A 115,343-nucleotide genomic window follows, 5' to 3' on the forward strand; every position below is an offset into this window, starting at 1 on the left:
GCGGGTACATTCCTCCATAATATGCGACAAACTCCGCATCTGTTGTACTTCCAAATAGTTCCATGATAAGAAAAACCAGTACATTTATCGCCACAATCGCGATTGTAAAATAAGGCATCCGCCTGATGTCAGCCGCCTTCAGACTCTCTATCCAAGAACGGATTCCCTTTTTTTCGTTTGTATCACTTTGCGATGGTTCACCGGTATACTGTGATGTCTGCGCATCACCGTAAATCAGACGTTCCAGATTCGCACGCAAGCCGAAGAAATCACCCGGCTGATTTTCATAGATTAACAGCTTTTGCTCTGTGGTTGCAATTGCCCATGTATTGCTGCAATTTGCGCAAAGCCCATGTAACAAATTGGAATCTGTTCCAACTACAATTGTCATCACTTCCACATGATATACCGGCAATCCCTGCGGGAACCCTTGCAAACGACCTTCTGGATGGTAAAATAGATTCATTGTATTCTCGACAATCTTCTGATGTGCATCCGGTGTCAACATAAATCCATGTTCACAGTCCACAACAAGACATACATGAAATCCTTCCTGATAAAATTTATAATAGATTCCGACTTCCTCCGGTTTGGATGGACAAAACCGGTATCCCATCTGTGTAAATTGTTCTGCTAATTTTTTTACCATTCGACCAACTTCCTTTATGTGAATTCATAAAGGTATTATAGGACTTCTTTGTGAAAAAACAAAGTCCTAACAAAAACGATATGGCTCGTTTGCAAAAATAATCTGTTCTCTCGGCTGTAATCCTACCTTTACTTTATAGTTCAATTCCTCGCCACCTACTGTTGTCCCATTGGTTGAGTTTAAATCCTCGATAAAATAGACACCACCTTCCATTGTAATTCTTGCATGTTGACGGCTCACGGAGCGGTTATTTATGACACCATCGGCCTTTGCCGCATCACTTCCCACCACGAATGGTGTCTGCTCTATTACCAATGACTTCTGTTCTCCCATCCCCTCATAGACCAGCATTGCGCGGGGTTGCGGTGTTGTCTTTGCAAGCAGAACCGTCGGATGCTCGGTCATTGTGTTTTCTTCCTCTGGTTCAAACAAAAACGTTCTTTCTTTCTCTTTCTTTTTTGTAAAATGTGTTCTTTCTGCTATTATATTCCGCTTTTGTTCTTGTGTCGTGGTATTATTTTCAATGGAATTTGTCTTCTCTTTTTGTTTTAACTTTACCGGAAGATAATTTAAAATCTGTTGGATGGCTTCCCGTATGGATGCTTGCAGCTGCTCTTTTAGCTTTTCCTTATAAGAATACAGAAACTCTGCCGGAGACTGCCTGGCCTTATTTTCTATTTCCAACATCTCTTGTTTCTCCTCCGGCACATAATTTCCTTGCCTTTCCTCTGGCATGATATTTTTCTCCGGTACATCCAACCGCTGGCTGTTGCTTCCCGTTTCCTCTTGGGCAAAAAATTCGGGTTCTCCACTTCCCTGATCCATCTGGAATAACTTTTTGAAATCTTCCATTTTGAAGTCCTCTTGAATCGTCAGCTCATAAAATGCATAGACGAACTTCACCGCCTCATCGCTTTTGTGATCCACCTTTGTAATTAAGAATTCTGCCAGGCGGCGAAGTTGTAACAATAAGTTTTCTTCATACGCCGGACAGTAACAAAACAGACATTCCTTCTGCGGAAGTTTTACAAAAATAGTTTCCGCCTGTAACAACAGACGATTTGCGTCCAGTAAATATTTTTCAATGCTGCCGACAACCTGACAAACGCCACTTAAAAGATACCGTAACGTTTTTTCGTCTAGCTGATTGACTTCTGCATATAAATCCAAAGACTGCCTTCCGCCCGTCTCATACCAATATTCCTTTTCCCCGTCGTGGTAAGAACATTGAAATGATAAAAGCCCCGGAATTTTGTTTTTCAGCAGAACCTTCTCCTCATATCCACCCTCTGTGCCAAGCTCCTGTAACTTCATATAACTTTTCTTTAAATTTCTCTGATATTCAATCTTCATCCTTTATCCCCAACAATCCGCTCACCCATTCCTGGCGATACATACACTTGACCGGTGAATCCAGTTGTACCGTTGCCGTCTTTTCTGCCGTTTCTTTTACCTCTTCGTAACAAATAATAGTTGCTCTCATTGCAACCGTAAATAATCCCAGCACCAATGGCATAATCAGTGCCGCCTCTATCGTATAACGCGCCCTGCACTCCATTTACACCCACACCTTTCCATATTGCATTCCTAACATACAAAGATAACTGGCAAACAGAAATGGAATAAATGGGATATCATCTTTTTTTCGTTTCTTCCCAAATACAAATAAAAATAGCGCACAGATTCCTGCCAGAAAAATTCCTATCAATAATAACAGCATATTCTGCCTCATACCCAGATACAAACCTGTCACCATCAAAAGTAAACCATCTCCTTTCCCTATACTTTCTCGTGTTAAGAATGAAAGCAGCAGTACAAAACCTCCGACTAACATCCCTCCTGCCATCTCAGACAGGGATTGCTGAAATGTTGTAAGATGTATCACCAATCCAAGTATGGCAAACCAGAATAACACTCCCAGTTTTACCTTTCTCTCTTTCATATCCTGTAAACTGCATACTGTCAAAAATCCAAATAAAACTCCTTCCTGTATCATAAAAATACCCCTCTCTTTCCGTAACTTGCAAGCTTTCAGGCATTCCATTCCTTATGCATGCAAAAATTTTTATAAGAACTTTTTTCACACCACTATCCGCCCGAAGCTCCGCACTTTGAGCATGCTCTTTTTCCATCTACCTCTGATAAACGTACCTGATAGATGGTTCTTTTTATACCGCTACAATTTAAATCAGCGTGATAGCAGGAACCATAATTTGTGATATACACTCTGTGATATCCCTTATCCGGTTTTGCGCATATTGGACATGCCCCATACTTTCCGCCACCAGAGCTTCTGTAAGAATCAACATCCGCGTAAGAAACTGACCTTATTGATAATTCCAAATGTGTACAACTCGTTGTCGTATGGTAGACTGTCCCTGTTTCTGTTATGTAAACCCACGTGTCCTGCAAATCTGCGTTACCATTCCATCCGGTCCACTTCCGGCTACAACTCCTTTGCATAATCCGAAATTGATACGGCATCGGTAAGTTCACAGGCATTTTAACCTGGTAAGTCGCCACAAGGTCAATCTCATCTCCCGATACACTAGAAGATAATAAACTCACCCCATTACAACCGCCCTCTACCCAGTCTGCTATATGCTCCTGTTCCTCCATCCCTTTTACCAGCAGCACTTTTGCAAGCCCCATCGAAATTGCACCGTATTTTTTTGTTTCCTCACTCTCTTCCATCGCTGCATAAACAGCTAGTTTCCGGCTTGTTTCATCCATAACCTGCTGCACTTCCAGCTGAACCTGCATAATTCTAAAAAAAGATAACAATATGACAAAAAAGCACGCAAGCAGCGGCAGAATAACGGCAGCCTCTAATGTATACGATGCCTTGCAGGCATATCGGGGTGTCTCTTTTAGATATTTTGTACATGACTTTATATAGTAGAGAACACTACTAGAAGGGAGAGATTTATCTTTTACTTTTTCACATATGATTTTTAATTTTGAGATTTTTTTGTTGAAAAGAGACACCCCGATACACCTGCCTTACTCGTATAAATAAGAAAAACTTTCTGTTTTCTGACACTGATATGAAAAATTACCACCACCAATTGTAATGAGCTTCCAAAATAGCGGTTGTGTTGCGTAACGATACTGAAAATCTGCAGCAACAATCATGTGATCCATTCTGCTGTTCTGATACATTTGCTCAAGCTGCAAATTATGTTCCATCAAATCCATTGCACGAAAAGCCTGCTCCCGCTCTTTCATAAAAAAGAGAAACTGTAACAAATAGTCCGTATAGGTACAACCATTCTTACATTCTTTTGCCTTCGCATTCTCTGTAACAAGTGATACCATATTTAACAATTCTGACGTCCACTCTGTCTTACTTTTTATCAATGAAATCTTTCCGCCTTGCAGCAGCGTCCGAACATCCAGAATGCTTTCTATATATGCCCATGCACCCACAATTCCAATTTGAACCGTTTTTACAACAGCCGGATTCCCTGTAAAGCCGGCAACTGCTAATGCTAGTGTCTCCGCCTCTGCAACTTTCTTCGTATCACTTAACAACGAAGCAACATTCGCAGCCTCCCGTACCAGCATCAGACGTTCTACCATCTGTTCTAAATTTTCTCTGTCCGATTGCTTTCCGCCGACAATGTATTCCAACTCGTACGAAAGCGCACGTCCTTCCATTGGATTTGTGTAGCTCGAAAAATACGTCTTGAGATAAAGTTCTAATAAAATCTTTTCATACCAGTCCGACTGATTCTCATATGCCTTATTCCCTTTTTCACAATCTCTCTCCAAAAGTGACTGATTTTGGGGAATACTGCATTCTGAAAGTTTACTTGTATCTTCTACAACCGTACCAAGTATGGCGTTCTCCTTTATCTGCAGCACATGCTCCATGGGATTTTGTGCTTCACTTCCTGTTTCTGTTTTTACTTCTTTTTCTGTTTTTGCTTCTTTTTCTGCCTTTGTTTCTTTTTCTGTCTTGGTTCCTTTTTCTGCTTCTTCTGCCTCTCCATTTAAAAGGTTATTCGCTTCTTCAATCGTAAGATTTGCACTCTCTCCCTCTTCCTCCTTGTCCCTACTCGTCTCGATACGGTCATAAATTGCCTTCGCTGATTCAACCGGTATATTTTGCTTCATGTAATTTGTGACCTGCGCAAGAAAAAAATCCCCTCCACAGTCTGTTGCAAGTGCATACGATTCCACACTCACCTCATCCAGATTTAACTGAAAAAGGTCCTGTTCCCTCCATAGCTCATTCGAATACGGTGCCGTCAAATTGTTTTTCGCAATCTGGCTTGCACGTCCTGCAACCTTACTTGTAGAAAACTCTGTTCCTCCATAGGCTCCATCCAAAAATAACAAATGATAATCCTCCCAGAGTTTTGCATTATACTCTGCGAACACCGACTCTGTAATCAAAGGTGACTTCTGTTTGATATAGGTCTGGAGTCCGTAATATCTGGCGGACTCCAGCATGGCAAAAAGGAACGACGCAACAAGCATCATGCTTAAAGATGCAAATATGGTAATACTTCCTTTTTTCATCACACTAACTCCTATACCTTACCTGCCTGGTCTGTAATCGTTTTGAAAATATTATTCACCAGTGTCGTTAACTGCTTCTTAAAAATCAGCACCAGTCCAATTAACACCACCAAAATCAGAATCATCTCTACTACCCCGATTCCATCTTCATCCATAATAAAATCGCGAAAACATCTTTCCATTTTCTTATCCTTTCTCCTTTATCCAATCTGAAACGACAGCAATGCCGGCACCATAATAATTGCAATTACAATTCCAAGCATAAGAAGCATTGGAAAAAGCAGCTTTGTTCCGGCCTCTTCCCCCAATTTCTTTGCACTGTTTTTCCGCTCTTCAAATGCTTCTTCTGCCTCTTGTTCTAGCAATGCTGCCAAACCTTTTGTTCCCTTTTTTGCGTTCTGAATCAAAAGACTGCTTAGCTTTCGATATCTGCGCCCTCCACAGCGCTCACCAAAATGTTCATACGCAGTCCGCTCCCCGACACCACTCTCGATTTCTCTGCAGGTAACCACCATTTCTTCGTATGCCGGACGCAGCTTCTGTGTATTTTTTTGCCTCTCATTTAAGTAAGAAGCGGCAATTCGATTCCATGAAGCATTTAATGTCATCCCTGCCCCTAACAAAAGTGATAATTTACTTACAATCTCCGGGTATTCCAACGCCATAAGTGCAGCCCTTGTTTCCTTCTCCTTCTTTCTTCGTTCCAGCTCCGACATCCATATCCCAAAAGCAAGAATTGCTCCTAACAACGTAAATTTCCAGGCTAAATGATTCTCCATTTCCTTCCACCGGATGGTATAGCCATCTATTTGGGTAGGAAGATATAAGGTAGCCTCATTTTCCTTCTCCGCCTGACTTGCCAGGTTATCTTTAATCTTTTTTAGTACGGTTTGCTCTTCTGAAAGTCTTTTTGGAAACACCTGAAAGTAAAATTCATAAATACATTGATACTCCCCGCAGCTAAGCTCACAGGACGCTTTTTCCAAATATCCTTCTTCCGGTATATTGTCCTGCTGCAAATGTCCTTCTATATCCACATAATCATAACAATCAAAACTCCACTCCGCCGTCACAAGCCCTTTTTGATATTTCTTTTGCAAAATCACATCACAATCCACCCGGTCTAACGACTCATTATCGCCCAAAAAGGTATCTGTAATTTCCTCTTTTGCCTGTTCAAAAAGTTCTTGTGCCTGCTCTAAATCCGGCTTTTTCTCTGGAATAACAAGTTCATACTCGTATTCCTCGAGCAGACCGTCTGCTTCCAAAATTACACTGGCCAGGACATCTCCTTCTCCTGTTTCATTCCGCTTTATGGTTTTCGTCGACGGGTCAATCAGCTTTGTCTGATTTTCCAGCAGCTGAAACAGAATCCCAAGCAGACTCAATACACATAAAACCAGACACATCCTTGCCAGAACCGGTTTTCTTTTTTTCAACATTCCATAACTAATGCCTGTTACGACACAGACAATTCCTGAAAAAAGCATGTTTCTCCTCTACACCTCAATCTCCAACACGCGCTCTGCAAGTTTAAACGCTCCCACATATGCGGCCAATGAGACCGTCATCACAACGACTCCAAGAAGATTTCCATATAAGACAGCCAAAAAATCTGGAGACGCCATGTTAAAGTAAAATAAGATTCCTAACGGCACGACATTCATAATTTTCTGTTCCATCTTTTTTGCCGCAATTACCGTATCGATTTCCTGCATAATCTCCACTTTATCCTTCATATGCCTTGTTGTAGTTCCGATAATCCGCACGAAGTCCCCACCTCCGCGTTTTGCAAACGAAAATACCTCCGCAAATGTGACAATATCCTCCACTCCGCTCTCTTTTGCAAACGAAAGCAAAAGTTGTTCGAGCGGCATATTAAGGCGCACCGACGCATTCATTTTTTCGAACTCTTTTCCAACCAGCGCATGTTCCCCATAACGCTCTAACAATTCTTTTTCCGCCTCTCTCCATGCATTTTCCATGGAGTATCCGGCAACTAATGATGTCGTCACTACCTGCATCGCATCTTTAAATTCCTGTGCAATCTCCTGTTTTCTCTCCGCCTCCTTCTTCTGTATCCATCGTTTTTTCGTCATAATGTAAGCAATGGGCAAAACAAGCATCCCCCACACGGATTTGTAAAAAAGATTCGCAATTAGAGCAGACAACAGCAGACTGAATCCGACGCAGCACCAACGGTCCTTTCCTCCAAATTGATACTTCATTTTCTCTACACTCCTCTTTGAAATTTTCACATTGCTTTTCCATCAAAATCAAAGCTGACTTTCCTCTAAGTCAGGTGATTCTGATTCCCGCCATCTCACATTTTTCCGTATGAAGCAGCGTACCTACTTTCTTTAACTCTCCTTGTACCCGCTCCTGCAGAAATTGTGATTTGTCTCGCTCTGTCGGAAAAGATTGTCTTGTCTCCACAAATTCATATAGCGGATGAATACATACCTCTCCGTCTTTCATTCCCTCGATTTCTGCTATCATCAATACTTTTCTGCTATGGTCACGCAGCCTTCCTAAGTGCACCAGCAAATCAACACCGGAAGCAATCTGGCTTCGAATAGCGGGTAGTGGTAAGTCCATCCCCATCAAAACCATGGTCTCTAACCGGCTTAGCATATCTTTACAGGAATTTGCATGACCGGTTGAAAGACTCCCGTCGTGGCCGGTATTCATCGCCTGCAAAACATCGAGTGCCTCTGCGCCACGGCATTCTCCCACCACAATACGGTCTGGACGCATTCGAAGCGCTGTTTTAATCAGGTCTCGAATTGTAATCGGATCTACACCCTCTAAATTCGCATTTCTCGTCTCAAGCCTTACCAGATTCGGATTTCCCTGAATCTGCAGCTCGGCAGAATCTTCAATCGTAAGAATCCTTTCCCTTTTGGGAATATAGCCGGAGAGTACATTCAAAAAAGTTGTTTTTCCGGAACCGGTTCCACCCGAAACAAAAATGTTATATTTTGCCTCCACCATTTTTCTTAAGAAATCCGCTGCTTCCTGCGTAATCGATTCCTTTTCAATCAAATCCTCCATCTGAAATGGTTTCTCTGGAAACTTTCGGATGGAAACCGCTGCACCATCTATGGAAATCGGAGATAAGACAATGTTGACACGCGAACCATCTTTTAGGCGGGTATCGACGATAGGCGTTGATTCATTTACCATACGGTTGTTTGTTCCAACCATCTGTTGAATCACATCCTCTAACTTCTCCTTACTGGAAAAGTGCTTGTCCCATTCGACGAGTTCTCCAGCTTTTTCATAAAATATATGATTTGGACCATTCACCATGATTTCTGTTATGTCGGTTCGATCTAGCAGCTCCTGGAGCACATCCATCTTGCGAAGTGAATTAAAAAGTCCCTGCTCGAGTGTTACCCTCTCCTCTATTGAAATTGCATTTTCCTTCGTGTAACTTCTTACCTCTTCTTCGATGAGGAAGCGGACTTCCTCATCAGACATCTCTCTGGAAAAATCCAGCCGGTTCCATATCCTTTTTTGTAGCTCATCCATCATAAGCAATTGCTCCATACAACTGATTCCGAATGAGATCCCCCAGTTCACTCCACTTGAACTGGTCTAATAATCCACCCGTTGGAACGACCTGCGTTGCAGAATACGGCAGATATATCACCTGTATCCGCTCCGCCATCTGCTCCTGACGGAAGGACTGGATATACTGCAAAAATAATTCTTTTTTACATTCGAAAAAAGGACCACTTTTCATCAGGCAATCAATCTTTTTGCAACGCGATAACAGTTCTGAAAATCCGGCAAACATGCTGCCAAAATCAATGACAATCACCTCAAAATCCATTCTTTGTTCTAAAAAGGAAAGTAATGTTTCATATTCTTTAGCGCAGATTTCATAGATATTTTCCGGATTTCTTGCCGGAGGAATATAAAAAAGTTCACCACACTGGTACAGAACCTGCCGCACCCCTTCTTCCGTCAGGCGGTTTTGGTGTACCTTTACCAGTAAATCTCCTAAATCCCGCTCTCCTTCCCACTGAAAAATTTCGAGTAAGCCACTGCACTCCATCAGGTTTAAGTACAATACTTTCTTCTTTTCTGCGAGAAGCGATGCCATTGTCACCGAAAACGGAACCTGCATCTCGTGCTGTATGGGCGAATATACGCCAATAATCTCCACACCTGAAAATGTTTCCCCATTTTCCTGTAAAGGCGGCGCTTCCTCTTTCTCGCACATCATGTACATCTCATGCAAAATCGCTTCCGCCGACTGGTATTTTAAAATAGACCTTTCTTTCTGTTTCCCATAATCGGTTGTCTCCGCAACGAAAAGCCCTGCAGCATCCGCCACCTCAACCTCCTCTTGCAAATACAGCACCGGAACATCATAGGAACCCAGCCCTTCTTTTGCAGCTTCAAACCCTTGTCCAATCAGAATCAGGTCATATTTTTGTTGCAAAAGTCCTTGCATAAATGCTTCCAGCCTTGTAAACGTATGAATCACAAAATTGTCCTCTTCGTGATTCCGAACATAAGCGGCAAACTGGTTTAGATACGCTGCATCTACATCACAAACTGCCACTGTAAGTTGTTTCAATCGCACACCCCCAAACGTATAAATACCCCATTAAAATTGGTACTGAAAAATGAATGAAATGTTTTTCCCCGATGCAGTATCTCTTTTTGAGAATCAAAAATGCTATTTTTAGAACCGATATCATGGCGCCAGCCAATAACGAAACCAATAACAACATCCACCATTCTTTCCAAATAAGAAATCCACCTGCTACGGAAAATAATTTGATATCGCCTGCTCCAAGAGCACGCATTAGAAATAAAAGATATAATAAGATAACCGGTATAGAACTATAAAATAAAAATTCAAGGATTCCTCTCCATCCGTTCCCCATTATCCGAATGAAAAGTCCCAACACATAACCACACACAATCAGCCGGTTACTGATTCTTGTGCTTTTAAAATCCATTGCAACTGCCACGAAAAGTATGACAAGCAATGTTACATATCGTAATTCCCTTCCCCATCACCTCTCTTTGCTGTTTGTATCATGGATTATAGCAATGCCCCTTTTCTTTGTCCATACTTTTTTGACAACTTTTTCTTTTTTGTAAAATTGTCACAAAAATTTTGTAAAAACAATTCCGTAAAGAAGCGCAACTCCGCTGATACCAAGGGTTCCGACTGTCAAAAGCGTAGTAGGATTTATTCCAACTACACTTGTAATATGTTCTTTTTCCAGAATCTGATTGCAAAAAAGAATCACCGCCACGCAGGTTGCCATTCTTATCACAAAGCGAAGCAGAAACTGTCCTCTTTTTTTTGCTGCCAATACAAAAAGTAAAATCAGGCACATTCCCACAATAATCATTGCCGCCGTCTTTGTATCCATTTTCATTTCCTTGCACGTTTTTTTATAATATATGGCTTGCTTTTTCTTTTAGAACAGGATTTTTGATAATGTCCATATCATTTTGTGTAATTTTTTTACAATTTTTACAAATAAAGATTGTCTGGTTGTATAGATTGGAAAAAACATGATTATACTGATAGAAAGAACAATAATAGAAAGCGGGGTTTTTTCATGCGCATCTTAAAAAGTAAACCACATTGTGATGAGCATTACACCTTACTGATGAATGATTTGAATCAAACTGCAAAAGATTTACAGTATGCCTATGATAACCTGGAAAATGTCATTGATCCTGATATGATTGATTCCTGCATTTATGAGGTAAATGCAGTCCAGATGCGCTATAAATTTTTACTTACCAAAATAAAACAAATAGAGGATTCTTATGCTAAGAATCCTCTTGAAGTGTCAAATTCCTGACAGTTTTCTGTTAAATTGTCACGTCCATATGTGTACCCTGCGTACACCTGTTGTGTATTGCTCATCAGAGGTCCTGAGGTGTCTTGTTCGGCAGCTTTTACAAAACTGTCAGAAAGACTTCTCAGGATTTTTTCTGCATGATTTAATTCATCCAGACGGTTCTTATACAGGGTTTTGGAAAGTTCCTCCCTGCAATATACATACAGTGGATACAATTCTTTCGCAATTTCATAGGAAAAATCAAGCGAATGAATCAATTCTAAAATGGAACGATCTGCATTTCTTACCGCTTCTTTGAACGCTTCGTGGTCTTTTTTTTCATAACTCTGCTTCGCTTCATCCAAATAGGCAAACACAATATCATACATAATAACGATCAAGCCGCCTTTATTGCACTGGCTGATGCGTCTTGTAAAATCAGAAATTAATTCTTTTTTCATATTCCTAACCTCTTAGAAGCTGTAATACCTGCTGTGGAATCTCATTTGCCTGGCTTAATACGGAGATTGCTGCCTGGTCTAATACATTGTACTGTGTATAGGCTGTCATCTCGTCTGCCATATCGGCATCCTGGATTCTGGACAATGCACTTGTCATATTTTCTCCAGTCTCATCAAGACTTCCTACTGCATAATCCAAACGGTTCTGGTATGCACCAATCTTAGAACGCACTGCGGATACCTGTGCAATTGCATTGTCTACTGCCGCAATTCCACGGTCGGCACCGGTAACGGTTGTCACGTCCAAATCATCCAGATAAAGGCTGTTTGTAGAAACTTCTGGAATTCGGACTGCCATATTCTGGCTCTCGTTTGCACCAATCTGTAATATCATGGTTCCGATATCTGTCACTTCCAGTTCTACGTCGCCCGCATATCCTTTTTCTGCTAAAAAGCTGATGGTAAAACCATTGGTATCGCTGATGGTAATCTTATTTCCATCTGTAAGGCAGGTTGCAGTTGACTTAAACCCGGTTGTGGTACTCTCAATGGTAAGCTTTGCATTCTCACCTGTCTGCGCATTGTCTAAGCTATATCCCTTCACTGCTCCGGTCTCTTTGTCTAATACCTCTGTACAATCTGCAACATCAAATCCCAATGCATTCACGAAGCCTGTCAGATTCTCTTTGGAAGAAAAGCTGATGTCAAGCGCTGCACCTGCACCGTATTTTACAGTGGAAAAAGACAATCCTTTCTTATTTGTTGTCAACTCGGCATTTGCTTCGCCCATCTCTGCTGCGTTTCTGATTTTCTCATAGGCTTCTTCATAAGTATCTGTTGCCAGAATGTCTGCTGTGGAACCATTGATGGTGATACTTCCCGAAACACCAACCGGTGTTGTGTTATCCTGATAACCATTGGCTGCTCCAGCCGGTGCTGTTCCACTTTCTGATGCGGTCTGTGTTGCTGCCGTATCGATTTTAAATTTATAAGTTCCAGCTTCTACGGAATCAGAAATATTCACCCTGCTTACATGCTGGGTATAAATTCTGGTATCCAGTGTACCGTCTAATAAAGGTTTCTGGTTATATTCGGTGTCGGAGGAAATACGGTTAATTTCTTCTTTTAACGCCTCAATCTCATCCTGTACCGCCTTCTTATCATCTGGTGTGCTGGTATCGCTTGCTGCCTGCACGGACAGCTCTCTCATTCTCTGTAAAATGTCACTGACTTCGTTCAACGCTCCGTCCGCAATCTGAATCACAGAAGTACCATCGGATGCGTTCTGTGAAGCACGGTCTAAGGCATCAATCTGTGCCTGCATTTTATTGGAAATTGCAATTCCGGCCGGATTATCTTTTGCATGATTAATTTTCAGTCCTGTGGAAAGTCTCTCCATTGCGCCGGAAAGATTATTCTCTGTTCGAAGCAATTGTTTATTGGTAATTACCGCCATCATATTCTGATTAATCTTCATGTTTTTCCCATACCTTTCTCTCGTAACAGCTTCTTTTCTGTCTGTTTTTTGTATAATCGGTTTTCTTTGCTGCATCCTTGCGGCATTTCCAATGACAATCCCTGTCCCTTTTTTGTGTCAACATCAACACTTTCTGATTTATATATCGTCCCTCTCTTTTCTTTTCCTTAGAAAAAAATAAAATTTTTATAACTCGTAACATATGACATTGCATTTGTGCCTGTTTCGTATTATAATTACCACATCTTCGGGCATACTAATCACAAAATGATTTAGTCGATGAACCCGTTATCATACAATTAAGGAGGAAGAAACATGGCTCAGGTAACAAAATCTACTATGATTGGTGAATTACTTCAGATCGACCAGAACATCGCACCAATTCTTTTAAATATCGGTATGCACTGTCTCGGATGCCCATCTTCTCAGATGGAAACAATTGAAGAGGCTGCTGCTGTTCACGGTATTGATCCAGATGCTTTGGTAAATGAAATCAACGATTTCTTAGCAAAAGATCTTGCTTAATTACCACTTTTAAAGAATTTTTGGCGTCAGACTTAAGGCGCATCTAAAAAAGCTGCACACTACGTTCGAGGTATTACCTCCGTAGTGGCAGCTTTTTTGCAAATAAACATCTTTTATAAGCTGGCAAGTACCTGAAGTGCCTGCTTTTGAATCAATGGCTCGTAATGTTCCTTGAAATATGCGCCAATTCCAGGCGTATATGTCTTCTGATGTGCATACTCTGATAAAATATTGCACACCTTGTTAAACTCTTCCGGTGTCTGACTGCTCTTGCTCACCATCAGATAGTACTGATGTGTATTCGAATCCTTGTAAAGGTCATTCTCCCCTACATAAAATCCCTCTAAAACATGGGCAAGTCTCGTCACCTCAGAAAGATCACGGAACACAAACATTTTCGTTATGTCAACCACAACACTGGCTTCTGCTACGGGCTCCTTCGCTTTGTCGGATACCTCCGCACTCTTTGTGCCGTCCGCCTCATTTGCGGCTTTCTTGCGTTCTTCCTGGATCTTTTTAAACAATCCTAAAATATCATCCGCACCTTCTGGTGCGCTGGCAACTGCATCACTGCTTCCAGACTCATCATAAAGATCTGCTTCATCAGGCTCTGAGAATTTGGAAAAACGAGTATCAAGTTCTTCCGGATATTCCACTTTTGTTACTACTAAAATGATGGTATCTGCTGACAATGGAATTGCTTCAATCATCAACGGAATATCATCTGCTTCAAATCCAAATTCATAAGCCGCCTGCTGCATCATATCGCGAAACAGCTCTTTTGCTTTCTCTGTACCATAAGCAAGTTCACTCAGCTTAATCTGTCTATCTGCTAAATCTTCTCTCGTCAACGTACAACGAATCTGATTATCGTTTACTTTTTCAATCTTCATATCTAACCATTCCCTTCATCCGGAAACTCTTGTAAACTGTACATCTATTATAATCAAATGATGTTATGATGTAAAGTATGCCTTTTTATTAAATATTTCTAAAATTGTTAAAAAATTCTGAAAGTTGTTGCAAAATACTGTCTTTCATGTTATAAACATATGCAAGAGATTCGCATCTGACACGTTGGAAAGGAAGCGATTCACACATTCAACTACATCATTTGTCTGACCGGTACGAAGTGCTGTCCACGCTTGGTTGTGGCGCTACCGCTACCGTTTATTTATCCAGACACAGGAAACTGAAGACCCTATGTGCCATCAAATGTATCCCCAGACAGCTGGCCGGTTCTTCTTCTTTTCCTTCCGAGGCTATTTTTCTAAAACGTCTCCATTCTCCCGGAATCCCTGTCTTATATGATTTCGATGAGGATGAAAACACCTTTTATCTGATTGAAGAATATGTCCCCGGGGAATCTTTAGAAGCTTTTATGCTTCATCAAACTTTTATTTCCGAAACTTTTTTGATTCAGATTGGTTTACAGTTGTGTGATATTTTTTTCGTCATGCATACTTGTTCGCCGGAACCCGTTTTTTATCTGGATTTAAAACCTGAACATATTATAGTATGTGGAGAATCCATTAAAATAATCGATTTTGGTTCCGCAATCTTTCAAAAGGACACAAAACATGGTATTTCGCTCTTTGGGACTACGGAATATGCTGCACCGGAACTGATTTCCTCTGCCGAGGTATCTTTTGCCTCTGATTTGTTTAGCATTGGAAAAGTTCTTGCCTTTCTAAGCCGTGCATTGCAAAACAAATGTAGTTTCAAATTGTCGCAAATTATTCAAAAGGCCTGTTCCCCATCTGTGGCACATCGCTATGCCACCGTGTGGGAGTTAAAGCAGGAACTTTTATCTCTAAAACCAGATCCGTGTCAGTCAAATCTCTTAAAATCTATTGGCGTTGTTTCAAGTCATTCCGGCGTCGGTGCAACACACCTTGCCGTTTCTGCTGTATCTGTGCTGAATAAAAACCATTTTTCAAGTTATTACATAGAGAAAAATAACAGTCACAGCCTATCCTCTATGCTCTTGGGAAACGGGCAGTTTTCAGAACACAACGGTGTCTTTTGTTATCAGCATTTTCACGCTATCCGGCACTATGGAGAGGGGATTGTATCTCCCGTTCCTCCTTCCGGTATTCCTGTTCATGATTATGGTGTGTTTCAAACAGATTTAATAGAATATCATCCAGATGAAACCTTACTTTTTGTAATGGGAAGCCGCAAGTGGGAACTGGAACAAACCTACGCAGTCGGCGAACAGCTTTTAAACCGGGAAAACGTTGTATTTGTCTGTAACTATGGAGATATGAACGCAGCAAAACATCTTGCAAGATACTTTCATCGACCTATCTATTGTTTTCCGCTTGATGCAGATCCTTTTTGCATTACACGGGAAAAGGAACGATTTATTTTGGAACTGCTCGCCATAAAAGGAGGTCATAAACTATTTTTTTCAAGCAGGAAAGGACTCCGAAACTCCGTTGTACCATTGGAATCCTTGGAGTAGAACACGGTGTTGGATGCACACACCTTGCAATCTCTATTGCAACTTACTGTAATGCGTGTCACCACAAAAAGACCGCACTTGTGGAGCTAAACAAAAACGGAACGCTTTATCGGCTCTCGAAGAATACTGGTGACACCGCTTTTTCTCTTTTCGGTGTTGATTACTATCCAAACGCCGCCTCACTTCACCTTCCATCTCTTATCAACTCGTCCTATGATTATCTGATTTTGGACCTGGGAACTTCAACGGAAGATTTTATTATGGATGAGTTTTTACGGTGCGACCGAAAGATTTTGCTTGGCAGTCTTTCACCCTGGAGGCAGATTTGTTATGGGAATTTTCTTACAAATTTTTTTAAAACATATCAAAATCATGGAACGATTATTTACTTGGCTTTATTCGGGATAAAGGACGATTTAATTGAATTTTCCCATGCATACCATATTTATATGCAGGGAGTTCCCTTTCTTGCAAATCCGTTTCAATTGAGAAAGGAAAATCTTTCCTTTTTGGAACACTTGATTTAGGGGGCATTACTATCTTACGAAACCGTAAAAAAACGATTTTTCTATCCGCTCTTTGTGGCGCTCTTTTGGCGTTCCTTCCGATGCTTTTTGTTCTCATGCAGGCTCATTCCGCACAAAAACAATTGCAGCATGAACTGCTAAGTTACAAGGAATGGAAGGACAGTTATAAGGAGGGCTCCATGTGGATTCTAAACACTTCGCTATCCGCTGGGGATACGGTAAGCGAAGATGATTTTACCAAGATTATTTTTCAAACACAGGATGTATCAGCTCTGACGTCGTCTTTTGAACCGTCAACGCTATCCGGTTTTGCAGCCAAGACAGCTTTAAAAAAAGGGACGATTGCCACAGATGAAATGTTTTATTCCGCATCCGATTTTTCGAATGATGTACGCTTTGTGGAGGCGACTGATTTCATTCTGCCTGAAAATCTAAAAGAACAGCACTACATTGACATCCGCGTCTGCTTTCCGAATGGAGAAGATTATATTGTCATCTCACACAAGAAAGTCCTAAAACTGCTTTCTGACGATGACGGTATCTACGGCGTACAGCTAGAGCTAAACGAAGAAGAACTGCTTCGTCTCTCCAGCGCCCGTGTGGACCGGGAACTCTATGACAATTGTAGTCTGTATCTTCTCCCTTACCGGATGGATTTTCAGGAAACAAGTGAGCCTGACTACCCGGTCAACCCGGACGTTTTCGAGCTCATGAACTGGGACCCTAATATTGTGGCACTGTTTACAGTACCTAAGGAGCTGGAAATGCGTGCTACATTAGAGAACCACCTAAAGGTATTTTTACAGAACGAGGAACAAGACCCTGACACAGGTTCCAAAGATGACAGTACTTCTGGCGAAGATACCACTTCTTCGGAATCTCTCACGGTCTACCAACCGCAAGATGATGGCCTTTAATGGTTATCAACTACATTTGTAATTTAATATATCACGAGTATCATTACATCCGTAACCTGCGGTTTTTCTTCCTTATATTAAATAACATGGGGTGAAATGATTGCGTAACGAAAATGAAGAACGTCTTTATTTAGAGCTTCATGCCTTTGAAAACCAGGGAATCACCATCTGGTTAGAAGGTGCCATCAGTGATTCCATCAACGTTACAAACCGGCTAAGCCTAAATGAAGAGCAAAGCTATATGCGAGATTATATTTTTGAGGAGGGGATTTTAAAAGAAATTCGATTTGACAAAGTAACTCAAAACAAATAACTATGGAGCTATGATCTGAGTACCTCAATGCCGGATCATGGAAGTTCGAATTGACACAAACGATAAAAAAGATGCGACTGGACTGCCCGACGGGGCAGTCCTTTTCGCGTGATAAACTTCAATCGCTGCACCTATAAATGATAGGAAAATTTACAGGGAATCAAGGGTGCGTATACCAACAGTGGAGCACGTTTCGAATTGCTAATTTGTCGATGCCGATTTTCGGCTCTTGCCATTGTTTATGTTCATTCGACATCTGCACACTTGCAATGTAGCGTTCGTCTGTGGCACACACTCAATCTGTGCACGAACCGTGTGGGAGTTACATGTCGTATGACAGCAAAAGTGGGTGCGAAAAATACCCGTTCAAGCAGCGTAACTTATAAAGGTAATATTAACGTATATTGCGCGTTTGGGAGTTTTCGCACCCAATAGACTCTGCTGGAAACGACATTTACTCCCACTAGGTGCAGAAACTGTGCGAGTGTGTGTCACAGGCGGACACTGCGTTGTAAGTGTGCAGATGGCGAATGTACACAAACCTTGAGCCGAAAATCGACACCTGACAAATTTACACAATTCTTACAAAGTGCTCCACTGTTGGTATACGCACCCTTGATTCCCTTTTACTTTTCCCATCGTTTATAAGTGCGAAGTTTCAGTAAAAACTTGAAAATAGATTTCGATATGCTACAATAAGGGCATAAATATAGAAAGGATTTTTTACATGAAGAAGAAAACAATACCCATTTTTACTGCAGGATTTTTGATTGTTATCATCCTTTTGATTCTCCTTCTGGCCAAGGTTATTTCAAAATACACGCCATCGGATGAACGTGAGGACTTAACAACATACTATAACATCTCTTCGGATGGGGATGTTGCTATTGTCTATAACAACTCGGTGTTAGAGGATAAAGCAAAACTCATCGATGGAAACGTCTATCTTAGCATTGGAACGATTAAAAATTACATAAACGACCGCTTTTACTGGGACTCCAACGAAAACAAACTGCTTTACACAACGGCAAACGATTTGATTTCTGTGGATGCGGAAAGTGCTGATTATTATATTACCAAAAGTAAGACCACATTTGACCAGACCATTGTAAAAGTAGACACGGAAACCGCTTATGTATCCGTTGCATTCATAAAACAGTACAGCGATTTTGCATACAATTTCTGTGAAAATCCAAACCGTTTGATATTGTCGAATGAATGGGGCGATTACGATACCATTACTGTAAAAAAAGATACCGAACTTCGTCATAAGGGTGGCATTAAGAGCCCGATTCTTGCTGACCTTACCAAAGGAACTGTCGTTACACTGTTAGAGGAGGACGACAAATGGTCCAAGGTTGCAACGGAGGACGGCATCATCGGATATGTGCAGAACAAACGTCTGAATCACAAGGAAACTGCGACCCGCACCAGCGACTTTACCCCGGAAACTTTTACCCATATCACAAAAGATTTTAAGATTAATATGGGCTGGCATCAGGTCACAAACCAGACTGCAAACTCACAGGTGGCAAATGTGCTTTCTGCCACAAAGGGAATCAATGTCATCTCACCTACCTGGTATTACCTCAACGATAACAATGGTGGTATTGCTTCTCTCGCAAACACTGATTATGTAAACTACTGTCACGACCACAGTGTTGAGGTCTGGGCACTTGTCTCGAACCTGGAAAACAAAGACGTCGACACCACAGAAGTCTTATCGCATACTTCTAAGAGACAGACCTTGGTCAATAACCTGATTTCCTCTGCTATCCAGTATAACCTGGATGGTATTAATGTCGACTTAGAATCCCTTGACCCTGCTGTCGGTGATTCCTACATCCAGTTTATCCGTGAACTGTCATTAAAATGTGCCAATAACGGAATTGTTCTTTCGGTAGACAACTACGTTCCGTCTGACTATACTGCATTTTATGACCGCGCAGAACAGGCACTTTTTGCCGATTATGTCTGCATTATGGCCTATGATGAACATTACAAAGGTTCTGATGAAGGTTCCGTTGCTTCTATCGGATTTGTTCAAAATGGGGTGGCCGATACACTAAATGAGGTTCCTGCGAACCAGATTATTCTTGGAATCCCATTTTATAGCAGAGTCTGGATTGAAACTCCGGTCGATGGAGATACTTCCAGCGAGGAAACCGATGACGGAAGCTACACCTTATTTGACCTTGATTCTTACGCTGCAAGCATGAGCGATGTTCAAAAATTAATCAGTGCAAATGCAGCCACACCTGTCTGGTCCGAGACCGATGGTCAGAATTATGTCGAATATCAGAATGACGGCGCAACCTACAAAATCTGGATTGAGGATGTCACTTCTGTCGAAGAAAAATTAAAAATTATGAATGATAACTCACTTGCAGGTGCATCCTTCTGGAAACTTACGTTAGAAGATCCTGCCGTATGGGATACGATTCTGAAATATATGAACTAACGTTTTTCTAATCGCATTTCCTTTCATCCATACATAACTCCGGTACACTTCGAATACGATAATAGTAAAAGAAGTACCGGAGTTATTTTTATGAAAAAAAAGCTGGAGTTAGCCATGGCTATCTCTCTTTTGGTTGCCTCCTTTTTCCTTGCAAAAAAAGGTGCCACCCTCGTTTTAAGTGAAAATACAAAACCAGACCCCCACTGTATTGTCATTGATGCTGGCCACGGCGGCATCGATCCTGGAAAAATTGGCATCAATGATGCAAAAGAAAAAGATATTAATCTGTCTATTGCCCTAAAACTTTCCGCCCTTTTGGAAAAAGAAAACATAAAAGTTGTGCTTACCAGAGAGGATGACAATGGTCTTTATTCCGAATCCTCCACAAACAAAAAAGTGGAAGATATGCAAAACCGCTGTAAACTGATTACCGATACAAATCCTGTTTTTACCATCAGTATTCACCAAAACAGCTATCCCACAGAGGACATCAAAGGCGCACAGGTCTTTTACTATGGTCAGTCTGCCGATGGGGAAGCTCTTGCAAAAAAGATTCAAAGCAGCCTGATTGAAAACCTTGACCCGGAAAACAAACGCGAAGCAAAAGCGAATGAGAGTTATTATTTGCTAAAAAAAACACCCACACCTACGGTCATCGTAGAATGTGGGTTTTTAAGCAATTCCACCGAAGCGGATCTTCTTTGCACCTCCGACTATCAGGATAAGGTTGCAAACGCGATTCTTCTTGGAATTCAATCCTATTTAAATCCTAAGACTTCTCCTGATACAGAAACGATCTTTGAATCCGGGACTTCCTTAGATTAAGAAATCTCTTTCATCAGGCTGATGAAGCTTTCTGCAATGTTATAAAGACGTGCTGTCTGTATCTCGTAAGAATCATCTGTTTCCTGTTTATCTACATTTGTAGTTGATTCGTTTTCTTTTGCAAAACGGTTCAAATCCAAATCCGGCACAATTGCACATCTGACATCTACGGCCTCTGCTCCGTTTTCCTGGATGGTGGAGGCTAGAAGTCCCATGTGATCTGCCAAAAGGTTTCTGGTATCTTCGTTATCCGATACGACAAGACCGCTGATACCCTCCTCTTTTGCCTGGAATTTAGCTGCAACTTTTCCCATGCGGTCAATATCCATCAAAACATCCACCATACCTTTTTTCTTGGTGCCACGGACAATTTTGAGTTCCACGTTGGTAAGTTCCCCGTTAATCATAACCGGAATTGCATAATTTTCTTCCTTTGCTTTTGCGGTATAAATAGACATCTGCGCATTCACAAGCTGCATTGCCTTTAAGTCAATTGTGGAAACGTTATCATCAATTTTCACCATATTCTCAAGTGCATGTTCTGCGACCTCTGCTAAAGTCTCCTGCGCTTCTGCCATCTCTTTCGGTGTCTTGACAGCTTCCCCAAAACGTTCCAGAATATCCTCTTTGATTGCCTCTAAATCCGACTGATCGACTCCGTCTGTATTTTCATAACTGCCAAACAACTTGCGTAGCCCCTGGTTACGGTCTTTTAGGTAAAGGTCTGCCGCCATCACATTTTGTACGGTATTTGGAATATCGTATTGCTCCAGCATATCATAGACCTCCTGGGATGCCCCTGCACATGCCTCCAGACTCTGAACCTGTTCCTTATAATATTCGTTTTCAATGGCACTTTCATCGGCGCCGGCATTTGCAAGTGCCTCCTTTAACTGCTCCGGTGTCAAATCCATCCAGTCGCCCTGACTTAAAATCTCCTGGAGCTTCGATGGCGTAACGGTTTCTAATACATCCTTCATACAATTTGTCTGATAAGCAGCCTCAATCTGCTCTGTAATCGAAATCCCAGATGCATTAACCTCCTTGGTCTCGCCAAACGAATCGTCCACCTTCACATCCACTTTTCCATGACGGCTCGTACGAACCTCTGTCAAAAGGTTGCGCATTGTAAGGTCTGTTCCCTTTTGCAACAATGATCCGATTGCAGCGCCATCCGTTTTTTCTACCTGCGCAATCAGACGGTAAATTCCGATATAAGAACTTCTCTCCTCCTCGGTAATCTGGCTATTCTGCTCTAATTTCCAAAGGTACTTGCTGAATTTCTCCTCGTCGGTTCCATCCATCTTTTCCTGAATACTTCCAATTTTCTGATTCAATTCTGTAAAATCAAGGTCAAGCGGATTGACACCGTCTTTGATAAGCTGTGTCACAACCCTTGGTGTCAGACCGGAAAAGATGCGCTGTACCTCTTCATCCGCAGCCTTCATCTGTGCGACGGAATCTGTGGTAATCGGAATCTGGTTATATGCAAGAATCCGCACCGCACGCTGATTTGCATCTGTCGTTTCCAATCCCAAATCCGTTAAAATATCATCTACATTTGCAAATGCCTTCTGAATCGAATCACCGAGATCTGCACGTGGTGCTGTCATCAATGTCTCGTAACTTTCATTTGCTTTTTCAAATGTATCCTTTAACGCAGTACCTGCTCCATGCACCTGGTTGATGGTAGAAACATCTGCCTGTGGAATACCAAGTACGTAAGCCGGCACGCTTGCCATTTCATTTACTTTTGTAGTTGTTTCTGCAAAAACAGATACATTTTCTGCGGAAGCCTCTACCCCTGCTGCCTCAAGCAGATGTGCATAGTAGGAATTTTCAGCCTCTTTTAACTGTTCTACCAATTGCTCTAGCGGCTGTGTCTCAATGGAAATTCCCTGTTTGATTAAAGAAATATTTGCCTGTGTTGTCATTGCAAGGCGAACTTCCTCTAACTGTCTTCTTGCTGTCAAAAGTGCAAGGCCTTTTTCAGTGTACTCCCCATCTGCATTTGCCTCATACACATTTTCTCCTGAGGTACCGTTTCCAGATGTGGCATTTCCGGATTCCCCATCTGCATTTGCTGCACCTTCTCCTCGATGATTTCTTGCTTCCTCAAGGTTCGCACTTGTAAGTTCCATGTCATGGTCAATCAGGTACCTCAGGTCATCCTCGGATGCTTCCCCGACAACCTCTTCTACATGTTTTGCCTGATCTTCAATCGAATATCCGGACAGAAGCATACCGTCTGCCGGACGCATTCCCTCTGCGACTGCGGTTGTCATTGCCGAAATCACGCTGTCGGCATCGCACGGAAGCTGCAATGATTTTAACTGCTCTAAATAGCTTAAATTCTCCGCTGTAAAAGAAATATTATTTGCAATCATCCACTGGCTGTCTGCAATCGTCTGGTCGTTTACCTCAAGCCCTGCCGCCTTTATCGTCTGCTCAATCTGAGCCTGCAACCCTGAAAAATCAATCTCTTCCATATAACTACTATTGTAGTTGTTACTGCCACTGTACTCTGCTTTATATAAATTGGAGATGCTTGGCTTTAAATGATTGTCCAGCATATATTTTACAGCACCGTCGCTTGGTTTCTCTAACGATGATGCCTGTTCGTATGCCTCCAATGCATCCTGCACATTGCTTTCATTTACCGGAAGGTCGGCCTCCCTTAAGGCATTGGCAATCTGGGTTGCCACAGCAACATTTCCTGTAATTGCCTCTAATTCTTCCTGGCTTAAAGAATCTCCATAAGAGACATCCACACCTGCTTTTGCCATGGTTGCTTTTATCTTATCGGTCACTGTCACAATCGTATGAGACTCTGTCGCACCACCCGAAAAACCTTCTTTCTCCATCTCTTTATAATCTTCTGGAGAGGTCGTCTGGGATAACACTGTCATCTCATTTTTACGATCCTGCGTGTCCATGCTCATGGACTCCTCAAGTTTATCTAAAAATGTTTTCTCTTCCTTTGTCGGATTGCCATAAGTCGTATCCTTCATATTTACTGATACACTTCCTGTCTCATCCATCTTGGATGCTGCCGTTTTTACCGGCAATGTCGTCCCGGCCGCCTGTGTCTCCTTTGCATTTTGCTGTAACGCATCTAATATACTCGTCTGGTCAACTCTCATGCGATTCTCCTCTATCCCTGAAAAATAATAAAACTTCCTCTTTTTCTCTATCATCACGAAATTCTACGCCTTACAAATGGGCGTAAAAATGGCGCATTTTTCGTTCCTTCGAAAATTGTGCGCCATCCTTAGCTGATATATATATCGGTTTCATCAGCTTTTTTATAAAGTTTTATTTTGACGAATTCAAAATAATATCGCCTGCGAATTCGCCCGGATTCTAATTTCTAATACTGGAAAACTGCAACTCCGTAACCCGGTAATTTGTATCCAATGGAATACGGTTTTCCATCACACTCAGATGCCTTTGCCTTGTAGGTCTTTGGGCGCTTTGCTCCACTTCCGCCAAACTCTGCATCATCGCTGTTTAAAACCAGCTTATATGATTTCAGCTCCGGCACACCTACACGGTAGTCCTCTCTTGCAACCGGTGTAAAGTTGCAGACAAAGAGCAGATGGTTCTTATCATCCTTGCTTTTTCTTACAAAGCTAAAGATACTCCGTTCTGCATCGTTGGCATTGATCCACTCAAATCCGCCCCATTCCGTGTCTAATTCATACATGGATGGATTCTTGCGGTATAAATGCAATAACGCTTTTACAAAATTCTGCACATGCCTGTGGTTTGCATTTTCAAGAAGATACCACTCTAACTCACATTCTTCACTCCACTCGTGAAGCTGTGCAAACTCCTGTCCCATGAACAAAAGTTTTTTGCCCGGATGCCCCATCATAAAAGCGTAGGCAACCATAAGGTTCTGGAATTTCTCCCAGCCTTCTCCCGGCATCTTGTTAATCATGGAGCACTTTAGATGAACGACTTCATCATGTGATAACACCAGGATATATCTCTCGCTGCTATTATAACTCATAGCAAAAGTCATCTTGTTGTGATTTCCTTTTCGAAAATACGGGTCTAATTTCATATAGTCTAAGAAATCATGCATCCAGCCCATGTTCCATTTATAGGAAAAATTCAGACCGCCTTGTTCTGCCGGGCCTGTTACCATTGGCCATGCCGTAGACTCCTCCGCAATCATTACCACGCCGTGGTGGCGGCCTGTAATCAGCGTATTGATATGTTTGAAAAATTCAATTGCCTCAAGGTTCTTATTTTCGCCATATTTATTTCTGATCCACTGGCCTTCTTCTTTTCCATAATCCAGATAGAGCATGGACGCAACCGCATCCACACGAAGTCCGTCAATGTGGAACTGTTCCACCCAAAGCAAGGCACTTCCAATGAGGAAATTCTTTACTTCATTTTTTCCATAATCAAAAATCTTGGTTCCCCAGTCTGGATGTTCGCCCATTCTAGGATCCGCGTACTCATACAGACGGGTTCCATCAAAGTTTGCCAGCCCATGCGCATCCTTTGGAAAATGCGCCGGAACCCAATCTAAGATGACTCCGATTTTATGCTTATGGCACTCATTTACAAAATACGCAAAATCCTTCGGTGTTCCATACCTGGAGGTCGGTGCATAATAACCGGTCACCTGATAACCCCAGGAACCATCATACGGATATTCGGAAATTCCCATAAGCTCAATGTGGGTATAACCCATCTCTTTGACATATGGAATCAAAGAATCTGCCAATTCCCGGTAAGAGTAAAAACCATCATCGTCTCTTCCCGGATGACGTTTCCAGGAACCCGGATGCACTTCATAGATTGCCATTGGCTGCGCATAGACATCTTCCCTGCCATCGCGCTCCCTCATCCATGCATCATCACTCCAATGGATTCCCTTCAGGTCATACAATGCCGATGCTGTTCCCGGACGATGCTCCGCATAGTTTGCAAACGGGTCCGCTTTGTATAAACGCTCACCCTGTTTTGTCTCAATCAGGTATTTGTACAGTTCCCCTTCCTGTAACCCTGGAACAAACAGTTCGTAGATTCCCATCTCGTGCGGTTCAAGTCTCTTCATTTCGTGGGACGTCTCATTCCAGCCATTAAAGCTTCCAATGACCCATACGCGTTCTGCATTTGGCGCCCAGACATCAAAGCATACTCCTTTTTCCCCTTGTTCCGTTCGAAAATGAGATCCTAACTTTTGATAAATCTCATAATGTGTTGCCTGTCCAAACAGGTAACGATCCAACTCTGAAAAGTATGCCATATGTATTCCCCCCAATTTCTATTGTTTATTCATCAAAATCCTTCTCATGCAAAATGACATTATCATTTTCATCATAACGTCTCGCAGTCAGGATACTGAATGCTTTTTTAATTCCTCCTTTTTCGGCTCTGGCGATTGCCTCATCCACAATCTCCTTTACCTCGGTCAGGGTTGTCGCCTGATCAAGCTTTTGGATATTGCTGATTCGGTTGTACAGTGCAAGGACTGCCATCTCATCAATGTTATATCCAAGTTCGTTTGCATAGGTTCTTGCAAACGAAACCAGTTCATCACTTGTAAAAATAGGAATATTTAACTTCTCGGTAAACTTCGATGCAAATCCCTGGTCTTTTCCGAGTGCCTTTTGAATTCCGCGGGAAGTATCCTCTAAAATAATCAGAAGTCCGCTTGTCTCCGCTTCCATTAAAAGGGAAAGTTTTACGGCTGTCTCCCTTGAAATCTCTCCTGCTTTTTCAATGATTAAACAGCCACCGGAAATCTTTTTGAGCAACTGTACGATATCCTTCTGGTTCAATACCGCACCTTCGATTTTACCGATTTTTCCATTTGGTTTTCCGGTTTCTTTTTGTATTGCTTTAACTACATCTGTAGCTAGAACTGTTTTTCCGCAACCTCTGTCACCTTGAATAATCAGGTTTCCACAACCGGAATTCTCATTGGATTCCAAATGGCGGATGATTCCGGTCATTGCCTGGCAAATCTGCTCCTTCATACCAGTGATAGGCACAAAATAAGAGAAAATTTCTTCCTCTTCTTCTGACAGCTTGGTGATTGTGCGAGGCTCTTTTTCTTCTTCCTCGGTCAATTCCGGTTCTTCGATTACCGGAAGTTCTTCCCCATCTGTTTCCTGTTCTTCAAATTCTTGTTCTTCTATCTCAATCTGTGGAAGCTCCTCTTCCTCTTCTGCATCCTGTTCAATTTCAATCTGTGGAAGTTCTCCCTCTTCTGCATCCTGCTCGAATTCAATCTGGGAAAGTTCTTCCTCTGAATTCTGTTCCAGTTCATCCTGCGGGAACTCTTCTTCTAACGCAGCTTCCTGGAACGCTGTCTCGGCTTCTGGCATTACTTCTGTATTGTCGCCTGCTACATCCTCCACGGATACCACCAAATCCTCTGGGAGTTCAACCTCCGGCAAAACTTCTTCCTGGGCAGGTTCTTCCCAATCGTCAAATTCAGGCTCCTCTCCCGGAAATTCTGTCTCCTGATATTCCGGATAGTTCTGTTCCGAATTCTCAGCAGCTTCTGAATACTCCTGCTCCTGATTCTCAGAAACTTCAGGATGTTCCTGCATATCAAGTCCTTGTGTCAATGCACGGAACTCTTCTTCTGTGAGCGCTCCTGCCGCTGCGAGCTGCGCATCAATATGACTGTTTTCTGCGCTCACACGGTCAATCTCGCGCTGCAGAATATTGTTCATATTTTCCACCAGTTTTCCAGCTTCTTCTACCGGCATATCCTGAATCTGTGGTGCAACCCATGCGGACGCCTTGGATGCCGCGTCTGCTGCGCCAGCCGTATCTTTCATCGTATGCACGGAGTCTTTTAAGTATTCCTGTTCTAATAACTCTTTCGGTGTCAGACCGGAATCAAGCTTCGGTATTACATCCACCAGACGCTCCATGATGTCGCCTGCTTCCTGGAGTGCTCTTGCCTTCGCAGACGCAAGCTTACGCTGGTTTGCATCCTCAAGACTTACCTCTGCTGCACGCATGGTCTTGCCCCATTCTGCAAGAATATCATCAATGTCAAGCTGACCGGTAATCTGTCTTTCTGCCGCAGTCTTCTCCGGTACATAAAGGCTCATCTGTCCGTCATTTTCCTCTGCGAGCATCTCCTGGAAATTCGTTTTCAGGGAATCGTCAATCTCCTCATCTGTCTCGATATGGCCAAAACGCTCCTCTTCCTCTCCTTCTTCCTTATGCGGAATCTGCAAATATGGAATCTCCTCTGCAATCTTTTTGATGTTGTCCATCGTGTTATCCACATCATCTTTTTCTGTTGCATCCATAATCTGCTGCATGCTCTTTGCAAGCTCTTCCTGGAGATTTACGGTATTGAAACGCTCTGCATTCACTTTTACCTGTGGAATCTGAACCGGCTGGTTTACAATCTCGCCGGACTCAAGCCGGTCTTCGGGACGAACTTCCGTGATACCAGCATGTTTCTGACGGAACATACGGTATTTCTCTTCCTGCTGTTTGGTAAGTGGCTGGTACAGCATCTTAAGCTCTAAGGCTCGCTCTACATATGGACCGTCGCCAAACCAGAGAATCAGTTCGTCACAGGCTGCGATACACTTCTCACTCATTCCCTCTTTGTGGTAGAGATAAGCAAGTTCGTATGCCCATTCTTCGGTATATTCCTGCTCTTTTAACTCCTCTAAAATTGCAATCTGTGCCTTGTTATCCTCTCCCTTTGCCTTGCTCATATCATAGCGGAGAATATATTTCAGACTGTCGTGCGGAGCAATCTCCACAAACTCGTCGTAATAATCCTTTGCCTCACCAAAATCTTTCATCTTGATGGCAACCTCGGCAAGACGGTACACAATCATTCTTCCGATTGGGGATCGGTCATACGCCTGTAAAAGCAGTTCTTTGCTCTCCTCATAACGTCCTGTCTGTTCATAGATTTCACCTGCTTTTACAAGTGCCGTCACATTTTTTATTTTACGCCAGTTAATCGAATCTGCTATCTCTGCCGCAGTTGTATAATCCCCTTCTGCTGCCAAAGATTTCATCTGATCCAGCTTTAATTTGTATTCATACTTATCCAATTCTGTCACCTCAAAATGTGCTTTTCTTTGGAAATATACATCTATATCTTGATGTTTTGAACCAAGTGTGTCTAGTTATTTCATCGTATCTATAATTAATTTTAGTGTATCATACAGGCCTATAGATGTCAAAAATATTCGAAAAAAATGGCACCTCAAATCTCACGTTTTTCACGGGATTTTCGAGAAATGCCATTTTTAACTAAATTTGTAGTTCTATTTGATTTTATTGCGAAGATCTGTGTCCGAAAGCTCGTCATGTTCACTGTCCCATTTTGTAGCTTCGGCCTCTTCCTTATCCTTCTCTTTTTCTGCTTTTGACTTCTCTTTCAGAGCCGTCTCTTCATAGCGAAGTTCGTTTGTTTTCCGGTCCACACTCGTCATATGAACATAGGATACCGTATCCTCCGGCAGTTTTCTTTTTCTCAGCCAGTATTCTACGACACGTTCTACGACATAATAGATTACTGCCATGATTGGTACACCGAGAAGCATTCCAAAGAAGCCCCACATTCCACCAAACAGTAAGATTGCAAATACAACCCAGAAGGAGGAAAGTCCGGTGGAGTTGCCCAAAATCTTTGGTCCGATAATATTTCCGTCAATCTGCTGTAAAATAATGACAAAAATCAGGAAATACACGCCCTGAATCGGATTTTGCAGCACAATAATCAAGAAACTTGGTATCGCACCGATAAACGGTCCAAAAAACGGAATGACATTCGTCACACCAATAATCACCGCTACCAGCACAGTATCCGGCATTTTCATAATCGACAATACCACATAGGCAAGCACTCCGATAATCGCTGAGTCTAAAATCTTGCCACTGATAAATCCACCAAAAATCTCATTACTCTTACGAACTGTTTCCACAATTACGTTCGCACGAACCGGTTTAAAGATAGCGTAAATAATTTTCTTTGCCTGTCCTGCAAATGTCTCCTGGCTTGCCATCACGTAAACCGAAATAATCAGTCCAATCACAATATTAAGCAGGAACTTGACCACGTTGATTACACCACTTGTAATCGATGTAATATAAGTCTGTGCCTGTGGCAGTAAATCTTTTTGTACAAAATTTTCGACATAATCACTGCCCCGCACCAGAATCTGTTCTGCCACATCTGCAAATTTACTGTCGCCTTCTGCCAGGTGGTTAATCCAGTCAATCAGATTATTTACCTCTGTTGGCAGACTTATTATCATGCTTTCTATACTTGCGGCAATGGAAGGTACAATACTTGCAATCAATAGTACAAAGATTCCAACCAGAATCAAAAGCGCACCGATAATTGCAATTGCCCGCGATAATTTCTTCGCTCTTCGTTCACTCTTCATCCGCGGTTTTAAGAATCTTAACAGATATTTTTCCAGAAATTTCATCACCGGATTCAAAAGATATGCCACCACGAGTCCGATAATTACCGGCTGAAGTGCCTGTACCAGTTTCTTCCAGAATTCTGCAAAACCGTTGTACCGGTAAATCATAAAGAAAAATAAAATGCAACAACAGAATGTTAAAAATACAACAAGCCCCACTATCAGATATTGTTTCGCATCCCACCCTTTATGCTCTGGTGTTTTTGATTTTTCCTGCGTTGTATCCACCTGTTTCTCCAAAAGAATTCCCCCTTTGCCTGTCATCCATTGTGTATCATAAGACGTTTTCTTTATCATAACACAAAACCGGCGCATAAGAAATGCGCCGGCTCTAATTTTTCGTAAATCTTTCTTTTTCAGAGAAAAACGCTACACAATTCAATTATGTATGTAGTTGAATTTATCCTCTGTAATAGTTAATCAGGCATCCTTTTAAGATGATTTCTCTCTCGTCATCGGTAAGGTCACCTAACTGAAGCTTAAACTCTTTTGCAGCCCCGTCCTTTACCACATAAGCGGTAAGTTCGTGTACCTTATCCTCTACTGCCTTGCGGATTCCCGGGATGTATAAGTAATCCAGGTTCTCGAAAGGTAAATCACCTTTTTCAATGATGAATGGAAGCATACCCCAGTTAATCAGGTTGGAACGATAACGTTTTGTCGCATATTCATTGGCGATATTTGCCCATCCGCCAAGTACTTTCTGGCAGGATGCCGCCTGCTCACGAGCGGAACCGTCACCTGGTTTTACAGCAAAAATGGTGCTTCCGAATCCGATATAGCCTTCTTTGTTCTCTGCATCGTTTAAAGTTCCTGGGAAAGCAGCCTCGATTGCATTCATTACTGGTTTGATTTCCTCAAAAGCAGTTGCCGGACATTCCCCAGCTTCTAACGCTTTCTGTGCCTTCTGAATCTCTTTTGCACGGCCAACATACATTGGGTCTTTTCTGGAAAGTGCAAATTCTGCCAATCCAAGAGGGTTGGAGCGGAAAGAAGATGTCTCACCGGATGGAATCAGCTCATCTGTTGTGGTAACCGGATCGTGAATCTCGGAAACAACTTTTAAAACAAGGTTTTCAGGCAATGCACTCATCTTTGGCCAGTCTTTGATGTTCGGTCCAAACTGAATCTCTACGGATGGATCTGCAACTCCCTTGCTGTCGAAGACTCTGTTTTCGTAAATAGTCTTATCAAAGAAATATTTTGGTTTTGTAAAGTTGACATCCACGTCTGTTGCGGCTGTCAGATAACCTTTGTTTGCAGCTGTTGCTGCGATAGAACGCGCATCCATAAGTGCCACGGATGCAACCTGTCCGTTCTGTACCTTAGAACCTTCTCGGTTCGGGAAGTTTCTGGTGGAGTGGCGGATGGAGAATGCGTTATTTGCAGGCGTATCACCAGCACCAAAACATGGTCCACAGAATGCAGTTTTTACAATGGCACCTGTTTCCATCAAGGCTGCAACGGCTCCGTTTTTCACAAGTTCCATATAAATTGGAGTACTTGCAGGATATACGCTTAACGTAAATTCATCTGGTCCGATGGAACTTCCTTTTAAAATATCTGCGGCATCACAGATATTTTCAAATCCGCCGCCGGCACAGCCTGCGATAATTCCCTGATCGACATATAATTTTCCGTTTCTGACTTTGCTCTTTAAGTCAAGGTCAACGGCTCCATCGAAGCTGACCTGTGCACGTTTCTCACAGTCATCTAAGATGTCCATTAGGTTTTTATTTAATTCCTCGATGGTGTATGTGTTACTTGGGTGGAACGGCATTGCAATCATTGGCTTAATTGTACTTAAGTCAATCTCAATCATTCCATCATAGTATGCAACATTTCCAGGATTTAATTCTTTGTAATCGCCGGTTCTTCCGTGAATGTCGTAGAATTCTTTTACCTTATCGTCTGTTCTCCAGATGGAAGATAAACAGGTAGTCTCTGTTGTCATAACATCGACACCGATACGGTAATCGACGCTTAAGTTTGCAACACCAGGTCCAACAAACTCCATGACTTTATTTTTCACATAACCTTTGTCAAAAACTTCACCGATGATGGCAAGTGCAATATCCTGAGGACCTACTCCCTTCATTGGAATACCGGTCAGATATACACCGACAACACCTGGCATATCAATGTCATAGGTTTTGCTTAATAACTGTTTTACAAGCTCTGGTCCGCCTTCTCCAACTGCCATGGTACCAAGCGCACCATAACGGGTATGAGAATCGGAACCTAAAATCATTTTTCCACCGCCGGCAAGCATCTCTCTTGCAAACTGGTGAATCACTGCCTGATGAGGTGGTACATAAACACCGCCGTATTTTTTGGCACAGGTAAGACCAAACATGTGATCATCTTCATTGATGGTTCCACCTACTGCACACAAACTGTTATGGCAGTTTGTCAAAACGTAAGGAATTGGGAATTTCTCCAATCCTGACGCTCTCGCCGTCTGAATAATTCCTACAAATGTGATGTCATGAGAAGTCAGCTTGTCGAATTTAATCTGGAGCTTGTCCATGCTTCCCGATGTGTTGTGCTCTTTTAAAATATTGTAGGCAATTGTCTGTGTTGCAGCCTCTTTCTTGGTCACTTCCTGACCGGTTTTACTTTTTACAATCGCTGCTGCATCCGGGCCGTCTGCCACAAGTTCTGTACCATTTACCAGATACGCGCCACCTTCAAATAACTTCATATTTGTCTACCATCCCTTCCTCTTAGTCCGCAAAATGCATCATTTATAATAGTATTTCGCCAATCCATAATTTGCGGTTATATTATACTTCGGTTAATATAATCTGTACTGAATTATATATGGAGTAGGGAAAAAAAGCAAGCACTTTTCCACGGTAAATCGTAAAATTTGTATTAAAACATCATCCGGCTGATAAGGGTAATTATCATTAAGGCGTTAGCCAACACGGAAAATAGTTTTGTCATGCTTTCTTTTCGAAAGAAAATCAGACTTGAAACATACACAAGCAAGAAAAGTCCCATGGCTGTAAAGTCCGCAATACTCATGCCGATGTACATGCTGCCTTTCACATTTTGTGTTTCCAAAATCGAGTTCATCATTGTTTTGCCATTTGGGAGGAAGAGCAACAAAAGAATGCTTATAATTCCGATTCCTTCCCAGATTTTTATCAATGCACTTTTCATATTCATTTTCATAATATACTAGTTTCCCTTCTTCAATGTGCTATTGGTACAACATTTTTTCTGCCATCTCCTTTTTGCAGATTTTCTTTTACCATAGTAAAGTAATAATCCTCTAAGGAACTGTATTTATTTTTTAACCAATTCATATTTTCTACCTGTTGTACTACTTCTCCATCCTGCATAAAAATGACAGCATCGCAGACACTTTCTGCTACTGATAAAATATGTGTGGCAAGTAAAATCATGTTTCCCTTTTGAGCGTATTCTCGCAATATTTCTTGAATAATTTTTAAACTTACAGGATCTAATCCAGACACATACTCATCTAATAACAAAATAGAAGGTTTTATCACCATTGCACACATTAATTGAATTCTTTTTTTCATTCCCAGCGAGCAATCCATGATTTTTTTGTCTGCAAACTCCGCTATCCCAAAACGCTCTATCCACCATTCCTCTTCTGTCTCTTTTAAATCATTAATATCTTTTACAAACCTCAGATGTTCTCTTGCTGTTAAGTTCTCATATAAAACAGGCTGTTCAAAAACATAAACAGCATCTTTTTCAGGATTATTTGCATCGATTAGAATCTCCCCTGCGTCAATTTGCGCTAATCCACTTATGCATCTAAACAATGTACTTTTTCCTGCACCATTTGGTCCTAAAAGTGCAATCATTTTTCCACCTTTTAACTCCAAATCAATGTTCTTTAAAATTGTTTTTTCCCCTATTTTTTTACTTAAATCGTGTATACCCATCCATGTCATATACCATCGTCCTCGTCAAACAATTGGATCATCCAATGTTTTTCTTCCATTTTAATTTTCAAATTCTTTTTTACCATTATTACATATAGCACTAATCCTAAAATTTCGAACATTTGCAACACATAAAAAACATTACGCGCCACTTCATTACACGCATAAAGAATGGCAGGAATGGAAAGTACTATGCCTATCAATAATAATTTCCCACCAATTACGTTATTTTCAATTGTTCTGTTTCTATCATACTTTGTCGTCCCATAGTCCTTCGTTATGCGAACCGGAGAATTTATGACCGCCAGATTCTTTTCGTAAAATCCAATAGCGCACATCAGCAAAACAGTGGTTATGCCAAATAACATTCTGTACACATCTGTTATGTCATAAATAGTTCCAACATAAAATATGGCATAAAAAACAATGATTCTTTTCACATAAAAATGTGTATAGATTCCTTCCTTGTATTCTAATAATTTTTTTAAATTAGTTTTCCAATAATAAATCTTTTCTTCCTCACTATCAATCGACAGCTCATCATGAAAATAAAATATATCATCCAGCAAAAAGGAAATTGTATACGATATTATCAACATATTAATCAAATAAACAATCTCTTCTTTTCCTCCGCCTTGCTTCATCAAAATTCCTGAGAAAAACGAGATAAAGATAATTGGAAATAATCCAAAATCTCTTACCTTAAGTTCCAATGAGCCGTATATTGAATTTTTATCTTTTTGTTTTCTTAGCCAAATAACATACAATGTTAGCAAAAACAGTAACACACCTATTCTAAAAATAGTATTCATGTCAATCGCAAACTTAAGACTATGTATTCCGTTTATCCATTCTTTCATTGCTTCCATTACATTCGTCTTTTTATTTAACGGACATGATAAAACCCACGCACTTACGTAATTTCCCAGTCCAACAAACACACCTATCCATATTGTCTTAACTATTAATTCCAGATACCTAACTTTTTTGTGTTCAAAAAGAAGCATTAAAAATTCTATGCTATATAGAATGATTATGGCTAAACATGTCACAATCATTGAGGTGCCTAGATTATGCGTCTTTTTTATCACGAGAACAAATATTAACGGGAAAGAAATCCCTATCCCCTCCCCCATATTCCATAATACTTCCGATGCTGCCATCCCTCTTATAAAAGACACTTTCGAATACTTGCTATTGGTCAGATAAAATTCCTTCATATGGCTCTTTTTCGTCGTAGTATATAATCTTGCCTTTGACTCTCTAACCTCTAACATCCAATTTATCAAAATCAAGATAACCATTACGACGTCAAAATATTTTTTCTCCCTGAAACCATTGGCCACTCCATAGATTACAATTGCCTGTATTATTTTTAACACCCAATAGATTGCATACGCTCTTTTAAACTCTAAATTTTTTAAAATAAATACTGTCTGAAATCTCTCTTTAAATTTTCTATAATATTCCCACTTTATCATTTTCTTTTTACCTATGTCCAAAATTGTGCCATTTTATAGGAGAGCGAGACCTCTATTGCTGCCGCAATCATATATCCTAAAACGATGCTGCCTATCAGTTTCATATCATCAGCTATTCTATATTTTTTATACTTACTCATTCCTATTGAGGCACACATTAATAAACAACATACCTCTATCACTGAATGTGGCAACAAAGATAACAGGACTTTTGCCGAATCCTGTACATAATAATAGGAACTTATTACTATACCTAATAAAACTCCATTTATTAAAAGTATTACCTGACTTAATAATCTTCCCCATATAATCCCCATCGCCAACAACATACCCACTATTATATTATTTAAAAAAATCGAACTAAAACTTGGAACTGCTCCAATCCCTAAATCTTTTTCTGTAAAAAAATGCAAGCTTTCACCACGATGCAATTGCGAATATATCGTTAATATTCCACCTAATATCATTCCACATGAAAAAAGAATACATGCACGTTTTATATTGGCTCCGTAATATAAATATATATTTTGCTCCTTCTTCTTTTTTATCGACACTTCTCTGCAAGCCATGCTTATGATTTCCTCCTGCTACTTTTGCCAAATATAAAAAGGAAAAACATAGCATACACTTATTTTTATGTATGCTATGTTTTTACAATTATGCTGCAATAATTACTTTTTTTGCTCCCTGCTTAAAGGCCTGTCATTACAATCTTTTTATTTTTTCTTATTGTCCCTATATTTTTTTGAAACAAGAGCAACAACGCAAAACAGGAAACAAAATAATACCAACTTCAACCACTCCATAATATTCCCCCTACATATCTTTATTTTCAAATATTTTACAGCTTAAAATGATAGATACAAAATTTATGATAACGATGCATCCAATACATAATATTCCAAAAAAATTCTCATTTTTATAGAACCATGATAAATCCATAAATGAAAAATCAAAATTACCAATTACATAGGAGGACACAAATGGCACTGCCATGATAGAAATCATAATTATATATTTAGCCTTTTCATAGCCAAACTTATATTCTAAAGGTATCAGCACGCCTCTAAATATACTAATAAATAAAAGTGACCCAATTACCAGCTTTGCCGTTAAATCTACTGTATATTTCTTTAAAAACATTGATTCTAAAAAATAGATACCTACATACGCAATGAACACGATATACGTGAATACATACTTTGAAATTACGATTTGTCTTCTTGTATATGGGGTCGTGCACAAATATGCACAGCCCTTTTTGTAGGTTTCATCTACCATTGAAATCGAGCTTGATAGCAGAAAAATGATTACGAACAACACCAAGAAAAATATCAATCCGCCAGCCGTAGATTTGCTTACCTCACTTCCTTCTATTCTACTCAACAGCAATCCAGGTGCAAATATTGCTACAAAGAACATCAATAAAATGTACTTTTTTACAATCAATGCATCCTTTACCACCAGATTAAATATCATCTCTGCTTCCTCCTTGGATTTTCTCAATCATAATATCCTCAATTCCAATATTATCTTTCTTGTACAATTTTTTATATTCGTCAATCACATCGTTCTTTTTCTTTTCAAAAACAATTTCGCCCTTGTTTATAAACAAAATTGTATCCGCAACCTTTTCTAAATCACTTGTAATATGCGTTGAAAACAGAACACTACACCCTTCCTCTTCAACAATATCTCTGATTATCCCGTCAAATTCATTTCTGACAAGAGGATCTAATCCACTGGTTGGCTCATCCATAATAATCAACCTGGCATGATGCGCCAAAGCTATGGCTATTGAAAATTTCATTTTCATACCTTTTGACAAAGTTGAAATTTTCTGGTTTTCATCCAAGCCAAACTTTGTCATAAGTTTTTTGTACTCATCCTCATCCCAGTTTCGATATGCTTTCGCAACGATGTGTTTCATCTCTTTCATTTTCAGCGTTTCATAAAAATATCCGTCATCTAAAACGACCCCTAACTGATTTTTAACATCAACCGGATTTTTGGTTATTGACTCGCCATCAAACAATATTGACTCATAACTGGATTTAATCAAGCCTAATATTGCCTTAATTGTGGTAGATTTCCCTGAACCATTCGTACCAATAAAGCCGACGATACTTTTCTCCTCAATTACGAAAGAAACATTTTTCAGTTCAAAGGATGGATATTTTTTATTCAGATTTTTTACTTCCAAAATTTTCTTCATTTCTTCTATGCTCCTTCTTTCACAAAGCTACTTCGCAAATCGTTTAATGCCAAATACAACCACACAAACTATCATTGTAAAAATACTATATCCTAAATTCACCACATCAAAGATGTATAATGCTGCCAATCGCAAAATTATCTTCCGGATTCCCGGTATAAGTGATATCATCCATAAAATTATCTGGCAAATATTCTTTCGGGAATCTCAAGCCCAGGAACCAGTTCGGATATATTCCTTGTGTGTTGACATATACGATACTTTTTTCTTCTTCCATCACCAGCGCATACTCATAACTGGATGAAAAATTGTACATCGTAACATATGCCGGATAGTCGAAATGCTCCTTGTCCTCCCGGATTCCGGTTATCTCTTTCAAACGCAATACTTCCTTTGTAAACTCCTGTTCTGGATAGGTACATTTCAAATAAATCTCACAGGTTGGGTCCATAAAAGTATCCTTTGCCAAATAGTAATACGACACGTCCTTTGCATCTTCATCTAATTCTTTGGGGAAAATCAGTAACTTGCTGTATCCACAATACGAATTAAACTCACCATACTTATCCACATTGGTTGAACCTTTAAAAAAGAAAAATGGTACTAACATGATGAGAAAAGATACTACCAAAATCCCCACCCCAATAGATAAAAAAATTGTTTTCTTTTGCTTCATCTGCCTCTCTCCCCTTTTTCTGAACTATGATTAACCAAACCTCTACTGCTTTTGAAATACCTCCACAAATTGCAAATCAAATTTACTCCCAGCGATGCAGCCATAGCTGCAACTATGATTACTCCCAGTATTACCATCTGATCTATCTGCAACCAGAATTTTCCCGCAACTATCATAGACAGTCCTACCAGGCATATTGCAACTGCCACACCATATAATTTTAAAGAAGGCTTTTGTATTTCTGTTTCATTTACTTTTGTAGTTGCAGTGATATGATTTAATGCACAAAAAATGAACATTGTTCCAAATACAGAGGAATTCAAAAGAACCTTCGAACAACACATCGAAGCAATTGCTAAAATCAATAATCGAAAAAAACGCATGCTACACCTCCCCCAAAATTGCATCTTTTCTTATAATCCTATTATGAAGGTAGCAGAAATCGACTATATTTTTCAATCATAACCCCTTAAACGTTGAGTTAACCCTTTAAACGTTATCTATTTTCTCGAAAAGGAATCATAACCTTTAAATATCGTTTTCCACTTTTTTCTTCCATTTTCTTCTGCCTGTATTCTAATTTTATATTTTACATAGAAAAACAGCAGAACAAAAAGAAAAGACATCAATGTAACAGAAAAATGCCCGCTCGAAGCGAAACATGGTGATAATTCATAGTTACCCCCTCAATTTATAACGAAGATAAGCTTTTTCAAAATCTTTCTGCTTTCGGACTGAAACCTTCAACGTCTCTCCTGCAACCTTAACCATATTGGCTTTCTGCTCCGTAATCTCCCCCAGATTCACTATGTACTGCCTGCTGATTCGAAAAAACAGTGTTTCGCTCAACTCACGTTCCAAGTCAGTGAGCGTAATATCTTTCCGATACTTCTTCCCTTTTATGAAAAGTTCTACCTCTCCTCCAATTGCCCGGATTTCTTCCATTTCAAACGGTTTCGTCACAAACCGAAAGGCATCAATATAAAAGGCTTCCTTGAACCGTTCCACCATACTGGTAGCAACAATAATTTTACAGTCGTTTCCCTTTTGACGCAGTTTTTTCCCTACTTCAATCCCATCCATTTCCGGCATCTCAATATCAAGAAACAGAATGTCCAAATCCTCTCCGGTTTCTAACAAATCCTGTCCCTGCGAAAAAAGTGTAATTTCTGCCTGCACTCCTGCTTCCCTTAAGCAGATTTCAACTTTCCGTTTCAATATTTCGCTTACAATCTGTTCGTCATCGCAAATCCCTATTTTTAACATTGCGTAAAACTCCTTCTCTTACGCCCCTCTAACTCTCATCCCTTACTTTCTAAAGTAGCTGTTTTAAGTCTTGATTTCAATTACATTTGTAATTGAGTTTCCTCAAGCAGTCGCTTGATTTCCTCTAAGGAATCCACTTTCGCTTCAATGCGTTTCCAATCTTCCTCCGTAGGCTGGGTAAGATCCGGTACCATCACAACATGAAGTCCTGCTGCACTTGCTGACTTAATCCCATTTGGAGAATCCTCCACGCCAATGCAATCCTGTGGCTGCTCACCAATCCGCTCACACGCATAAAGGTATATATCCGGTGCCGGTTTTCCATTTGCAACCATAGTGGCACAGATTACCTGATCAAACTTTTCATAGATACCAATTTCGCTTAAGTATGCCTTTGCACGCACCTCGTCTGTCGCAGTTGCAACCGACGTCTTAATTCCTTTTTCATGAAGATAATCCAAAAGTCCGTCCACACCCGGCTTCTTCTCGATTCCGGTCTTGGCAAGCTGTGCATTCATAAGCTCTTTCCGACGGGCACGGATTTTCTCATAATCAAACTCCGGTCCAAAGATACTCTGCAGATAAGGTCCCGCAAATTTTGCCGCAAGACTACGAATCTGCAACGCATGCTCCCTTGTCATGTCAAATCCCGCTTCCCTCGCTGCCTGTCTCCAATAAATATTTAAGTATTTCTCCGTGTCAATCAACACCCCGTCCATATCAAAAATTACCGCTTTTATCATATCAACCTATTCTCCCATTCCTATATTTTCTTTCTATTATCCTATAAACGAATTCGGGTGTCAAAAAAATAGAGCAAACATACGTCTGCTCTATTGTAAAATTTATTCTTCTGTATAAAGCGGAAAATGAATCGTCGCCTTAAAAATATCTCCATCTACGGTAATCGTAAAAGTTCCACCCATCAGGTTTGTTAAATTCTTGGCAATCGATAGTCCCAGCCCGCTTCCTTCGGTTGTTCTGGACTCATCTCCGCGGATAAAACGCTCAGTCAAATCTTCAACCGCTGCATTTTCCATGGACAAGGTCTTGGTTGATACATTCTTAATGGAAAAGACAATCTCCTCGTTCTTTGCCAAAACTTCGACGTAGACACGCGTCTTTTCCAGTGCGTATTTCGACGCATTGTTATAGAGATTCTCGATGACGCGATAAAGCTGCCGTCCATCTGCTTTCACGAAAACAGACTCTTTCGGAAGCTTTGTCACAATTGTTAATTGTTTGGCCTCAAACTTCTCGTTGAACTCGCCACCGGTCTGGTAAATCAGTTCGACCATGTCGATTTTCTGCATATCCAGCTTGATGTTACCGGAACTGATTTTCGATGCCTCCACCAAATCTTCCGTCAACTGCTTCAGACGCATGGACTTTTCATCCAGAATCCTGATATAACCTTTGACTTTTTCATTCTGGATATCCTCCAGTTTGATAAGGTTGACATAATTTATAATCGAAGTCAGCGGTGTCTTGATATCATGCGACACATTTGTGATCAAATCCGCTTTCATTCGCTCATTCTTGGTGCTGTCGTCCACCGCATGGTAGAGTCCCTCACCGATTTTATTGATTTCTTTTCCAAGCTCCCTGGTCTCCGCATGGAGTTCGTCGATTGGAATCTCATACGTCAAATCACCCTCGGCAATCTTTTTGACCCCTTGCAAAATCTGGTTATGCTCCACCGATTTTCTTAGGAAAATATAACATTCTATTGCCCAGAAAAGAATTAACAAAAGCAGACACCAGTATTGTCTTTTGTAAAAACCAAGGAACGCCAGCATACCTGCAATCAGGATATGTCCGGCAAACAAAACAAGCACACGTGTTGTAATTTTTCGTTCCTGGAATGTTTTTACCAGTCCTTTTTGCAAAAAGCAGGCAAGTGAACTCTCCCACAATACTTCTGCCTTGATTCTTCGCACCATACTTAAATAGAACATCAAAAACAGGTTATCCGTCACCCAGCTAATCGTTCCGGTTGCAACGAGTAAACCGGAAATGTTCCAGTTTCCATTTACAAACCTTGCGCACAGGGAAATAATCTCCACACAAAATGCCAGGAAAACTACCACCAGAATCTCTGTCTTAACCTTGTCAATTCCCCTTAAACGAATGTTTTTCTCTCCTTCATGCCAGCCTGCTGAGATGGTCAGATAAACCAGTGAAATCACCCAGCCAATCATACCAAGTATTACAGCAATAATGGCAAGCTTTACCCATGGATGCAGTTTGTCATATTCCTGTTTTGCCTCCAGGAAATCGTCTTCCTGATGAAAGCTGGTATCTACATGAAAAATCAGGAGTGTTTCCTCTGTATTGATGATTGCTGTTCCTTTGTACTCCCGGAACAGATATTCATCGATTCCACCTATATTAGATTCAAACTGCAGGTTTTCCACATCATAAATCAGATAATCCCCGGATTTTCGTACCTGGTCTGTGACCACATCCGCATCAAACTTCCAGTCCGCCCGGTCTGCATTGGAATCGTTTGTATACAGTATACCATCCTGCACATACCAATAGGTAAAGTTTGTATCCTTTGCCTCAAACATATTCTGTTCCATAAGATAGCGCTGACGTTCTTCCTTGGTTAACTGCTCTTTTTGCTTTGTCAGGTGCATATATTCGGAAAGCTGCTCGTATTTTTTTTCCACACAGGAAACATAATATGCTGATTTGGCAAATGAATTTTCACCAATATCCACGATATCAACCATGCTGCGGCTAAACAATGCACCAAGAAGAACCATGGATATTGTAAATAAAACGGTAAAAAACTGGTGAAAAATCATTCCAACCAGTTTCATACCATAGCTATACGATTTTTTTCCCATCTTGAACCTCGTCCTTAATTTTTCTCGATTTTATATCCAACACCCCATACAACTTTTAAGTACTGTGGTTCTTTTGGATTAATCTCGATTTTTTCTCTGATATGACGAATATGTACCGCAACCGTATTGTCCGCACCAATTGCGTCCTCGTTCCAGATACTTTCGTAGATTTGGTTGATGGAATATACTTTTCCTTGGTTCTTGACCAGCAACAATAAGATGTTGTATTCAATCGGGGTAAGCTTGACGACTTCGCCGTCTACCGTCACCTCTTTCAAATCATCATCAATGCGGAGTCCGCCGACCTGATAAACGGTATCATTGGTATCCGATACATTTCCAAGCTGTGTATAACGGCGGAGCTGGGATTTCACACGTGCTACTAACTCCAGCGGATTGAATGGTTTGGCAACATAGTCATCCGCTCCGATGTTCAATCCCAAAATCTTGTCCGAGTCCTCTGTTTTGGCAGAAAGAATAATAATTGGAATACTGCTCTCTTCTCTGATTTTCAACGTTGCACGGATGCCATCGAGTCTTGGCATCATCACGTCCATGATTAAAAGATGCACATCGTTCTGTTTTAAAATCTCAAGCGCCTCTTGTCCATCGTAAGCCTTTAAAACTTCATACCCTTCCTGCTGTAAATAGATATCAATTGCCTCTACAATCTCGTGATCATCATCACAAACCAAAATTTTGTATGTCATAACGTTCTCCTTACCGGAATCTGCTTTTCCTACAGATTTTCATGTTAGACCTATTGTATCAGTTAATTTTAAATCTGTGTAGTAAGGTTTTCTTAATGCTTTCTTAATTTATTTCTTCCCAAACAAAAAATTCATGAAACTATCGTTTTTTCCCTGCGCCGCGGAGCTCTTTTTCTGATTTGCGGCTCCATTCTTCTGGTTTGTGGCACCTTTTGCCTCATTTTCCTTCCATTGAAAATATTCTGCATCCAGATTTACCTTAATCTCCGGTGCCACATCCTTCGTCTCATTTGATTCCGGCATTGCTTCTGTCTCTTCCTCTAAGGATGACATCATGCCATGCTCGCGCAAGAATTCCTCATTGATATGAATCTCAGGTTTGATTGACTTATATGGGGACATTTCTTTGTCAATCTCCTGCTGCTCCTTTTTCTTTGCCTTCTCACGCTCCCGGTTCCGGTCTTCAATAATTTTTAAATATTTGTCCGTATCCTTTAAATCCTGCAGGTGGCTCTTTAAATCAGACTGATCCGTGCGGACACGTCTTTTTTCCTTTTTCATCTTCTCTTCCATATCGAAATAGATTTCTTTTACGGATTCCAGTGCCTGCTGCATGATATCCTGAACATCCAGCAATGCCTCGTCTGTATACATTACGGAGGCTGCATAAACATCCTCCGCCTTTCTGTTGGCATCTAAGATAATCTCTTCGCCTCGCTTGCGCGCAGCACGTTCTGCCTGATCACGGCTTTGTTGTGTGAGTTCGTGCTCGTCCATCATCTCGTACATACATACGTTTAATTTCTGTAACAGATTTAACATCTCTTTTTTATTGATAATGACACGACCTGCCGCCTCATCATAAACCTCGCTTTGTGATAGCATCACATGAATTTCCCGCAATACTTTTTCTGTCTTATCCTGCGCGCCCATTTTATACCGCTCCTAACTTAATTTCTCTTTTTCTTTCTGACTTTTTTTACTACTTTCACTACTATCACTATAATGAATACAACCAATAAAATCAATACCGCAATCACACCTGCTGCCATTGCAACAAAACGGTTTGGATGAGATAATTTTGCGCCAAGGCTCTTATCATCCTCTACCACTTTACGGTCGTGGTCGGCTGCATAATATTCAGAAACATTTGCGATTCCATCTCCATCGGTATCCTCAAAAGACTGCATATAGCGGGCAATCGCATCCCACGCTTTTAATTCTTTTCCATCCTCGTAAAGAATTACATCTTCAAAATCTTCCACCGGTGTTCCATCTGCGTATTTTGGCACAACGGATAACAAGCCGTATGACATATCTGTCACGGCGCCCATCATCTGACCGCTGTACAAATCTGCGACAACACGATATAACTTGTCGTCCTCAATCTCCACACGTTCTCCATTTTTATCTGTCAAATACACATCCGTCACTCTGTTTAACAACATACGGTTCGGATTGTAAGTAAAATTCAATCCACTAATATAAAGTCTTGCCGTTGGCATCAAATCCGATACAGAAGCATCAATCTCCGCCATTGTCTTTAATTCTTTTCCGGTAAAATATACGCTGATAAGCGGATAACCAGGCACACCATCTTTACCGGTTCCAAGTGAGAAGGAATTAAAAACATCCTCCACGGTAATATCACCGGTTGTATATGTATCACGAACGGTTCCAGACGGAACAACAGCTACATCTACCGTCTCACCATCAAAATCCGCAGAGTTTTCTACGGCATAAACATACGCATCCGACATCAGATCTCCAAGGTTTAACTCGGTGTGCTTTGCCTCTAAATCTTTTAATGTACAAAACGTAACATCGTTGGTCGCGAGAACCTCGTCCTTGGTATAACCAAATGCAGAGAGATATTTCTCATCTACTGCCTGCATAAATGTATCTACTTTTTCCTGCATTGCCGTGTCTGATTCTACGGACTCATCTACCGGAATCAGCTCATACTTCTCCAGCGTCCAGCGTCCGTTGTCCTTCTGTGTCATGGAAAGGCTTCCTACAAATTCACCGTATTCACCCGGTGCCACAACATAAGTGTCCCCATGCACAATCGGTTCTTCAAGCTTTGTATGGGTGTGGCCACTGATAATCAAATCCAGATCCGGCACCTCTTTTGCAAGATTTTCATCCTCGGATTTGTCCTCATCAGCCAGATTCACACCACTATGGGAAACACAGATAATCATATCTGCGTCTTCATTTTTCTTAATCTCGGCTACCGTGCGTTTTACTGCCTCAACCGGGTCTTCAAAAAGCAATGCACAGGTCGGCGCACATGCCAGCGCATCCGTTCCAAAGACACCGACAATTGCAATTTTAACGCCGTCCTTTTCCACCATCGTATAATCTTTGACTTCGTAATCGTCAAATGCATCCCGGATTAACTGCTGGTCCTCGGTAAGTCCTTCCTCTTCCATCGCATCCCAGTCCACATTACATAACACAATCTCCGGAAGTGCATCTCCACTTTCCACAGCCGTTCCCAACATGTTATGTAAACCACTGGAGCGATAATCATATTCATGATTTCCGAATGTAGTGGCGTCTACTCCCAATTCGCCTAACAGACGAAGCTCCGCTGCTTCATCCTCATACACGGTCTGAATCAGTGTACCCATGGAAAAATCGCCGCCATCCAGCAAAAGTGTCTCCGGATTTTCTTCTTTCTGCTCTTTGATTAACGTCTCAATTCTTGCAAAACCACCTACGTTTTTTGCTTCTGTCTCTCCGGCAAGAATGGTGTTAAAACTGTTCACATGTGAGTGTAAATCGCTCGTGAACATAATATCCACACTCTTTGCCTGTGTGTCTGCCTTTACCGGTACTGTTTTCACTCCGGTGACGGTCATAATTGCTGCGAGTACTACCGCTATTCCCCTTGTTACCTTCTTCATTGTCTCCTTCTCCTTATCCTTTTTTTCAAGAAAACACGACAAAAACTCCCCAATTTCCGTTGCATTTCTCTACCACTATTTTACAAGAATTTTACAGAGAAGTAAACCAGGTTTTCCTTTTTGTAGCCTGCTTTTTCCGAAAGAAAAATGTGCCAAAATGCTGTTCTTTGGCATTTTGGCACATTTTTTAATGAAAGTTAACATAATCGGATAACATCATCATATAATTCTTTCTCAACATTATAGTGTTCGACAAAAATTGCTATTTTATTTTTTAAATATTCCTGAATGTTATTCTTAATAGCATTAAATGTGTTTTTATCTAAGGAACTGGATAATTCATCAAAAACATAAACTTCGCAATCTCTTTTTGCAAGGCATACTGCTAGTTGTACTCTCTTTCTCTCTCCCCCGGACAACCTGTTTCCATCATTCCCAATTTCTTTTCCAACACGTTCTTTCACTTCTAATAAACAACATTTTGTAAGTAATTCATCAATTTCATCATCACTTATCTCTGGATTTGCAAATTTGATATTCTCTTCGGTGGTTGCATTAAATAAATATCCATTTTGCAACATATAAGAAACTCTGTTTAAAATAATATTTTCATATTCACTATCATCATCTGATACTATTTTTATTTTTCCATTGTCTGGCGTTAGATATCCAACAAGCAAATTCAATAATGTCGTTTTCCCTGTACCTGTTTTTCCCTCCAAACAATATGATTTTCCTTTTTCAAATACATAATTAAAATTCTCTATCACAGATTTATCACCGTACGAAAATGATACATTTTCGAAAGAAACTTTATCAACCGCAATGTCTTTCTTTTCTTTTTTCAATTTTTCCAATTTCAGAATCTGTTCCATTCGTTCCACTGAGATATTCAGCCTAATCAGCTTTTGGCGGGCTTCTATGATATTTAACAATGGATCAACCAGCATATGATTGTACATAACTATTGCTAATAATCCACCAAATGACAAACTGCCGTTCAAAACAAAAATAGCGGAAACCAGCATTATAACCGCAATTGTCATCATATATAGCGTTCCAATAATGCCGCCTCCAAAATTTTGTATTTTACTTTGTTTTACGTTTATATTGCAAAGTTCTCCGGAAACTTTTTTTATTTTCTTCAGATAATTCCCATGTTCATCAAAAACTTTTATGTTATTTATTCCCTGAATTCCTTCACTAAATAATTTCCAATTTTTTTCCGTTGTTTCCTTCTGCAATGCTACGTTTTTTTCCGTATAATTCTCTATCTTTTTTGAACAGAATGAAGTCACTAAACCTAATGGAATAATAATCAAAGCCAAATACAAATTTATAGATGTTAAAAAGATAAATCCAATCACAAAATTGACCACAGAAACCATACAATCAATCAAGATTCTATAATAATTTTCAGAAATATATTGTGTATCTTCGATTATTCCATTTGAAAGCTTTGATTTTTCAACCGCCTTAATTTTTAAATCATTCACATCTAAAATATGTTCAAATACATTATTTCTGATATCTCTCGCATGCTCATTCTGATATTTATCTCCACAAAAATTATAAAGTGCATATAAAAATTGTGAAAGTGCCTGAAATACCACATAAAAAGCGCCAGATATTAGTATCTGCTTTATCGCTTTTTGGTATGAATCTAAATATACCGCATCTATCATGCTTTGCATAAACTTTACAGGAATAAATGCGGCTAAACTATACAATATTATGATTGTTAATAAAATCACAAAACGACCTAAGCCTAATTTTTTTATTACTTTAAACATTTTCTTCGACTCCGTTCTTATACACTAATCTGTTTTGTTCTCTACTACTAGTTTGCAAGAATCTTACAGAGCAGTATACCAGGTTTTCCTTTTTGTAACCTGCTTTTTTCTCTTTGATTTTAAAGGACATAAATGCATGCTGGTCTACAACTGAAAGCACTAAGAGCAGCAAATATGTCAGAATAAGAAGTATCAGATAGAACTTAATATTTCCCTGTCCATATATGACTGAGTTTACCAAATCTCCCGATATGGATGGTGCAGCTACGCTTATCACGGAGTAAACCAGTCCTACTATGACGTAGGCTATGAGTGTTTTCTTGCTGTGTACTAAGGTTAGAATTTTCTTTTGGTTTTTCATGGTTCCTCCTCGTTATACCTGGTTCTGTAAGAAAAAATTTACTGTTTCGTCATAATCATTTTTATCTATATAAACATCCAGTAATTTTCCTAAACCAATTCCGAATTGAACATAATGGTCTGCGGAAGATAAAAAAACATTTTTATTTATTAACTTCGTTCCACTAAAATTATTCTCCACACCTTCCATGTTCAATGCCTCCACAACAATATTATTACCCGAGCAAATGGATGCAATTATTTTACCCTTATCATTCATATTTTGAATTAATTTTTTAATGGCAGCACTTTTCTTTGACTGTTCTAATTCTCCTCCACAGACAATAATTGCCCCAAGCTCCTCCTCTAAATTCCTTTCATCTATCTTCTTTGCTCTTATTTTTATATTTTCAGCAGTATTTATTTCTTCCTCATCTGATAATATAACAACTTCATACTTTGTCTCCAAAATATACTTTGCAATTATAATTTCGAACAACGGAGATGTATTATACATATATAATCCAATTTTCATTCTTTTTCCCTCACTTTATTCCTAAAACCTATCACCCAACAAGTTACACTAACCAATACAAAAACTATGAAAAACGCATCTAATTCGTCAGTAAAGGCTTTTAATGCCAATATCATATTATTATAGTTTTCCTGTTTTAGCAATGTCGAATCATGAAAAATCCGTCATACTTAACAACCCTTAAGTACAACGGATTCATTCTGTTTTTACATCAATAACAGCTTTCTATATTCTTCAACCTGTTGGGCAAATCTCATTGTTATTCCTCTGTTACGCCCATTTTATCCTGAATTTTTCTTGAAAAAAGCTGGAATTGGCTCTTTTAAGTTCAATTCCAGCTTGTACGCCCCCAATTTTATAAAACACAGGGCGTATGGATATTTCTAGCACTTTTGGCGTCCAATTAGTTTACATAACACGTGTCTTCCTTAGCTGCTTGGGGCGTAGAAGAGATTTTTCAGTCCACTACGCCCAGCTACCGCCGGAACTGATGCTTATTTATCAGAGACTTATTTTATAATTAGCCGCCTCTGTAACTGTCATAATTACTGGCTTCTCTACATCACCTGAAAACTTGACATCCCCCACCACACGGTGTTAGAATAAGTCCGTTGAAAAGAGCAAACGCGTATTATATTTTATATGATGCGTAGTTGCTCTTTTTTTTTGATTATTGGATTAGGATATCAAAAGGGTACCTGATATTTTTTATTTGACAAATGGTACAAAAGATTTAACATACCCTTTTGACACCCTAATCATTATTGGTAAAAAATATTGCAGAAATGGAGATTTTCGGATGAGTAAAATAAAAAAGGAACGCCTTCAGGCTGAATTAAAACAAATCTTTTGGGAAATTGCCGGAAGTATTTTAGTTGCGATTGGTATCTACAATTTTGCTGTTCATGCAAAATTTCCAATGACCGGATTTTCCGGTATTTCGATTATCCTATATCAGTTGTTTCAGATTCCAATTGGTCTGTCGACCATTTTATTAAATATTCCGGTTGCGATTGTTTGCTATAAGCTTCTGGGACGCGGCTTCTTTTTTCGCTCTATGCGATGCATGATTATTTCCTCTGTTTTTATTGATTATGCCGCACCACTTTTCCCAATCTATGAAGGCAGCCGCCTTCTTGCTGCATTGTGCACCGGCGTCCTTGCGGGACTTGGATACTCCATTATTTATATGCAGAATTCCTCAACCGGCGGCGCAGATTTTATTATCATGGCTGTCAAGGCACTTCGCCCACATGTCTCTGTTGGGAAAATTTCTTTTGCCATTGATGCCATCATTATCCTGCTTGGAACTATCGTGTTCCGTGATGTGGACGGCGTTATCTACGGTATGATTGTATCTTATCTGCTTGCAACCGTAGTAGACAAAACCATGTACGGCATGAATTCCGGAAAAATGGCGTTGATTGTCACAAACGATGGAAAAAAAATCAGTGATACGATTGAGAATACCTGTCAGCGTGGTTCTACCATTATCAAGGCACAGGGTGGTTATAAACAGGACGACCGGGATGTTGTGATGTGTGCCTGCAACAACAAGGAAATGTTTTTGGTACAAAAAGCCATCAAGGAGGCTGATCCTCTTTCATTTACAATTGTACTTGATTCCAATGAAGTTCACGGCGAAGGCTTCCACACGATTCAGGTCGGAGAAAAAGCGAATTGATGTCATCATCAATTCGCTTATTTTCCAATAATCACATTATTCGTTCTTTTATAATAACATTTCCGATATTCCCCCGGTGTCATGTCCGTGTACTGGCGAAATGTTTTGGAGAAATGGCTCTGCGAGCAAAATCCTAAATATTTTGCAATCTCGGACAATGCGTCATCCGAATAGCATAACATTTTCTTTGCCTCTTCAATACGGCTTCGCAGGATATAACCTGAGACGGTCTCTCCGGTCTCTTTTTTGAATAAGGCACTAAAATATGTCTCGCTTAACTTTGCGTAGGCTGCAATCTCTTTTAGCGTCAGCTCACAATGAAGATGCTGCTGGATATATTCCATTCCCTGGCGAACTGCCTCGGACAGACGGATATTGGCACATATCGCTTTTACTTTTCCTGCAAAATCTAAAACGGCCTCCTGATAAAGTCTCCATAGCGCCTCCATATCCTCAAGCTCGTCCGCCTTTCGGATGTAAGAATCTCCTAGTATGTAGGCATCTTCTTCCCTCATTCCACCCTCCATGGCAGCACGCACCGCCATGGAAATGCCAATGATACAGTCATAACGCTGTTGCCGCACCGGATTCAAAGATGTATTTCCACTCTGCATCCCTTTTACATTTGCCAACAAATCAGACAGGGGTTCTTCATCCCCTTTCATGATTAAAATGTTTACGTATTTTTCCCGTTCATATCGGCTTTGTGCTTTGCATTGTAGATCTGTTTGTTCCATCCGTTTTCACCTGCCACATAAAATATCACCATTATTATAACTTGCCTTCCCCTCTTTTCTCAACCCATTTTTCGTGGCTCAAATACCGTTTTTCCTTCGATAATTGTCCTCACAATCTCTGGGTTGCGTACAAACGGGTTTCCTTTTACCACCACGAAATCACCGTCTTTTCCTTCCTCAATACTTCCTACGCGTTTCTCTACACCGATGTGCTTTGCGGCATGGATGGTGATGGCCTGCAGTGCCTGAAATTCTGTCATTCCATAATCGATGGCATAGCCTGCACATAACGCAAGAAAACGTTCTTCAATGACAGGAGAGTCTGTGATAATGGCAACCTGACAGCCAGCCTTTGCTAAAATTCCAGGTGTTGCAAATGACTTATGTTTCAACTCATATTTTGTTGGATGACCCAGTGACGGACCAATTGCAAGCGAAACCCCTTCTTTTGCAAGCTCCTTAGCAGTGAGACTTCCATCGGTGACATGGTCAAGGCAAAGTCCTATGCCGAATTCTTTTGCTATGCGAATCGCAGTAAAAATGTCGTCTGCCCGGTGCACATGCGCTTTTAAAGGAAGTTCTCCCTCAATCACCGGAAGCATCGCCTCTAATTTTGCATCATAGGGAGGCATTTTTTCATACGAAACATCGTCTGAAAACCCGGCTGCAAGTTTCCGTTTCTGATAATCCTGCGTCCGATACAGCAACTCCCTGATGTCCGCCGCAATCGTCATGCGCGAATAAATTCCGTTTCTTTTATAGCAGTTCTTCGGATTCTCCCCGAACGCAATTTTCATTCCGACCGCTTTTTTCACTAACATGTGATCGATTCTTTTTCCTGCTGTCTTGATGGCGCAAAAAGTTCCTCCCACCACATTCGAGCTTCCCGGACCGGTCGCCACACACGTGACACCCCCACTTCTCGCCATTGCAAATGTCTCATCCTGCGGATTGACTGCGTCAATTGCAGAAAGCTGTGGCGTGATACAATCCGAAAGCTCATTAAAATCCTCCCCCTCGTAGCCAACTGCAGTGCCTTGTAATCCCAGGTGACAATGCGCATCCACAAAGCCCGGATACACCTCGCACCCTTCCGCATCAAAAATTTCGGCATCATTGATGGCTTTTCCCTCTAAAATTGGTGCAATTTTTGCAATTTTTCCGTTTATTACAAGAATATCTCCAACAAATGGCTCCTCCTGTATCGCATTATGAATGCACCCCTGCTTTATCAAAAGTCCCTGTTCCATGTTATCACCTCACATACTAAAATAAGGGACTGCCCATTCGGACAATCCCTTATAGTATGCGTCTGTCTTCTGATTTTATACGGTCTGCGTAACCGTCTTCTTTTCTTCTAGCATGGATATAAAAACTTCGACAATCTGCGGGTCGAACTGTGTTCCGGCACACCGTCTGAGTTCCTGAATCGACTCTTCCATCGTCATCGCTTTGTGATATGGTCTGTCATGCGTCATAACGTCATGGGAATCCACGATTGTGATAATTCTGGATAAGAGCGGAATCTGTTCTCCCTTTAAGCCGTAAGGATAGCCATTTCCATCCCATCTTTCGTGATGGCATAAAATGCACTTTGCAATCGGTCGGACTTCCTGTGTAATCTTGGCAATCTCATATCCCTTTACGGTGTGGCTTTTCATGATTTCCCATTCTTCTTCCGTCAATGTTCCTTCTTTATGAAGAATCCGCTCTGGTATCGAAACCTTTCCGATGTCATGAAGGGTTGCAAGAAGCCCAAGCTGTCCAAGTTCCTGCTTTTTGATACCCAGTCTCTTTCCAAGCTCGACCGAAATCCTGCTGGTACGTTCTGCGTGCTTCTCGGTCTCAAAATCACTCTCCAGCAGCGACTTTTTCAATGATTCCAGGATGGAACTGCGCACACTCTCCTTGTTCAGCAATTTTTTCTGAACCATTTCCTTGCGTGCCTCTTCTAACGCTTTTTGTGTGTTGTCCTGCGCAGAATAAATCACAGACTGCCCATACTCCACACTGATTTGAATCTCGCCTGCCTGCTTGTTGTTGATTCTTTTTCCAACGCGGGCAAAAATTTCTTCCGCCTCGGCAATATCTGTGCCCGGCAAAAAGAATAACATCTCATCTCCATCCATACGTGCTACACGGTCGCCTTCTCTTGCTTCTTCCTTTAGAATCGACGCCACTGTGCAAAGCACCTGATCTCCCTTATCAAGACCATAAAAATCATTCACCAGCCTTAAGCCATTGATGTTGAAAATTCCGATGCTGATTGGTATTGGAAAAGCGTGCATCATCTCCTGCCTGCAATGGTTTACATAATTCCTGTTGTATAATCCGGTCAAAGGATCGTGGTTGACGTGATATTCTAACTGCTCGATTGCTCGTTTCTGCGCCGGAACTTCATTGTACACAAGAAGTGTGCCGGTAAACCGGTTTTTCGCATCCGTAAGTCTTTGATACTGTATCTGAAACCATTTGGTAATGCCATCGCAGTCTAGCATGACCTCCAGAATATCCTCTTTCTTTTCCTGATTCGGTGTCAGGTATGGATTTTTCCTGCAAAAAGTTGCAAGTGTCATCTTTTCTTCCATCTGGAAAAGCTTTTTTGCGCTTTCGTTGCATACCAAAAAACGATCCTCATTGTCGAATAGGACAATCGGGTCTTTCATTTGGTTAAAAATGAACTTTCTGGCATCCGAAATGACCCCGTATGGCTCAAATTCAAACGTATAGAAATAAAAAACACAGGCAAGCAGACTATATAAAATAATGGATACATCGACCGCAAGCCCCATCGCTAAGAAAATCCCGTTGATTGCGATTACAATTATCATACTAAGCAAAATCGTCGTGTAACGTTTCCGGTAAACCTTTGGCGAACCGATACATTTTCGAATCAGAATTGCCCCGGCACCAAGAAACATCGCATAACAGATGAGAAGATGTAAATCGAACCACGGATATTTTTCAAAAATCAGATAACAATCCGTTCCGACCATTTTCTTTCGATATGTCAACGCCACTTCATAAAATGGGTTGATTGCGAGCATTATATTGTCAATCCCTAACGCAGTAATCAACAGTCTCTCGCTTTTTTTCGGAAACTTATGGTTCCCGGACAGATAAAACGTATATTGCAAAAAGAAAAATAAAATCCAGTCAATCAGCATAAAGACCAGACTGTTTCCCACCGACATTACAAAGTAGGAATTGGAAATTAACGTCAGAAGATAGGAAAGAATCGCCGGCAGTCCACACAATATCATGTTGCGCAAAGACTTCCCAATTCTATCTTCTTTTTCGAGTGATTTATATAAATAGTATGCTACAATCGCTGCCGCACCTAAAAATACCCATGCATACTCTATTTTTGACACAAAAAAATGCCTCCTTGATTTTTTACATATTGTATACTATTATACACAATTTCCACAATAGTTGCAAAATTTTTCTCAAAAGAGGCATCTTTTCGCTATTCAATTATATTTGTAGTTATATGAAGTTTCTATGAGAATACATGGTTGTTAAGATGAAAATTTTGCATTTCTCACTTTCTCGCGCACGGACAATACCATGGATGGAGAAACGGATAATTCATCAAATCCCATTTTGACAAATGTTTCCGTGAGTGTGGTGTCTGCACCGAGTTCTCCACAGATTCCAACCCAGCAGCCTTCTTTATGGCCGTTATCCACGACCATCTGAAGCATACGAAGAACCGCTTCATGATGAGAATCATAAATGTTGTCCAGTCTTGGATTCTGACGGTCGATTGCGAGTGTATACTGAGTCAGATCGTTTGTGCCGATGGAGAAAAAGTCTACTTCTTTTGCAAGAAGATCACTAATCATCACGGCTGCCGGTGTCTCAATCATGATACCAAGCTCACAATCTTTGTACGGAATTCCTTCCGCATCGAGTTCCGCTTTCACCTCAGCGACAATCTCTTTGATTTTTTTCACCTCAGAAACGGAGATAATCATTGGGAACATGATGGAAATGGTTCCGTAATAACTTGCACGATAAATCGCACGAAGCTGGGTCTTAAAAATCTCCGGCTGATCCAGGCAGATTCGGATTGCACGGTATCCCATCGCCGGGTTATCCTCTTTTCCAAGCTGGAAGTAATCTACCTGCTTGTCTGCACCAATATCCAACGTTCGGATAATGACCTTTTTGCCTGCCATATTTTCTGCTACCGTCTTATATGCCTGAAACTGTGCTTCTTCGGTTGGGTAGGTATCGGATTCTAAGTATAAGAATTCGCTTCGGAAAAGTCCGATTCCCTCTGCATCATTGCTTAACACACTTGCGACATCCGCAACACCACCGATATTCGCGTACAAATGTAGTTTCTTTCCATCCAGGGTGACGGTCTCTTTTCCTTTTAATTCCTGAAGAAGACGTTTCTTATTCTCCTCTTCTTCTTTCTTTTTCTGATACTCTGCTAATGTTTTTTCATCTGGATCTAAAATTAATTTTCCTGCAAATCCATCTACAATTGCCATTTTGCCATCGGCATCCTCCGGGTAATCTGCCCCGATAATTGCCGGGATATTCATGGTTCTTGCCAGGATTGCAGTATGGGAATTGGTCGAACCATGACGGGTCACAAAGGAAAGTACTTTACTTTTGTCTAGTTGGACCGTTTCACTTGGCGCAAGGTCATCCGCAAGCAGAATGAAAGGCTCATCGCCGGTTAAGCCACCGCCCTCATTTCCCTGTAAAATAGAGATGACACGGTTGGAGATATCTTTTACGTCCGCTGCACGTTCTCTCATGTAATCATCATCCATTGCTGCAAACATGGCTGAGAAGTTGTCACCGGTTCCTGCTACCGCAAACTCTGCGTTGACCTCCTGGGAACGAATCATGTTCGTAATGGATTCCACGTAATCGAGGTCATCTAACATCATCTGGTGTACTTCAAAGATGGCAGCATTGACTTCCCCAACTTCTTTCAATGCTTTTTCATAGAAAACGGCAAGCTGTTCTTTTGCCTTGTCCCTTGCATCCTCAAACCGTTTGATTTCTGCTTCAACATCTGTCACTTTGTATCTTTTTACCTGGTTGTCCTTTTTATCATATACAGATACACGTCCAATTGCGATTCCTGCAAAAACGCTTTTCCCTTCTACGATCATGATTTTCCTCCTTCCCTTCTATCGAAAATCTCCTATAAGTTCTCCTGTAAAAATTTGCTTAAGGATTCGATTGCTTCGTCTTCCTGTTCGCCGTCTGTCTTTAATGTGATTTCCATACCACTCTTTACACCTAAGCCCATAAGACCTAAGATTCTTTTTGCATCTACTTCTTTTCCGTCTTTTGTAACAGTTACTTTACATGGAAATGCTGCGGCAGCTTTTACAAAAGCTCCTGCTGGTCTTGCGTGGATTCCTTCTGGATCTGTGATTGTATATTTGAATTCTTTCATCTTTCTTCTTCCTTTCTTCTCTTTCAACTTTTTATTTGGGTAAGGAAGGCGCCGCCTTTGCAACGCCCTCCAATATTTTAGGCCGTTTTTAAGCTTCTACATCCTTCTTTAAAACGCCGAGTAACAAGCATCCTACAACGGAACCTGCCGCCAATGCAACTAAGTACATGAGTGGATTTCCGATGGTTGGTACTACGAAGATTCCTCCATGAGGTGCCATTAAGGTACATCCAAATGCCATGGATAATGCTCCTGCTACTGCAGAACCAACGATACAGGATGGAAGTACATGTAATGGGTCCGATGCTGCAAATGGAATGGCACCCTCTGAGATGAAGGATAATCCCATAATGAAGTTTGTAGGACCTGCTTTTCTTTCTTCTTTTGTAAATTTCTTTTTGAAGAAGATGGTTGCTAATGCGATTGCGATTGGAGGAACCATTCCACCAACCATAACAGCTGCCATGATGTTGTAGTTTCCGGCAGCGATAGAAGCTGTACCGAATACATAAGCTGCTTTGTTGACTGGGCCACCCATATCAACAGACATCATTCCGCCTAAGAGTGCTCCAAGTAAAATTGCGCTTGCACCATTTAAACCATTCAATCCATTGTTGATTGCTGTGTTTAGGAAACCGATTGGAGGTTCAACCACATACATCATAATGATACCGATAAGCAACACTCCGAATACCGGATATAGCAAAATCGTCTTGATTCCGTCTAAGCTTTCCGGTAATTTGCTAAAGATTTTCTTTAACAGAAGTACTAAGTAACCAGCTACGAAACCTGCTACCAATGCACCTAAGAAACCGGATGTACCGTTTGCTGCGATTGCTCCGCCGACAAATCCAACTACAAGTCCCGGTCTGTCTGCAATACTCATTGCAATAAATCCGGCTAAGATTGGTAACATGAATCCGAATGCGACGCCACCGATGGATTTAAACATTGCTGCGATTGGTGTAATCGTACCGAAGTTGGATCTTTGGTCTAATGGAAGAGAGTTCAAATCTACGGCAAATCCATCGATTAAGAATGCGATTGCAATTAAGATACCACCGCCCACTACAAATGGAAGCATGTGGGATACACCATTCATCAGGTGTGTATAAATCTTATGACCAACGCCATCTTTTCCGGTAGATTCCTGAACCTGTGCTTTTCCATCTGCTTTAAAGACTGGAGCATCTCCATTCATGGCTCTTTCAATTAACTGGTCTGCTTTGCTGATACCATCGGATACCTGGCACTGAATGACTTTCTTGCCATCGAAACGATCCATTGGAACTTTGGTATCTGCTGCGACGATAATACAGTCGGCTGCTGCAATTTCTGCACTTGTCAATACATTTTTGGCACCGCCGGAACCTCTTGTCTCAACTTTGATATCGCATCCTGCTGCCTCGCCGGCTTTCTCCAATGCCTCTGCTGCCATGTAAGTATGTGCAATTCCGGTTGGGCATCCGGTTACGGCAAGCACCTTTTTACCGGAAGCATGGGATACTGTCTCTTTTTCTTTTCCCGCTTCTGCCTCATCCTTACCAGCTTCTGCCTTATCAATGACTGCTAAGAATTCACTTACACTTGTAGCTGATTTCAGGCTGTTGGTAAAGTTTTCATCCATCAATAAGACGGACAGTTTGCTGAGTACGTCCAGGTGAACGTTATCCTCTGTATTTGGCGCTGCAATTAAGAAAATAAGATGAACTTTCTCTCCATCTAATGCATCGAAATCGACACCATCTTTTAATACCATTGCTGCAAGACCCGGCTTTGAAACCGCATCCGATTTACAATGCGGAATGGCAATTCCTTCCCCGATACCGGTTGTACTTTCTTCTTCCCTTGCATACACACCTTTCCGATACGTCTCAACATCGTTGATTTTTCCACTTTTTGCCATTAAGGCAACCATCTGATCAAGTACTTCTTTTTTTCCTGCTGCGCTGCCGTTTAAGTCAATGCTTTCCGGTGCCAGCAAATCTCTGATCTTCATACATTTTCCTCCTTTTGCTATATTCCCCATTTATTTTCACAGAACCTTCACCTGTCAAAATACGTTGTTGTTCAAACTGTTTTCTCTGTCATCGCTACTGAATTTCTTTTTTCTAAAATAACTTTCCTGTTACTGGTTTTATTCAAATAGGTATTTGTTCTTCTCAAGCAATGCAGCTACTTCTTCCTTTGTCGCAAGTTCCTCTGAAAAAGCCGATGCACTTCCGGTACAAACCCCCATTGCAAATGCATCTTTGTAGTTTTCTTTTTCCAAATATCCTGCAAGGAAACCCGCCACCATGGAATCGCCTGCTCCGACTGAATTCTTAAGAATTCCTTTTGGCGCATCTGCCTTGTAAACTTCTCCATTTTCCGTTACCAGCACAGCTCCTTCGCCCGCCATGGAAACAAGTACGTTTCTTGCACCTTTTCCCTGAAGGCGTTTTGCGTATTCCACAACTTCGTCTTTTTTCTCCAGTGTTACGTTAAAAATTTCACCAAGTTCGTGATTGTTTGGCTTAATCAAAAACGGATGATACTCTAACACATTGACCAAAAGGTCTTTTGTGGCATCTACCACAATTTTTAACTTGCGGTCACTTAAATGTTTCATGATATCCATGTACATAGAACCCGGCATCACGTCTGGAATGCTGCCCGCTAACACAAGGACATCGCCATCTTTTAATTCATCCAGTTTCCGGTAAAGTTCCTGAATATGTTTTTCTTCAATCTTAGGACCCTGTCCGTTAATCTCGGTCTCTTCATTCGAACGAAGTTTTACGTTGATGCGGGACATTCCTGTTTCTACCGGAATGAAATCTGTCGCAACTCCTTTCTCTTTTAAAAGAGCCTGTATCTTTTCTCCGGTGAATCCTGATAAAAAGCCGAGCGCTGTGTTCTCATATCCAAGATTTTTCAAAACCATCGATACGTTGATTCCTTTTCCGCCTGGATAAATAATCTCATCACAGGTCCGGTTTACCACTCCGCAGGTAAAATCCTTGACTGTGACAATGTAATCCAGAGATGGATTAAACGTTACAGTATAAATCATAGTATGCTCCTTTCTTCCTTCATAGATTCTTGTTTTAAAATCTTAGGTTGTAATATTACAGACATTCTTACAGGATAAAAATGCCTTTTGTTTTAATCCAGTTGTGATAACCGTTGCATCCGTAAAAGCTGCAAACGTGACACTCGAAATTTTGGAAAACTTTGTCTCATCGCAAAGAATGTAGCGATCCTTACAGTTCTCCATGGATTTCTTTTTCACGAGCGCCTCCTTGATTTCCGGTGTGGAAAAACCTTTCTGCATGTTCACACCGTTGGCACCCCAAAATCCTTTTGTGAAATTATATTTGTCAAGTGTTGTAACGGCTTCCTCCCCGACGATTGCCTCCGTCACCGCCTTGAATTCGCCTCCTAAAATATAAACGGTAAATCCAAGTTCCGATAACTTCTTCGCATGGGAAATGGCGTTCGTCACAAACACTGCCTGTTTGCAGGTAATAAAATCAATCATTCGCTCCGTTGTCGTTCCGGCATCCAGATAAACAAAATCGCCTGGCTCAATCAGATTTGCCGCATATTTGGCAATGACTTCTTTCGCCTCCGCATTCATTCCCTTTCGACTGATAACATTATCATCAATCGTGTTGTAACCTGTCGCTTTTAAAATTGCTCCTCCGTGAACCTTCGTGAGCTGCCCTTTGGCATCCAGTGCAGTCAAATCCCTGCGAATCGTGGATTCGGAAGCATCCAGTTCTGTCATCAGCTGCTGCACCGTCACACTTCCCATACTTTCTAGTATGGATAAAATCCTTGCAAATCTTTCTTCTGTCAGCACCTTTTATCCCTCCAATTTCGTTCACGTTCATTCAAAACCATTCATTTCATGCTTTTATTATAAAATCACTTTCCGTCACAGTCAATCATTTTCAGTCAAAATCATTCACAAAATAGCATCTGCAAAATTGTAGAAAATAGACAATGAGTGGTCTTTTCTGCCTGTTTTCTTGTAAAATTTGATGCATTTTGGCTGCACCCTCCATGAACGGTTTCTTTTACAAAAACCTAAAACCTTCTGAAACAAAAAAAGAATCCTGTTTACAGGATTCTTCGTCTGCGGCAGGTCGCATTGTGACATTGTTCAACTCCGTCACAGGGCGATTCTCGCGCAGCATTTTTGATTAAATTTGGTAAATCCGGTCGCTATGGGAAAGCGCCGTCTCTTTGTGTGCAACCTGAATCTGAATCATATTGGAATTTTGCTTTTTCAATTCCCGATATATTCCCTCCTCAATTTTAGCATCCACGTGTGCGCTACACTCGTCAAGCAGCAAAATCTGTGGTTTCTTCAACAGCTCCCGGATAATACCCACGCGTTGCTTTTCTCCTCCTGACAAAATCTCCATCTCTCCGGTCAAAACGGTATCAAGCCCATCTTTCATAGTGCATATTCGTTCTTTTAAGTCAAATTCCTGCAAAAGCTCTAACAATGTCTCATCCTTGATTTCCTGCTCTACGTTATACGTTAAGTTTTCCCGAATTGTCCGGTGAAACAAAAAGGTTTGTTGGTTTACATAACCAACCTGATTTCGAATCTGCCGGAGCGTTTTTGCAGTCACCTTTTTGCCATTTACAGTGATTGCCCCGCTGTCCGGCTCCTCCAGACCGAGCAGCAGAGATAAAATGGTACTTTTTCCGCACCCACTTTGTCCTGCCAGTGATATGAGTTCTCCTCTTTTGGCAAGAAAGGTGCAGTCCTGCAAAACCGTTTTCCCCTGATAGGAAAAAGATACATGTTCAAACCCAACGCTCTCAATTTTCATTTGATCTGGTTTTTCCGACATTTCTTCCCGTATCTGTTCCTCCTCGAAATCAAAAATCTCTGCAATTCGTTCAGATGCCGTTATCCCTTGTTTATATTGTGGAATCAGACTCTCGACTACCGAGGACATGCCCCAAATATATTGATAAAGATTTAACATTAGTACAAAGTTCGCCAAGTCTATTTTCTGGCATGACAAAAACCAGGCACACACCACTATCATCAAGATATTGCCAAACTGCTTACAGGTATCACCAGAAATCAGTTGTAGCTGCCGCATCAAATCACGTTTCATTAACTTTTGAGTGTAGCGATTCCAGCTTTCACGAAAACGTACCAGTTCTTTCTCGTAGGAATCGCTTACTTTTACCTGAATCACACCATCCAAAAGATTAGCAGTCTCATCTTTTAATCTGGCAAGTGCTTCGTTATGTTCCCGATACACCTTTGTCAGGGGAAGTTTTAATGCAAACACATAATCCGCCACCAGCAACACAACCGTCATGGTTCCCACAAAAACATTACAATGAAACAGCCAGATAAAATAAAAAAGACATATCGCAGCGCTGATGATTCCATCCATCAGCTTATAGACAAGAATTCCTTCTAGTTGAAATATTTCATCAACAATTCGTGCCACCAGGTATGTCGGTGTGTATATCGAAAACACCTGCTCCTTACATTTTAGGAGGTGTCCTGCCAATGACTCCGAAACTGCAATCATGCTTTCGTTGCGGTTTTCAAAAACCTTCTTCTTTTTCCAGAAAGAAAGCACTGTCCTGGCACAAAACACCACAATTATCAGTAACACTGCCACATCTGTGATTTTAATGGCATGTTTTTCTGCCTTGCTTAAAAGGTCCTGTAATAAATAAGGTTCCAAGATGCTAAGCGCAGATACTGCCACGCACAGGAAAAAGAATCCAATTGTTTTATGTAGCGGTGTTTTTGTTAGTTTGAGTATTTTCTTTTCCATTATAATCTCACAATCTGGTCGTAACCCATATTATCTTCCAAATATGTAATGCCTGTATTGTGGATCATCTGAAACATATTCTCCTTTGTATCCTTGACAATCCCGGATGCAATCAGCGAACAAATTCCATGTGTATATATAATCATTGTCATAGAAAAATCTGTTGCCTGACTTACAGTAATTCCAAGCCTGTCTGCTAATGGTTTGTAAATTCCTGTATTATTCTCAGTATTCAACTGAAATCCTGCACTTAAAAGCTGACTCCTGTCTCCCATATAGAGAAACTGAAAAAGCATTGGCTTATCAAGCGCCAGCTCAATCGTCCCTCTGCCTCTTAGCTCAAATGCTGATAATTCATCAACAGCTTCCTTTCTGCGATAATATTCTTCTTCCACATATTGCTCTGCAAACGGGATTAGCTCTGTTCTCAAACCGTCCATACCGCCAAACTGCCATGAAATCGGTGCCGTAGAGCATCCCAGCCTTTTCGCTACCTCTTTAATATTTAGAGCTGAATATCCACTCTCCATTACAATATCCAATGCTGTTTTCAGCATATCTTCTTTTTTAATTTTGGGACTACTTGGCATATTATCCTCCATATGTAATTATTCAGTACCTTCATAATTACATTTCGCAGATTCATGAAAATTCGCTATGCGAATGGAATCTGCTCACACCAGAATCATGTTCTTACGACCTCATCAGCAAGTGATTCGGTCTGTGCTGAATACTCACCTTTATATTATAAATTAGTTTATTGTAAATTCATTTATAGTATAGTGCGCTGAATAAACATGTCAAGGCTTACCATCTCTTTTCCAATGCAATCCCTATGTTAATTCAAGCATCCTTACGCTCCTTCATACCGCCTTTCCCAATAGCATAAAAAAGTAACCCGCCTTTTATCATCAACTGAAGAAAAACTATCACAACGCAATAGGTTTCTCTTACCATTGAAAAATACAAGACCGCTATCATGCTGATCAATACGGAACTGATAGTAATAATATCTTTTCCCTTATCTATATGCATATAATTTAATACTATTTTTACAATTCCAAGTAGAACGAATGCCACAATCAGAACCCAGCAGATAATACTAATCCAATTATTTTCCGGTTTAAAATTCCAGAGATTCACTGCTATTACAGAGTTATCCATCTGTCTGGAGTATAGAGGCAATAGTGCAAGCAAGATTCCGATTAAATCAACAGTTCCAAACAACACATCACATATTCTTTGGATATTTGACCTGTTTTCCTTTTCAGCAATAGATACCAAAGCGTCTGCCGACAGAAGTTCATCAATCGAAATGGAAAAGAAGCCTGCTATTGCTTTTAATGAATCAATACTGGGATATCCTCTGCCCGATTCCCATTTTGAGATTGCAGTTCTCGAAACATATAGCTCCTCTGCCAGTTCTTCCTGTGTGAGGTTTCTGCTTTTTCTTAGTTCCTGTAATTTTTCATGAAATCCCAAATGATCACCTCTTATCATGCATCAAAACGATTGCTTTATATATCAGATAAGAACCTGTACTTAGCAGGATTGCACCAACAATATCTGTCAGCCAGTGAACTCCTGCAACAGTTCTTCCGATTACCATAAAAAGACTAAATGATGCTGTCACAAGTATAAGTATTTTTCGCACAAGTTCTTTCTTCATCCGCCTTTTCAATTCAAATATTAAGGTCGGCATTACACTTAGCACAAGGAGTGTTGTAGACGATGGATACGATGCTTCCATTCTTCCTTCGATAAAAATTGGTCTGTAATTAATCGGTATCATCTCAAAAATCAAATACTCCAAAATTACAATGACATAAAACACACCAAGCATTCGGATGTCAAAATCCACCTTTAAAAGTTTTCTTCTTTTGATCCACTGACATAATCCCAACAGTCCAAAACCCATGCATACAAATACAGCAACAAGACCAAGCCAGTCTGTGATGGTATAAATTTTCATATGAACACCTGTCAGGTTATGAAACCAGACATTGATTGTCGAAAAACCAATATCTGTTCCGTCTATTCCTTCAGGCTTCACATCAAACACCTGAATCATAATTGTCCATAAGACAAATCCCAATAAGTATATCACTCCACCGCACATGTTTATTCTTTCATTTTTCATAATTTCTGTTTATCCTTTCTCTTTGCTTGTTTTACTCATGAGCTAATCCTAAAGTAACAAACATATTGAAAGAATGAAAGAAACGCCTGGTAACATGCGCGATACGAATCGTCACACCCGCATATTTCCTTAAATCATAAGTCAATTCTGAACAATTCTATTCCCAGCACTGCATTATATCCTACTGCCGCAAAAACGCTGAACCGCTCAACAACACCAAAATATTCTTTCGGTACGATATTCATTCCAAGTGCACCAACTAACATCATTCCCAGAGCAATTCCTGCAAACACACCGAAACTGCGATATTCTTTCCTCTTCACTCCTGCTATGATAAGTATAACAAGCGAAACGATGGATAGCAGTACAACTAAAATCGTTGAAAGAATATGCATTTTATCCTGAAATGTCCCTGCATAGCCACTATCACTTAACGGAAACACGGAAAATCCCACTGCCGATATCCACTCCATTGCGGTAAACAGATAGATTCCGGTTCGTAGTAACCTGCTTCCTTTTCCCTGTATCCCTGCGCAAACCATCATGGCACAGATTAAAGTACAAATATTATACAGGCTGCTAAGCTGATTCCACAGTCGCAGAGACGGAGCATTCGTAGCACTCAGATCACTGACTGCCTGTGCCATCCAGTTATATCCGGGATAAGCAAGTGGAGAAAACACAACCGCCGCTGTGTAAGAAAGTAATGCCACAATTCCAAGCAGTCCACAATAATTCATAAAATTCTTTTTTCTCATGTTAATCACCAGCTTCCACTTGATTCTCCGTACAAAACCATTTCAGATATTCATCCAGAAGATTTTTGGGTTCTTCATCATATCCATACTTCTGATCCAGTTCATAATCCATCAGTCCATGAACCGTCATTGCAAAGCTTACTGCACTCATATCAGCATTTTCAAAATGAAGCAGCTTATGTACTTCCATTGCATAAAATAGCTGTTTTGTTGCAATGATCATTCTCTCAGTTTCTTCCGCAACGATTCTTGCTGCCATCGGCTGGATGCTACGCTCAGAGTATATAACCTTATAAAATGTAAGCAACTTTTCCTGATGATTCATATTGACATAACCTTGCACCACTCCTTGCAATACTTCATATGCAGTTTTCCCTTGAAAAAGCTGGCTGAAATCCACAGGCTTTATATTGGCATTTTTCTTGGACTGCTCTCTGAGAAACTGATACATTGCTTCCACAATTTCATCCTTGGATGAAAAATGCTTATAAAGCGATGGCTTTTTGATACCAATCTTATCAGCAATCATACTCATGGAAACTCCCGCAAGTCCTTTTTCGGCAGCTAACTCTAACGTTGTCAGAATGATTTCTTCTTTTCTGTTTGTGCCCATTGTCATTCTCCATTATAATAATCATTCAATAGCCTGTAGGCTATCATTCGTTAGCTTTATAATAATACATCTATAGAGAATATGCAAGTCCTTTTCAATAAAGCGAATGCTATACTGATTGACTTGCATATTATAAGCTCATCTCTCTAATTGTCATTTTCTTTATTAAGATACAATATGGCAAATAGCACCATTAATCCAAGAAGTACCCATGGCAATGCAGCCGAAATAAAATCAATGAACGGGTTGCCGTCAAATACATTCCCAAGAATAATCATAACAACACCGATTACAATAGATATCCATGCAAATTTGATAACGTTATTTTCAGCTTTGGCTACTTTCATGTCTCTTTCAATTTTATTAAGCAATGTCGCATCTCCTTTCAATAATTCGTCCAGGCTTAAATCATATAATTCACTCATTCTTATAATGCTTACAATATCAGGTAGTGATTTTCCATTTTCCCAGTTAGAAATAGTCTGCCTGGAAACATTGAGGTTTTCAGCAACCTGTTCCTGTGTAAGTTTTTTTATAGTACGAGCATTTTTAATTTTATCAGCTATCATAATTCTGTATGCCTCCTTCTTCCATGAGATTACAGCAAATGTAGTAGTAACGTCTATCAAAAGGCTTTTACATATTAGATAAAAGCATGTAAAATTTCTTTTACATAGCTTAATTGCGTTCTATTTAGCGTGTTTCCTGACTACTCAGGAAAAATATTTCTACCCTCGCCCCACCTGTATTTTCAGAATTTGAAAGTTTAATCCCTCCGCCATATTTTTCAGCCACAGTTTTTGCAAAAAATAGCCCAATCCCATAATGGGCTTCTCCATTTCTACTTGTGTCATCCATAAAAAACTGCTCTGTGCCATGCAATAATGCTTCTTTTGTAAATCCTGATCCACTATCCTCCACAATGAATGTCAGCCGACCATCATGCTCCTTTGCACCAATATAAATGATTCCATTTTCTTTTGTATGCTCCACTGCATTCTGAATCACATTCATTACTGCCCGAAACATTTGATCATAGACAATCATTACCTTTTTATCACTTTGCTTTGCCTTCCAATCTATTTTCTGGTGATAGATTTCTGCCAGCCCAAGTGCCTGCTCCTTTATATCTGTAAAAAAATCTTCTAACATCACCGTTGTATAGGTAACATCACTGCAATTCCATGATTTTGTGACATCTATCAACTGTTTTACATTTCTTACTGAAATATAACCTAACAGAAAAAAAATAAAGATTTGATGAAGATTTATTCCCGTATGGAATAAACCATCAATTGAATATCATTATCAGAACTCGGCTTTCCACTGAAGTCAGCAAAGCTGTTACAAATACGAAGTCCTAATTTACCGAATATCTCCGTGATTTCATCCAAACTATATAACCTTATAGGATTTCCTTCTTTCATTTCAGGCTTATAAAGTGCTTCTCCATACATATAGTCTACCTGCCCATATATCAGCGTTTTTCTATCCTTCTCCCATTCAAAAGCAGATAATGTAAGTCCCTTTTCTCCTGCATCCCATAACTTGCAAGGGAAATGTGTTTGGGCATAGCTTCCATTCATGATATCCATAAAGTGCTTTCCACCATTTTTTAATGCTTTCGCAATGACAGAAAAAATCTTATGATTTTCCCCATCGTCTTCAAGATATCCTATTGCTCCATCCGCCATATTCAGCACAACATCAAATTCCTTATCAAATGTGATCGTGCGAATGTCCTGACAAATGAACTTTGCATTCAAATTTTCTTTTTTTGCCTGCTCGTTTGCAGAATCTATGTACGCCGGTGTAATATCAATACCGGTAACATCATACCCACGTCTGGCAAACTCCAGTGAGTGCCGACCAAATCCACATGCAAGATCAAGTATTTTTCCGTTCCTTTTAACTGTAACTGCTTGATTAGAAAATCTACTTGTCTGCCTGTATCTTCTACCCATGACATATTCTGAATATCCAGCGTCCAATTTTTCTGATACCAGTCTTTTTCCATTGCTTTCATCTAAATTTACCTCCTGCTTTTCATCATTCAAAAATCTGTCCCAGAAGTTTTTTCTTCTCCATATACGGGAACTCTCTATCAAATGCCTCTGCTTCCTTTTCATTTACCAGATACCCTGCCGGAGGTGCATACTCTCCTGTAATTCCATTAAGATATCCCGGTATCAGTTCTTTGCACAGAAAGAAAGATGCATCCTCGCCTTCCGGCAATCCATGATAGCGGATGCCAAACTCGCTTGCCTGTTTAAATCCGCTTTTTCCATAAAAATCAATATTTCCTTCAAAGCATACTGCTCCGCATCCAAGCTCTTTTGCTTTTTCCAGAGAATAATCCAGTAAAATCTTTCCATACCCCTTCCTCGTATTATAATCTCACAATCTGGTCGTAACCTGTATCATCTGCATCAATCTTATCTAGCATGAGAGCAGGACGGATTCATTTAACAGCATCTCATCCTACGACACATAATAAATCTCTTTGTAAAATGTCTTGCAGTTGTAATCATTTACAGAAACACCTTTCAGACACACCTGACCACTTGTCGGCTTGTACAAGCCTAAAACCATCTTTAAAAGAGAATTTTTTCCACTGCCATTCTCGCCTTAAATCAGAATGTTCTCAATTTTCCCCTGTAATTTTCCGCCCCAAAAGGAACCTCCATAAGCTCCACAATGTTATCAAAAATTGGAATATTTTTAGAATGACCGGCAACCACTATGTAAATCTACCCACAGAATAAATAACTACAATTGTAAAAGCGGTATAGGTCTAGTTAGAGAGTACAAACTTGAACTTGTCCTTACTCTTTTGCACATTTTCTCTGTAATTGCTGCACCATAAAACCTGATAAATACGCTCACGCATATTCCATAACAACTTATTCCCGATACGCATATACAGCTTCATATTAAGTAATGACAGCAGGCAAAGCACTCCCTATACAGCAATAAAAAGCAGCAAACATTTCTTTTACTATTCTTTTGTAACTTCTCATCAAAACTCCCAATCTTTTCTTGTTCCTTAAAAACGCCATCTTTCATTATAATTTTCTTCCATTTTCCTGTCAAACACTCTGCCACAACGGCTTTCGGTGGTTTCATAGGTTCTCTGAATTTTCTACTCCATTGCCTTGAGGACTTTAGGTGTTTTTACAGATTTTCCCAATTTTCTACTCCATTGACTCAACTGCTTTAGGTGTTTTTACAGACTTTCTCGGTTTTCTACTCCATTGCCTTGAGGACTTTAGGTGTTTTTACAGATTTCCTGGATTTTCTACTCCATTGACTCAACTGCTTTAGGTGTTTTTACAGATTTCCTGGATTTCCCACTCCATTCGCCAAAATAATTAGAGTTATTTTTACAAGAATATACCAAAAACACCTAATGCGTATTTCATTCTTCCATACGCAAGTGCCCCTTATAACATCCATGTGTCAACGGATAGCTGACAGATTAATTGTTTGCAAATTGTACAAAGGTAAAATTATTTTTATAACCTTGGAATCCGGGGAACAAAAGGAAACTTACAAATTAGTTGTTGACAAATTGTACAAAGGTAAAACTATTTTATAACTTTGGAATTCGGTGGGAAAAGGCAAATTACAAATTAATTGCTGGAAAATCATGTAAAGACAAAAATTTTTTATGACTTTGAGGGAATACTGGATAATCTTAGTATTCCTCAAGACATCCAGTGATGTTCTGCCATGAATGTCCGAATTTTGCCAGCAAAAAAACTGTTAATTACCTTGCTGGCACCACCGAATCCTGGAAAGCAAAAAAAGGAACCATGCCCCGGCAATGCCGTTGCATGGTTCCTTTTCCTTGCAAAATTTATTTTCGATCTGCTACGTCCAGACGAACGAGTGCTTTTCGAAGTGCAAACTCTGCACGTTTTACATCAATTGCTTCTGTCTTATGTGCAAGACGTTCTTCTGCACGTTTTTTCGCTGCTTCTGCACGTGCGGTATCAATCTCATCCGGCCATTCTGCAATTTCTGCAAGAAGTGTCACCTTATCTGGCAGAATCTCTGCAAATCCGGAATAAACTGCTGCCGTAACTTCTTTCTCCTCTTCGTAAATTGTTACGATTCCTGGAGCAATGACAGTCGTCAGCGGAATGTGTTTTTTGTACACACCTATTTCACCTTCTGATGTATTAAATTCAATCATCGAAGCCTCGCCTTTGTAAAAAATACGGTCTGGCGTGATAATCTCTACATCAAAAATTTTATTCTCATCTGCCATTTCTTAATAGCCTCCTTGTTCTGCGGAGCAAAATACCTCCATCATTGATGCATGTTCCTACTGCATTCTTGCACGAACTTCATCAATTGTTCCCGCATTCAGGAAGTAACTTTCTGGAACATCATCATGTTTTCCTTCGAGAATTTCCTTGAAGCCACGGATTGTCTCGCTGATTGGAACGTATTTTCCTTCCAGACCGGTAAACTGTGTTGCTACGGAGAATGGCTGGGATAAGAATCTCTGAACCTTTCTTGCGCGGTTTACAACCAGTTTGTCGTCTTCGGACAATTCGTCCATACCTAAGATTGCGATGATATCCTGAAGTTCTTTGTATTTCTGTAAAATCTCCTGAACTCCACGGGCTACTTCAAAATGTTCCTGTCCAACGATATGTGGATCCAGGATACGGGAGGTGGATCCTAATGGGTCAACGGCTGGATAAATACCTAACTCTACGATTGAACGGTCCAATACGGTTGTCGCATCCAGATGTGCGAAAGTTGTAGCTGGAGCCGGGTCAGTTAAGTCATCCGCCGGTACATATACAGCCTGTACAGATGTGATAGAACCACTCTTTGTAGAAGTGATACGCTCCTGAAGAGCACCCATCTCAGTCTGTAAGGTTGGCTGGTAACCTACGGCAGAAGGTACACGTCCTAACAACGCAGATACCTCAGAACCTGCCTGTGTGAAACGGAAAATGTTATCAATGAATAACAATACATCCTTTCCACCTTTGTCACGGAAATACTCAGCCATGGTAAGACCTGTCAGAGCAACTCTCATACGTGCTCCAGGTGGCTCGTTCATCTGTCCGAACACCATGGTGGTCTTATCGATAACTCCTGATTCTTTCATTTCATAGTAAAGGTCATTTCCTTCACGGGTACGTTCACCTACACCGGTAAATACAGAATATCCACCATGCTCTGTTGCAATGTTGTGAATTAACTCCTGAATTAATACGGTTTTACCTACACCGGCACCACCGAACAAACCGATTTTACCACCCTTCTGGTAAGGGCAGAGAAGGTCAACGACTTTAATTCCTGTCTCTAACATCTCCTGTGATGTAGACTGTTCTTCGAACGCTGGTGCTTTTCTGTGGATTGGCCAGTGCTCTACATCCTGTGGTTCTTCAACGTCATCAATCGGATTTCCCAATACGTTGAACATACGTCCTAATGTATTCTCACCTACTGGTACACTGATAGGACCACCAGTTGCAATTGCTTCCATTCCACGAACAAGTCCATCGGAAGAACCCATGGCGATACATCTGACTGTATCATCACCCAAGTGCTGAGATACTTCGACAACTAACTTGCCACCATCTTTGGTTGGCACTTCAATCGCGTCGTTAATCTCTGGCAGGTTGCCTTCTTGAAATTTAATATCAATAACGGCACCGATAATCTGGGTAATCTTACCAATATTATTTGCCATCGCTTATTTCTCCTTGTACTGTTGTTATTGTCACACTCTCATATCAGACATTCCACCATTGCTTTTGTGCAAGCACAAGCAACAAGTTCTTGTCTGTTACCCAAGCTGTTTATCATGATATTGCAGAAGCACCAGCTACGATTTCCGTTAATTCCTGCGTAATCGCACCCTGACGTGCTCTGTTATATTTCAATGAAAGATCACTAATCATATCCTCTGCATTGCTGGTCGCAGAATCCATTGCCTGCATTCTGGCACCATTTTCACTTGCTACGGCTTCCACTAAAGCACCATAGAAAAGACTTGTCACATACTTTGGAATAATCATGTCAAGTGCCTCTTCTTCGTTCGGCTCATAGCTCATCATGACATTCGAATCCGCCTCTTTTGCGCTATCTTCCGGCACTTCCACCGGAAGTAACTTCATGAGCTTTGGCTCATGGCTTACCGTATTTTTAAAATGCGTATAAGCAAGATAGATTTCTCCAATGTCACCTGCTACAAAGGCATCTAACACCTCTTTGCAAAGTGCTGCTGCATCTTCATAAGCCGGAGATTCGATAATATCTGAGGCATCTTTTTCAATGTGATATCCACGTCTTTCTAACGTCTCTCTTCCCTTGTTACCAACTGCATAGATGAGAACGTCCTCTTTTGGAAGATCGCTTCCCGTAATCAGTTTGACAACATTGGAATTGTAGCCGCCGGCAAGACCACGGTTTGATGTGATTACCACAACCGCGATTTTCTTGGAGTCCCCCGCTTTTAAATACGGGTGATTGATGTTGCCGGATTTTGCAAGCATGGAGCTTACGGTACGATACATATAATCAAAATATGGTGTCGTCTGTTCTGCTCTGTTTCTTGCTTTCTGCAGTTTAACGGTAGAAACAAGTTTCATGGCTTTCGTGATCTGCTGCGTACTCTGTATGCTGCTTTTTCTGCGTTTGATGTCTCTCATTGAGGCCATCGTTTCCTCACTCCTTCCTGCTTCAACTTGTAAGAAAATCTCTGTTAAGAAATCTCCCTAGCGCGAAGGTTCTTCACGCTTTCTACTTTACGAAATCTTTTTTGCATTCTTCGATTGCCTGGATTAATTTCTTCTCAGTATCCTCTGTGATTTCTTTTGTCTCACGAATAGACTGTGCTACTTCCGGATACTTGGTATCTACTAATTCAAACAATGCGCTTTCAAATGTTAAAATATCTTCTACTGCAATATCAAGCAAGTATTTCTTGGTTGCTGCATAGATAATCATAACCTGTTTTTCAACCGGCATTGGCTGATACTGTGGCTGTTTTAAAATCTCACGGATTCTTTCACCCTGAGCCAGCTTCTCTGTCGTATCTGCATCCAGTTCAGAACCAAACTGTGCGAAGGATGCAAGCTCACGGTACTGCGCTAACTCAGTACGGATTGGTCCTGCAATCTTCTTCATCGCTTTAATCTGAGCCGAACCACCTACTCGTGATACGGAAAGACCTGCGTTGATCGCTGGTCTAAAACCAGAGTTAAACATATCTGTTTCCAAATAAATCTGACCATCTGTGATGGAAATTACATTCGTAGGAATATAAGCAGAAACGTCACCAGCCTGTGTCTCGATAATTGGAAGGGCTGTTAAGGAACCTCCACCTAATTTATCGGAAAGTCTTGCTGCACGCTCTAACAATCTGGAATGTAAGTAGAATACATCACCCGGGTAAGCTTCACGTCCTGGTGGTCTCTTAAGAAGCAAGGAAAGTGTACGGTATGCAGTCGCATGCTTACTTAAGTCATCATAAATGATTAAGACGTCCTCTCCATTCTCCATCCACTCTTCACCCATTGCACATCCTGAATATGGTGCAATGTAAGTCAATGGTGCTAATTCGGATGCCGTGGATACAACTACGGTTGTATATGCCATAGCACCGTGTTCTTCTAATGTTTTTACAAGGGCTGCTACGGTAGAAGCCTTCTGACCGATGGCAACGTAAATACATTTTACGTTCTGTCCCTTCTGATTGATAATCGTATCAATTGCAATCGCTGTCTTACCGGTCTGTCTGTCACCGATAATCAACTCACGCTGTCCACGTCCGATTGGAACCATGGCATCGATTGCCTTGATACCTGTCTGTAACGGTGTATCTACGGATTTTCTGGAGATAACACCGGATGCAACTCGTTCTACCTGACGGAATTTGTCGGTCTCAATAGGTCCTTTTCCATCGATAGGCTGTCCTAACGCATTTACAACACGTCCTAATAAAGCATCCCCGACCGGAACCTCAACTACACGTCCAGTAGTTTTTACAGTATCACCTTCGTTGATATTTCTGCTGTCACCGAGTAATACGGCACCAACGTTATCTTCTTCAAGGTTCAATACCATTCCATATACTTCGCCCGGGAATTCCAAAAGTTCGCCTTGCATTGCATTGTCAAGACCGTGGATACGTGCAATACCATCTGCTACCTGGATTACAGTTCCCACATCAGCAACTTCGAGCTGCGCTGCATATCTTTTAATCTGCTCTTTGATTACGGAACTAATTTCTTCTGGTTTTAAATTCATGGAGCGCATTCACCTGCTTTCAACTGTATTTTGGATAATTCACGTGTCAGATCTGCAAGCTTCGTACGAACACTGCTGTCCACCACGCGGTCGCCGATGCGGATTACCAGTCCACCGATAATTGCGGCATCAACGTTATAATGCATTTCAAATGTTACATATTTTGTTGTCTCAAGAAGACGTTTCTCAATGGCACTCTTCTGAGCATCTGTAAGCTCCAGTGCGGAAGTCACATATGCGGTACCAATGTTACGATATTCCTTTACCTCATCTATAAAGTAAGTAAATACGCTGTCAATCTGTTCAAAATGACCCTTATCCACAATCATTCTGATGAGTCCTACTAATTCCCGTGAAACTTTTCCGGAAAAAATGTCTTCTACAACTTTTATTTTCTCTTCTTTTACGACTTTCGGATGACTCATTAATTTGAAAAGATCCTGGTTCTCATCAATCGCAGCTTTCACTGCCTTGACTTCCTCTAAAAACTGATCCAGTTTATCTTCTTCCAGGGCTACCTCAAACAACGCATCACCGTATGTCTTTGATACTAGCTTTGCCATGTTGAATCACCCATTTCTTTCAATGTTTCTTCCACCAGCGTATCCTGAATTGAAGTATCAATCTGAGCCGCAACCACTTTTGCTGCCATCATAGATGCAATTGATACCATCTCCTGTTTCACATCATCCATCGCACGTTTCTTGGAAAGCTCTGCTTCCTCGTTTGCTCTCTGGATAATACGAGCAGCCTCTTCCTTGGCTTCGCTCTCAATTCTGGCTGCATTGCTCTGCGCCTTTTTGCGAGCATCGCTTAAGATCTGTTCTGCTTCCTTGTCAACCTCTTTCAGCTTCTTCTCATACTCTGCTTTGACTGCTGCTGCATCTTCTTTGTCTGCTTTGGCGGTATCGATATCTTCTTTGATTCTGTTCTGTCTGTCCTCCATCATCTTACGGGCAGGCTTGAACAACAGATATGTCATTGCCAGGAATAAGAAAAATACAGAAATTGCAAGCAAAACGGTATCATGCAAAAGCTGTGGGTCAAGATTGAATAGTCTTGTCATCTCTCCCAAGGTTTGGCCTCCTTTCCGCTAATTTATGATTTTTCTCTTATCAGTAAGAGAGTCTTGCATCTTTTCTGACGCTTACACTAATGGTTTTACGAAAAGTAAAAGCATTGCAACCAACAAACCATAAAGACCTGTTGTCTCTGCTACGGCCTGACCTAAAAGCATGGTTGACATAACATCACCTTTTGCACCTGGGTTTCTACCTACAGCTGCTGCTGCGTGTCCTGCTGCGATACCCTGTCCGATACCAGGTCCGATACCAGCGATAACTGCTAAACCTGCACCGATTGCTGAGCATGCTAAAATTAAATCTTCTCCTGTAATATTCATGTTGTAAATCCTCCTTGAATTGAGTTTTTGGATTCCTTTTGCGGAATCTTTTTTTGTTTTTTATTCACTTTCATAGTTCTGACTGATGTAAGTCATCGTCAGCATACAGAATACATACGTCTGAATTGCTCCTGAGAACAAATCAAAGTATACGTGGAGTGCTGCAGGCCAGATAATTGCTATCTTGCTGAGCAATCCGTAAACCAGCGCCATCATAACGGTTCCAGACAATACGTTTGCGAACAAACGTAATGATAAAGAGATTGGAACTGCGATTTCACTGATTAAGTTGATTGGAAACCAGATTGGTAACCAAGGTGGTAATGGGGAACACATGTCCTTCCAAATCTGCTTCATTGGCAGATTCTTAAACTGCGTTACGTGAATAAGGACAAACGTGATCAGACCGAGTGCAAATGTTGTACCATAATCTGCAGTTGGCGGTCTTAAACCAAACAAACCGGAAATGTTGCTCGCCAGAATGAAAATAAAAATCGTGCTGATGTAGTTCACAAACTTCGGAGCCGCTTTCTTTCCCATTGTAGAATAGACAACTCCATCCAGCTTTTCAACGATCAGCTCAATGAAATTCTGAAACGTATCCGGCACTTCTGTTGCATGCTTTATCTTGCGGTTCGCTACGATTGAAAAAATCAGTAACACCATCATAACAATAAAGATGCATACGTGTGATGTGGTAATCCAGACGGTCTGTCCAAAGATCTTATAGGAAAAGATTCCATGTATCATAAAATCAATGTCGTCGGCGCCTGAAGCCATCAAAATTGCATTATTCACAATTTCACCTCCTTATTAAATTTCACTATTCTTACTGTCTGAAGGCACATCACCTCTTCCTGTCAGTTTTAAAATAGCTTTATGTGTAAAGGGTTGCAGGTACGCAGCTACCTTTAAGCCCATCACTCCTAAAAATGCGGTAATCAGATTACCAAGTTTAAATTTCATCATGACAAAAAAGACAATCACGACAATCAGATAACGCAAAATAGATTTGGCAATAATCTTCGCCTGCGCATGGTTCTGTCCGACAAGCCCTACGGCATCCTCAAGCACAATCGCCATATTCACAGCCATTCCAGCTGCAAGTGCGATGCCAATCAAAAGCCCCGTCGAGTAGCGAAGTTTGTCCGCCACAAACCAGACACCTATAAGCTCCACTGCCAGTCCATATAAGATAATACCCAGAATCAGTTCCGGTAATGCTTCATTTATTCTTCTTAACATGTTTTCTGTCCCTGCTGCTATCCTGTTCGATGATTTTCCTTGCCATCTTAAAAACACTCGTAAAACCGGCAAGTGCTCCTACCAAAAAAAGCGGGATTGTAATCCACATGATGTCGTATTTTCTTCCAATCCACACTCCAAATAACGTACACATCAGAATGGGAACAATCATATTCAGCCCAAATTGCAAAATCAGGGTAAGCGATTGAAAAATCCGATTTGCATTCTTCATAAAACTCTCCATTCTCTGTGAATCTTTTTCGTCTGATAAACAATAATTGCCTATCATTAGAATTATAACATGAAATCAGTCAAAAGTAATAGACCGTTTTCGTAAAATTCGTGTCATAACTCGACAATTATCTTGCGATTTGTGTGTTTATACTGTTCAATTTCGACCCCTGCTGTCGTAAGCATCTTTCTCGATGCAACTACGGATGGAGTTGTTTCGTATTTGTTGCAGTCATACACAAGTCTCTTGATTCCTGCCTGGATAATGGCTTTTGCACATTCATTACACGGAAAAAGTGTCACGTACATGGTTGCACCTTCTAAACTTCCTCCCCTGTAATTTAAAATTGCATTCAGTTCGCTGTGGGTTGTATAAAAATATTTGTTTTCAAGCGGGTCGCCCTCACGGCTCCAGGGAAACTCATCATCCGAACAGCCCAACGGAAATCCGTTGTATCCCATTGACAGAATTTTGTGGTCAGAGCTTACAATACACGCTCCAACCTGTGTATTCGGGTCCTTTGACCGCATCGCTGAGAGCATTGCAACTCCCATGAAATATTCATCCCAGCTTATATAGTCTTCTCTTTTTCCACTCATCATAATCTCCATTTCCGAGCATCTTATTGCGAAAAATTGACAAGAATTTCACATTCCCGTCTGCCATTCTGATATCTCTACTGTCGACAACAGGCCGCCAGAACTGTGGCGACCTGTATAATTTTTCCATTATTTTGTACCGAAAATTCTGTCTCCGGCATCTCCAAGACCTGGCACAATATAACCATGTTCATTTAAATGGTCATCTAATGCACCGATGTAAACATCCACATCCGGATGAGCTTCCTGCATTTTCTTTACGCCTTCCGGAGCCGCAATAATACACATCAGACGGATATGCTGTACCCCTTTGTCTTTTAACATCTGGATTGCTGCTGCAGAAGAACCTCCTGTTGCAAGCATTGGATCTACGACAAATACCTCACGGTTTGCACAATCCTCTGGAAGTTTGCAGTAGTATTCTACCGGCTCTAATGTTTCCGGGTCACGGTAAAGACCGATATGTCCCACTTTTGCAGCCGGAATCATAGCAAGCATTCCGTCTACCATTCCAAGACCTGCACGTAAGATTGGCACAACTGCTAATTTCTTACCTTTTAATTCTTTTACGGTTGTGGTGCAGATTGGTGTCTCAATCTCAACATCTGATAACTGCAAATCTCTTGTTGCTTCATAGCACATCAGCATTGCAATCTCGCTTACCAAAGTACGGAAATCTTTGGAACCTGTTTCCTTTCTTCTGATAATTCCAATTTTGTGCTGAATCAATGGGTGATCCATAACGACTACTTTTGACATCTTTTATTCTCCTTCGTTTAATAAATTCACTAATTTTTTGATTGTTTTTCGCATTGTTTCGTAACAGAGTCCATACTGCTGGAGTGTTCCGCCATATGGATTGATAATCTCCAATTCATCGCCGACAAGCTCTGTCAGCACATGAACATTTTCCGGGTCTGCATTTTCATATTTTTCCAGAATCTTTTCCATCTGATTGTGCTCCATCGTCAATACCAGCGTATCGTCCGAAAAATCTTCCTCCACCAGCTGGGTTGACATGTAGCCTTCCATGTTGATGCCATTGCTGATCATGACCGCCTCAGTCTTCTGATTAAGTGGTTCCGGGAAAAGAACGACCAGCCCTCTTGCCTGAATTTCAACCGGATGTTTTAAGGTATATTCACTTAATATCCCAGCTGCAAGTGGTGCCCGGCTTGTACCGCTTTCTGCCACAAAAATAATCTTATCGTATTTTTTCATGCTGCACACATCTCCTAAACTGTTAACACCTGGTGTCCTGCTGCTTTTAAAAGCCGGTTCATGATTGCCTGTCCAATCCTTGGTGTTGCAAAACTTTCTGAATAGATGGCATCCACACCAGAATCATCGAATTCACGCAAAATCTTGTAGAGATGTTTTGCAATTGCATCCTCGTCCGCTCTTGCTCCTATGCTGAACACAACGTCCGCCTCGTAGGACGCTTTCGTCTCGTCGGTTGCAATGACACCAACTTTTAATCCCTGGCTTTGTTTTTCTTTTACCAATTCATTAATCTTTGCTGTAACAGCCTCCGATGCACCGTCTACCAATACCAAATCTGCTTTTGGCGCATAGTGCTTGTACTTCATTCCAGGTGCTTTCGGCTTCTTTAGGGAATCCGAAGCGATAATTCCCGGGTCCACTTTTACTTCTTCCCCCAGGACTTCCTCTAACATTTCTTTGGTGATATAACCCGGACGCAAAATCATCGGGGTATCTTCTGTCAAATCTATGATGGTAGATTCAATTCCGATTCCAACCGGACCACCATCCAAAATCATTGGAATCTTTCCATCCAGGTCACCTTTTACATGCTGCGCCTCCGTCGGGCTTGGCTTGCCGGAAGTGTTTGCACTCGGCGCTGCAATCAGGCATCCGCTCTGTTCAATCAGGCGGAGTGCAATCGGATGATTTGGCATACGGATTGCAACTGTATCCATTCCTCCGGTCGTCTCATACGGAACCTTCTCATTCTTCCATACAATCATCGTAAGTGGTCCCGGCCAAAACGCATCGGATAACTTTCTTGCCTGTTCTGGCACCTCTTTTGCAATCGATTCCAAATCCTCAAATTTGGAAATATGAACAATCAGAGGATTGTCCGATGGTCTGCCTTTTGCGGCATAAATCTTCTTCGACGCCTCGGAATGTAGTGCGTCTGCTCCAAGTCCATACACGGTCTCCGTCGGAAATGCCACGAGTCCGCCATCTGCAATGATACGCGCTGCATCTTCCATCTTATCTGTGTCTATCTGCTCTGCATCTATTTTTACTACCTTTGTCTGCATGATTCTTTACTTCTTTCTTTCTGGTTTTTCAAAAATCCACCCTGCTCTTATTATCTCATACTTATGAAAATTAAGCAACATACTTGCTATGTTTTTACAAATGTGAGATAATAACGATATTATGGAAATAAGGCAAACGAAAGGGTATGGCTATTTCATGAAAATAACAAAATCAAATTTTGGCGCAACAAGCGCCGGTGAAAACGTAAATTTATATCACATGGAAAATAACTCCGGTGCCTATGTCGAAATCATCGACTTTGGCTGCCGCGTTGTTAAAATTGTAGTTCCAGACAAATCGGGTAATATGACCGATGTTTGTCTTGGATATGATTCCTTAGGCGAATACACAACCGACGAGGGAAGCCTTGGTGCTGTCGTAGGCCGTGTTGCAAATCGTATCAAGGATGGTCATTTTTCTTTGAACGGCAAGGAATACCAGCTTGCCATCAACTGTGGCTCTAACCATCTGCATGGTGGAATCCATGGTTTTGGCTTACGTGTATGGGATTCTAAAATCAAAGATGACAAACTTATTTTAACCTATCATGCAAAAGATGGGGAAGAGGGATATCCTGGAAATCTGACACTGACCGTTACTTACGGCTGGACAGAGGACAATGAGCTCTCCATTCTTTATCTCGCAGATACAGATGCGGACACCTTATTAAATGTTACAAATCATGCCTATTTCAATTTGAATGGAGAAGGAAATGGAGACGTTCTTTCTCACGAATTATTTATTGACGCAGACGAGATTACAGAATTTGACAGCACACAGGCTCCAACCGGTAAATTCCTTACCGTAACCGGAACACCTTTTGACTTTAGAACGATTCATTCTATTGGCAAGTTCGTAGACAGCGATTACGAACAGTTCCGCAAATTTGGCACCTATGACCACAACTTTGTCATCAATGGCACAGGACTCCGCGAGGCCGCTATTTTACAGTCCAAGGAATCCGGCATCCGTCTGACCTGTTTTACAGACCAGCCTGGCATGCAGCTTTATGTTCCGGGCGAAGGCATTGAAATGACCGGAAAAAATGGCAACAGTTACGTGCAAAACAGCGCTGTCTGCTTAGAGACACAGCATTATCCGGATTCTATCAACCATGATAATTTCCCAAGCATTGTGCTGCATGCCGGAGAGACATTCCGTTCTAAGACACTATATCATTTCTCTACTTTTTAAACTCTATCGGTTTTAGGGGAATAAAGGAATGTGCTTTTTTTCGTACAAGGAAAATCCACATTTTCTCTTGTATTCACTGACTTTTTGTATTAGAATATGCTCAAAGCTATGTGTATAGCAAGTAATGTAAATCTGTCCGCTTTTTAGCGGATGGATTCTTACAAAATATTTTTCAAATTATAAAGGAGGAACATAATTATGGCATACGTAATTTCTGATTCTTGTGTATCATGTGGAACATGTGAACCTGAATGTCCAGTAGGAGCAATCTCTCAGGGAGATAGCCAGTACCAGATCGACGCTGCTGCATGTGTTGAATGTGGAACATGTGCTGGTGCTTGTCCTACAGGTGCTATCAGCCAGGAATAATTCCTACAATTTGAAATGTAGTTACATACATTTCCTACAAGAAAAAACCGTCACACTTGTGACGGTTTTTTCTTGTTCCATTTTAAGAACGACTTTTCTTTTTTTCTTAATTTTTCACGGATAGCGGCATCTAACTTGCGATACCGTTCCTCCTGTGCCTCTTCCTGCTCTCTTGCAAGGTAATTCATTTCCTTTAAGACCTGCTCCGATACCTCTTCCCCAATTTCTTTGCTAAATGCAGACCTTTGATCCGCAATTGCCTCACCCACAATCTCACGCATCAGTTCTTTGAACTGCTCCATTTTCTCTGGATTGGACGTAACCGGCTCCGGCTGTTGTAAAAAAAGCGGCACCTGTTCCATGCCCTGTGTGGCAGCATACTCTGCTGTCGTCTGCCTGGTGGTGGGAGGCTGTATCGTAACCTGACGGATAAATGGCATTGTCTCTTTTGGAGCATCCGTATCAGCTGACTTCGGATTCAGGGTTCCATTATGTACAATCATGCGGATTGCCTTCAACTGATACCCTTTCTCCTTCAGTTCTTTAATCTTTTGGAATTCTTCGATGTTTTCCTTCGTATAGTATCGATGTCCCATTTCATTCCGTGGGATTTTCAAGTCGAGTTCATCTTCCCAGTAACGCAACACATGTGATTCCACATCCACAAGATTTGCAGCATCTGAAATCATGTAACGTACCTTTTCCAATTGACGGCCTCCTTCATGTAATTCTATCCCTTGCAAAACAGTCTTTCGGGAACAGGAACTGCTGCCTGTCCCCGTAAAAACCTGTTTTTCCTCTCTTTTATTATAAAGAGTTTGGACATGCCTTACAATGAAAATCGGTCGTATTATTCCGACACAAAATGACGGCTATTTCTCCATATTTGCAAATTTTGTGTACTGAGGTAACCATACGAGGTTTACCGTTCCGATTGGACCATTTCTTTGTTTTGCGATGATGATTTCGGAGATTCCTTTCATCTCACTGTCTTTGTTATAGTAATCATCACGATAGATAAACATCACCACGTCGGCATCCTGCTCGATGGCTCCGGACTCTCGCAGGTCGGACAACATCGGACGATGATCCGGACGCTGCTCCACAGCTCGGGAAAGCTGGGATAACGCGATAACCGGACAGGATAATTCACGGGCTAACGCCTTTAAGGACCTTGAAATATCAGAGATTTCCTGCTGACGTGACTCGGTTCTTCCTGACCCTGTCATAAGCTGTAAGTAGTCGATGATGATTAATTTCAGATCATGCTCTAACTTAAATTTACGGCATTTGCTTCGCATCTCATTGATGGAGATACCTGGTGTATCGTCGATAATCAATTTGGAATTGCCGACTACGCCGGCACCCTCAATCAGCATCTCCCACTCCGCGTCGGATAAGTTACCGGTACGAAGCTTTTGTGCATCCACTCTTGACTCCAAAGAAAACATACGGTTTACCAGCTGTTCCTTTGACATCTCGAGTGAAAAGATTGCGGTACACATATCTTCATGAAACGCTACATACTGTGCAATATTCAATACGAATGCCGTCTTACCCATGGAAGGACGGGCTGCAATCAGAATCAAATCAGATGGCTGTAAACCAGCAGTACGATAATCAAGATCAACAAATCCGGTCGGAATACCGGTAACGGTACCGGATGTTTTGGCTGCCTTTTCGATTTTTTCCAGGGCATTCATGACTACCTGACGAATCGGTGTGTAATCGGTATTTCCCTGACGGCTGGACAGTAATCCGAAAATGTCCTTTTCAGTCTTATCCATGATAAAATCTAAGGACTCTGTGCCTGCATAGCACTCATTTTCAATCTCCTGATTGACTTTGATGAGCTGTCTGCGCATGGCATTTTCTTTTACAATGTTGGCGTAATATTTTACATTTGCAGAGGTTGGCACTGCGGTAATCAGGTCTCTGACATATTCCAGACTTGAAATCTCCGGTGGCACATCTTTTTCTTTCAGTTTATTCTGTAAGGTCACAAGGTCAACCGGCTGTCCCGCATTGAACAGCTCAATCATACTTTCAAATAAAATACCATACTGCTGATGATAAAAATCTTCTTTTATCAGTAGTTCCATTGCGGTCACAATGGCATCTTTATCCATAATCATGGAACCGATAACAGATTGTTCTGCCTCTAAGCTGTTTGGCATAATGCGCTTAATCAAGGCATCATTTTCCATGAATATTTCCTCCTAACCCTCTACTACATGTACCGCAAGTGTACCGGTTACCTTTGGATGAAGCTTAATTGGCACCTGGTAAACACCAAATGATTTGATTGCTTCCGGTAACTGCATTTTTTTCTTATCTAACTCCAATTGTAGTTGTTCTTTTGCAGCAAGGGAAATCTCTTTGGTAGAGATGGAGCCAAATGTACGTCCGCCTTCTCCTGCTTTCATTTTTACAACGACCTGTTTATCTTCTAAGCTTTTTGCAAGCGCCTGTGCGGCTTCTAAGTTCTCCTGTGCAACTTTGTCTGCATGCTGATTCTGGAGTTTTAAATCATTCATGTTTTTTGCAGTTGCTTCCACGCCAAGCTTCTTTGGTAAAATGGCATTTCTTGCATAACCGTCACTTACGTTTACAATTTCACCTTTTTTTCCTAATGCTTTTACATCCTGTAATAAAATAATTTTCATGTGAATCCCTCATTTCTGTCTGAATTTGATACAATCTGAAATTTTATTCTACGATATTTCCTTCTTTTAACATCTCATCAATCGTATCCTGAATGATGTGTTTTGCCTGAATAATCGAACAGTCTGTCAGCTGTGCACCCGCCACATTCAGATGACCACCGCCACCTAAACGCTCCATGATAAGCTGTACATTGATTTCATCGATGGAACGGGAGCTGACATAAATCTTGCCCTGGTATTCAGTCAGTACAAATGATGCCTTGATTCCAATAATATTTAGAAGCTCATTTGCAGCCTGTGCACCTACGATGGTAGGGCTTTCAATCTTATCTGCCGGACAAACGGAAATTGCAAATGCGCCACGGTATACCTCTGCATGACGGACAGCTTCTGCTCTTGCCTTGTAGGCATCCATATCATTCCGAAGTTTCTTACGGACGCGGGTTACCTCTGCGCCGGCACGTTTCAAGTACGCAGCCGCCTCAAACGTACGCACACCTGTCTTTGTCATGAAGTTATTGGTATCAATCAGAATTCCGGCATAGATACAGTCTGCCTCTGCCGGGTCTAGCTTGATATTCTCTGAAAAATATTGCAATACCTCTGCTATCATCTCGCATGCACTGGAAGCATACGGTTCAATATAGGACAATACCGGATTCTCAATGACCTCACTACTTTGTCTGTGATGGTCAAAAACGACAATCGTTTTCGTACGTTTCAACAGTTCCGGACACTCTGTATAATTTGGACGGTTGGTGTCTACTACCATCACAAGGGTATCCTGGTTCGTAATCAAAAGTGCCTCATCATTTTTAATAAACAAATCGGATGGATAACCATTCTCCGGTGTGAAGCATTCTACGAGTGGACGCAGTGATGATGTCACCTCATTCAATACAATCTGACACTTCTTACCCAATGTCTTGGATGCACAGTAAACACCGATTGCGGCTCCTAAGGAATCCACATCGCTGATGGAATGACCCATGACCACAACATGTTCACGGCTTTCAATAATCTCACGCAATGCATGCGCCTTTACTCTGGCTTTTACTCTGGTGTTACGCTCTACCTGTTTTGCTTTTCCACCGTAATAGGAGATTTCTTCTCCTTCTTTTACCACAACCTGGTCTCCACCACGTCCTAATGCAAGATCAATTGCCATTCTGGCGAGCTCGTAATTATGGTTGTAGTTAAGTCCGTCAATGCCGACACCAATACTTAAGGTGACCGCCATCTCATTTCCGACTTTTACAGTCTTAACGTCTTCAATCAGGCTGAATTTGTCCTCTTCTAACTGACGCAGATATTTGTACTTAAATACGACAAAGTATTTGTCTTTTTCGATTTTACGGACAAGTGCATCAATCTCCATAAAGTATTTATTTACTTTTCGGTCAATCAGCGCCACCAAAAGAGAACGTTTTACATCCTCAATACTGTCAAGCGCCTCATCATAATTGTCGATGTAGACGAGTGCTGCGACAAGCTTCTGGTCTTCATTTTCCTTGATGTAACGGTTCAGTTCTGTCTCATCAAACAAATACAGCGCAGTCAGATACTCTTCGCTCTCTGCCATGGAAAGAATATCACTCTTTTTGGCAATGGAATCAAAATAAATTCGTTTTAATGCCACTCTGTAATAGTTCTCTTCTAATTTCAGATTGACCGATTCCACTTCCTCTTCCCGCTGTAACACTTCCTTCGTGATACTTGGGAATACCGTCGATACCGATTTGTGATAATTTTTATCTTTTCCGGTCATCTCCGTAAATTGCTCGTTTACCCATAAAAACTTGCCGTTGTAATCCAACAATGCATACGGTATCTCAAATTCGTTCAACAGCTGCTTTTGCACGGTTCCGTACTGCGTCGCAAAATTGACCAGCTCATCTATCAGAACCGGTTTCATACGGAAAAATCCGTAAAACGCTGCTCCTAAATAAACAACCGAAAAACCGGAAACGATTCCTCCTGCCCTGCGGCTGATAAAATAGACCGGAACATTCATCAGCACCAAAAGCGCCCCCGCTATCAATGGCCAGTATAAATGGTTCCGCAGTCTGCCTTTTAATTTTATTTTGCCTTTCATAAACAATCTCCATTCTGTCCAGACACTTCTGTCCAAAGGTCATAACGCCACAAAACGCTGTGACACTACTATGGATTATACCATTTTGCATACTTAAGATAAAGTATTTTTGTATTTTAGGAAAGAACCTTTTTTCTCTCCCAGTTTTTTCCTAAGAAACGTTTGGTAAAAATAATGCCACGTATCGTCCAGTCGGCGAACATGCCAATCCAGACTCCCATCGTCCCAAAGCTGCAGAAACGAATCAGATAGATGGCGAGCGCCACCCTGCAAAACCACATCGTACAGGTTGCGGTAAGCATGGAAAAACGCACATCTCCCGCCGCACGAAGACCGTAAGCCGGGATAAAAGAAAGACTCCACACAATCGGTTTTACAATCGTGATGGCAATCATCATCTCATAGCACAAATCGGCACTGTTTTGCTCCATTCCTGCAATCCGCATGATGGGACGGCACAGTATAAAGACAAGCAGACACGTAAAAATCAGCACAAGTTCCCCGTACCAGGTCAGCTTTACAATGTAGTATCTCGCTTCCTCTTTTCTTCCTGCTCCAATTGCCTGGCCGACAACCGTCATCAGACCGATTCCCACACCGATTGCGGCGATACCGTTCAGATTCTCAAAGACATTCGTCATCGCCTGGGCGGTAATTGCATAGGTTGCAAGCGTGGATACCGAGGACTGGATGGCAAGCTTTCCAAATTGAAACATTCCATTCTCAATACCTGCCGGAATTCCGATAGACAGAACTTTTTGAATCATGGAAAAATCCGGCCTGATTTTTCCATATTGGTTTAATACAATCACCTGTTTTTGTTTTCGCAGACAAAAAAGTACCACAACCGCACAGAAAATCCGGGAAAACAGGGTTGAAACCGCCGCTCCCGCAACCCCCATTCCAAATCCGAAAATCAAGATTGCGTTTCCGGTAATATTGAGGATATTGGAGGTGACGGAAATCGTCATTGGAAATTTTGAATTTCCACAAGAGCGGTAAAATGCCCCACCCGCGTTAAACAGCGCAATAAATGGGTAAGACACAACCGTAATCAAAAAGTATACAATCGCATTTTCCATCACCGTCGGCTCGACTGAGCCAAAAATCAGACGTAGTAGTGGTTTACATAAAATCAAGCAAAGCAACATCAACGAGACCGATATTACCAGCACCGTGAGAAAAATCTGTCTGGCTGCCTTGTTACAGCCTTCTTTATCGCCCCGTCCGAGATATTGGGAACAGATAATCGCTGCCCCCGTTGCAAGGGCTGCAAACACCTGAATGACAAGCGTATTGATAGAGTCCACCAACGATACGGATGCGACTGCCACGCTTCCCACATTGCTGACCATCATCGTATCCACCATTCCCATGAGTGAATTTAGCAATTGTTCAATCATAATTGGAATCAGTAATTTCCATAAATCCTTTGAGGAAAAAAGAAGGTGATTCCACTCTATTTTCGTGCTGTCATAACATTTATTTTTCAAAAAACGAAACATTTTTTATCTCCAGTCCGCCGGAACGCGAACCATATCTTTGGTAATCTCCCCTAAATTGGTGGCTCCGCACATTGCCATCGTATCTTTAAGCTCTGTGCCGATTTTTTCAATATATAACTTCACGCCTTCTTCGCCACCACCATAAACAGCGGTCACGAAAGGCCGGCAGATTAAGACACCGTCTGCACCAAGCGCTAGTGCTTTGAATACATCGGTACCGCAGCGAATTCCACCATCTACAAGCACTTTCATGCTTCCATTCACTTCTGCCACAATCTCTTCTAACACTTCTGCTGTTGCCAGACAGGAATCTAACACACGTCCGCCATGGTTTGAAACCACAATGGCTGCTGCACCTGCTTCTTTTGCTTTTCTTGCACCCTTGGCAGTCATAACACCTTTTACAATAAAAGGTACCTTGGCAAGTTCTGCAATCTCTTTTAATTCTTCTACGGTTTTACTTCCTGCCGGCGGTTCCATATTCTTTAAAAAAGGAAGTCCGGCTGCATCCACATCCATTGCAACCGCAAATGCTCCTGCCTCATGCACAAGCTCCATTTTTTCCTCGATTGTCGCAAAATTCCAAGGCTTTATCGTTGGAATTCCGGCACCATTTTCCTCTCCGATTGCTTTTGCTGCGCACCGCACAACTTCAGGGTTCGTTCCATCCCCGGTAAATGCTGCAATGCCAGCCTTGGAACAGGCCGATACCAACACCTTGTTGTAGCTCATATCATCATATTTTTCTCCGTAATGAAGATTTACTGCACCAACTGGTCCTGCAAAAAAAGGATAGCGGAACTCCTTTCCAAAGAAATTACACGTTGTGTCAATCTGTTTATTTTCATAAAGCGTATCCATCTGAACACGAATTTCTTTCCATTTCTCATAATTACGAATCGCCGTATCACCGACTCCCTTTGCACCCGGCCCCGGCATCTGGCTTTTGCAAGCCTTTCCATTACATTCCTTGCATGCCTTACAATATGGGCCAATACATGTTTTCGCACTTTCTAATACTTCCTGATATGTCATATGAAACACCTCTCCTTTTCTACTTGAATTTAGATGTGAGATAATTAGTTATTATTTTTCAGGTGATACTTGTACAAAGGCAGGTCTATTTCGTGACTTTGGAAGAATATTAGAAAATCTTAGTATGCCTGAACTTCCACAGTGATGCTCTGCCATGGATGGCAGAACAAGGCTTCACGAGCCATGGAGGGCTCGTTGAATGCCGGTCACGTCACTACAAAATAACCTTCTCCAGGCATACTTAGACTTTTCTTATATTCGCACAACGGAACAAAATAGACATGACTTTGTACAAGTATCACCTGAAAATAGTAAATAATTGTCTCACACCTGAATCCAATATGCAAAAAAGACCAGCTCTCCAATGGATTGCTGGCCTTAACCTCATTTTGTCATATGTGATTCCAAATCGGGCAACCCGTATGGAATTTATTCGCAAACGTATGGCATAAGAGCGATGTGACGTGCTCTCTTGATTGCTACTGTAAGCGCTCTCTGATGTTTTGCACAGTTTCCTGTGATACGACGAGGAAGAATCTTTCCTCTCTCAGAGATGTATCTCTTTAATTTGTTTGTATCTTTGTAATCGATAACGTTATCTTTTCCACAGAAAACACAAACTTTTTTTCTTCTATGCATTGGACGTCTCTTCATTGGAGCGCCGTCTCTACCTTCTTTATTGAAAGCCATGATAATTACCTCCTATTAATCGTTAAATGGTAACTCTTCATCAATTCCATCCGGAATATTCATGAAGCCATCCCCTGCAGCACTGCTTGGTGATGGTCTGTCGGCAGGTGCAAATCCACTGTTCTCAGCAGATGCATTTTTGCTTTCAGCAAATTCCTGCTCTTCTACGACAACATCTGTTGTGTAAACTCTCTGTCCGTCCTTGTTAGTATAGCTTCCTGTCTGAATACGGCCTGTCACTAATACCTTTGTTCCTTTGCGGAAATATTTCTCTGCAAATTCACCGGCACGTCCGAATGCTACACATCCGATGAAATCAGCGGTCTGCTGATCTCCGTCACGTCTGAATCTACGATCGACTGCGATTGTATATCTTGCAATGGCGGTTGCCTGTTCACCCTGTGAATAACGAACCTCAGGGTCTCTTGTTAATCGTCCCATAAGAATAACTTTGTTCATACGATTTCTTTCCTCTCTTTCAAGTCAGAACCTATGGGTTCTAACAAACCTATAGTCCTAAGAAACCTATGGTTTTATGGAACCTCAAAACGGTTCTATTCTATGCCTCGTCTTTTCTAACGCATAAGAAACGAAGAACATTGTCCATAATACGAACGTCCTGCTCAACTTCTGCTGGAACTGTTGCTTCAGCGTCGAACTGGATGAAGTAGTAGTAGCCTTCGCTCATTTTCTGGATATCGTAAGCTAATTTCTTCTTACCCCAGTCTTCTACTTCTGTTACAGTACCACCGGCACGTACGATGTAATCTTTTGCCTTTTCTACTGTAGCTGTTCTCGCATCATCTTCGATCTTTGCACTTACAACGAGTGCTAATTCATATTTGTTCATGCGAATTTTTCCTCCTTTTGGTCTCTGGCCCATTCAATTGGAATGAGCAAGGATAATTTAATATATCACGAGCATCTACTATACCATGTTTTTTTCACAATTTCAAGCTTTTTTCTTAATTTCTTTTGTGTTTTTCTCTACTAATTTTCTTGCAATCATAATCTGATGGCCGCATCCCATACATTTCAAACGAAAATCTGCTCCAACACGTAAGATTTCCCACTCGCTGCTTCCACATGGATGCTGTTTTTTCAGACGAACAACATCTCCAACTTCATATTGAATCATCTTTTTATACCTCTATCTTTGAAAAAATCTCCCCAATGCTTCCCTGAATCAAAAGATCCGCTCTGTCATCCATCGGGGTTGTCGATTTATTGACTAATACAAGTTTGTTTCCTCTATAATAATCAATCAGACCTGCCGCCGGATATACTGCAAGAGAAGTGCCACCGATAATCAACATATCTGCATGTTCAATATAATAAATCGCCTCTCTCATCGTCTGGTCATCCAGACCTTCCTCGTACAATACGACATCTGGTTTTATCAGTCCGCCGCACGCATCACAACGTGGCAGTCCATCGGACGAAAGCACATACTCTGCGGAAAACAGCTTTCTACACTTGGTGCAGTAATTTCTGTGAACACTTCCATGAAGTTCTAAGACTTTCTTGCTTCCCGCTGCCTGATGGAGTCCATCGATGTTCTGCGTAATCACAGCCTTTAGTTTTCCTGCCTGTTCTAACTCTGCCAGCTTCTTGTGCGCCTCATTCGGTTTTGCATCCAAATACAGCATTTTATCCTTATAAAAACGATAAAATTCCTCTGTATGGCGCATGTAAAATGTGTGGCTTAAAATTGTTTCCGGCGGATAGTCATACTTCTGATGGTACAAACCATCCACACTTCGAAAGTCGGGAATGCCACTCTCTGTCGATACCCCGGCTCCGCCAAAAAATACGATATTATCTGATTCTTTTACCCATTTTAAAAATTCATCCATCGTTTTCACCTCTGTGTTAAAAAAGCACCGGAAAACCGTCCATTCGGCTTCTTCCGGTGCTTATGAGTTGCGGGAATAGGATTTGAACCTATGACCTTCGGGTTATGAGCCCGACGAGCTTCCAGACTGCTCCATCCCGCGTCAACGATATTTATTATAGGAGTTTTCTTTTCATTTGTCAAATTTTTCGAAAAAGTTACTTTGCATGACTGTGCTATACGCCACAGAATCCTGCAAAAAATACGCTTGCCGCAATGCCAAAAAACGTTGCAACCAACGAGCCCCACAGTGTGTAACGCGTCTTTTTTACATGTGCCGCCATAAAGTAAACCGACATGGTGTAAAAAATTGTCTCTGTGGAACTCATCATGATAGAGGCGATGAGCCCCAGCCTGGAATCTGTACCGTATTCTTTATACAAATCCAAAAGGAGCCCCGTCGCCGCAGAAGAGGAGAACATTTTTACCAAAGCAAGCGGTACCAGTTCTGCCGGAAAATGAAACAGCGCCATAATATTAGAAAGAACTGCACTTATCGCATCTAAAAAACCGGACGCCCGAAGAATCCCAACTGCTACCATGAGACCAATCAGTGTCGGCAAGATGGAAATCGCAGTCTGGAATCCATCTTTTGCCCCTTCCAAAAATTGTTCGTAGACATTTTGTTTCATTAAAATGCCCATTCCTACAATGAAAAAGACCAAAAACGGAAGGATTGCGTTCGACAGAAAGACCAGAAAATTCATGTGGCTTTGTTTCCTTTTTCCTTTAGTTTATTGTATGTGCAACTAAATGGTTTTAGAACTATTTTATTCTTCTGAACCTTCTGGGATCTGTTTTTTCGTTCCATCAGATGCAATCAATGGTTTTATTACCTTCTCAACGCGCTCCATAAAGAATTGGATGAGCGGTCCCTGAATCAGCGCATTTAACACGGTTCCAAATCCGAGTGTAGAACCAAATGTATCTACACCGCAAAGTAAGAATCCAACCGTTAAAAAGGTAAGGTCGATTCCAATTCTGACAAAACGATATTCCAGTTTTGTTTTATCTGTAAAAATAAGAATGAACAAATCATTCGGTGCAACACCAAGGTCGCATGCTTTTTCCATGGAAAATCCAATGGCAATCAGAATACAACTGACTACCACAAAGCAAAGTCGTACCGGAACCGGAAAGTTTCCTAACGACAATGGCATAATCACACGGTTCATCAAATTGATGCATACACCGGCGAACATTAGTGCCATCACTGTTCCGATATTAATCTGTTTCCACTCACGGAACACCGCAATGATTACAAGTGTAAAAAGAATCGACAAAAGCAGATTGGCATTGCCGACGTTCATATGCAACAGACGCGCAATTCCCGTTGTAAAAATAGTGAATGGATCTGCTCCAATCGACGTCTGGATAAAGATTGCAACTCCTGTCTGAATAATCAAAAGACCTGCAAGAAACACAATAATACGCTTTGTAAGCTGGAATAAATTTATATTTTTCATGAAATACCACCTCATCATGTGCCAACAATATTTTCTTAGACAGTCTAACACACTCTGTATTTCATTTCAATCATTTTCTGTCATTTTCCGTCATTTTCCGTCACACCATAAAATATGGCACACGGATGAGATACCTTTCATCAGGCATACTTAAAATTTTTTTCACTCATCCGAACAAAATTGACTTGCCTTTGTGCAATTTGCCAACAAGGAAACTGTAAGTTAACTTTTAATACCCGATTCTTACACGATAAAAGAGAGTACTAATTGTACTCTCTTTTATCGTATAAGAATTCTGTCTTGGTCGCGTATTTTGTGTAACCAGTAGAAACGCATTTTACCTCTTTCGGCTTTGCTGCCCCAACTGCCTCCTCTAATACGCGTCCAAACTCTGTTGTCTTTTTCTTCTTTGGCTGCTCTTCTCTTGGTCTGTTTCCAAAGTCTGTGAGTCTGCTTACGATGACAATTGATTGAACTTGTAGAATACTACCTTCTTGGTATGCTGCTGTTCTCCCCTCCTTGGGTGCATATTTCTTTTTGTTCTAATACTTATATCGGGCAAACATTCTGTTTTCTTAATGGTTTTTGTTAAATTGTCAGATATTTTATCTTGTAACGACAATAGAACACATAAAATATGCTACCGTCTTCTGTTTCGAATCAGGCAAAAAACAACCGCTGCGGCCGTACTGCAACAGGTTGCCGCAATCGCAGGCCCGACAATTGCAAGCGGAGCTGTACTTCCATATTGCCCCCGGTACGCAATAATATTGACCGGTATCAACTGCAAGGATGAAATATTTAGAATCAAAAAGGTACACATCTCCTTCGAGGCAATCTCTTTCGCTCTGTACTTTGTCGTGCCATAACGTTTACAGTTTTCCTCATTCCAGTCTGCCAGCGCCTCCATTGCCTTTAACCCTGCCGGAGTTGCCGCCCACCCTAACCCAAAGATATTGGCAATCATGTTGGCCGCAATATATTGGTTGGCAATGTGGTCTTTTGGCAGCGACGGAAACAATAACCGAAGAATCGGGCGAAGCCCTTTTTCTGCCTGTTTCATCAGACCTGCTTTTTGTGCAATACGCATGAATCCGACCCAGAACGACATCACACCAAGCATTGTCACACAAAGCATAACCGCCTCCTTCGCCGAGTCGATTGCTGCTTTCGACACTTCTGGCAATGTTCCATGAAATGCCGCATAAAAAATTCCAAGCAATATCATGCCTGCCCAAAGATAGTTCATTTCGCCTCTTTCTTACTTTCTCTTTCTTCTAGCTTATGAACCCACTTTTTCCATCATTCCTTAAAATAAATGCTTAATACTGCTGATTTGTTTTGCCATGTCCATAATTTTATCACAATTTGCCACTAGATAATCCTCTAAGTGGCAAATCTCTTCATCCGAGAATCCCTGGTTTCTTTGTATCTTACAAGCGGGAATACTTCCTTCCGCCAAATCCTTCCCACGCTCAAACGATACCGACACGTATCGTTTTCCTTCTTTTGCGAGAACTTTTGAATATGTCATCTTCACTTCCTGTTGCTGTTCCATGTAAACCTCCTTGTTATCCGCCACACTCCTGCGGTGTCATGTGCGTTTGAATGCCTGTTTTAAAAATCAGGCAATCACTTTCATTTTCCAAATCTGTATCATGTCGACATAAAATGTATCGGCTTTTTCCTCTGCAAGATTAAGGAATTCTCTATTAATGCGTTCCGAAACTTTGATAATCCGACGAGATTGTGTTCGCCAAATCAAATACAAACGTATCCCCCTCCTCAAAGAAAAAGGTTGTTCCCTCACCATCCACACGCATCGTTAAAAACCCTTCTGTTTTCCACATATCGCAGTAGCCGTTTTTCGCATTTTGTGGATTGCGGTAATTAAGATGCGGACTGTTTCCCTTTAGCAACGTAAAATCGGTGTTCACAATGAGATAGCCTCCCTGGAGGAAAATTTCATCTTTGGTGTCTATCCGTCCGCCCTTTTTGCGAAGGTACGCCTTCAAATCTATGTCTGCCGGCACGATGTAGATGTCCGGTTCGATTCTACATGTTCCGTTCCATTTTTGCCACGCATTCGATTTACAAGCGGAATTATGATACAATTCTGCGTCTGAATCCATGTCTTGTAGCACTTCTTGTTCTAAAATGATGCCTTGTGACACTTCTTCCTTTTGTGCTAAAACGATGTCCTGTGACAAATCTTCCTTTTGAACGGAACTCTGACCGGCTTTCGCAGCCACAACATCGTTTGCCCCCTCCCAGGTAAAAGGAAGCGTGATTTCCTCCAAAGTATCTTTTTGATACAGACGGACACGCTGCCGGTTCGTTCCTTCTTTTGTAATATGATAAAAGGTCGGAGACAGCCGCATCCCATTTTCTTTTCCGGGGCTTGTTCCAACCGAGGTAAGCGAAAATTCAACGCGGTAACCAAGTCCGACCGGCCCGGCATTCTTTCGGTAAGGATGGCTGCCTTTTAAAATCGGGCAAAGATAAAGCGAATTCGTCTCCCGTCTCTTCTTTCCATTCCAATCGTTGGTTCCGGCAAAGTAGGTTATTCCGCTCCGCTCTGTTGTTCCACTTTTCCAGAACACGCTTTGCCAGCGCGGATAATCTACCACGTTGGTAATCTGAAAATCAAACAGCCTTCCCACCACCGTCGCATCCAATCTGACTGCCGCCGTATCATAGTCTGAATTCTGATTCGCATTCCATTGCATGCTTGCAGGCTCTTTTGCATTGTACGCAAGTGCGCGGTACCAGATTTGGTAATCCCCCTCCGGGACGTTTTCCGGCAGTGTAAATACCGTCTCTCCTTCTTTTACCGGAATCCAGGTCTCCTTTTCGAAATACTGCGTCCCCTGAATTACCGCAAACGGAAAATAAACCTGATATTCCTTTACAAATTCACTGTAATCTTGCGTTCCATATCCTTTTACATCCAGATGTGTTCCCTGGGCCGACAGCGTAACCGAAAACGTCCTGCCTAAAATCAGACTTGGATATACAGTCGGATTTACCTGCTGGTTCCATGCGCGCTCGTCCGATATGCTCCCGGCGCAAACCACCGGTGTATGTACCTTTATTCCGTTTGTTTTCTCGATTTTGTATTCTTTTTCCGCTCTTGAAGCTATCAAGTGGTATTTTGTCATAATATCAGTGTCATAAAAACCGTTCGTCACTCCCTTTGGAATCACCATTTTTTCTCTTGTAAACGTGACTGGCCGCTGTTCCATCAGATACGTCGGAGCACTTGTCTCCTTTTTAGACCATCCTTCTTTTAGATAACAGTCTCCGTCAATCGAGAATCCATCGTTGTTCACCTCGATTTCTCCGACGGAGCGTTCCACCTTTTCCTGCATTTTTCCATAAGAAAGGTAAGGACGGTTACTTCCACCGTCTAGCGTTCCACCGGAAAGCTCAATCGTTGTCTGCGGAAGTTTTAAGTATTCTTCCTGGTTCATCACGCAAGTCAGCTCCGGAATCCTGTCATTCTTTAACAGAACCGGTTCGTCCGCCTGAAATGCCTCATTTTTTACTAGACAGGTATCGAGATAATACAGCCGGACTTCACTCAGCTTCCAATAAGAGAACTCACGCCTGACCTCGTAAAATTCTGTGATGGTCACGTTCTCCTCATGATGTTCCTCATCCTCCCACACCAGCTTGTATGTCGTTTTTGCCGTAACAGGCAGCTCATAATATCCGGTATAATGCAAAAAATCTGCCTGGTAAAAATACTGCTCTACCTTCCCTGACAGCGTAACCGGTTTTCCTGATGGAATTGCAGTTTCCACCTCGTACTCATTTGATGACAAATGTAGTTCATTTACCGTACGAAGATCCTCCTCCTGTATGAGTGAGCCATTACTCACTTCCTCGACCTCTACCACCTCTTTCGGATCTCTGTCCAAAAAAGACGGGTTCCCCGGAAAATAGACTGCTTTATCATAATGCGACGCCAGTGCCTCCGGCGCCGCCCAGGTTTCCGCTCCCATGATGCCTTCCTTTGTGTCGTAAACATTTTTGGTAAACGTTCCATCATAAGACATGCTTCCCCTGCATTTTCCGCTGTCTTTTACCGTCATGATGGCATCTAGATATAACATCCCTCCATTGCGGTAAAGTTCCTCTGCCCACGCCGGATTCTGTTCCGCAATCCGGCTGTAAATCTCCTCCTTTCCAATTCGAAAATAACTGAATACGTAACCCTTTTTTGCAGGGTCATCTTTGCTGTCCTGGTATTGCTCCAGTTTTACACGGACACAATCCGTTTTTCCTATCTTTTTATTCTCCCGCTTTAGCGTCCAGCCAAGTGTCACATAACTGACATCGCCGGTCGCCTTCTTGTCATGCGTTGTCATCCATAACGTTCCTTCTTCGTCAAATTCTAAGCGCTCTTTGTAGCAGTCGCTTTCTTTTGCAAAGACAGCAGTCTCACTTTTTAACGCAGCAAGAATAAAACCTGCCAAAATGAGAACACTTATGACAAGCCGCACTTTTCTTTTTCTTTTTCTTTTTCTTTTCTTAATGGGAATCATTCCTCTCGATTACATATTAAGAGAAACCTTTACATATGATGTGTTAATTAGATATAATAGAATTAGGATTTATTCTAACATAGGAAATGAGGTATTTCAAGTTTGATGTTTCGATCCAATCATTTTATTTTTCGAAAAAAAAGACAGGTTTCTGCCGCCGTCTGCGTGATGCTGGCAGGCTCTTTAGCTGTTGGTTGTGCTTATACGGATCACAAAAAATCGGTCTCCCTTGGTTCCGGTGACGGTGACCCTGCTGTTACTGCGGCCTTTGATAACTTTTTGAACGAATTGTTCCAGTCCGAGGTGACTTCAAACAGCATCAACCTTCATTACACGTTATCGGACCCTAAAGCTTTTGGGATTGAGGACTATGATGTCACACTCGGTGACCTTTCTTCAGATTCGCTCGCCGAGAATTACGCGACGATTGAGAACACACTTGCCCAGTTAAAAACCTATGACTATACTTCACTTTCCGGCAACCAGCAATTGACCTATGATATCTTATCCGACTATTTGCAGAAGGAACTTTCCGTGTCCAATCTCGATTATTACGATGAGATTTTAAAACCTTCGACCGGCACGCAGGCACAGCTGCCGATTCTCTATGAAGAATACGAGTTTCATACCGTTTCGGATATCGAGGACTATCTAGATTTGATTGCACAGACGGATTCCTATTTTGATAAAATCATCGCCTATGAAAAAGAAAAAGCGGATGCCGGACTTTTCATGTCTGACTACGCTTGTAGTACAATTATTTCACAATGCGACGCTTTTACGGAAAATGTGGATAACAATTACCTGATTGTCACATTTGATAATAAAATCGATGCTTTTGAAGGCCTCACGGAATCGGAACGTGATACCTACAAGGCAGAGAATGAACAGAATGTAAAAGAACATGTCATTCCGGCCTACGAGAATCTTTCCGCGGCTTTGGAGGAACTGAAAGGCTCCGGCACCAATGACAACGGACTTTGCTATTTTGCAGATGGAAAAGATTACTACGAATACTTAGTCTACACGGCTACGGGTTCCTCCCTTTCCATCCCGGATATGGAAAATGCCATTTCCAAACAGCGTTCCGCAGATTTATCTGCCGCAAACACCATGATGAGTGATGACCCGGAACTTTGGGAGCGCTGCAACGAAGTGACGTTGACTATCACGGAACCGGACTCCATTTTAAAAGAATTACAGGAACAGATGCTTGCAGATTTTCCGGCTACACCAGATACCAACTTTTCCATTCATTATGTAGATGAATGTATGGAAGATTATCTGGCACCTGCTTTTTATATTACCTCACCGATTGATGATTACACGAACAATTCCATCTACATCAATCCGGCATCGGAATATGCAGATATGAAACTATTCACCACACTTGCACACGAAGGGTATCCTGGCCACCTCTACCAGACGGTTATGACGCATACCTCCGGAATTGAACCTATCCGCTCCATGCTCAACTACCCTGGTTATGTCGAGGGATGGGCAACCTACGTCGAGATGAAATCTTACCATTATGCCGGTCTTGATGAAAACGTTGCTACGCTGCTGGAGCGAAACCAGAGCGCTCTGCTTAGCCTGTATGCCACAACGGACCTTGGAATCCATTATGATGGATGGACGCTTGACGATGCCACTTCTTTTTGGAATCAGTATGGCATCACCAGTGCCTCAACCATCCAGGAAATTTATGAGCTGATTGTCGAGGAACCTGCCCATTATCTGGAATATTACGTTGGTTATTTGAATTTCCTTCAGTTAAAGGATAACATGCAAAAAACATATTTTACCAACTTCGATGAAAAAGCATTTCACCAGGCACTTTTAGAGATTGGTCCCGCACCATTTGATATTATTGAAAAATACCTGCCTGCTTATTATGAAAACGCATTAAAATAATTTCTTGCATAAAAAACCGCCCGTCATTGGAAGGTCTTTGTGACGCTTCCAAAAACGGACGGCTTTTCTTTTATTTACCTGATGTAGCCTTTAATCTCGCCATTGCTCTCGCAAGTGACGCTCTGGAATGATAATATTCCTGAATGCTTTGTTTCTGGCGAAGCTGCTCTTCGGCTCTCTCTTTCGCCTCAAGTGCTCTCGCAACATCAATCTCTTCCGGTCTTTCTGCGGTCTCTACCAAAAGTGTGACACGGTTGTTGATGATTTCAACGAATCCCATGCCGACAACTGCATATTCCCAGTTATCGCTTCCTTCCGGCTGAAAACGCATCTCACCTTCATCGATTGCAATAATCATATCTTCATGATGAGCTAAAATCTCTTTTTGTCCATCATATTCCGGGACAATCAAAGAACGACATCTTCCGGAATAAAACACACGGTTTGCAGATATGATTTTTAAATAAAATGTATTGGTTGCCATATGCTTTTCACCTTTCCGGTTTCTCTACCATTTACATGCTACTTTTTACTACTGCATACTACTGCATGTTTTTTGCTTTTTCAATGACGTCTTCAATAGTTCCTACGTTGAAGAATGCATTTTCTGGATATTCATCCATCTCACCATCGATGATTGCTTTGAATCCACGGATGGTTTCTTTTAATGGCACATACACACCCTGAATACCAGTAAAGTTCTCCGCTACATGGAATGGCTGTGATAAGAACTTCTGAATCTTTCTGGCACGGAATACCAACAATTTATCTTCGTCTGCTAATTCTTCCATACCAAGGATTGCGATGATATCCTGTAATTCTTTATATTTCTGTAAAATCTCCTGTACCTTACGTGCAACCTGGTAATGTTCTTCTCCGACAATATCAGGCTCAAGGATACGGGAGCTTGACTCTAATGGGTCAACGGCCGGGTAAATACCTTGCTCTACAATCTTTCTGGACAATACGGTTGTTGCATCCAGATGTGCGAATGTTGTAGCAGGAGCCGGGTCAGTCAAGTCATCGGCTGGCACATAAACCGCCTGTACGGATGTAACGGAACCGTTCTTTGTGGAAGCGATACGTTCCTGTAATTCACCCATCTCAGTTGCAAGTGTTGGCTGATAACCTACGGCTGATGGCATACGTCCTAACAGAGCAGATACCTCGGAACCTGCCTGTGTGAAACGGAAGATATTATCGATGAATAAAAGCACGTTCTGATGCTTCTCATCACGGAAATATTCTGCCATGGTAAGTCCTGTCTCAGCGACACGCATACGAGCTCCAGGTGGCTCGTTCATCTGACCAAACACTAGCGCTGTTTTCTCTAATACACCGGATTCTTTCATTTCTGTCCAAAGGTCATTACCCTCTCTGGAACGCTCTCCAACTCCGGTAAAAATGGAGTATCCGCCATGCTCTGTGGCTATGTTGCTGATTAACTCCTGAATTAATACGGTTTTACCTACTCCGGCACCACCGAACAAACCGATTTTACCACCTTTTGCATAAGGAGCAAGAAGGTCGATAACTTTGATACCGGTCTCAAGGATTTCCTCTGCCGGGTTCTGTTCTTCAAATGTAGGTGGTTCTCTGTGGATTTCCCACTTTTCGGCACCATCAAGCTGGTCACCACCATCAATTGCTTCACCTAATACGTTGAACAGACGGCCTAAGGTCTGCTCACCGACTGGTGTCTTGATACCGCTTCCGGTTGCTGTTACTTCCATGTCACGACAAAGTCCCTCGCTGGAAGCAAGCATGATACAACGGACGGTATTATTTCCAATATGCTGTGCGACTTCCATCACACACTTTTTATCACCATTTAAAACTTCAAGTGCGTCCCTGATTGCCGGTAATTCTTCATCTTCGAATTCTACATCGACAACAGGTCCCATCACCTGGACAATTTTTCCTGTTTTCATTGAAATCACCATGTCTTTCTGTAACAGTGCGAAAAATATTTTTCACACGAAAGCTTTCTTATTTTTTGCGTTTTCGTTTCTGCGATTTAGCGCCGGCGATTACCTCTGTGATTTCCTGTGTAATTGCCGCCTGTCTGGCACGATTATACAGAATATCCAGTTCATGAAGCATATCTTTTGCACTCTTTGATGCAGCTTCCATCGCCATCATTCTGGCATTCTGCTCGCAGGAAAATGATTCTACCAATGCACCATAGACAAATCCGACTACATAATCTGGTACGATTCGATCCATAACCGCTTCCGGTGATGGTTTGAGTGCCAGTTCCTCTCGTGGAATATCCACAGGAATCTGAACATCAAAATCTGCTTTCCTCAGTGGAAGAAGCTGTAAAATCTGGGTTTCTTCCTGAATGGCATTGATCATACTGGTATAAATTATGTAAACCTCGTCTAATTCTTCGTTCCGGTAAAGCTCCAAAATCTCTTCTGCGATATTTCTTGCTCTGTTTAGCGTCGGGTTCTGAACGGTGTAATGAAACTGTTTTTGAATCTCAATTCCACGCTGTTCAAAATAGTGACGTCCTAACTCACCAAGCACGAAAAGCTCGTGATTTGGATGTGAGCTTAAATGCTCTTCTGCAAGCTTTAGAACGTTGTGGTTATAGGACCCTGCAAGACCTTTGTCCGCAGTGATAACGATATAACCTACTTTTCGTTCCTCCACAGGCTTATCTTCCGTTGATTTGAAATAGATATCTTCCACTTCCGGAATGTGTCGTAAAATACGGCTCATCTCAGACTGCAGCGTGAAGAAATATGGCTCTGTGTCTGCAAGCATTTTTTTCGACTTTTTCAATTTGGAAGAAGAAATCATGTACATGGCATTCGTAATCTTTAATGTATCATTGATACTTTTAATTCGATCCTGAATTTCCTTCGTATTTGCCATAATATTTAACCTTCAAACTCTTTTACTGCGTCCATGATTTTCGTTACCAACTCATCGTTGATTGCTTTTGTCTCTTCAATCTCTTTTCCAAGTTCTGGATGTTTCAAATCCATGAAGGAAAGAAGTTCACCCTGACGGTTCTTTACTTCCTTGGTTGGAATCTTATCAAAGACACCATTGTTTGCCATACAAAGTGTCATAACCTGCTCATGCAGGGAAAGTGGATGACAAAGTGGCTGTTTCAAAAGTTCCATCAAAGCTTTTCCGTGCTGTAACTGTGCTTTGGTTGCATCATCCAAATCAGATGCGAACTGTGTAAACACTTCCATCTCACGGTACTGGGCAAGGTCGATACGGATACTTCCGGATGCTTTCTTCATTGCCTTTGTCTGAGCAGCACCACCGACACGGGATACGGAAAGTCCGACGTTTACGGCAGGTCTCATACCGGAGTTGAATAAGTTACTCTCTAAGAAAATCTGTCCATCTGTAATAGAAATTACGTTTGTAGGGATGTATGCAGATACATCACCCGCCTGTGTCTCGATGATAGGAAGTGCTGTAATAGAACCTCCGCCAAGTTCATCGCTTAAACGGCTGGAACGCTCTAACAGTCTGGAATGTAAGTAGAATACATCACCAGGATAAGCCTCACGTCCAGGAGAACGCTCTAACAATAAGGACAGTGCACGGTATGCAACCGCATGTTTTGACAAATCATCATAGACAATCAGGACATCTTTTCCCTGATGCATGAAATGCTCTGCTAATGCTGTTCCTGCATATGGTGCAATATACTGCAAGGATGCCGGATCACTTGCTGTGGATGATAATACGATGGAATAATCCATTGCATCATGTTTTGTTAACGTGGAAACAATCTTGGCTACGGTAGAAGCTTTCTGACCGATTGCCACATAAATACAGATGACATCTTTTCCCTTCTGGTTGATGATGGTATCTGTTGCGATTGATGTCTTACCGGTCTGACGGTCACCGATGATTAACTCACGCTGTCCGCGACCGATTGGGAACATGGAATCGATGGAAAGGATTCCTGTCTCCATTGGAGTATCTACGGATTTACGCTCTACAATACCCGGTGCCTCTTCCTCGATTGGACGGTAATCTTCTTCTTTAATCTCACCTTTTCCATCGATTGGCTCACCTAACGCATTGATGATTCTTCCGATGAATCCCTCACCTACCGGGATTCCTGCTTTTTTCTTGGTTCTAACAACCTTTGTTCCTTCTTTGATTCCGGTATCTCTACCAAACAAGATTACACCAATCTCATTCTGGCGGATATCCTGAACCATTCCTTTTACTCCATTATCAAAGATGACGATCTCACCATACATTGCATGGTCAATTCCGTAAATGGTTGCAATTCCGTCGCCGACCCAGATTACGGTACCGGTCTCACGGCTTGCATCATCCCAATTGATATTTTCAATTTCACTTTGGATAATGGAGATGATATCTGTTGCACTAATTGCGCCCACAGGGGTCACCTCCCAGTTAATTTTCTTTCTAGCTGACGAAGACGTCCTTCATAACTTCTATCATACTCTTGGTGAAGCACTTTTACGACATAACCACCTAATAAGGATTCGTCGACTTTTTTTGTCAGCTCTATTTTTTCTTCCGGATATTTGCTTTGTAACAGTTGCTCTGCTTCCTCGACTTCCTCTTTTACAGGCTCTCCTGCACTGATGAATTCCGCACGAAGAATGTGGTTTTCTTTATCCCAGTACTGATAAAATGCTTTGTAAATATCCCGCATCTCATCACAATATCCAATTCTGCACATCATCTTCACAAAGTTCGTGATGACTTCCGGCAGTCCTTCTAATGCAAAGACACGCTCGATAATCTCATATTTCTTCGCATTTGGAATTGTCGGGTTTTCCAGAGTTTTCTGCAACTCGGGAGTCAAAAAGAAAAGCTGTTCCGCTTTCTCGACATCCTCCCTTTTCGCAGACAGCCGGTATAAAACTTTTGCGTTATTTACTGCTGCCTGTGTCATGAGCATCACCTGTCTTTACAATTTTTCTTGCTGCAATCAGAGCGAGTTTTGCAATCTCAGCCTGTGCTGCCTGTGTTGCTTTCTCCTGCTCATTTGCAATGTCGACTTTTGCTTTTTCAAGCATATGTTCTGCTTCGCCTCTTGTTCTCTCAAGAGTCTTGGCATGTTCTTCTTCTGCACGCGCTCTTGCATCCAGAATAATCTGATCTGCTTCTGTCTTGGCATTTTCCAGTTTCTCATGGTACTCTGCTTTTAACTTTGAAGCCTCGTCCTGATCTTTTTTTGCATTGTCAAACTGCTGTTTGACCATATTCTCTCTTGCCTCAATCACTTTCATTACTGGCTGATATAAGAACTTTTTAAAGACCAAATATAAGACGAGCAGATTGACTACTGTCCACAAGATGTTCCATGGATCTACACTTAGCATCGCTACGCCTTCCTTTCTGTCTGAAAATTATTTGAGGAAAAGAATGATTAATAATGCGATAACGAAACCATAAATAGCGGTTGCTTCTGCAAGGGCACATCCTAAAAGAAGTGCTTTACTGATTTTACCTTCTGCTTCTGGCTGTCTTGCGATTGCATCTACTGCACTGCTTGTTGCTTTACCGATTCCAAGACCAGCTCCGATACCTGTTAATACTGCTACACCTGCTCCGATTGCTACTAATAATGTTGATGACATAATTTTTCTCTCCTTTTTAAAAACAATTATTATTCGGTTGCTTCTTTAATGAACAACCCGGTCAGGAATACAAACACATATGCCTGTATCAGACCATCAAAAATATCAAAATAGCAGCTAAATACTGCCGGTACGACTGCCGGTACAACCATTTTCAACAGTTCCATGATAACGAAAGAACCAAGGACGTTTCCGAACAATCGCATACACAATGATAACGGCTTAATAAAAATCTCTAAGATATTGATAGGAAGTATGATTGGCATTGGTTCCGCAAAGCTTTTCACCCAGCCTTTCGCACCTTTTGCCCGAATTCCGGATACTTCAATTAACACAATACTCATGAACGCCAAAGCCGCTGTTACGTTCATATCTTTTGTTGGTGGCTTAAATCCTAATAATCCAATCAGATTCGCAATTCCTATGTAGATTGCCACTGCAGAGAGGTACGGAATGTATGCTTTTCCTTTCTCTCCCACGGTCTCACTGAAGAAATCGTTCAATCCCTTTACTGCGGTCTCTACCACAATCTGCCTGCGTCCGGGGTGTTCTACACTCAAATTCCGGCTCAGTAGAATACACAGTAAAAAAACAACTGCCATAATGATCCACGTTACCACAACGGATTCATAAATCGGTATCCCACCAAAGATGGGTATGGTAAACACGGTCTCGCAGTTCAGCTCCTCCAAAAGACCCTCTACAAGAGCATCCATCTGCATAACCTCCTTTCTCTAAGTTGGAGCTTATTTTCTTTGTTGCATTAAGATTTTATCACTCCCTTTTTTTATGTCAATCTTTCTTCCTATTATAGTTTTTTATGCACTTTTTCATGTTTTTCCGTAAGCTTTTTATACATTTTGTTGTAAAATCTTTTTCATTTTTAGTAATTTTCACAATTGATTTTTTCACAATTTTGTTATCTTTTCTTTTTCATCCAATTTTTTTGTTCAAAAAATGCAGGAAAAAATTGCTATTTTTCCATGTTTTTAACAAGGAAACTTTGATTATCAAACATTTTAGAATGTATTTCTACCTATTTTAGAATTATTTTCTATTTGGTTTATAAATATTTTATAATTAGATGTCTTTTATAGAAAAAAGAGACCCTTTCGGGCCTCTTTGCGTCTCTTCTTACCTTATTTATATATAAATTATAAATTATTTTTTCTATTTCTCACTCTCTAACAGTGCCTGATAAATATCGCGCTTGCTGACACCTCTGTCTTTTGCGACAAGTTTCATGGCCTCTTTGTGGTTGACACCTTGATTTTCATAAATTGCCATGTGCTCCTCAATCGTCATGCTCTCCCAGGATTTCTTCTGTTCCTCTTCGATTTCCTGCATGCTTTTGCCTTCGATGACAAGGACATATTCTCCACGCGGCTCGTTCTCCTGATAGAAACGTAATGCATCGTCAATTGTTGTCAGTTTCTTTTCCTCGTAGCGTTTGGTAAGCTCCCGGCAGATGGTGATGCGACGATTGCCGAGCGCCTGCTGCAGTTCTTTTAAAGTTGCAGCCAGATGATGTGGTGCCTCATAAATGATGATGGTTCTCGTCTCATCTTTTAGGCGTTCTAAGATAAAGGCACGCCCTTTTTTCTCTTTTGGAAGGAATGCTTCAAAGGAAAACCGTCTTGTCTTCTGACCGGACATGGTAAGTGCCGTAATGCAGGCACACGCGCCGGGCAGGGATGTCACTTCGATTCCTTCCTCGTAGCAGATTCGCACCAAATCCTCTCCGGGGTCTGAGATTCCAGGGGTTCCTGCATCCGTAATGAGCGCAATATCTTTTCCTTCACGAAGCTTATCCACAAGCTGGTAAGCCTTTTCAATCTTGTTGTATTCATGATAACTGGTCATCGGGGTCTTGATTTCAAAATGATTGAGCAGCTTAATTGAGTTTCTGGTATCCTCTGCTGCAATCAAATCCACCTCTTGCAGAGTCCGGACCACACGATAGGTAATATCCTCTAAATTTCCAATTGGAGTGGCACACAAATATAATTTGCCTTGTTTCTTATTTTCCATTCACTTCTACCTCTCGCTTTCTTCTTCGTATCCGTAAATCTCATAGACCTCTTTTGTATACACACCGGGTTTCTCATAGACAATCAGCGGTTTTTCCACCGTAATTCTGGATTTTGCTCCTTTTATCCCCTCTAATAGCACCATGTTTGGCTCTTTATCCACAAAAGGATGTACCAGACGCATTCGTTTTGGTTCTATCTGGTATTCCACCATCTTGCTGATAATCTCGGCAAGGCGGAAGGGACGATGCACCATGAAAAAATGACCGCCCTGTTTTAACAGTTTTGCGCTTTCTCTTAAAATATCATCCAGGTCGCACAATACTTCATGGCGGGCAATCGCTTTTGCAAGATTGTCTGCCTGTTTTCCATGGTCTCCAATCATATAGGGCGGATTGGTTGTGATAACATCAAAAGAAGATGCTCCAAAACGATTGGACGCATCTTTGATATCACCAAGTACAATCTCAATTTTTTCTTCTAATTGGTTCATTCTCACGCTGCGCGCTGCCATATCTGCACTTTCTTTTTGAATCTCAAGTGCTGTAAAATGCGCTGCATCAGTCTTTGCCTCCATGAGAATCGGAATCACGCCGGTTCCGGTGCCAATATCAAGAACGCGGTCCCCCCTTTTCGCTTTTGCAAAGGAAGAAAGAAGAACCGCGTCAATTCCAAAACAGAACCGGGATGGGTCCTGTATGATGTGGTACCCATTCCGGTAAAGATCATCAACTCTCTCTTGTTCTTGAACGAGATTATTTGGTATCATCGATTTTGGATTTTCCTCCTCTATCCTCTAACGCTTCTAATTCTTTTAATTCCTTTGCGCTGAGTTTCACGTTGTCTTTGCGTCTCTTTGGTTTGAAACGTAACTGTTCTACGTGATAATCGCGGATTTCTTTTTCATCATCAACGGTAACGATTACTTTCACCATCTGGCGGAGCACACTGACAGAAGATACTTCACCTTTTAATCCATCATCCGTTGTAACATAATCGCCAACATTTGGAAGGCGGCTGTTTAAGTATTCGTAAGTCTCTTCCTCATTTTTCAGACAACACATCAGACGTCCACAAACACCGGAAATCTTGGTTGGGTTTAAAGAAAGATTCTGTTCTTTTGCCATCTTAATGGAAACCGGAACGAACTCGGATAAATATGTGTGACAGCACAATGCACGTCCACAGATTCCGATTCCACCCATAATCTTCGTCTCATCTCTGACACCAATCTGGCGAAGCTCAATTCTGGTACGGAATACTGCTGCAAGGTCTTTTACCAGCTCACGGAAATCGATTCGTCCGTCTGCGGTAAAATAGAACAACAGTTTGTTGTTGTCAAAGGTATATTCTGCCTCGACAAGCTTCATCTCTAATTTATGTTTTGCAATCTTTTCCAGACAAATTTTAAAGGCTTCCTTCTCTTTTTCATGATTCTTCTCTTCCACCTTTAAATCGTCTGCGGTTGCAATACGGATAACCGGTTTCAATGGCTGTACGACTGTCTCATCCGGTACATCCTTCGGTGCAATCATAACGGTTCCAAGTTCCACGCCTCTCGCCGTCTCTACAATGACTTTTGTCGTTACTTTTAAATCTAATTTTGCTGGATCAAAATAATAAATCTTGCCTGCGGTTCGAAAACGAACTCCTACTACCTTCATTCTAATTCTCCTTTATCGTCAGGAGCAGTAACTCAATAACCAAATCGAAATTTACATTTGCATTCAAACGAACCTGTGCTTTCTGCAAGGCCTCTATGATGGTCTCAATTCCATTGTACGAGCTCTTCGCTGCCTGTTTTTTTATGTCATAAACTTCATCTTTGAATATAAGCTTATTTACATCATTTGTGGCTTTGTAATACAAGATGTCGCGGTACCATACCATCATCAGGTCAAAGTAATCCTTGACCTGGAGTTTGTATTCACTAATCTGTTTGACCGCCTCAGTCATCTCATATAAATCAATATCATCTAGCCGCTTCAACAACTGCAAAGCGGAATTTTTTAACTCATTAAAGCTGTCAGAAGATGCAAGCTGGATTGCTTTCCCAACATTTCCCTGCGCAAACGCTACACACACATCTGCCTGATAATCCGGAACCTGATACTCTTTCATCAGAAAAGCTCTGATTTCCTCATCCGGAACCGCTTTTAAATTCAGACGGACACAGCGGGATAAGATGGTTGGCAGAAACATATCTGCATTGGTCGTCAGAAGTAAAATTACCGCATAGGAAGCCGGCTCCTCAATCGTTTTCAGCAGCGCATTCTGCGCCTGAACGTTCATTTTCTCTGCCTCATCGACAATGTATATCTTACGTTTGCTGCTGTATGGCTTCACCACAATATCGTTGTTAATCTGTGTACGAACATCATCCACGGAAATCGTATTTGGCTTCTCGTGCGTCACATAAATGATATCCGGCTGATTTTTGCGCATTGCCTGCTTGCAGGAATGACACTCCATACAAGGCTCTGTTCCACCCTTTTCACACTGCAAGGTCTGCGCAAACGCTTCCGCAATCATCATTTTACCAGACTTTTCCGGTCCGTTCAAAATATATGCGTGCGATACCTTATCCATGGAAATGGCATTCTGTAAATGTGAAATAATCTGTTCATGTCCAATTATCTTTGAAAATTCTGCCATAGCTGTCACCATGCCTTTCCTGACCGTTTTTCGGTCCAAACTGCCTTATGTCAAAATATCAAGCAACAATCCCCGTATCTCGCCAATCCGGTTTAAGATAGAGATATGGTCTTTCTCATCACTCATCAACTCTCTTGCAAGCTCATCGAGGTTCTCGTCTACCAGTTTTACCAGACCGTATACACGATGGCGTCCTTTCCGGTCGAGGAAATTCTCTCTGGAAAATTTATGGGAACGAAAGACAACCTCGTTCATAAATTCCCGGATTTTCTCACGATATTTTTTCATATCGCGGATATCCATGTGCTGTGCAATTGCATTCCCCTGTGCCGTAATGTCTTTTAAAAGGCCTTCTATCTGTGCCTGAAGGTCGGCATCATCGATTGCACTCGCCAATGTGTACTTGAAAGAGCCGTCTCCCAGTTCTGCTTTTACCGTATCCGGCACCTGCGTGATGGGTGTGGTCGAATTTACTTTGATATCCAAGGATTTCCTCCCTCCTGAATGAATCGCGCTATCGCTCTTTCTGTCTCTTCCAGATTGATGTTTGCAAACCGGGTCGTAATATTGGCCTCCCGTAATTTTTCTTCTGAAAAATCTGCATCATCCGCCAGAAATCTGCGGCATAACTCCGCGTATTTGGGTTCGGCCTGTTTCCGCTCCCGGTCTAGCGCACGCTGTAAGCGTAATCCATCCTCAACTTCTATATAGATTGGTATCACGGCTTCCTCACCGTAATATTCTCTGATTTTCACAAAAGATTCCAGCGTTCCAATGACTAAATAATCCTGGTGGCTTAACTCCACCTGACCGTCATCTACCGTAAAATAATTCCAGATTCCCTGAACCGTGTGGTAAGAACGAAGTTCAATGACTTTTCCGGCATCTTCTAACGCTTTCATCTTCTTCTCATCACAGAAAAAGTATTCCACACCATCCTGCTCTCCAGAACGAATCGGTCTTGTTGTATATGAAACGATGGTTTTCAAAGAAAGAGCAGGCTCCTTTATCAGACTCTGATAAATTGTGTCCTTTCCGGTAGAACTCTTTCCCATTATGCAATATATTTTTCCCATATCTTCTGCCTCTTAAGTATAATATAGTCTTTACAAATATACAATCTTAATCCTGTTTTGTTCGATATTCTTTGCGCCCTCAATCGCCAGATTCATCTGACTACATTTGTAAATCTGTTGTACAAATTCTTCGTCGATGATTTCACCCGGCACAATCATTGGAATTCCCGGCGGATATAAGTAGACGTATTCTGCGGACATCTCTCCAATTGCTTCCTCTAACGCAACCTCTCTTGTATAGAAAGTCTCCGCCTGATAAATCTGCATTTTCTTCTGCTTCGGGCGGTAACTCTTTGCCAGAAAGGAGCCACTGGATGATTCTCCACACAGTTTCGCATTTTCCGGTAAGTTATCCACACTGTCTAAGTGGTTATCTAGTTCTTTTAGTGCATAAGCAAGGCGATCCATGCCTTCTTTTGTATCCAGGATGCTTGTCATTCCAAGCACATATTCTGCGGACACCATCTCCATCTGAAGGTGGTAATGATGTAACAGCTCCTCATGAAGCATTTTCCCGGTAAATCCTCTTTTTCTGGAAAAAATCACAAGCTTGGAATCGTCCCAGTCAAAAATATGCTCCTTTTGCAATTCCTCCCTTGTCATCACATGAAGATTGTGAAGTCCTCTCACTTCCTCATAAAACGAATTCAATAACACCTTATAATCCGAAAACAGTGTCTCCTTTTCCTTGGAAAGCATGCGGATACAGCGATCCATTCCCGCCATGAAAAGGTAGGACGGCGAGCTTGTCTCATAGATTCCAAGATATTTTTCCACTTTTTCTGCATCAATCCGGTCTGAAAAAAGATGCAACAGCGCCGTCTGGGTAAAAGATGGCAGCGTCTTATGCAGACTCATAATCACAGCATCTGCACCTTCTTTTCCGGCTTCCTTTGGTACGCCAGCCGACAATCCAAAATGCGCTCCGTGTGCCTCATCCACAATCAGTGGTACTCCGTGTGCATGCGCCACTTTTGCAATGCCCGCAACATCCGATACGATTCCCTCGTAGGTTGGCGATGTAATGACAACCGCCGAGATATCCGGGTGTTGTTCAAATGACTTCTCCACCTGCTCCGGTGTAATCTGCCCCTGAATCCCATTTTCTAGAATATCCGGGTACACATATTCCACCCAAAGCTCATTCAAAAAGGTTGCATGGTAAACTGCCTTATGACAATTTCTTGCCATTAAAACCTTATCTCTTTTTCTTGTTGCGGCACAGACTGCTGTTAAAATTCCACAGGTACTTCCGTTAATCAGGTAATAACTTCTCTTCGCACCGTAAAGCTCTCTTGCACGCTCCTGCGCCTCTTTTAAAATACCGGTCGCATGATGTAAATTATCAAAACCGTCAATTTCTGTTATATCAATCCCGTAAGGGTTTTCGAACTCCAGTTCTCTTCTCTTATGACCTGGCATATGAAAAGGATACACATCTGTGTTGTGATATTCCTTTAACTTCTGATCTAAATACTGCATGATCTATCCTTTCTTTCGCCGACTATTTTCATTATAATATGAAAAGAATTGCAAAACAAGAAAAGAATATGATATAGTAGTGTTTACGATTTTGGAAAAAGAATGGAGACTATCATGGAACGTGCACTTGTAATCCTATGCGGCGGAAAAAGTACGCGCATGGGAACCGACAAAGCTCTTCTCCCGTTTGGAGACTCTTGCTTAATTGAATATCTTGTTTCAGAATTCTCCCCTTATTTTTCAAAGATTTATCTTTCGGTAAAAATTAAGGGTGATTATGCACATCTGAACTTAGACGTCACGGAAATTCCAGACCTTTACGCAAATGCCGGTCCACTGTCCGGTGTTTTCAGTGCTCTGTCTATGATTGACGAGGATAAAGCCTTTTTCATGTCTGTGGACACGCCGTTTTTAGAACCTGCCACAGGAATCCACCTTTTAGAGGAACTGGAAGATGCTGACATCTGCACCATCGCAGGCTCCATTTCACAATATGAAACACCGACCGGCGTCTTTTCCAAAAACTGTATTACGACGATTGGAAAATGTCTCCTGCTTCATCAGCTTACATTTAAGAACCTGCATGAAAAATGCAGGACAAAGTTCTTGCCGGGAAGTGATTTTGATGAAATTATCTCCATGCCACTTGCACTCCAGTATTTTAGCATGGATACCCGCGCTGAATATTATCATGCACTTCGCATTTTAAGTGGACTGGAAACCGCAAAGGAATCGGATTCCCTGATTGAATATTTTCATGACAAGCACGATTTGTTTGAGCACAGCGCACCGGTCATCTCGGTCTGTTCAAAACCGGGAAGCCTCGTTCTACCGTTCTTAAAACAGCTTGCAGACCTTTTAGAAAAAAATGGCTACCATGTCTGTGTGATTAGCCGGGAACAACCGGATTTCATCCTTCACAACATGACAGATTCCTGTTCCGTTGAGCAGATTGCTGCGTCCTTAACATCCTGCGACCTTATCTTGCTCGATGAACCCGAAAGCAGCTCGAAATATACTATGGAAGTCTTACGCAAAGGCTGGAATGAGGAACTTCTTCTTCCAGAAGACAAACTCCTTGCCATTGTCACTGACTTCTCTTACAAAAAAGAAACAGCGGTCCCTGTCTTTGACAGCAACCGCCCGCGTAACCTGATTCAGTTTCTTCGTGATTTTATGGAACAACATCGTTAATTTATCCCAGATAACGTCCCAGTTCCGGCATCCAGTCATCGAAAAAGATTTCATCACAGCACACCGCATGCCAAAGCGGTTTCATAAACGATTGAAACTTTTTCATGACTTCCTGCCAGGAAATCTTTTCCTTCTTATGATGTCTTACATATTTCTCCCATCTTTTTCGCATATAAGAATAATCCGCATAAGATGCAATTTCTTTCAGACGCTCTTCCTTTTTTACAACCGGCTTTACCTCGCATAATTTTGTTAAAATCTCAAGCACGTGACGACCGTTCATTGCCTGTTCGGAAAGGATACTGTAAATCGTATCAAATGTTTTCATGTCCGGTACAAGCTCCATTTTCTCCATCACTTCAAACAGATTTTCCGCCAAAACCGTCTCAAACGGGTACTGATAATACGTAACCGTCTTTTTCTGATTTAACGTCATTTGTAGTTTCTTTTTTTCCGGAATCAGATTCTCATAAGCGACCGGTTCTATCTGTAAGTAGACGGGAACTTCCATTTCCTCCAGGGCTGCATTCAGATACACCTCAACGCGGTTTCCTTTTTGAACGGCATTTCCCTTCCAGGATATCATAGAATTCTGGTCTGCCCCAAAGACGATTGCAATCAACGCAAGTCCCAGTAACCGCGACAATTTCTGTCCCGGCACCAGTTTATTGGGTTCTAGTTTTTTGGAACTCTCCCTATATTTTAGTTTGAGAATCAAATCATTTTTCCTGCGATACTGCTCCAACCCAAGAATCTGGCTGTTCTCAATCCACAGATATTCTTTAAAACCTGACTCAAAGAGCAGACGGACAACCTCTTCTAACACATACCCTGCCAAAAGATTGGAAAACGGAATCTGCAGTTCCTCACTTTTTCTTTTTAAAAATGTACTATCGATGACACTCTGTTTCATCTTATAGCCACACTCCAATCATTGTCTGTACCTTCTTTAACACTTTCCGCTCCCTTGCATAGCGCATCAGTTTTTCCACGTCCTTGTCCGTGTCCTGAATGTAGGAAAGAAGTCCTTCCTTCCAGATTTCCCGATCCATTTTGTCCTCATATTTTAAACAGTCACACACAAGTCTCTCACGCTCGTAGATTTTCATTTTCTTATCTCCGAGCTTAATGGTTGTGACGCCAAGTTGAAGCACCTCTGGCTCTGTGTAAAAAGGTGTCACCTGTGGGTAATCCAGCTTAAAACGGGATTTCGACGTGTTCTTATCTACCGCAATTTTCCATCCATACGGCTTTTTTGACGTATAGCCATAGAAAAACAGGGCGCTCTCCAGGCAAAGAACTCCATCCGGAAACAGCATGGCTATCAGCTCTTCCTCAGAAAAATCGTCGAACGTCACCGCATAATAACCGTTTTTTACACGAATCAATTCTCCCTTTTCTACATAGGAAAGTATTTTCCGATAATCGACACCAAGCTCTTTTATCTGTTCCTTTTTGATAATTCCGCCTTTTTGGCGTATAAACGTTTTGATTTTGTCCAGCGTTACATCTGGCTTCTCCATTTCTCCATTCGTAGTATTCATTTTTTTCCGCTCCATACTATCATTTGTGGTATATTTTTA

115 protein-coding genes, 1 tRNA gene and 1 pseudogene (1 of these 117 running past the window's edge) are annotated in these 115,343 nt (G+C 41.3%); 12 read left to right on the forward strand and 105 right to left on the reverse strand.

The window, feature by feature from the left end; genetic code table 11:
* The 13 genes from BIV16_RS12170 to BIV16_RS12230 form a co-directional block, all read right to left on the reverse strand.
* On the reverse strand, positions 1 to 649 hold the 5' portion of the coding sequence (locus BIV16_RS12170; RefSeq protein WP_083625174.1) for a rhomboid family intramembrane serine protease. The gene continues 461 nt to the left of window position 1, outside the view; only the first 649 of its 1,110 coding nucleotides appear in the window; its start codon is at positions 647 to 649; its stop codon lies beyond the left edge, outside the window.
* A gap of 66 nt (positions 650 to 715) precedes the next feature.
* Entirely contained in the window at positions 716 to 2,002 is a 1,287-nt protein-coding gene (locus tag BIV16_RS12175; RefSeq protein ID WP_075680380.1) for a DUF6382 domain-containing protein, read from the reverse strand.
* Positions 1,992 to 2,207, reverse strand: coding sequence for a hypothetical protein (locus BIV16_RS12180; protein ID WP_075680381.1), 216 nt, complete (start codon positions 2,205 to 2,207; stop codon positions 1,992 to 1,994). Before BIV16_RS12180 ends, BIV16_RS12175 begins: the two co-directional genes overlap by 11 nt.
* Entirely contained in the window at positions 2,208 to 2,645 is a 438-nt protein-coding gene (locus BIV16_RS12185; RefSeq protein ID WP_075680382.1) for a prepilin peptidase, read from the reverse strand.
* A gap of 92 nt (positions 2,646 to 2,737) precedes the next feature.
* Positions 2,738 to 3,382, reverse strand: coding sequence for a hypothetical protein (locus tag BIV16_RS12190; RefSeq protein ID WP_083625177.1), 645 nt, complete (start codon positions 3,380 to 3,382; stop codon positions 2,738 to 2,740).
* A 270-nt stretch (positions 3,383 to 3,652) separates the two neighbouring features.
* On the reverse strand, positions 3,653 to 5,176 hold the full coding sequence (locus BIV16_RS12195; RefSeq protein WP_075680383.1) for a DUF5702 domain-containing protein: 1,524 nt from the start codon (positions 5,174 to 5,176) through the stop codon (positions 3,653 to 3,655).
* Positions 5,177 to 5,187: 11 nt separating this feature from the next.
* Positions 5,188 to 5,358 carry a Flp1 family type IVb pilin gene (locus BIV16_RS12200; RefSeq protein ID WP_075680384.1) on the reverse strand — a complete coding sequence of 57 codons (171 nt, stop codon included), beginning with the start codon at positions 5,356 to 5,358 and terminating at the stop codon, positions 5,188 to 5,190.
* Positions 5,359 to 5,376: 18 nt separating this feature from the next.
* On the reverse strand, positions 5,377 to 6,666 hold the full coding sequence (locus tag BIV16_RS12205) for a type II secretion system F family protein (protein ID WP_075680385.1): 1,290 nt from the start codon (positions 6,664 to 6,666) through the stop codon (positions 5,377 to 5,379).
* 9 nt (positions 6,667 to 6,675) lie between these two features.
* Positions 6,676 to 7,404, reverse strand: a complete 729-nt coding sequence (locus BIV16_RS12210) for a type II secretion system F family protein (protein WP_075680386.1) — start codon at positions 7,402 to 7,404, stop codon at positions 6,676 to 6,678.
* Between the two features lie 70 nt (positions 7,405 to 7,474).
* Positions 7,475 to 8,713 (reverse strand): CpaF family protein, encoded by a 1,239-nt coding sequence (locus tag BIV16_RS12215; RefSeq protein ID WP_143524735.1) that lies wholly within the window; start codon positions 8,711 to 8,713, stop codon positions 7,475 to 7,477.
* Positions 8,703 to 9,767 (reverse strand): hypothetical protein, encoded by a 1,065-nt coding sequence (locus BIV16_RS12220; protein ID WP_075680388.1) that lies wholly within the window; start codon positions 9,765 to 9,767, stop codon positions 8,703 to 8,705. Before BIV16_RS12220 ends, BIV16_RS12215 begins: the two co-directional genes overlap by 11 nt.
* Positions 9,739 to 10,155, reverse strand: a complete 417-nt coding sequence (locus tag BIV16_RS12225) for a prepilin peptidase (protein WP_075680534.1) — start codon at positions 10,153 to 10,155, stop codon at positions 9,739 to 9,741. Before BIV16_RS12225 ends, BIV16_RS12220 begins: the two co-directional genes overlap by 29 nt.
* Before the next feature lie 150 nt (positions 10,156 to 10,305).
* Positions 10,306 to 10,578, reverse strand: a complete 273-nt coding sequence (locus BIV16_RS12230; protein ID WP_159435934.1) for a pro-sigmaK processing inhibitor BofA family protein — start codon at positions 10,576 to 10,578, stop codon at positions 10,306 to 10,308.
* 192 nt (positions 10,579 to 10,770) lie between these two features.
* On the opposite strand from BIV16_RS12230, the gene BIV16_RS12235 reads away from it, so the two are divergent.
* Positions 10,771 to 11,019: a DUF2508 family protein gene (locus BIV16_RS12235; protein ID WP_075680389.1), complete on the forward strand. Its 249-nt coding sequence runs from the start codon at positions 10,771 to 10,773 to the stop codon at positions 11,017 to 11,019.
* Here BIV16_RS12235 and BIV16_RS12240 read toward each other — a convergent pair.
* The gene (locus tag BIV16_RS12240) at positions 10,983 to 11,459 is read right to left on the reverse strand and encodes a flagellar export chaperone FliS (RefSeq protein ID WP_075680390.1); all 477 of its coding nucleotides are present in this window, start codon (positions 11,457 to 11,459) and stop codon (positions 10,983 to 10,985) included. The genes BIV16_RS12235 and BIV16_RS12240 overlap by 37 nt on opposite strands.
* Positions 11,460 to 11,463: 4 nt before the next feature.
* Positions 11,464 to 13,011, reverse strand: a complete 1,548-nt coding sequence (locus BIV16_RS12245) for a flagellin N-terminal helical domain-containing protein (RefSeq protein ID WP_242940368.1) — start codon at positions 13,009 to 13,011, stop codon at positions 11,464 to 11,466.
* Between the two features lie 240 nt (positions 13,012 to 13,251).
* Between BIV16_RS12245 and BIV16_RS12250 the strand changes: the two genes are divergently transcribed.
* Positions 13,252 to 13,461 carry a DUF1858 domain-containing protein gene (locus tag BIV16_RS12250; protein ID WP_075680392.1) on the forward strand — a complete coding sequence of 70 codons (210 nt, stop codon included), beginning with the start codon at positions 13,252 to 13,254 and terminating at the stop codon, positions 13,459 to 13,461.
* A 113-nt stretch (positions 13,462 to 13,574) separates the two neighbouring features.
* Here BIV16_RS12250 and BIV16_RS12255 read toward each other — a convergent pair whose 3' ends face one another.
* Positions 13,575 to 14,354 (reverse strand): adaptor protein MecA, encoded by a 780-nt coding sequence (locus BIV16_RS12255; RefSeq protein WP_075680393.1) that lies wholly within the window; start codon positions 14,352 to 14,354, stop codon positions 13,575 to 13,577.
* Between the two features lie 239 nt (positions 14,355 to 14,593).
* Here BIV16_RS12255 and BIV16_RS12260 point away from each other — a divergent pair, with 239 nt between their 5' ends.
* From BIV16_RS12260 to BIV16_RS12280, 5 genes are all read left to right on the forward strand, one after another.
* Positions 14,594 to 15,928 (forward strand): serine/threonine protein kinase, encoded by a 1,335-nt coding sequence (locus tag BIV16_RS12260; protein WP_242940374.1) that lies wholly within the window; start codon positions 14,594 to 14,596, stop codon positions 15,926 to 15,928.
* A 706-nt stretch (positions 15,929 to 16,634) separates the two neighbouring features.
* Positions 16,635 to 17,372: a hypothetical protein gene (locus BIV16_RS12265; protein ID WP_075680396.1), complete on the forward strand. Its 738-nt coding sequence runs from the start codon at positions 16,635 to 16,637 to the stop codon at positions 17,370 to 17,372.
* Positions 17,373 to 17,472: 100 nt separating this feature from the next.
* Positions 17,473 to 17,685 carry a hypothetical protein gene (locus BIV16_RS12270; RefSeq protein WP_075680397.1) on the forward strand — a complete coding sequence of 71 codons (213 nt, stop codon included), beginning with the start codon at positions 17,473 to 17,475 and terminating at the stop codon, positions 17,683 to 17,685.
* Positions 17,686 to 18,412: 727 nt separating this feature from the next.
* Positions 18,413 to 20,146, forward strand: a complete 1,734-nt coding sequence (locus BIV16_RS12275) for a glycosyl hydrolase family 18 protein (RefSeq protein WP_075680398.1) — start codon at positions 18,413 to 18,415, stop codon at positions 20,144 to 20,146.
* Positions 20,147 to 20,236: 90 nt separating this feature from the next.
* Positions 20,237 to 20,971, forward strand: coding sequence for an N-acetylmuramoyl-L-alanine amidase (locus tag BIV16_RS12280; RefSeq protein WP_075680399.1), 735 nt, complete (start codon positions 20,237 to 20,239; stop codon positions 20,969 to 20,971).
* Here BIV16_RS12280 and BIV16_RS12285 read toward each other — a convergent pair.
* From BIV16_RS12285 to BIV16_RS12390, 22 genes are all read right to left on the reverse strand, one after another.
* Positions 20,968 to 24,114 (reverse strand): DUF6240 domain-containing protein, encoded by a 3,147-nt coding sequence (locus BIV16_RS12285; protein ID WP_075680400.1) that lies wholly within the window; start codon positions 24,112 to 24,114, stop codon positions 20,968 to 20,970. The genes BIV16_RS12280 and BIV16_RS12285 overlap by 4 nt on opposite strands.
* 227 nt (positions 24,115 to 24,341) lie before the next feature.
* Positions 24,342 to 26,240 (reverse strand): 1,4-alpha-glucan branching protein GlgB, encoded by a 1,899-nt coding sequence (glgB, locus tag BIV16_RS12290; RefSeq protein WP_075680401.1) that lies wholly within the window; start codon positions 26,238 to 26,240, stop codon positions 24,342 to 24,344.
* A gap of 25 nt (positions 26,241 to 26,265) precedes the next feature.
* Complete coding sequence (locus BIV16_RS12295; RefSeq protein ID WP_242940369.1) at positions 26,266 to 29,046, reverse strand: tetratricopeptide repeat protein; 2,781 nt, start codon at positions 29,044 to 29,046, stop codon at positions 26,266 to 26,268.
* A gap of 207 nt (positions 29,047 to 29,253) precedes the next feature.
* Positions 29,254 to 30,660: an AI-2E family transporter gene (locus BIV16_RS12300; RefSeq protein WP_242940370.1), complete on the reverse strand. Its 1,407-nt coding sequence runs from the start codon at positions 30,658 to 30,660 to the stop codon at positions 29,254 to 29,256.
* A 160-nt stretch (positions 30,661 to 30,820) separates the two neighbouring features.
* Positions 30,821 to 33,124 (reverse strand): hydratase, encoded by a 2,304-nt coding sequence (locus tag BIV16_RS12305; protein ID WP_075680403.1) that lies wholly within the window; start codon positions 33,122 to 33,124, stop codon positions 30,821 to 30,823.
* A 173-nt stretch (positions 33,125 to 33,297) separates the two neighbouring features.
* Positions 33,298 to 33,600 (reverse strand): hypothetical protein, encoded by a 303-nt coding sequence (locus tag BIV16_RS12310; protein ID WP_075680404.1) that lies wholly within the window; start codon positions 33,598 to 33,600, stop codon positions 33,298 to 33,300.
* Positions 33,601 to 33,620: 20 nt separating this feature from the next.
* The gene (locus BIV16_RS12315; protein WP_075680405.1) at positions 33,621 to 34,355 is read right to left on the reverse strand and encodes an ABC transporter ATP-binding protein; all 735 of its coding nucleotides are present in this window, start codon (positions 34,353 to 34,355) and stop codon (positions 33,621 to 33,623) included.
* The gene (locus BIV16_RS12320; RefSeq protein ID WP_143524736.1) at positions 34,352 to 35,827 is read right to left on the reverse strand and encodes a hypothetical protein; all 1,476 of its coding nucleotides are present in this window, start codon (positions 35,825 to 35,827) and stop codon (positions 34,352 to 34,354) included. Before BIV16_RS12320 ends, BIV16_RS12315 begins: the two co-directional genes overlap by 4 nt.
* 11 nt (positions 35,828 to 35,838) lie before the next feature.
* The gene (locus BIV16_RS12325) at positions 35,839 to 36,396 is read right to left on the reverse strand and encodes a stage II sporulation protein M (RefSeq protein WP_075680407.1); all 558 of its coding nucleotides are present in this window, start codon (positions 36,394 to 36,396) and stop codon (positions 35,839 to 35,841) included.
* Positions 36,397 to 36,643: 247 nt separating this feature from the next.
* The gene (locus tag BIV16_RS12330; RefSeq protein ID WP_075680408.1) at positions 36,644 to 37,306 is read right to left on the reverse strand and encodes an ABC-2 transporter permease; all 663 of its coding nucleotides are present in this window, start codon (positions 37,304 to 37,306) and stop codon (positions 36,644 to 36,646) included.
* Positions 37,296 to 38,042, reverse strand: coding sequence for an ABC transporter ATP-binding protein (locus tag BIV16_RS12335; RefSeq protein WP_075680409.1), 747 nt, complete (start codon positions 38,040 to 38,042; stop codon positions 37,296 to 37,298). The genes BIV16_RS12330 and BIV16_RS12335 overlap by 11 nt, the downstream gene beginning before the upstream one ends.
* Before the next feature lie 106 nt (positions 38,043 to 38,148).
* Positions 38,149 to 38,718, reverse strand: a complete 570-nt coding sequence (locus BIV16_RS12340; RefSeq protein ID WP_075680410.1) for a hypothetical protein — start codon at positions 38,716 to 38,718, stop codon at positions 38,149 to 38,151.
* The gene (locus BIV16_RS12345) at positions 38,715 to 39,101 is read right to left on the reverse strand and encodes a hypothetical protein (RefSeq protein ID WP_075680411.1); all 387 of its coding nucleotides are present in this window, start codon (positions 39,099 to 39,101) and stop codon (positions 38,715 to 38,717) included. The genes BIV16_RS12340 and BIV16_RS12345 overlap by 4 nt, the downstream gene beginning before the upstream one ends.
* A 295-nt stretch (positions 39,102 to 39,396) precedes the next feature.
* On the reverse strand, positions 39,397 to 39,984 hold the full coding sequence (locus BIV16_RS12350; protein WP_075680412.1) for a LytR/AlgR family response regulator transcription factor: 588 nt from the start codon (positions 39,982 to 39,984) through the stop codon (positions 39,397 to 39,399).
* Positions 39,985 to 40,064: 80 nt separating this feature from the next.
* Positions 40,065 to 40,727: an HAD family hydrolase gene (locus tag BIV16_RS12355; protein WP_075680413.1), complete on the reverse strand. Its 663-nt coding sequence runs from the start codon at positions 40,725 to 40,727 to the stop codon at positions 40,065 to 40,067.
* Positions 40,728 to 40,829: 102 nt separating this feature from the next.
* Positions 40,830 to 42,839: a sensor histidine kinase gene (locus tag BIV16_RS12360; protein ID WP_075680414.1), complete on the reverse strand. Its 2,010-nt coding sequence runs from the start codon at positions 42,837 to 42,839 to the stop codon at positions 40,830 to 40,832.
* A gap of 14 nt (positions 42,840 to 42,853) precedes the next feature.
* Positions 42,854 to 43,549, reverse strand: coding sequence for a response regulator transcription factor (locus BIV16_RS12365; protein ID WP_075680415.1), 696 nt, complete (start codon positions 43,547 to 43,549; stop codon positions 42,854 to 42,856).
* Between the two features lie 108 nt (positions 43,550 to 43,657).
* Positions 43,658 to 44,482 (reverse strand): hypothetical protein, encoded by an 825-nt coding sequence (locus BIV16_RS12370; protein ID WP_075680416.1) that lies wholly within the window; start codon positions 44,480 to 44,482, stop codon positions 43,658 to 43,660.
* A gap of 17 nt (positions 44,483 to 44,499) precedes the next feature.
* A complete protein-coding gene (locus BIV16_RS12375) occupies positions 44,500 to 46,461 on the reverse strand; it encodes a bifunctional metallophosphatase/5'-nucleotidase (RefSeq protein ID WP_075680417.1) in 1,962 nt (653 codons plus the stop codon).
* Between the two features lie 197 nt (positions 46,462 to 46,658).
* Positions 46,659 to 48,254 (reverse strand): ABC transporter transmembrane domain-containing protein, encoded by a 1,596-nt coding sequence (locus BIV16_RS12380; RefSeq protein WP_075680418.1) that lies wholly within the window; start codon positions 48,252 to 48,254, stop codon positions 46,659 to 46,661.
* Positions 48,247 to 48,615 (reverse strand): hypothetical protein, encoded by a 369-nt coding sequence (locus BIV16_RS12385; RefSeq protein WP_075680419.1) that lies wholly within the window; start codon positions 48,613 to 48,615, stop codon positions 48,247 to 48,249. Before BIV16_RS12385 ends, BIV16_RS12380 begins: the two co-directional genes overlap by 8 nt.
* Positions 48,616 to 48,627: 12 nt before the next feature.
* Positions 48,628 to 49,128 (reverse strand): DJ-1/PfpI family protein, encoded by a 501-nt coding sequence (locus tag BIV16_RS12390; RefSeq protein WP_075680420.1) that lies wholly within the window; start codon positions 49,126 to 49,128, stop codon positions 48,628 to 48,630.
* A gap of 799 nt (positions 49,129 to 49,927) precedes the next feature.
* Between BIV16_RS12390 and BIV16_RS12395 the strand changes: the two genes are divergently transcribed.
* Positions 49,928 to 50,812: a YitT family protein gene (locus tag BIV16_RS12395; protein ID WP_075680421.1), complete on the forward strand. Its 885-nt coding sequence runs from the start codon at positions 49,928 to 49,930 to the stop codon at positions 50,810 to 50,812.
* Between the two features lie 17 nt (positions 50,813 to 50,829).
* On the opposite strand, the gene BIV16_RS12400 is transcribed toward BIV16_RS12395, so the two are convergent.
* The 33 genes and pseudogenes from BIV16_RS12400 to BIV16_RS12555 form a co-directional block, all read right to left on the reverse strand.
* A complete protein-coding gene (locus tag BIV16_RS12400; RefSeq protein WP_083625183.1) occupies positions 50,830 to 51,549 on the reverse strand; it encodes an AraC family transcriptional regulator in 720 nt (239 codons plus the stop codon).
* 59 nt (positions 51,550 to 51,608) lie between these two features.
* Positions 51,609 to 52,799: an amidohydrolase gene (locus BIV16_RS12405; RefSeq protein ID WP_075680423.1), complete on the reverse strand. Its 1,191-nt coding sequence runs from the start codon at positions 52,797 to 52,799 to the stop codon at positions 51,609 to 51,611.
* 75 nt (positions 52,800 to 52,874) lie between these two features.
* A complete protein-coding gene (locus tag BIV16_RS12410) occupies positions 52,875 to 54,923 on the reverse strand; it encodes an HD domain-containing phosphohydrolase (protein ID WP_075680424.1) in 2,049 nt (682 codons plus the stop codon).
* Positions 54,924 to 55,070: 147 nt separating this feature from the next.
* Complete coding sequence (gene ptsP, locus BIV16_RS12415; RefSeq protein WP_075680425.1) at positions 55,071 to 56,690, reverse strand: phosphoenolpyruvate--protein phosphotransferase; 1,620 nt, start codon at positions 56,688 to 56,690, stop codon at positions 55,071 to 55,073.
* A gap of 32 nt (positions 56,691 to 56,722) precedes the next feature.
* Positions 56,723 to 56,980 (reverse strand): HPr family phosphocarrier protein, encoded by a 258-nt coding sequence (locus BIV16_RS12420; protein WP_075680426.1) that lies wholly within the window; start codon positions 56,978 to 56,980, stop codon positions 56,723 to 56,725.
* Between the two features lie 88 nt (positions 56,981 to 57,068).
* On the reverse strand, positions 57,069 to 58,979 hold the full coding sequence (locus BIV16_RS12425; RefSeq protein ID WP_075680427.1) for a PTS fructose transporter subunit IIABC: 1,911 nt from the start codon (positions 58,977 to 58,979) through the stop codon (positions 57,069 to 57,071).
* Positions 58,980 to 59,117: 138 nt separating this feature from the next.
* Positions 59,118 to 60,035 carry a 1-phosphofructokinase gene (gene pfkB, locus BIV16_RS12430; RefSeq protein ID WP_075680428.1) on the reverse strand — a complete coding sequence of 306 codons (918 nt, stop codon included), beginning with the start codon at positions 60,033 to 60,035 and terminating at the stop codon, positions 59,118 to 59,120.
* Positions 60,036 to 60,077: 42 nt separating this feature from the next.
* Positions 60,078 to 60,827 carry a DeoR/GlpR family DNA-binding transcription regulator gene (locus BIV16_RS12435; RefSeq protein WP_075680429.1) on the reverse strand — a complete coding sequence of 250 codons (750 nt, stop codon included), beginning with the start codon at positions 60,825 to 60,827 and terminating at the stop codon, positions 60,078 to 60,080.
* Positions 60,828 to 61,170: 343 nt separating this feature from the next.
* Complete coding sequence (locus BIV16_RS12440; protein ID WP_075680431.1) at positions 61,171 to 62,787, reverse strand: ATP-binding cassette domain-containing protein; 1,617 nt, start codon at positions 62,785 to 62,787, stop codon at positions 61,171 to 61,173.
* Positions 62,787 to 63,377 carry a TetR/AcrR family transcriptional regulator gene (locus BIV16_RS12445; protein ID WP_075680432.1) on the reverse strand — a complete coding sequence of 197 codons (591 nt, stop codon included), beginning with the start codon at positions 63,375 to 63,377 and terminating at the stop codon, positions 62,787 to 62,789. Before BIV16_RS12445 ends, BIV16_RS12440 begins: the two co-directional genes overlap by 1 nt.
* 253 nt (positions 63,378 to 63,630) lie before the next feature.
* Complete coding sequence (locus BIV16_RS12450) at positions 63,631 to 64,269, reverse strand: helix-turn-helix domain-containing protein (protein ID WP_075680433.1); 639 nt, start codon at positions 64,267 to 64,269, stop codon at positions 63,631 to 63,633.
* A 4-nt stretch (positions 64,270 to 64,273) separates the two neighbouring features.
* A complete protein-coding gene (locus tag BIV16_RS12455; protein ID WP_075680434.1) occupies positions 64,274 to 64,927 on the reverse strand; it encodes a phosphatase PAP2 family protein in 654 nt (217 codons plus the stop codon).
* A 134-nt stretch (positions 64,928 to 65,061) separates the two neighbouring features.
* Positions 65,062 to 65,685, reverse strand: a complete 624-nt coding sequence (locus BIV16_RS12460) for a DUF998 domain-containing protein (RefSeq protein WP_075680435.1) — start codon at positions 65,683 to 65,685, stop codon at positions 65,062 to 65,064.
* 1 nt (position 65,686) lies between these two features.
* Positions 65,687 to 66,298, reverse strand: coding sequence for a TetR/AcrR family transcriptional regulator (locus BIV16_RS12465; protein WP_075680436.1), 612 nt, complete (start codon positions 66,296 to 66,298; stop codon positions 65,687 to 65,689).
* Positions 66,299 to 66,444: 146 nt separating this feature from the next.
* A complete protein-coding gene (locus BIV16_RS12470; RefSeq protein WP_083625190.1) occupies positions 66,445 to 66,867 on the reverse strand; it encodes a helix-turn-helix domain-containing protein in 423 nt (140 codons plus the stop codon).
* 124 nt (positions 66,868 to 66,991) lie between these two features.
* A pseudogene (locus BIV16_RS12475) lies at positions 66,992 to 67,513 on the reverse strand (ATP-binding protein); the annotation flags it as partial.
* Between the two features lie 53 nt (positions 67,514 to 67,566).
* Complete coding sequence (locus tag BIV16_RS12480) at positions 67,567 to 68,427, reverse strand: class I SAM-dependent methyltransferase (RefSeq protein ID WP_242940371.1); 861 nt, start codon at positions 68,425 to 68,427, stop codon at positions 67,567 to 67,569.
* Complete coding sequence (locus tag BIV16_RS15770) at positions 68,348 to 68,665, reverse strand: GNAT family acetyltransferase (protein WP_143524741.1); 318 nt, start codon at positions 68,663 to 68,665, stop codon at positions 68,348 to 68,350. The genes BIV16_RS12480 and BIV16_RS15770 overlap by 80 nt, the downstream gene beginning before the upstream one ends.
* 114 nt (positions 68,666 to 68,779) lie before the next feature.
* Positions 68,780 to 68,890: a hypothetical protein gene (locus BIV16_RS15820; protein ID WP_083625192.1), complete on the reverse strand. Its 111-nt coding sequence runs from the start codon at positions 68,888 to 68,890 to the stop codon at positions 68,780 to 68,782.
* 1,267 nt (positions 68,891 to 70,157) lie between these two features.
* Positions 70,158 to 70,571: an ATP synthase F1 subunit epsilon gene (atpC, locus tag BIV16_RS12490; protein WP_075680439.1), complete on the reverse strand. Its 414-nt coding sequence runs from the start codon at positions 70,569 to 70,571 to the stop codon at positions 70,158 to 70,160.
* A 57-nt stretch (positions 70,572 to 70,628) separates the two neighbouring features.
* Complete coding sequence (gene atpD, locus BIV16_RS12495; RefSeq protein WP_075680440.1) at positions 70,629 to 72,017, reverse strand: F0F1 ATP synthase subunit beta; 1,389 nt, start codon at positions 72,015 to 72,017, stop codon at positions 70,629 to 70,631.
* Positions 72,018 to 72,129: 112 nt separating this feature from the next.
* Complete coding sequence (gene atpG, locus BIV16_RS12500; protein WP_075680441.1) at positions 72,130 to 72,987, reverse strand: ATP synthase F1 subunit gamma; 858 nt, start codon at positions 72,985 to 72,987, stop codon at positions 72,130 to 72,132.
* 82 nt (positions 72,988 to 73,069) lie between these two features.
* Positions 73,070 to 74,578: a F0F1 ATP synthase subunit alpha gene (gene atpA / locus BIV16_RS12505; protein ID WP_075680442.1), complete on the reverse strand. Its 1,509-nt coding sequence runs from the start codon at positions 74,576 to 74,578 to the stop codon at positions 73,070 to 73,072.
* Positions 74,575 to 75,141: an ATP synthase F1 subunit delta gene (gene atpH, locus BIV16_RS12510; RefSeq protein WP_075680443.1), complete on the reverse strand. Its 567-nt coding sequence runs from the start codon at positions 75,139 to 75,141 to the stop codon at positions 74,575 to 74,577. The genes atpA (BIV16_RS12505) and atpH (BIV16_RS12510) overlap by 4 nt, the downstream gene beginning before the upstream one ends.
* Positions 75,129 to 75,644 carry a F0F1 ATP synthase subunit B gene (atpF, locus tag BIV16_RS12515; protein ID WP_075680539.1) on the reverse strand — a complete coding sequence of 172 codons (516 nt, stop codon included), beginning with the start codon at positions 75,642 to 75,644 and terminating at the stop codon, positions 75,129 to 75,131. Before atpF (BIV16_RS12515) ends, atpH (BIV16_RS12510) begins: the two co-directional genes overlap by 13 nt.
* 81 nt (positions 75,645 to 75,725) lie before the next feature.
* Positions 75,726 to 75,980 carry an ATP synthase F0 subunit C gene (atpE, locus tag BIV16_RS12520; protein ID WP_075680444.1) on the reverse strand — a complete coding sequence of 85 codons (255 nt, stop codon included), beginning with the start codon at positions 75,978 to 75,980 and terminating at the stop codon, positions 75,726 to 75,728.
* Between the two features lie 60 nt (positions 75,981 to 76,040).
* Entirely contained in the window at positions 76,041 to 76,760 is a 720-nt protein-coding gene (gene atpB, locus BIV16_RS12525; protein ID WP_075680540.1) for a F0F1 ATP synthase subunit A, read from the reverse strand.
* Positions 76,761 to 76,793: 33 nt separating this feature from the next.
* Complete coding sequence (locus tag BIV16_RS12530; RefSeq protein WP_075680445.1) at positions 76,794 to 77,225, reverse strand: hypothetical protein; 432 nt, start codon at positions 77,223 to 77,225, stop codon at positions 76,794 to 76,796.
* Positions 77,206 to 77,457: an AtpZ/AtpI family protein gene (locus BIV16_RS12535; RefSeq protein ID WP_075680446.1), complete on the reverse strand. Its 252-nt coding sequence runs from the start codon at positions 77,455 to 77,457 to the stop codon at positions 77,206 to 77,208. Before BIV16_RS12535 ends, BIV16_RS12530 begins: the two co-directional genes overlap by 20 nt.
* Before the next feature lie 113 nt (positions 77,458 to 77,570).
* Positions 77,571 to 78,056: a deoxycytidylate deaminase gene (locus tag BIV16_RS12540; RefSeq protein WP_075680447.1), complete on the reverse strand. Its 486-nt coding sequence runs from the start codon at positions 78,054 to 78,056 to the stop codon at positions 77,571 to 77,573.
* 129 nt (positions 78,057 to 78,185) lie between these two features.
* Positions 78,186 to 78,815 (reverse strand): uracil phosphoribosyltransferase, encoded by a 630-nt coding sequence (upp, locus tag BIV16_RS12545; RefSeq protein WP_075680448.1) that lies wholly within the window; start codon positions 78,813 to 78,815, stop codon positions 78,186 to 78,188.
* Between the two features lie 3 nt (positions 78,816 to 78,818).
* A complete protein-coding gene (locus BIV16_RS12550) occupies positions 78,819 to 79,277 on the reverse strand; it encodes an arsenate reductase/protein-tyrosine-phosphatase family protein (RefSeq protein ID WP_075680449.1) in 459 nt (152 codons plus the stop codon).
* Between the two features lie 14 nt (positions 79,278 to 79,291).
* On the reverse strand, positions 79,292 to 80,344 hold the full coding sequence (locus tag BIV16_RS12555) for an L-threonylcarbamoyladenylate synthase (RefSeq protein ID WP_075680450.1): 1,053 nt from the start codon (positions 80,342 to 80,344) through the stop codon (positions 79,292 to 79,294).
* Between the two features lie 157 nt (positions 80,345 to 80,501).
* Between BIV16_RS12555 and BIV16_RS12560 the strand changes: the two genes are divergently transcribed.
* Positions 80,502 to 81,539 carry an aldose epimerase family protein gene (locus BIV16_RS12560; protein ID WP_075680451.1) on the forward strand — a complete coding sequence of 346 codons (1,038 nt, stop codon included), beginning with the start codon at positions 80,502 to 80,504 and terminating at the stop codon, positions 81,537 to 81,539.
* A 198-nt stretch (positions 81,540 to 81,737) separates the two neighbouring features.
* Positions 81,738 to 81,908 (forward strand): DUF362 domain-containing protein, encoded by a 171-nt coding sequence (locus tag BIV16_RS12565; RefSeq protein ID WP_075680452.1) that lies wholly within the window; start codon positions 81,738 to 81,740, stop codon positions 81,906 to 81,908.
* 50 nt (positions 81,909 to 81,958) lie between these two features.
* Here BIV16_RS12565 and BIV16_RS12570 read toward each other — a convergent pair whose 3' ends face one another.
* From BIV16_RS12570 to BIV16_RS12650, 17 genes are all read right to left on the reverse strand, one after another.
* Positions 81,959 to 82,615 carry a helix-turn-helix domain-containing protein gene (locus tag BIV16_RS12570; protein ID WP_075680453.1) on the reverse strand — a complete coding sequence of 219 codons (657 nt, stop codon included), beginning with the start codon at positions 82,613 to 82,615 and terminating at the stop codon, positions 81,959 to 81,961.
* Between the two features lie 165 nt (positions 82,616 to 82,780).
* Positions 82,781 to 84,115: a replicative DNA helicase gene (gene dnaB / locus BIV16_RS12575; protein ID WP_075680454.1), complete on the reverse strand. Its 1,335-nt coding sequence runs from the start codon at positions 84,113 to 84,115 to the stop codon at positions 82,781 to 82,783.
* 12 nt (positions 84,116 to 84,127) lie between these two features.
* A complete protein-coding gene (gene rplI / locus BIV16_RS12580) occupies positions 84,128 to 84,574 on the reverse strand; it encodes a 50S ribosomal protein L9 (RefSeq protein ID WP_075680455.1) in 447 nt (148 codons plus the stop codon).
* Between the two features lie 43 nt (positions 84,575 to 84,617).
* Complete coding sequence (locus tag BIV16_RS12585; protein ID WP_075680456.1) at positions 84,618 to 86,669, reverse strand: DHH family phosphoesterase; 2,052 nt, start codon at positions 86,667 to 86,669, stop codon at positions 84,618 to 84,620.
* A gap of 116 nt (positions 86,670 to 86,785) precedes the next feature.
* Positions 86,786 to 88,174, reverse strand: coding sequence for an MATE family efflux transporter (locus BIV16_RS12590; protein ID WP_075680457.1), 1,389 nt, complete (start codon positions 88,172 to 88,174; stop codon positions 86,786 to 86,788).
* Positions 88,175 to 88,177: 3 nt separating this feature from the next.
* Positions 88,178 to 89,209, reverse strand: coding sequence for an alpha-hydroxy-acid oxidizing protein (locus BIV16_RS12595; protein ID WP_075680458.1), 1,032 nt, complete (start codon positions 89,207 to 89,209; stop codon positions 88,178 to 88,180).
* Positions 89,210 to 89,638: 429 nt separating this feature from the next.
* A complete protein-coding gene (gene rpsR, locus BIV16_RS12600) occupies positions 89,639 to 89,899 on the reverse strand; it encodes a 30S ribosomal protein S18 (RefSeq protein WP_075680459.1) in 261 nt (86 codons plus the stop codon).
* A 15-nt stretch (positions 89,900 to 89,914) separates the two neighbouring features.
* The gene (locus BIV16_RS12605; RefSeq protein ID WP_075680460.1) at positions 89,915 to 90,358 is read right to left on the reverse strand and encodes a single-stranded DNA-binding protein; all 444 of its coding nucleotides are present in this window, start codon (positions 90,356 to 90,358) and stop codon (positions 89,915 to 89,917) included.
* A gap of 100 nt (positions 90,359 to 90,458) precedes the next feature.
* A complete protein-coding gene (gene rpsF / locus BIV16_RS12610; protein WP_075680461.1) occupies positions 90,459 to 90,749 on the reverse strand; it encodes a 30S ribosomal protein S6 in 291 nt (96 codons plus the stop codon).
* Positions 90,750 to 90,851: 102 nt separating this feature from the next.
* Positions 90,852 to 91,037, reverse strand: a complete 186-nt coding sequence (locus BIV16_RS12615; RefSeq protein ID WP_075680462.1) for a DUF951 domain-containing protein — start codon at positions 91,035 to 91,037, stop codon at positions 90,852 to 90,854.
* Positions 91,038 to 91,041: 4 nt separating this feature from the next.
* Positions 91,042 to 91,755 carry an NAD-dependent protein deacylase gene (locus tag BIV16_RS12620; protein WP_075680463.1) on the reverse strand — a complete coding sequence of 238 codons (714 nt, stop codon included), beginning with the start codon at positions 91,753 to 91,755 and terminating at the stop codon, positions 91,042 to 91,044.
* Between the two features lie 67 nt (positions 91,756 to 91,822).
* Positions 91,823 to 91,896: transfer RNA gene (locus BIV16_RS12625), tRNA-Met, on the reverse strand.
* A gap of 73 nt (positions 91,897 to 91,969) precedes the next feature.
* On the reverse strand, positions 91,970 to 92,500 hold the full coding sequence (locus BIV16_RS12630) for a spore maturation protein (protein ID WP_075680464.1): 531 nt from the start codon (positions 92,498 to 92,500) through the stop codon (positions 91,970 to 91,972).
* Between the two features lie 63 nt (positions 92,501 to 92,563).
* On the reverse strand, positions 92,564 to 93,259 hold the full coding sequence (locus tag BIV16_RS12635; protein WP_075680465.1) for a YczE/YyaS/YitT family protein: 696 nt from the start codon (positions 93,257 to 93,259) through the stop codon (positions 92,564 to 92,566).
* Positions 93,260 to 93,899: 640 nt separating this feature from the next.
* Complete coding sequence (locus BIV16_RS12640) at positions 93,900 to 94,508, reverse strand: nucleoside recognition domain-containing protein (RefSeq protein ID WP_075680466.1); 609 nt, start codon at positions 94,506 to 94,508, stop codon at positions 93,900 to 93,902.
* 60 nt (positions 94,509 to 94,568) lie between these two features.
* A complete protein-coding gene (locus BIV16_RS12645; protein WP_075680467.1) occupies positions 94,569 to 94,817 on the reverse strand; it encodes a hypothetical protein in 249 nt (82 codons plus the stop codon).
* 154 nt (positions 94,818 to 94,971) lie between these two features.
* Entirely contained in the window at positions 94,972 to 97,740 is a 2,769-nt protein-coding gene (locus BIV16_RS12650; RefSeq protein ID WP_143524738.1) for a DUF5704 domain-containing protein, read from the reverse strand.
* 174 nt (positions 97,741 to 97,914) lie between these two features.
* Here BIV16_RS12650 and BIV16_RS12655 point away from each other — a divergent pair, with 174 nt between their 5' ends.
* A complete protein-coding gene (locus BIV16_RS12655) occupies positions 97,915 to 99,723 on the forward strand; it encodes a DUF885 domain-containing protein (RefSeq protein ID WP_242940372.1) in 1,809 nt (602 codons plus the stop codon).
* Between the two features lie 70 nt (positions 99,724 to 99,793).
* On the opposite strand, the gene atpC (BIV16_RS12660) is transcribed toward BIV16_RS12655, so the two are convergent.
* The 15 genes from atpC (BIV16_RS12660) to BIV16_RS12730 form a co-directional block, all read right to left on the reverse strand.
* Entirely contained in the window at positions 99,794 to 100,207 is a 414-nt protein-coding gene (gene atpC / locus BIV16_RS12660; RefSeq protein WP_075680469.1) for an ATP synthase F1 subunit epsilon, read from the reverse strand.
* 58 nt (positions 100,208 to 100,265) lie between these two features.
* Positions 100,266 to 101,654 (reverse strand): F0F1 ATP synthase subunit beta, encoded by a 1,389-nt coding sequence (gene atpD / locus BIV16_RS12665; RefSeq protein WP_075680542.1) that lies wholly within the window; start codon positions 101,652 to 101,654, stop codon positions 100,266 to 100,268.
* A gap of 58 nt (positions 101,655 to 101,712) precedes the next feature.
* Positions 101,713 to 102,606 carry an ATP synthase F1 subunit gamma gene (atpG, locus tag BIV16_RS12670; RefSeq protein ID WP_075680470.1) on the reverse strand — a complete coding sequence of 298 codons (894 nt, stop codon included), beginning with the start codon at positions 102,604 to 102,606 and terminating at the stop codon, positions 101,713 to 101,715.
* Between the two features lie 5 nt (positions 102,607 to 102,611).
* Complete coding sequence (gene atpA / locus BIV16_RS12675; RefSeq protein ID WP_442971714.1) at positions 102,612 to 104,120, reverse strand: F0F1 ATP synthase subunit alpha; 1,509 nt, start codon at positions 104,118 to 104,120, stop codon at positions 102,612 to 102,614.
* Positions 104,117 to 104,635: an ATP synthase F1 subunit delta gene (gene atpH / locus BIV16_RS12680; protein ID WP_075680472.1), complete on the reverse strand. Its 519-nt coding sequence runs from the start codon at positions 104,633 to 104,635 to the stop codon at positions 104,117 to 104,119. The genes atpA (BIV16_RS12675) and atpH (BIV16_RS12680) overlap by 4 nt, the downstream gene beginning before the upstream one ends.
* Positions 104,613 to 105,065, reverse strand: a complete 453-nt coding sequence (gene atpF / locus BIV16_RS12685) for a F0F1 ATP synthase subunit B (protein ID WP_075680473.1) — start codon at positions 105,063 to 105,065, stop codon at positions 104,613 to 104,615. The genes atpH (BIV16_RS12680) and atpF (BIV16_RS12685) overlap by 23 nt, the downstream gene beginning before the upstream one ends.
* 27 nt (positions 105,066 to 105,092) lie before the next feature.
* Positions 105,093 to 105,323 (reverse strand): ATP synthase F0 subunit C, encoded by a 231-nt coding sequence (gene atpE / locus BIV16_RS12690; RefSeq protein ID WP_075680474.1) that lies wholly within the window; start codon positions 105,321 to 105,323, stop codon positions 105,093 to 105,095.
* Positions 105,324 to 105,352: 29 nt separating this feature from the next.
* Positions 105,353 to 106,039 (reverse strand): F0F1 ATP synthase subunit A, encoded by a 687-nt coding sequence (locus tag BIV16_RS12695; RefSeq protein WP_075680475.1) that lies wholly within the window; start codon positions 106,037 to 106,039, stop codon positions 105,353 to 105,355.
* A gap of 454 nt (positions 106,040 to 106,493) precedes the next feature.
* Positions 106,494 to 107,354 (reverse strand): 16S rRNA (cytidine(1402)-2'-O)-methyltransferase, encoded by an 861-nt coding sequence (gene rsmI, locus BIV16_RS12700; protein ID WP_075680476.1) that lies wholly within the window; start codon positions 107,352 to 107,354, stop codon positions 106,494 to 106,496.
* Between the two features lie 6 nt (positions 107,355 to 107,360).
* Positions 107,361 to 108,122: a tRNA1(Val) (adenine(37)-N6)-methyltransferase gene (locus BIV16_RS12705; protein WP_173664550.1), complete on the reverse strand. Its 762-nt coding sequence runs from the start codon at positions 108,120 to 108,122 to the stop codon at positions 107,361 to 107,363.
* Positions 108,109 to 109,017, reverse strand: coding sequence for a PSP1 domain-containing protein (locus BIV16_RS12710; RefSeq protein ID WP_075680477.1), 909 nt, complete (start codon positions 109,015 to 109,017; stop codon positions 108,109 to 108,111). The genes BIV16_RS12705 and BIV16_RS12710 overlap by 14 nt, the downstream gene beginning before the upstream one ends.
* A 1-nt stretch (position 109,018) precedes the next feature.
* Positions 109,019 to 110,008 (reverse strand): DNA polymerase III subunit, encoded by a 990-nt coding sequence (locus tag BIV16_RS12715; protein WP_075680544.1) that lies wholly within the window; start codon positions 110,006 to 110,008, stop codon positions 109,019 to 109,021.
* Between the two features lie 45 nt (positions 110,009 to 110,053).
* A complete protein-coding gene (locus BIV16_RS12720) occupies positions 110,054 to 110,494 on the reverse strand; it encodes a YaaR family protein (RefSeq protein ID WP_075680478.1) in 441 nt (146 codons plus the stop codon).
* Complete coding sequence (locus BIV16_RS12725) at positions 110,479 to 111,084, reverse strand: guanylate kinase (RefSeq protein WP_075680479.1); 606 nt, start codon at positions 111,082 to 111,084, stop codon at positions 110,479 to 110,481. The genes BIV16_RS12720 and BIV16_RS12725 overlap by 16 nt, the downstream gene beginning before the upstream one ends.
* A gap of 30 nt (positions 111,085 to 111,114) precedes the next feature.
* Positions 111,115 to 112,566 (reverse strand): aminotransferase class I/II-fold pyridoxal phosphate-dependent enzyme, encoded by a 1,452-nt coding sequence (locus tag BIV16_RS12730; RefSeq protein ID WP_075680480.1) that lies wholly within the window; start codon positions 112,564 to 112,566, stop codon positions 111,115 to 111,117.
* 114 nt (positions 112,567 to 112,680) lie between these two features.
* Between BIV16_RS12730 and mobA the strand changes: the two genes are divergently transcribed.
* A complete protein-coding gene (gene mobA / locus BIV16_RS12735) occupies positions 112,681 to 113,760 on the forward strand; it encodes a molybdenum cofactor guanylyltransferase (RefSeq protein WP_075680481.1) in 1,080 nt (359 codons plus the stop codon).
* 1 nt (position 113,761) lies between these two features.
* Here the strand turns inward: mobA and BIV16_RS12740 are convergent, their stop codons facing one another.
* Positions 113,762 to 114,673: a hypothetical protein gene (locus tag BIV16_RS12740; RefSeq protein WP_075680482.1), complete on the reverse strand. Its 912-nt coding sequence runs from the start codon at positions 114,671 to 114,673 to the stop codon at positions 113,762 to 113,764.
* A 1-nt stretch (position 114,674) separates the two neighbouring features.
* Positions 114,675 to 115,304, reverse strand: a complete 630-nt coding sequence (locus tag BIV16_RS12745) for a type IV toxin-antitoxin system AbiEi family antitoxin domain-containing protein (RefSeq protein ID WP_173664551.1) — start codon at positions 115,302 to 115,304, stop codon at positions 114,675 to 114,677.
* Between the last annotated feature and the right edge of the window lie 39 nt (positions 115,305 to 115,343).

Source organism: Roseburia sp. 831b, from assembly GCF_001940165.2.
In the GTDB taxonomy this organism is placed as follows: Bacteria; Bacillota; Clostridia; order Lachnospirales; family Lachnospiraceae; genus Roseburia.

Bases quoted from the DNA above. Each gene is read 5' to 3' on its own strand.
- BIV16_RS12645 (WP_075680467.1), bottom strand. From the start codon at position 94,817: ATGGAACAGCAACAGGAAGTGAAGATGACATATTCAAAAGTTCTCGCA.
- BIV16_RS12385 (WP_075680419.1), bottom strand. From the start codon at position 48,615: ATGAAAAACCAAAAGAAAATTCTAACCTTAGTACACAGCAAGAAAACA.
- atpA (WP_075680442.1), bottom strand. From the start codon at position 74,578: ATGAATTTAAAACCAGAAGAAATTAGTTCCGTAATCAAAGAGCAGATT.
- BIV16_RS12695 (WP_075680475.1), bottom strand. From the start codon at position 106,039: ATGGATGCTCTTGTAGAGGGTCTTTTGGAGGAGCTGAACTGCGAGACC.
- BIV16_RS12305 (WP_075680403.1), bottom strand. From the start codon at position 33,124: ATGAAGTTATTTGAAGGTGGCGCGTATCTGGTAAATGGTACAGAACTT.
- BIV16_RS12190 (WP_083625177.1), bottom strand. From the start codon at position 3,382: ATGGATGAAACAAGCCGGAAACTAGCTGTTTATGCAGCGATGGAAGAG.
- BIV16_RS12395 (WP_075680421.1), top strand. From the start codon at position 49,928: ATGAGTAAAATAAAAAAGGAACGCCTTCAGGCTGAATTAAAACAAATC.
- BIV16_RS12540 (WP_075680447.1), bottom strand. From the start codon at position 78,056: ATGAGTGGAAAAAGAGAAGACTATATAAGCTGGGATGAATATTTCATG.
- BIV16_RS12355 (WP_075680413.1), bottom strand. From the start codon at position 40,727: ATGATAAAAGCGGTAATTTTTGATATGGACGGGGTGTTGATTGACACG.
- BIV16_RS12315 (WP_075680405.1), bottom strand. From the start codon at position 34,355: ATGACATGGATGGGTATACACGATTTAAGTAAAAAAATAGGGGAAAAA.
- atpC (WP_075680439.1), bottom strand. From the start codon at position 70,571: ATGGCAGATGAGAATAAAATTTTTGATGTAGAGATTATCACGCCAGAC.
- BIV16_RS12705 (WP_173664550.1), bottom strand. From the start codon at position 108,122: ATGATACCAAATAATCTCGTTCAAGAACAAGAGAGAGTTGATGATCTT.
- BIV16_RS12730 (WP_075680480.1), bottom strand. From the start codon at position 112,566: ATGCAGTATTTAGATCAGAAGTTAAAGGAATATCACAACACAGATGTG.
- rpsF (WP_075680461.1), bottom strand. From the start codon at position 90,749: ATGAACAAATATGAATTAGCACTCGTTGTAAGTGCAAAGATCGAAGAT.
- BIV16_RS12595 (WP_075680458.1), bottom strand. From the start codon at position 89,209: ATGACATATCAGGAAGTATTAGAAAGTGCGAAAACATGTATTGGCCCA.
- BIV16_RS12370 (WP_075680416.1), bottom strand. From the start codon at position 44,482: ATGGGCGCGCAGGATAAGACAGAAAAAGTATTGCGGGAAATTCATGTG.
- atpF (WP_075680473.1), bottom strand. From the start codon at position 105,065: ATGCTAAGTGTAGATCCATGGAACATCTTGTGGACAGTAGTCAATCTG.
- BIV16_RS12535 (WP_075680446.1), bottom strand. From the start codon at position 77,457: ATGAAGAATGCAAATCGGATTTTTCAATCGCTTACCCTGATTTTGCAA.
- atpD (WP_075680440.1), bottom strand. From the start codon at position 72,017: ATGGCAAATAATATTGGTAAGATTACCCAGATTATCGGTGCCGTTATT.
- BIV16_RS12555 (WP_075680450.1), bottom strand. From the start codon at position 80,344: ATGCAGACAAAGGTAGTAAAAATAGATGCAGAGCAGATAGACACAGAT.
- rpsR (WP_075680459.1), bottom strand. From the start codon at position 89,899: ATGGCTTTCAATAAAGAAGGTAGAGACGGCGCTCCAATGAAGAGACGT.
- BIV16_RS12205 (WP_075680385.1), bottom strand. From the start codon at position 6,666: ATGCTTTTTTCAGGAATTGTCTGTGTCGTAACAGGCATTAGTTATGGA.
- BIV16_RS12530 (WP_075680445.1), bottom strand. From the start codon at position 77,225: ATGTTAAGAAGAATAAATGAAGCATTACCGGAACTGATTCTGGGTATT.
- BIV16_RS12285 (WP_075680400.1), bottom strand. From the start codon at position 24,114: ATGAGAGTTGACCAGACGAGTATATTAGATGCGTTACAGCAAAATGCA.
- BIV16_RS12175 (WP_075680380.1), bottom strand. From the start codon at position 2,002: ATGAAGATTGAATATCAGAGAAATTTAAAGAAAAGTTATATGAAGTTA.
- atpH (WP_075680472.1), bottom strand. From the start codon at position 104,635: ATGACACAGGCAGCAGTAAATAACGCAAAAGTTTTATACCGGCTGTCT.
- BIV16_RS12340 (WP_075680410.1), bottom strand. From the start codon at position 38,718: ATGAAGCAAAAGAAAACAATTTTTTTATCTATTGGGGTGGGGATTTTG.
- atpD (WP_075680542.1), bottom strand. From the start codon at position 101,654: ATGAAAACAGGAAAAATTGTCCAGGTGATGGGACCTGTTGTCGATGTA.
- BIV16_RS12310 (WP_075680404.1), bottom strand. From the start codon at position 33,600: ATGAAAATGAATATGAAAAGTGCATTGATAAAAATCTGGGAAGGAATC.
- BIV16_RS15820 (WP_083625192.1), bottom strand. From the start codon at position 68,890: ATGGTTTTAGGCTTGTACAAGCCGACAAGTGGTCAGGTGTGTCTGAAA.
- BIV16_RS12460 (WP_075680435.1), bottom strand. From the start codon at position 65,685: ATGAGAAAAAAGAATTTTATGAATTATTGTGGACTGCTTGGAATTGTG.
- BIV16_RS12350 (WP_075680412.1), bottom strand. From the start codon at position 39,984: ATGTTAAAAATAGGGATTTGCGATGACGAACAGATTGTAAGCGAAATA.
- BIV16_RS12280 (WP_075680399.1), top strand. From the start codon at position 20,237: ATGAAAAAAAAGCTGGAGTTAGCCATGGCTATCTCTCTTTTGGTTGCC.
- pfkB (WP_075680428.1), bottom strand. From the start codon at position 60,035: ATGATTTATACTGTAACGTTTAATCCATCTCTGGATTACATTGTCACA.
- BIV16_RS12480 (WP_242940371.1), bottom strand. From the start codon at position 68,427: ATGAAAAGGAAGCAGAGGCATTTGATAGAGAGTTCCCGTATATGGAGA.
- atpF (WP_075680539.1), bottom strand. From the start codon at position 75,644: ATGACAAGACTATTCAATCTTGACCCACAGCTTTTGCATGATACCGTT.
- BIV16_RS12320 (WP_143524736.1), bottom strand. From the start codon at position 35,827: ATGATAAAGTGGGAATATTATAGAAAATTTAAAGAGAGATTTCAGACA.
- BIV16_RS12470 (WP_083625190.1), bottom strand. From the start codon at position 66,867: ATGATAGCTGATAAAATTAAAAATGCTCGTACTATAAAAAAACTTACA.
- BIV16_RS12550 (WP_075680449.1), bottom strand. From the start codon at position 79,277: ATGAAAAAATACGATAAGATTATTTTTGTGGCAGAAAGCGGTACAAGC.
- BIV16_RS12425 (WP_075680427.1), bottom strand. From the start codon at position 58,979: ATGAAGATCAGAGATTTGCTGGCACCGGAAAGCATTGACTTAAACGGC.
- BIV16_RS12365 (WP_075680415.1), bottom strand. From the start codon at position 43,549: ATGACATACAAAATTTTGGTTTGTGATGATGATCACGAGATTGTAGAG.
- BIV16_RS12180 (WP_075680381.1), bottom strand. From the start codon at position 2,207: ATGGAGTGCAGGGCGCGTTATACGATAGAGGCGGCACTGATTATGCCA.
- BIV16_RS12225 (WP_075680534.1), bottom strand. From the start codon at position 10,155: ATGGATTTTAAAAGCACAAGAATCAGTAACCGGCTGATTGTGTGTGGT.
- atpB (WP_075680540.1), bottom strand. From the start codon at position 76,760: ATGGCTTCAGGCGCCGACGACATTGATTTTATGATACATGGAATCTTT.
- BIV16_RS12725 (WP_075680479.1), bottom strand. From the start codon at position 111,084: ATGGGAAAAATATATTGCATAATGGGAAAGAGTTCTACCGGAAAGGAC.
- BIV16_RS12400 (WP_083625183.1), bottom strand. From the start codon at position 51,549: ATGGAACAAACAGATCTACAATGCAAAGCACAAAGCCGATATGAACGG.
- atpG (WP_075680470.1), bottom strand. From the start codon at position 102,606: ATGGCAAATACGAAGGAAATTCAGGATCGAATTAAAAGTATCAATGAT.
- BIV16_RS12745 (WP_173664551.1), bottom strand. From the start codon at position 115,304: ATGAATACTACGAATGGAGAAATGGAGAAGCCAGATGTAACGCTGGAC.
- BIV16_RS12620 (WP_075680463.1), bottom strand. From the start codon at position 91,755: ATGGATGAATTTTTAAAATGGGTAAAAGAATCAGATAATATCGTATTT.
- BIV16_RS12235 (WP_075680389.1), top strand. From the start codon at position 10,771: ATGCGCATCTTAAAAAGTAAACCACATTGTGATGAGCATTACACCTTA.
- BIV16_RS12195 (WP_075680383.1), bottom strand. From the start codon at position 5,176: ATGAAAAAAGGAAGTATTACCATATTTGCATCTTTAAGCATGATGCTT.
- BIV16_RS12455 (WP_075680434.1), bottom strand. From the start codon at position 64,927: ATGAAAAATGAAAGAATAAACATGTGCGGTGGAGTGATATACTTATTG.
- BIV16_RS12245 (WP_242940368.1), bottom strand. From the start codon at position 13,011: ATGCAGCAAAGAAAACCGATTATACAAAAAACAGACAGAAAAGAAGCT.
- rsmI (WP_075680476.1), bottom strand. From the start codon at position 107,354: ATGGAAAATAAGAAACAAGGCAAATTATATTTGTGTGCCACTCCAATT.
- BIV16_RS12465 (WP_075680436.1), bottom strand. From the start codon at position 66,298: ATGGGCACAAACAGAAAAGAAGAAATCATTCTGACAACGTTAGAGTTA.
- BIV16_RS12325 (WP_075680407.1), bottom strand. From the start codon at position 36,396: ATGGCTTGCAGAGAAGTGTCGATAAAAAAGAAGAAGGAGCAAAATATA.
- BIV16_RS12335 (WP_075680409.1), bottom strand. From the start codon at position 38,042: ATGAAGAAAATTTTGGAAGTAAAAAATCTGAATAAAAAATATCCATCC.
- BIV16_RS12375 (WP_075680417.1), bottom strand. From the start codon at position 46,461: ATGAAGAAGGTAACAAGGGGAATAGCGGTAGTACTCGCAGCAATTATG.
- dnaB (WP_075680454.1), bottom strand. From the start codon at position 84,115: ATGGAAAATGATGCCTTGATTAAGCGCATTATGCCAAACAGCTTAGAG.
- BIV16_RS12740 (WP_075680482.1), bottom strand. From the start codon at position 114,673: ATGAAACAGAGTGTCATCGATAGTACATTTTTAAAAAGAAAAAGTGAG.
- BIV16_RS12405 (WP_075680423.1), bottom strand. From the start codon at position 52,799: ATGGAACAGGGACTTTTGATAAAGCAGGGGTGCATTCATAATGCGATA.
- atpC (WP_075680469.1), bottom strand. From the start codon at position 100,207: ATGGCAACCAATACATTTTATTTAAAAATCATATCTGCAAACCGTGTG.
- BIV16_RS12240 (WP_075680390.1), bottom strand. From the start codon at position 11,459: ATGAAAAAAGAATTAATTTCTGATTTTACAAGACGCATCAGCCAGTGC.
- BIV16_RS12255 (WP_075680393.1), bottom strand. From the start codon at position 14,354: ATGAAGATTGAAAAAGTAAACGATAATCAGATTCGTTGTACGTTGACG.
- BIV16_RS12275 (WP_075680398.1), top strand. From the start codon at position 18,413: ATGAAGAAGAAAACAATACCCATTTTTACTGCAGGATTTTTGATTGTT.
- BIV16_RS12265 (WP_075680396.1), top strand. From the start codon at position 16,635: ATGTGGATTCTAAACACTTCGCTATCCGCTGGGGATACGGTAAGCGAA.
- upp (WP_075680448.1), bottom strand. From the start codon at position 78,815: ATGTCAAAAGTAGTCGTTATGGATCACCCATTGATTCAGCACAAAATT.
- BIV16_RS12420 (WP_075680426.1), bottom strand. From the start codon at position 56,980: ATGAAAGAATTCAAATATACAATCACAGATCCAGAAGGAATCCACGCA.
- BIV16_RS12605 (WP_075680460.1), bottom strand. From the start codon at position 90,358: ATGAACAAAGTTATTCTTATGGGACGATTAACAAGAGACCCTGAGGTT.
- BIV16_RS12560 (WP_075680451.1), top strand. From the start codon at position 80,502: ATGAAAATAACAAAATCAAATTTTGGCGCAACAAGCGCCGGTGAAAAC.
- BIV16_RS12710 (WP_075680477.1), bottom strand. From the start codon at position 109,017: ATGAAGGTAGTAGGAGTTCGTTTTCGAACCGCAGGCAAGATTTATTAT.
- BIV16_RS12440 (WP_075680431.1), bottom strand. From the start codon at position 62,787: ATGGAAAAGAAAATACTCAAACTAACAAAAACACCGCTACATAAAACA.
- mobA (WP_075680481.1), top strand. From the start codon at position 112,681: ATGGAACGTGCACTTGTAATCCTATGCGGCGGAAAAAGTACGCGCATG.
- BIV16_RS12330 (WP_075680408.1), bottom strand. From the start codon at position 37,306: ATGATATTTAATCTGGTGGTAAAGGATGCATTGATTGTAAAAAAGTAC.
- BIV16_RS12360 (WP_075680414.1), bottom strand. From the start codon at position 42,839: ATGGGAAAAAAATCGTATAGCTATGGTATGAAACTGGTTGGAATGATT.
- atpE (WP_075680474.1), bottom strand. From the start codon at position 105,323: ATGTCATCAACATTATTAGTAGCAATCGGAGCAGGTGTAGCAGTATTA.
- atpE (WP_075680444.1), bottom strand. From the start codon at position 75,980: ATGAATATTACAGGAGAAGATTTAATTTTAGCATGCTCAGCAATCGGT.
- BIV16_RS12445 (WP_075680432.1), bottom strand. From the start codon at position 63,377: ATGCCAAGTAGTCCCAAAATTAAAAAAGAAGATATGCTGAAAACAGCA.
- BIV16_RS12615 (WP_075680462.1), bottom strand. From the start codon at position 91,037: ATGATTCAATATGAAGTTGGAGATGTTGTTCGTCTGAAAAAACAGCAT.
- atpG (WP_075680441.1), bottom strand. From the start codon at position 72,987: ATGGCCTCAATGAGAGACATCAAACGCAGAAAAAGCAGCATACAGAGT.
- BIV16_RS12230 (WP_159435934.1), bottom strand. From the start codon at position 10,578: ATGGATACAAAGACGGCGGCAATGATTATTGTGGGAATGTGCCTGATT.
- BIV16_RS12380 (WP_075680418.1), bottom strand. From the start codon at position 48,254: ATGTTTAAAGTAATAAAAAAATTAGGCTTAGGTCGTTTTGTGATTTTA.
- BIV16_RS12185 (WP_075680382.1), bottom strand. From the start codon at position 2,645: ATGATACAGGAAGGAGTTTTATTTGGATTTTTGACAGTATGCAGTTTA.
- BIV16_RS12635 (WP_075680465.1), bottom strand. From the start codon at position 93,259: ATGAAAAATATAAATTTATTCCAGCTTACAAAGCGTATTATTGTGTTT.
- BIV16_RS12250 (WP_075680392.1), top strand. From the start codon at position 13,252: ATGGCTCAGGTAACAAAATCTACTATGATTGGTGAATTACTTCAGATC.
- BIV16_RS12715 (WP_075680544.1), bottom strand. From the start codon at position 110,008: ATGGCAGAATTTTCAAAGATAATTGGACATGAACAGATTATTTCACAT.
- BIV16_RS12215 (WP_143524735.1), bottom strand. From the start codon at position 8,713: ATGATGGATGAGCTACAAAAAAGGATATGGAACCGGCTGGATTTTTCC.
- BIV16_RS12640 (WP_075680466.1), bottom strand. From the start codon at position 94,508: ATGAACTATCTTTGGGCAGGCATGATATTGCTTGGAATTTTTTATGCG.
- BIV16_RS12200 (WP_075680384.1), bottom strand. From the start codon at position 5,358: ATGGAAAGATGTTTTCGCGATTTTATTATGGATGAAGATGGAATCGGG.
- BIV16_RS12345 (WP_075680411.1), bottom strand. From the start codon at position 39,101: ATGCGTTTTTTTCGATTATTGATTTTAGCAATTGCTTCGATGTGTTGT.
- BIV16_RS12630 (WP_075680464.1), bottom strand. From the start codon at position 92,500: ATGAATTTTCTGGTCTTTCTGTCGAACGCAATCCTTCCGTTTTTGGTC.
- BIV16_RS12210 (WP_075680386.1), bottom strand. From the start codon at position 7,404: ATGAAGTATCAATTTGGAGGAAAGGACCGTTGGTGCTGCGTCGGATTC.
- BIV16_RS12390 (WP_075680420.1), bottom strand. From the start codon at position 49,128: ATGAAAATTGGATTATATATGTATAATACATCTCCGTTGTTCGAAATT.
- rplI (WP_075680455.1), bottom strand. From the start codon at position 84,574: ATGAAAATTATTTTATTACAGGATGTAAAAGCATTAGGAAAAAAAGGT.
- BIV16_RS12590 (WP_075680457.1), bottom strand. From the start codon at position 88,174: ATGTTTCGTTTTTTGAAAAATAAATGTTATGACAGCACGAAAATAGAG.
- BIV16_RS12585 (WP_075680456.1), bottom strand. From the start codon at position 86,669: ATGAAAGGCAAAATAAAATTAAAAGGCAGACTGCGGAACCATTTATAC.
- glgB (WP_075680401.1), bottom strand. From the start codon at position 26,240: ATGGCATACTTTTCAGAGTTGGATCGTTACCTGTTTGGACAGGCAACA.
- atpH (WP_075680443.1), bottom strand. From the start codon at position 75,141: ATGGCAAAGCTAGTATCAAAGACATACGGTGATGCGTTGTTTGAGGTA.
- ptsP (WP_075680425.1), bottom strand. From the start codon at position 56,690: ATGATCGTAGAAGGGAAAAGCGTTTTTGCAGGAATCGCAATTGGACGT.
- BIV16_RS12565 (WP_075680452.1), top strand. From the start codon at position 81,738: ATGGCATACGTAATTTCTGATTCTTGTGTATCATGTGGAACATGTGAA.
- BIV16_RS12655 (WP_242940372.1), top strand. From the start codon at position 97,915: ATGTTTCGATCCAATCATTTTATTTTTCGAAAAAAAAGACAGGTTTCT.